The sequence below is a fragment of the Streptomyces sp. ISL-94 genome, from assembly GCF_018614075.1.
Taxonomy (GTDB): Bacteria; Actinomycetota; Actinomycetes; order Streptomycetales; family Streptomycetaceae; genus Streptomyces.
This window is the reverse complement of sequence record NZ_JAGGOZ010000010.1, coordinates 1-115,343: the sequence shown is the minus strand read 5'-3', so window position 1 is coordinate 115,343 and position 115,343 is coordinate 1. Positions and strand designations below refer to the sequence as shown.

92 protein-coding genes, 5 pseudogenes and 2 riboswitches are annotated in these 115,343 nt (G+C 71.5%); of the genes and pseudogenes, 64 read left to right on the top strand and 33 right to left on the bottom strand.

Features of this window, described 5'->3' with window-relative positions; all coding sequences use genetic code 11:
- The first annotated feature begins 237 nt into the window (after positions 1–237).
- The 4 genes from gmd to J7E94_RS03440 all read left to right on the top strand — a co-directional run bounded on the left by gmd (position 238) and on the right by J7E94_RS03440 (position 5,418).
- A complete protein-coding gene (gmd, locus tag J7E94_RS03455) occupies positions 238–1,251 on the top strand; it encodes a GDP-mannose 4,6-dehydratase (protein WP_215012176.1) in 1,014 nt (337 codons plus the stop codon).
- A 247-nt stretch (positions 1,252–1,498) separates the two neighbouring features.
- Entirely contained in the window at positions 1,499–4,285 is a 2,787-nt protein-coding gene (locus tag J7E94_RS03450; protein WP_215012175.1) for a LamG-like jellyroll fold domain-containing protein, read from the top strand.
- Between the two features lie 109 nt (positions 4,286–4,394).
- A complete protein-coding gene (locus J7E94_RS03445; protein ID WP_215012174.1) occupies positions 4,395–5,072 on the top strand; it encodes a hypothetical protein in 678 nt (225 codons plus the stop codon).
- Positions 5,073–5,199: 127 nt separating this feature from the next.
- The gene (locus J7E94_RS03440; protein ID WP_215012173.1) at positions 5,200–5,418 is read left to right on the top strand and encodes a DUF6458 family protein; all 219 of its coding nucleotides are present in this window, start codon (positions 5,200–5,202) and stop codon (positions 5,416–5,418) included.
- Between the two features lie 132 nt (positions 5,419–5,550).
- On the opposite strand, the gene J7E94_RS03435 is transcribed toward J7E94_RS03440, so the two are convergent.
- The gene (locus J7E94_RS03435) at positions 5,551–6,669 is read right to left on the bottom strand and encodes a glycosyltransferase (RefSeq protein WP_215012232.1); all 1,119 of its coding nucleotides are present in this window, start codon (positions 6,667–6,669) and stop codon (positions 5,551–5,553) included.
- Positions 6,670–6,677: 8 nt separating this feature from the next.
- The gene (locus tag J7E94_RS03430) at positions 6,678–7,217 is read right to left on the bottom strand and encodes a WcaF family extracellular polysaccharide biosynthesis acetyltransferase (protein WP_215012170.1); all 540 of its coding nucleotides are present in this window, start codon (positions 7,215–7,217) and stop codon (positions 6,678–6,680) included.
- A gap of 97 nt (positions 7,218–7,314) precedes the next feature.
- On the opposite strand from J7E94_RS03430, the gene J7E94_RS03425 reads away from it, so the two are divergent.
- Entirely contained in the window at positions 7,315–8,838 is a 1,524-nt protein-coding gene (locus tag J7E94_RS03425; RefSeq protein WP_215012168.1) for a hypothetical protein, read from the top strand.
- A 179-nt stretch (positions 8,839–9,017) separates the two neighbouring features.
- Here the strand turns inward: J7E94_RS03425 and J7E94_RS03420 are convergent, their stop codons facing one another.
- The 3 genes from J7E94_RS03420 to J7E94_RS03410 are packed head-to-tail and all read right to left on the bottom strand — an operon-like array spanning position 9,018 to position 13,191.
- Positions 9,018–10,253 (bottom strand): hypothetical protein, encoded by a 1,236-nt coding sequence (locus J7E94_RS03420; RefSeq protein ID WP_215012166.1) that lies wholly within the window; start codon positions 10,251–10,253, stop codon positions 9,018–9,020.
- Complete coding sequence (locus J7E94_RS03415) at positions 10,250–11,989, bottom strand: lipopolysaccharide biosynthesis protein (protein WP_215012164.1); 1,740 nt, start codon at positions 11,987–11,989, stop codon at positions 10,250–10,252. The genes J7E94_RS03420 and J7E94_RS03415 overlap by 4 nt, the downstream gene beginning before the upstream one ends.
- Positions 11,986–13,191, bottom strand: coding sequence for a glycosyltransferase family 4 protein (locus J7E94_RS03410; RefSeq protein ID WP_215012229.1), 1,206 nt, complete (start codon positions 13,189–13,191; stop codon positions 11,986–11,988). The genes J7E94_RS03415 and J7E94_RS03410 overlap by 4 nt, the downstream gene beginning before the upstream one ends.
- 171 nt (positions 13,192–13,362) lie before the next feature.
- Here J7E94_RS03410 and J7E94_RS03405 point away from each other — a divergent pair, with 171 nt between their 5' ends.
- Entirely contained in the window at positions 13,363–13,866 is a 504-nt protein-coding gene (locus tag J7E94_RS03405; protein WP_215012162.1) for an adenylyltransferase/cytidyltransferase family protein, read from the top strand.
- Here the strand turns inward: J7E94_RS03405 and J7E94_RS03400 are convergent.
- The gene (locus tag J7E94_RS03400) at positions 13,847–14,584 is read right to left on the bottom strand and encodes a CDP-alcohol phosphatidyltransferase family protein (protein WP_215012160.1); all 738 of its coding nucleotides are present in this window, start codon (positions 14,582–14,584) and stop codon (positions 13,847–13,849) included. The two genes, J7E94_RS03405 and J7E94_RS03400, sit on opposite strands and share 20 nt — an antisense overlap.
- A gap of 93 nt (positions 14,585–14,677) precedes the next feature.
- Positions 14,678–17,101 carry a glycogen debranching protein GlgX gene (gene glgX / locus J7E94_RS03395; protein WP_374224385.1) on the bottom strand — a complete coding sequence of 808 codons (2,424 nt, stop codon included), beginning with the start codon at positions 17,099–17,101 and terminating at the stop codon, positions 14,678–14,680.
- A 182-nt stretch (positions 17,102–17,283) separates the two neighbouring features.
- On the opposite strand from glgX, the gene J7E94_RS03390 reads away from it, so the two are divergent.
- The 6 genes from J7E94_RS03390 (at position 17,284) to J7E94_RS03365 (ending at position 23,843) form a co-directional block, all read left to right on the top strand.
- The gene (locus J7E94_RS03390; protein ID WP_215012225.1) at positions 17,284–18,501 is read left to right on the top strand and encodes an Ig-like domain-containing protein; all 1,218 of its coding nucleotides are present in this window, start codon (positions 17,284–17,286) and stop codon (positions 18,499–18,501) included.
- Positions 18,502–18,628: 127 nt separating this feature from the next.
- Positions 18,629–19,870 (top strand): Ig-like domain-containing protein, encoded by a 1,242-nt coding sequence (locus J7E94_RS03385; protein WP_374224384.1) that lies wholly within the window; start codon positions 18,629–18,631, stop codon positions 19,868–19,870.
- An 87-nt stretch (positions 19,871–19,957) separates the two neighbouring features.
- Positions 19,958–20,725, top strand: coding sequence for an enoyl-CoA hydratase/isomerase family protein (locus tag J7E94_RS03380; RefSeq protein ID WP_215012159.1), 768 nt, complete (start codon positions 19,958–19,960; stop codon positions 20,723–20,725).
- Between the two features lie 240 nt (positions 20,726–20,965).
- Complete coding sequence (locus tag J7E94_RS03375) at positions 20,966–21,478, top strand: anti-sigma regulatory factor (protein ID WP_215012158.1); 513 nt, start codon at positions 20,966–20,968, stop codon at positions 21,476–21,478.
- A gap of 374 nt (positions 21,479–21,852) precedes the next feature.
- Entirely contained in the window at positions 21,853–22,659 is an 807-nt protein-coding gene (locus tag J7E94_RS03370) for a polysaccharide deacetylase family protein (RefSeq protein WP_374224383.1), read from the top strand.
- Positions 22,656–23,843, top strand: coding sequence for a YncE family protein (locus tag J7E94_RS03365; RefSeq protein ID WP_215012156.1), 1,188 nt, complete (start codon positions 22,656–22,658; stop codon positions 23,841–23,843). The genes J7E94_RS03370 and J7E94_RS03365 overlap by 4 nt, the downstream gene beginning before the upstream one ends.
- Positions 23,844–23,927: 84 nt before the next feature.
- Here J7E94_RS03365 and J7E94_RS03360 read toward each other — a convergent pair whose 3' ends face one another.
- Positions 23,928–25,166 carry a cytochrome P450 gene (locus tag J7E94_RS03360; protein WP_215012155.1) on the bottom strand — a complete coding sequence of 413 codons (1,239 nt, stop codon included), beginning with the start codon at positions 25,164–25,166 and terminating at the stop codon, positions 23,928–23,930.
- Positions 25,147–25,935, bottom strand: a complete 789-nt coding sequence (locus tag J7E94_RS03355) for a tRNA-dependent cyclodipeptide synthase (RefSeq protein WP_215012153.1) — start codon at positions 25,933–25,935, stop codon at positions 25,147–25,149. The genes J7E94_RS03360 and J7E94_RS03355 overlap by 20 nt, the downstream gene beginning before the upstream one ends.
- A gap of 255 nt (positions 25,936–26,190) precedes the next feature.
- On the opposite strand from J7E94_RS03355, the gene J7E94_RS03350 reads away from it, so the two are divergent.
- Positions 26,191–26,403, top strand: coding sequence for an EF-hand domain-containing protein (locus tag J7E94_RS03350; RefSeq protein WP_215012152.1), 213 nt, complete (start codon positions 26,191–26,193; stop codon positions 26,401–26,403).
- A gap of 49 nt (positions 26,404–26,452) precedes the next feature.
- On the opposite strand, the gene J7E94_RS03345 is transcribed toward J7E94_RS03350, so the two are convergent.
- The 3 genes and pseudogenes from J7E94_RS03345 to J7E94_RS03335 form a co-directional block, all read right to left on the bottom strand.
- Positions 26,453–27,046, bottom strand: a complete 594-nt coding sequence (locus J7E94_RS03345) for a PadR family transcriptional regulator (protein ID WP_215012151.1) — start codon at positions 27,044–27,046, stop codon at positions 26,453–26,455.
- 208 nt (positions 27,047–27,254) lie between these two features.
- Positions 27,255–28,886, bottom strand: a pseudogene (locus tag J7E94_RS03340) (IS200/IS605 family accessory protein TnpB-related protein).
- Positions 28,879–29,454, bottom strand: a complete 576-nt coding sequence (locus tag J7E94_RS03335; protein ID WP_215012148.1) for an IS607 family transposase — start codon at positions 29,452–29,454, stop codon at positions 28,879–28,881. Before J7E94_RS03335 ends, J7E94_RS03340 begins: the two are co-directional and overlap by 8 nt.
- A gap of 121 nt (positions 29,455–29,575) precedes the next feature.
- Positions 29,576–29,827, bottom strand: a riboswitch (cobalamin riboswitch).
- Between the two features lie 251 nt (positions 29,828–30,078).
- On the opposite strand from J7E94_RS03335, the gene J7E94_RS03330 reads away from it, so the two are divergent.
- Positions 30,079–30,792, top strand: a complete 714-nt coding sequence (locus tag J7E94_RS03330; protein ID WP_215012146.1) for a flavodoxin family protein — start codon at positions 30,079–30,081, stop codon at positions 30,790–30,792.
- Between the two features lie 13 nt (positions 30,793–30,805).
- Here the strand turns inward: J7E94_RS03330 and J7E94_RS03325 are convergent, their stop codons facing one another.
- The 5 genes from J7E94_RS03325 to gcvT all read right to left on the bottom strand — a co-directional run bounded on the left by J7E94_RS03325 (position 30,806) and on the right by gcvT (position 36,256).
- Positions 30,806–31,336: a hypothetical protein gene (locus tag J7E94_RS03325; RefSeq protein ID WP_215012144.1), complete on the bottom strand. Its 531-nt coding sequence runs from the start codon at positions 31,334–31,336 to the stop codon at positions 30,806–30,808.
- A gap of 374 nt (positions 31,337–31,710) precedes the next feature.
- On the bottom strand, positions 31,711–33,093 hold the full coding sequence (locus tag J7E94_RS03320) for an L-serine ammonia-lyase (protein WP_215012143.1): 1,383 nt from the start codon (positions 33,091–33,093) through the stop codon (positions 31,711–31,713).
- Positions 33,094–33,387: 294 nt separating this feature from the next.
- The gene (gene glyA, locus J7E94_RS03315; RefSeq protein WP_215012142.1) at positions 33,388–34,644 is read right to left on the bottom strand and encodes a serine hydroxymethyltransferase; all 1,257 of its coding nucleotides are present in this window, start codon (positions 34,642–34,644) and stop codon (positions 33,388–33,390) included.
- Positions 34,645–34,659: 15 nt separating this feature from the next.
- On the bottom strand, positions 34,660–35,040 hold the full coding sequence (gene gcvH, locus J7E94_RS03310) for a glycine cleavage system protein GcvH (RefSeq protein ID WP_215012141.1): 381 nt from the start codon (positions 35,038–35,040) through the stop codon (positions 34,660–34,662).
- A gap of 100 nt (positions 35,041–35,140) precedes the next feature.
- Complete coding sequence (gene gcvT, locus J7E94_RS03305; protein ID WP_215012140.1) at positions 35,141–36,256, bottom strand: glycine cleavage system aminomethyltransferase GcvT; 1,116 nt, start codon at positions 36,254–36,256, stop codon at positions 35,141–35,143.
- Positions 36,257–36,420: 164 nt separating this feature from the next.
- A riboswitch (glycine riboswitch) is annotated at positions 36,421–36,524 on the bottom strand.
- Between the two features lie 205 nt (positions 36,525–36,729).
- Between gcvT and J7E94_RS03300 the strand changes: the two genes are divergently transcribed.
- The 11 genes from J7E94_RS03300 to J7E94_RS03250 all read left to right on the top strand — a co-directional run bounded on the left by J7E94_RS03300 (position 36,730) and on the right by J7E94_RS03250 (position 49,364).
- Positions 36,730–37,374: an AAA family ATPase gene (locus J7E94_RS03300; protein ID WP_374224382.1), complete on the top strand. Its 645-nt coding sequence runs from the start codon at positions 36,730–36,732 to the stop codon at positions 37,372–37,374.
- A 227-nt stretch (positions 37,375–37,601) separates the two neighbouring features.
- The gene (locus J7E94_RS03295; protein ID WP_215012139.1) at positions 37,602–38,336 is read left to right on the top strand and encodes an enhanced serine sensitivity protein SseB; all 735 of its coding nucleotides are present in this window, start codon (positions 37,602–37,604) and stop codon (positions 38,334–38,336) included.
- A 55-nt stretch (positions 38,337–38,391) separates the two neighbouring features.
- Positions 38,392–39,132, top strand: coding sequence for an enhanced serine sensitivity protein SseB C-terminal domain-containing protein (locus J7E94_RS03290; protein WP_215012137.1), 741 nt, complete (start codon positions 38,392–38,394; stop codon positions 39,130–39,132).
- 455 nt (positions 39,133–39,587) lie between these two features.
- On the top strand, positions 39,588–40,583 hold the full coding sequence (locus J7E94_RS03285) for an ABC transporter permease (RefSeq protein ID WP_215012136.1): 996 nt from the start codon (positions 39,588–39,590) through the stop codon (positions 40,581–40,583).
- Between the two features lie 83 nt (positions 40,584–40,666).
- Complete coding sequence (locus tag J7E94_RS03280; protein WP_215012135.1) at positions 40,667–42,439, top strand: ABC transporter substrate-binding protein; 1,773 nt, start codon at positions 40,667–40,669, stop codon at positions 42,437–42,439.
- A 145-nt stretch (positions 42,440–42,584) separates the two neighbouring features.
- Positions 42,585–43,583 (top strand): ABC transporter permease, encoded by a 999-nt coding sequence (locus J7E94_RS03275; RefSeq protein ID WP_215012134.1) that lies wholly within the window; start codon positions 42,585–42,587, stop codon positions 43,581–43,583.
- Positions 43,580–44,674 carry an ABC transporter ATP-binding protein gene (locus J7E94_RS03270; protein WP_215012133.1) on the top strand — a complete coding sequence of 365 codons (1,095 nt, stop codon included), beginning with the start codon at positions 43,580–43,582 and terminating at the stop codon, positions 44,672–44,674. The genes J7E94_RS03275 and J7E94_RS03270 overlap by 4 nt, the downstream gene beginning before the upstream one ends.
- Positions 44,671–45,789, top strand: coding sequence for an ABC transporter ATP-binding protein (locus J7E94_RS03265; RefSeq protein ID WP_374224381.1), 1,119 nt, complete (start codon positions 44,671–44,673; stop codon positions 45,787–45,789). The genes J7E94_RS03270 and J7E94_RS03265 overlap by 4 nt, the downstream gene beginning before the upstream one ends.
- A gap of 452 nt (positions 45,790–46,241) precedes the next feature.
- The gene (locus tag J7E94_RS03260; protein ID WP_215012132.1) at positions 46,242–46,898 is read left to right on the top strand and encodes a trimeric intracellular cation channel family protein; all 657 of its coding nucleotides are present in this window, start codon (positions 46,242–46,244) and stop codon (positions 46,896–46,898) included.
- A gap of 43 nt (positions 46,899–46,941) precedes the next feature.
- Positions 46,942–47,802 (top strand): thioesterase family protein, encoded by an 861-nt coding sequence (locus J7E94_RS03255; protein WP_215012130.1) that lies wholly within the window; start codon positions 46,942–46,944, stop codon positions 47,800–47,802.
- Between the two features lie 398 nt (positions 47,803–48,200).
- Positions 48,201–49,364: a cysteine desulfurase family protein gene (locus J7E94_RS03250; protein ID WP_215012128.1), complete on the top strand. Its 1,164-nt coding sequence runs from the start codon at positions 48,201–48,203 to the stop codon at positions 49,362–49,364.
- On the opposite strand, the pseudogene J7E94_RS03245 reads toward J7E94_RS03250, so the two are convergent.
- Positions 49,357–50,051, bottom strand: a pseudogene (locus tag J7E94_RS03245) (N-acetylmuramoyl-L-alanine amidase). The gene J7E94_RS03250 and the pseudogene J7E94_RS03245 sit on opposite strands and share 8 nt — an antisense overlap.
- Positions 50,052–50,122: 71 nt before the next feature.
- Here J7E94_RS03245 and mnmA point away from each other — a divergent pair.
- Complete coding sequence (gene mnmA, locus J7E94_RS03240) at positions 50,123–51,262, top strand: tRNA 2-thiouridine(34) synthase MnmA (protein WP_215012126.1); 1,140 nt, start codon at positions 50,123–50,125, stop codon at positions 51,260–51,262.
- Between the two features lie 7 nt (positions 51,263–51,269).
- Here the strand turns inward: mnmA and J7E94_RS03235 are convergent.
- A pseudogene (locus J7E94_RS03235) lies at positions 51,270–51,896 on the bottom strand (NADP-dependent oxidoreductase); the annotation flags it as partial.
- Between J7E94_RS03235 and J7E94_RS34140 the strand changes: the two are divergent.
- The 10 genes and pseudogenes from J7E94_RS34140 to gatB form a co-directional block, all read left to right on the top strand.
- A pseudogene (locus tag J7E94_RS34140) lies at positions 51,895–52,287 on the top strand (helix-turn-helix domain-containing protein); the annotation flags it as partial. The pseudogenes J7E94_RS03235 and J7E94_RS34140 sit on opposite strands and share 2 nt — an antisense overlap.
- Positions 52,288–52,375: 88 nt before the next feature.
- Positions 52,376–52,720, top strand: coding sequence for a DUF1330 domain-containing protein (locus J7E94_RS03225; protein ID WP_215012120.1), 345 nt, complete (start codon positions 52,376–52,378; stop codon positions 52,718–52,720).
- Positions 52,721–52,955: 235 nt separating this feature from the next.
- A complete protein-coding gene (locus J7E94_RS03220; RefSeq protein WP_215012118.1) occupies positions 52,956–53,645 on the top strand; it encodes an SDR family oxidoreductase in 690 nt (229 codons plus the stop codon).
- The gene (locus tag J7E94_RS03215; protein WP_215012116.1) at positions 53,642–54,625 is read left to right on the top strand and encodes a methionine synthase; all 984 of its coding nucleotides are present in this window, start codon (positions 53,642–53,644) and stop codon (positions 54,623–54,625) included. The genes J7E94_RS03220 and J7E94_RS03215 overlap by 4 nt, the downstream gene beginning before the upstream one ends.
- Positions 54,626–54,655: 30 nt before the next feature.
- Entirely contained in the window at positions 54,656–56,857 is a 2,202-nt protein-coding gene (gene ligA, locus J7E94_RS03210; protein ID WP_215012114.1) for an NAD-dependent DNA ligase LigA, read from the top strand.
- Between the two features lie 387 nt (positions 56,858–57,244).
- The gene (locus J7E94_RS03205) at positions 57,245–59,425 is read left to right on the top strand and encodes a bifunctional diguanylate cyclase/phosphodiesterase (protein ID WP_215012112.1); all 2,181 of its coding nucleotides are present in this window, start codon (positions 57,245–57,247) and stop codon (positions 59,423–59,425) included.
- 355 nt (positions 59,426–59,780) lie between these two features.
- Positions 59,781–60,077 (top strand): Asp-tRNA(Asn)/Glu-tRNA(Gln) amidotransferase subunit GatC, encoded by a 297-nt coding sequence (gene gatC / locus J7E94_RS03200; RefSeq protein ID WP_010984178.1) that lies wholly within the window; start codon positions 59,781–59,783, stop codon positions 60,075–60,077.
- A 5-nt stretch (positions 60,078–60,082) separates the two neighbouring features.
- Positions 60,083–61,582, top strand: coding sequence for an Asp-tRNA(Asn)/Glu-tRNA(Gln) amidotransferase subunit GatA (gatA, locus tag J7E94_RS03195; protein WP_251056056.1), 1,500 nt, complete (start codon positions 60,083–60,085; stop codon positions 61,580–61,582).
- Positions 61,579–61,824, top strand: a complete 246-nt coding sequence (locus tag J7E94_RS03190) for a hypothetical protein (protein ID WP_215012110.1) — start codon at positions 61,579–61,581, stop codon at positions 61,822–61,824. The genes gatA and J7E94_RS03190 overlap by 4 nt, the downstream gene beginning before the upstream one ends.
- 38 nt (positions 61,825–61,862) lie before the next feature.
- Entirely contained in the window at positions 61,863–63,353 is a 1,491-nt protein-coding gene (gatB, locus tag J7E94_RS03185; protein ID WP_215012218.1) for an Asp-tRNA(Asn)/Glu-tRNA(Gln) amidotransferase subunit GatB, read from the top strand.
- Positions 63,354–63,421: 68 nt separating this feature from the next.
- On the opposite strand, the gene J7E94_RS03180 is transcribed toward gatB, so the two are convergent.
- The 3 genes from J7E94_RS03180 to J7E94_RS03170 all read right to left on the bottom strand — a co-directional run bounded on the left by J7E94_RS03180 (position 63,422) and on the right by J7E94_RS03170 (position 68,087).
- Positions 63,422–65,254, bottom strand: coding sequence for a protein kinase (locus tag J7E94_RS03180; RefSeq protein ID WP_251056055.1), 1,833 nt, complete (start codon positions 65,252–65,254; stop codon positions 63,422–63,424).
- 146 nt (positions 65,255–65,400) lie between these two features.
- Complete coding sequence (locus J7E94_RS03175; protein WP_215012106.1) at positions 65,401–65,997, bottom strand: GNAT family N-acetyltransferase; 597 nt, start codon at positions 65,995–65,997, stop codon at positions 65,401–65,403.
- A complete protein-coding gene (locus J7E94_RS03170; protein WP_308344486.1) occupies positions 65,994–68,087 on the bottom strand; it encodes a penicillin acylase family protein in 2,094 nt (697 codons plus the stop codon). The genes J7E94_RS03175 and J7E94_RS03170 overlap by 4 nt, the downstream gene beginning before the upstream one ends.
- 179 nt (positions 68,088–68,266) lie before the next feature.
- On the opposite strand from J7E94_RS03170, the gene J7E94_RS03165 reads away from it, so the two are divergent.
- A complete protein-coding gene (locus J7E94_RS03165) occupies positions 68,267–69,001 on the top strand; it encodes a siderophore-interacting protein (RefSeq protein ID WP_215012104.1) in 735 nt (244 codons plus the stop codon).
- Positions 69,002–69,046: 45 nt separating this feature from the next.
- On the opposite strand, the gene J7E94_RS03160 is transcribed toward J7E94_RS03165, so the two are convergent.
- A complete protein-coding gene (locus J7E94_RS03160; protein ID WP_215012102.1) occupies positions 69,047–69,556 on the bottom strand; it encodes a DinB family protein in 510 nt (169 codons plus the stop codon).
- A 107-nt stretch (positions 69,557–69,663) separates the two neighbouring features.
- A complete protein-coding gene (locus tag J7E94_RS03155; protein WP_215012216.1) occupies positions 69,664–70,464 on the bottom strand; it encodes a GNAT family N-acetyltransferase in 801 nt (266 codons plus the stop codon).
- Between the two features lie 60 nt (positions 70,465–70,524).
- Here J7E94_RS03155 and J7E94_RS03150 point away from each other — a divergent pair.
- The 7 genes and pseudogenes from J7E94_RS03150 to J7E94_RS35295 all read left to right on the top strand — a co-directional run.
- A pseudogene (locus tag J7E94_RS03150) lies at positions 70,525–70,911 on the top strand (signal peptidase I); the annotation flags it as partial.
- Between the two features lie 274 nt (positions 70,912–71,185).
- Positions 71,186–73,426: an MMPL family transporter gene (locus J7E94_RS03145; protein ID WP_215012100.1), complete on the top strand. Its 2,241-nt coding sequence runs from the start codon at positions 71,186–71,188 to the stop codon at positions 73,424–73,426.
- 19 nt (positions 73,427–73,445) lie between these two features.
- The gene (locus tag J7E94_RS03140; RefSeq protein WP_215012098.1) at positions 73,446–74,000 is read left to right on the top strand and encodes a GNAT family N-acetyltransferase; all 555 of its coding nucleotides are present in this window, start codon (positions 73,446–73,448) and stop codon (positions 73,998–74,000) included.
- A gap of 79 nt (positions 74,001–74,079) precedes the next feature.
- A complete protein-coding gene (locus J7E94_RS03135; protein ID WP_215012096.1) occupies positions 74,080–74,628 on the top strand; it encodes a hypothetical protein in 549 nt (182 codons plus the stop codon).
- 118 nt (positions 74,629–74,746) lie between these two features.
- Positions 74,747–75,217, top strand: a complete 471-nt coding sequence (locus J7E94_RS03130; protein ID WP_215012094.1) for a hypothetical protein — start codon at positions 74,747–74,749, stop codon at positions 75,215–75,217.
- Between the two features lie 336 nt (positions 75,218–75,553).
- Complete coding sequence (locus tag J7E94_RS03125) at positions 75,554–75,721, top strand: hypothetical protein (RefSeq protein ID WP_215012093.1); 168 nt, start codon at positions 75,554–75,556, stop codon at positions 75,719–75,721.
- 80 nt (positions 75,722–75,801) lie between these two features.
- The gene (locus J7E94_RS35295; RefSeq protein ID WP_215012214.1) at positions 75,802–78,867 is read left to right on the top strand and encodes a helix-turn-helix transcriptional regulator; all 3,066 of its coding nucleotides are present in this window, start codon (positions 75,802–75,804) and stop codon (positions 78,865–78,867) included.
- Here the strand turns inward: J7E94_RS35295 and J7E94_RS03115 are convergent.
- The 3 genes from J7E94_RS03115 to J7E94_RS03105 all read right to left on the bottom strand — a co-directional run bounded on the left by J7E94_RS03115 (position 78,830) and on the right by J7E94_RS03105 (position 81,455).
- The gene (locus tag J7E94_RS03115; RefSeq protein ID WP_251056070.1) at positions 78,830–79,000 is read right to left on the bottom strand and encodes a DUF6191 domain-containing protein; all 171 of its coding nucleotides are present in this window, start codon (positions 78,998–79,000) and stop codon (positions 78,830–78,832) included. The genes J7E94_RS35295 and J7E94_RS03115 overlap by 38 nt on opposite strands.
- A 51-nt stretch (positions 79,001–79,051) precedes the next feature.
- Complete coding sequence (locus J7E94_RS03110; RefSeq protein ID WP_215012212.1) at positions 79,052–80,272, bottom strand: sorbosone dehydrogenase family protein; 1,221 nt, start codon at positions 80,270–80,272, stop codon at positions 79,052–79,054.
- Positions 80,273–80,447: 175 nt separating this feature from the next.
- Positions 80,448–81,455 (bottom strand): aldo/keto reductase, encoded by a 1,008-nt coding sequence (locus J7E94_RS03105; protein ID WP_215012091.1) that lies wholly within the window; start codon positions 81,453–81,455, stop codon positions 80,448–80,450.
- Between the two features lie 75 nt (positions 81,456–81,530).
- Here J7E94_RS03105 and J7E94_RS03100 point away from each other — a divergent pair, with 75 nt between their 5' ends.
- The 6 genes from J7E94_RS03100 to serA all read left to right on the top strand — a co-directional run bounded on the left by J7E94_RS03100 (position 81,531) and on the right by serA (position 91,255).
- The gene (locus tag J7E94_RS03100; RefSeq protein WP_215012090.1) at positions 81,531–82,478 is read left to right on the top strand and encodes a 2-hydroxyacid dehydrogenase; all 948 of its coding nucleotides are present in this window, start codon (positions 81,531–81,533) and stop codon (positions 82,476–82,478) included.
- Between the two features lie 348 nt (positions 82,479–82,826).
- Positions 82,827–85,640: a bifunctional diguanylate cyclase/phosphodiesterase gene (locus J7E94_RS03095; RefSeq protein ID WP_251056068.1), complete on the top strand. Its 2,814-nt coding sequence runs from the start codon at positions 82,827–82,829 to the stop codon at positions 85,638–85,640.
- 204 nt (positions 85,641–85,844) lie between these two features.
- Positions 85,845–87,731, top strand: coding sequence for an acetolactate synthase large subunit (locus J7E94_RS03090; RefSeq protein ID WP_215012087.1), 1,887 nt, complete (start codon positions 85,845–85,847; stop codon positions 87,729–87,731).
- A 32-nt stretch (positions 87,732–87,763) separates the two neighbouring features.
- Entirely contained in the window at positions 87,764–88,288 is a 525-nt protein-coding gene (gene ilvN, locus J7E94_RS03085; protein ID WP_031150278.1) for an acetolactate synthase small subunit, read from the top strand.
- Positions 88,289–88,391: 103 nt separating this feature from the next.
- Positions 88,392–89,393: a ketol-acid reductoisomerase gene (gene ilvC, locus J7E94_RS03080; RefSeq protein ID WP_215012085.1), complete on the top strand. Its 1,002-nt coding sequence runs from the start codon at positions 88,392–88,394 to the stop codon at positions 89,391–89,393.
- Positions 89,394–89,665: 272 nt separating this feature from the next.
- A complete protein-coding gene (gene serA / locus J7E94_RS03075) occupies positions 89,666–91,255 on the top strand; it encodes a phosphoglycerate dehydrogenase (protein WP_215012083.1) in 1,590 nt (529 codons plus the stop codon).
- A gap of 104 nt (positions 91,256–91,359) precedes the next feature.
- On the opposite strand, the gene J7E94_RS03070 is transcribed toward serA, so the two are convergent.
- Positions 91,360–92,916, bottom strand: a complete 1,557-nt coding sequence (locus J7E94_RS03070; RefSeq protein ID WP_215012081.1) for an MFS transporter — start codon at positions 92,914–92,916, stop codon at positions 91,360–91,362.
- Between the two features lie 89 nt (positions 92,917–93,005).
- On the opposite strand from J7E94_RS03070, the gene J7E94_RS03065 reads away from it, so the two are divergent.
- Entirely contained in the window at positions 93,006–93,596 is a 591-nt protein-coding gene (locus J7E94_RS03065) for a TetR/AcrR family transcriptional regulator (RefSeq protein ID WP_215012079.1), read from the top strand.
- Positions 93,597–93,655: 59 nt separating this feature from the next.
- Here the strand turns inward: J7E94_RS03065 and J7E94_RS03060 are convergent, their stop codons facing one another.
- Positions 93,656–94,951, bottom strand: a complete 1,296-nt coding sequence (locus J7E94_RS03060; protein WP_215012076.1) for a CdaR family transcriptional regulator — start codon at positions 94,949–94,951, stop codon at positions 93,656–93,658.
- Between the two features lie 171 nt (positions 94,952–95,122).
- On the opposite strand from J7E94_RS03060, the gene J7E94_RS03055 reads away from it, so the two are divergent.
- Both J7E94_RS03055 and pruA read left to right on the top strand, forming a co-directional pair.
- Positions 95,123–96,049, top strand: a complete 927-nt coding sequence (locus J7E94_RS03055) for a proline dehydrogenase family protein (RefSeq protein WP_215012074.1) — start codon at positions 95,123–95,125, stop codon at positions 96,047–96,049.
- Between the two features lie 261 nt (positions 96,050–96,310).
- Complete coding sequence (pruA, locus tag J7E94_RS03050; protein ID WP_215012072.1) at positions 96,311–97,942, top strand: L-glutamate gamma-semialdehyde dehydrogenase; 1,632 nt, start codon at positions 96,311–96,313, stop codon at positions 97,940–97,942.
- 72 nt (positions 97,943–98,014) lie between these two features.
- Here the strand turns inward: pruA and J7E94_RS03045 are convergent, their stop codons facing one another.
- Positions 98,015–98,716, bottom strand: coding sequence for a nitroreductase family protein (locus J7E94_RS03045; RefSeq protein WP_215012070.1), 702 nt, complete (start codon positions 98,714–98,716; stop codon positions 98,015–98,017).
- 55 nt (positions 98,717–98,771) lie between these two features.
- On the opposite strand from J7E94_RS03045, the gene J7E94_RS03040 reads away from it, so the two are divergent.
- On the top strand, positions 98,772–98,936 hold the full coding sequence (locus J7E94_RS03040) for a hypothetical protein (RefSeq protein ID WP_215012069.1): 165 nt from the start codon (positions 98,772–98,774) through the stop codon (positions 98,934–98,936).
- Here J7E94_RS03040 and J7E94_RS03035 read toward each other — a convergent pair.
- Together J7E94_RS03035 and J7E94_RS03030 are read right to left on the bottom strand one after the other, a co-directional pair.
- Complete coding sequence (locus J7E94_RS03035) at positions 98,888–100,918, bottom strand: phosphocholine-specific phospholipase C (protein WP_215012067.1); 2,031 nt, start codon at positions 100,916–100,918, stop codon at positions 98,888–98,890. The genes J7E94_RS03040 and J7E94_RS03035 overlap by 49 nt on opposite strands.
- Before the next feature lie 119 nt (positions 100,919–101,037).
- Complete coding sequence (locus J7E94_RS03030) at positions 101,038–102,051, bottom strand: NADP-dependent oxidoreductase (RefSeq protein ID WP_251056054.1); 1,014 nt, start codon at positions 102,049–102,051, stop codon at positions 101,038–101,040.
- A 101-nt stretch (positions 102,052–102,152) separates the two neighbouring features.
- Between J7E94_RS03030 and J7E94_RS03025 the strand changes: the two genes are divergently transcribed.
- From J7E94_RS03025 to J7E94_RS03015, 4 genes are all read left to right on the top strand, one after another.
- Positions 102,153–103,103, top strand: coding sequence for a LysR family transcriptional regulator (locus tag J7E94_RS03025; RefSeq protein WP_215012063.1), 951 nt, complete (start codon positions 102,153–102,155; stop codon positions 103,101–103,103).
- A gap of 194 nt (positions 103,104–103,297) precedes the next feature.
- Positions 103,298–103,429, top strand: coding sequence for a hypothetical protein (locus J7E94_RS35290; protein WP_285440698.1), 132 nt, complete (start codon positions 103,298–103,300; stop codon positions 103,427–103,429).
- A gap of 91 nt (positions 103,430–103,520) precedes the next feature.
- Complete coding sequence (locus J7E94_RS03020; protein WP_215012061.1) at positions 103,521–104,561, top strand: 3-isopropylmalate dehydrogenase; 1,041 nt, start codon at positions 103,521–103,523, stop codon at positions 104,559–104,561.
- A gap of 234 nt (positions 104,562–104,795) precedes the next feature.
- Positions 104,796–105,881, top strand: a complete 1,086-nt coding sequence (locus tag J7E94_RS03015) for a branched-chain amino acid aminotransferase (protein ID WP_215012059.1) — start codon at positions 104,796–104,798, stop codon at positions 105,879–105,881.
- A 67-nt stretch (positions 105,882–105,948) separates the two neighbouring features.
- Here J7E94_RS03015 and J7E94_RS03010 read toward each other — a convergent pair whose 3' ends face one another.
- Positions 105,949–107,373: a cytosine permease gene (locus J7E94_RS03010; RefSeq protein ID WP_215012057.1), complete on the bottom strand. Its 1,425-nt coding sequence runs from the start codon at positions 107,371–107,373 to the stop codon at positions 105,949–105,951.
- 157 nt (positions 107,374–107,530) lie between these two features.
- Here J7E94_RS03010 and ureA point away from each other — a divergent pair, with 157 nt between their 5' ends.
- From ureA to J7E94_RS02980, 6 genes are all read left to right on the top strand, one after another.
- Positions 107,531–108,277, top strand: a complete 747-nt coding sequence (gene ureA, locus J7E94_RS03005; protein WP_215012055.1) for an urease subunit gamma — start codon at positions 107,531–107,533, stop codon at positions 108,275–108,277.
- Entirely contained in the window at positions 108,274–110,007 is a 1,734-nt protein-coding gene (locus J7E94_RS03000; protein WP_215012054.1) for an urease subunit alpha, read from the top strand. Before ureA ends, J7E94_RS03000 begins: the two co-directional genes overlap by 4 nt.
- Positions 110,008–110,032: 25 nt before the next feature.
- Positions 110,033–111,082, top strand: a complete 1,050-nt coding sequence (locus J7E94_RS02995; RefSeq protein ID WP_251056053.1) for an agmatine/peptidylarginine deiminase — start codon at positions 110,033–110,035, stop codon at positions 111,080–111,082.
- Positions 111,083–111,111: 29 nt separating this feature from the next.
- Complete coding sequence (locus J7E94_RS02990) at positions 111,112–111,747, top strand: TetR/AcrR family transcriptional regulator (RefSeq protein ID WP_215012051.1); 636 nt, start codon at positions 111,112–111,114, stop codon at positions 111,745–111,747.
- 393 nt (positions 111,748–112,140) lie between these two features.
- On the top strand, positions 112,141–113,745 hold the full coding sequence (cimA, locus tag J7E94_RS02985; protein WP_215012050.1) for a citramalate synthase: 1,605 nt from the start codon (positions 112,141–112,143) through the stop codon (positions 113,743–113,745).
- Between the two features lie 115 nt (positions 113,746–113,860).
- Positions 113,861–115,207: a hypothetical protein gene (locus tag J7E94_RS02980; RefSeq protein WP_215012049.1), complete on the top strand. Its 1,347-nt coding sequence runs from the start codon at positions 113,861–113,863 to the stop codon at positions 115,205–115,207.
- Positions 115,208–115,343 lie beyond the last annotated feature (136 nt).

Below are 115,343 nucleotides of genomic sequence, written 5' to 3'. Positions count from 1 at the left end.
CGAACGTGGCCAGGGGGCGGAGAGTGAAAGCGGCACAGCGTTCGGCGCCCTGCGGGGGCGCCCCGGCACACACCCGGCCCCGGGGGTGCAGACGCCGGGTGGTCGGGGCCGGACGTGTACGGTACGCATCCAGTCCCGGGCGCGGGCCCGCACCGTGAACCCCCGGCGGGGACCGGCACGGGTGGGGCGAGTCCCGCTCATGACAACGAACAGCAACGAACCCCAGGGGGACCCGACATGGGCAAGACCGCACTGATCACCGGCGTCACCGGACAGGACGGCTCGTACCTCGCCGAGCTCCTGCTCTCCAAGGGCTACACGGTGCACGGGCTCGTGCGGCGGTCCTCCAGCTTCAACACGGAGCGGATCGACCACATTTATCAGGACCCGCAGACCGTGAACCGGTCCTTCGTGCTTCACCACGCCGATCTGTCCGATGGTGTTGCCCTGGTGAACCTGCTCCGTGAGATACGGCCCGACGAGGTCTACAACCTCGGCGCGCAGTCGCATGTCCGGGTGTCCTTCGACGCGCCGTTGTACACCGGCGACGTGACCGGGCTCGGCGCGCTGCGGCTGCTGGAGGCCATCCGGGCCAGCGGCATCGACACCCGCATCTACCAGGCCTCCTCCTCCGAGATGTTCGGCGCCACCCCGCCCCCGCAGAACGAGCAGACCCCGTTCCACCCCCGCAGCCCGTACGGCGCCGCGAAGGTGTTCGCGTACTGGACGACGGTGAACTACCGCGAGGCCTACGGCATGTTCGCGGTGAACGGGATCCTCTTCAACCACGAGTCCCCGCGCCGCGGCGAGACCTTCGTGACCCGCAAGATCACCCGCGCCGTCGCCCGCATCAAGGCCGGCCTCCAGGAGAAGCTCTACCTCGGCAACCTCGACGCCGTCCGCGACTGGGGCTACGCCCCCGAGTACGTGGACGCCATGTGGCGGATGCTCCAGCAGGACGAGCCCACCGACTACGTCGTCGCCACCGGCGTCGCCGCGACCGTCCGCGAGTTCGTCGAGGCCTCCTTCGGCCACGCCGGTCTGGACTGGAAAGAGCACGTTCGCTACGACCCCAAGTACGAGCGCCCCAGCGAGGTCGACGCGCTCATCGGCGACGCTTCCAAGGCCCATGACCTGCTTGGCTGGAAGCCGACGGTCCTGGTGGCCGAATTGGCGAGGATCATGGTCGACGCCGACATCCGCCAAGTCGAGGACCAACTGGCGGGCGCTACGGTCCGCATCGATCGCTGAGGCCTTGTATTTCGCCTACGATTTGCCGTGTCCCGGTCATTCGCGCAGCTCTCTGCGGGTGCGGCCGGGGCAAACCTGCCGTATGTCCGTAGTGCACCCTCCGTGTTGAACCCTGTTGATTCCAAGTTGGTATGCAATGGGTCAAGTGAGGGGACCGAGCCTTCGCACGAGCCTTAGTCTGCCCCCGTACATATGGCTGTTCGGATAGTTCCAGCCATCAAAACCGGGCACTTGCCCTGGGGGGCTCATGCGTAGATCCAGAGGGCTGACTGCCGCCCTCGTCCTGTCACTGGCCGGTGCCGGCACCGGTATAGGCCTGGTGCTGATGCCTCAGGCGTCGGCCATCACCGCGCCGGTGGCATTCACGGCCGACGAACTGCCCACGTGGCAGACGAATGGCGTTGTGTGGGCGATGGCCCAGGCGAACGGCATTGTCTTCGCCGGCGGCACCTTCTCCGCCGTCCGTCCGCCCGATGGCACCGCCGGTACCGAGCAGGAAGCCGTGAACTTCGCCGCGCTGGACGCCGCGACGGGCAACCCCACCTCGTGCAAGCTCGCCTTCACCGTCGGAGACGGCACCGCGACCGTCCGCACACTGGTCGTCTCGAAGGACCAGAAGACCCTCTACGCGGGCGGCTACTTCGGGGCCGTCAACGGCACCCCGGTCTCCAGCGTCGCCGCCATCGACATCGCGAGCTGCACCCCCAAGGCCGCGTTCCACCCGAGCTTCTCCGCCACCGTGCGCGCGCTCGCCGTCACCGACGACACCCTTTACGCGGGCGGCGACTTCGGCGCCGTCGAGGGCCAGACCCGCGAGCGGTTCGCCGCGGTCGACGCCTCCACCGGCGCGATCAAGCCCTTCAAGGCCAACGCCGACGAGCCGGGCCGCGCGATCGAGGTCACCCCGGACGGGAAGCACGTCCTGCTCGGCGGCGACTTCTTCGCCGTCAACGGCTCCACCACGCACGCGCTGGCGGTGGTCGACTCCACCACCGGCGCCGTCGCCAAGACGTACACCAACATCCCGTCGAACTCGGTCGTCAAGGACATCTCCACCGACGACAACGGCGGTTTCTACACGGGCAACGAGGGCTCCGGCGGCGGCGTCTTCGACGGCCGCATCGGCCTGCGTCTGAGCGACTTCAGCGAGAAGTGGCGCGACCGCTGCCTCGGCGCCACCCAGTTCGTGCTGCCGTACCAGGGCGTGCTCTACAGCTCCTCGCACGCGCACGACTGCTCCACCGAGCTGGAGTTCCCCGACGGCAAGCGGAACTTCCTGCTGGCCCAGCCCACCAACCACGAAGGCGCCGCCCCCGCGCCCGTGGACGGTTTCGTGCGCGGCCCGGGCAAGCTCGGCTGGCACCCCACGGCCAACGACGGCATGGACGGAACCGAGGGCATCGGCCCGCGCGTCATGGCCGTGGCGGAGAAGAACGACGTCAAGTACTTGTGGATCGGCGGTGAGTTCACCCTCATCAACGGCAAGGCGCAGTGGGGCCTAACCCGCTTCGCCTCCACCGGCGACCGCGGTGCCCCGACCACCCCGGTGGCCAGCGCCGCGAGCGTCAAGCCCGGCGAGGCGCAGGTCCGCTGGCGCACCAGCTACGACGCGGACGACAGCAAGCTGACGTACCGCATCTACCGCAACGGCTCGGCCACCCCGATCGCCACCGTGAGCGCGAGCTCGCTGGAGTGGGAGCGCCCGCAGGCCTCCTGGGTCGACACCACGGTCAAGGCCGGCCAGACGTACACCTACCGCGTGACGGCGACGGACGCCGCGGGCAACACCAGCGCCCTGTCGGCCACCGCCTCGGCGACGGTCCCGAGCGCGGTCCAGGCGTACCCGAACCAGGTCCGCGCCGACGGCGCCCAGCTGTACTGGCGCTACGACGACACGGTCAGCCCGTACGTCGCCGACGGCTCGGTCAGCGGCAACACCAGCGGCCTCCAGCTCAACGCCCCGGCCCTGCGCCAGTCGCCCGGCGCCGTCTCCGGCTCCAGCACCGCCATGGGCTTCAACGGCACCAGCCAGCAGGTGTACAGCGACCACCGCCAGACGGTCGGCAGCACGTTCACCATCGAGACCTGGTTCAAGACGAGCACCACCCGCGGCGGCAAGCTGATCGGCTTCGGCAACAACACCAGCCGCAGCAGCACCTCGTACGACCGGCAGCTCTACATGACCAACACCGGTCGCCTGGTCTTCGGCGTCTACAACGGCTCCACCAAGACCGTCGCCACCGGTCTGCTGGACACGTACAACGACAACAAGTGGCACCACGTGGTCGGCACCCAGGGCCCCGGCGGCATCACCCTGTACGTCGACGGCCAGAACAAGGGTACTGACAAGGCGACCAGCACCCAGGCCTACGCGGGCTACTGGCACGTCGGCGGCGACACCCTGGCGAGCTGGCCGAACCGCCCGACGAGCAACTACTTCGCCGGGCAGATCGACGAGACGGCCGTCTACCCGTCGGCGCTCACCGCGACCCAGGTCAAGAACCACTTCGACCTGGCCGGCGCCCCGACCGACACGGTCTCCACGGTCAAGGCGACCGAGGACACCTACATCAACCAGGGCGCCCCGAGCACCGCCTACGGCACGTCCACCTCGCTCGCGGTGCGCGGCACCTCGGCGTACGAGGCGTACCTGCGCTTCAGCCTCCCGGCCGCTCCGGCCGGCCAGGTCCTGAAGTCCGCGTCCCTCCAGGTCAAGACGAACACGCAGACGGGCGCCGGCACCGTCGACAAGGTCTCCGTGGTTCCGGTCACCGGCACCTGGAGCGGCGCGGGCACCACCTTCAACACCAAGCCCACCCTCGGCACCACCCCGCTCGGCACCCTCACGGGCGTACCGGACGGCTCGGCGGTCCAGAACGTACCGCTGGACACCGCCGCGCTCTCCGCGGTGCTGGGCACCAGCTACAGCCTGGGCCTCACGGGCTCGGGCAGCGACCCGCTGTGGATCTGGTCCTCGGAGTCCACGGCGGCGGAGGGCGCTCCGCAGCTGGTCCTGACCTTCGGCGCGAAGTAGCCGCAGGAACAGGGAACCGAGTCACCACCTCACGGCGTGCGGGGTCCGGCCTTCCCGGCCGGGCCCCGCACGCCTGTCCCACCACCCCAGTAAGTACGGGAGCCATCCGATGTACCGACGCTCCGCAGCGGCTGCTGTCCTGCTGGCCGCCGCCCTGACGCTGACCGCCTGCAGTTCCGGCGGGGACAAGGCCGACTCCGGTGCGGAGGCGAAGGCCAAGCCCCCGGCCGCCTCACCGGCCCCCGACCCGGCGGACACCCCGCAGCCGTCGGCCGACCCGGCCGCGAAGCCGACCGGCCCCGTCCTGCCCGACGCGAAGCTCACCCCGAAGACGGGAAGCTTCACGGCGGAGGAAAAGAAGTACCTGAGCGGGCGGGTGCCGGAGAAGATGGACCCGGCGGCCGTCCTCCAGAGCGGCCAGGAAGCCTGCCAGCGCGTGGAGCGCACCGCGAAGCGCGACAAGGACGCGGCGACCGGAGCCGTCATCACCGGGGAGATCGCGGGCGCGAAGGACGCGATCAACCTGCTGTGCCCGGAGCAGAAGCCGATCCTCGCGGCGGCCGAGAAGGGCTTCCCCGAGGGCGCCCGCCAGTCGCCCGCGCCGGGCGCCTACCGCGCGCTGACGCAGGCCACCACCTGCACGTGGGAGGCGAAGGGCAAGGACGGCGCGATCCTGGCCTCGGGCCCGGAGACCCCGCCCAAGCCGGGGGACAAGATCACGGCCACGATCCCGGCGGGCACGGCCGAGTTCAACTCGACGGGCTGCTACGCCTGGATCCCCGCGTAGGGGGCCATGGCCCCACGAGAACGCCCCAGCGGCCGGACTGCCGGTGCCCGGGGGCGTTTTCGTGTGCCGGGGCGGGGTACCCGCGTGCAGTACGCGACTACGACACCGGCATCCGGAGGCGAGTCCTATGAGCGGCCTGGGCGGCTGCATCGGCCTGATCGTGGTGGGGGCCATCCTCACCTTCGCCACCGACTGGGAGATGCGCAGCGTCGACCTCGACCTGGTCGGCCTCATCATGATGGCGGCGGGAGCCATCGGCCTCGCCGTGTACTCCAGCGTCCTCAAGCGCCGTCGCGCGGCGGGCGCGATCCCGGTGGTGGAGGAACGCCGCCGCGACGTCATCTGATCGATTCAGCCCGCCCGGCGTTCGAGGACCGGGGCCGGTGCCGGGCAGAACCCGGGTGGGGGTCCCCCGGACGGAGTCTGGGGGGAGGCGGAAGGGCGGGCAGGGGACGGCCCCGCGCAGCGGCTCCGGCCCCTACCGCCGCACCGCTCCTCCGTACACCGGGAGCAGCGCGTCCAGGACGGCCTCCATTGAGAAGGACTCGGCGGCGAGCTTGCGCGCAGCGCGCGACGCGGCTTCGTTGACCGCCGGGTCCAGCAGCGCGAGGACGGCTGAAGCGACACCCCCCGGCCCGGGATCGACCGCACGGCCGGCTCCGGAGGCCGCGATGTCCCGGGCCAGCCCGTTCGAGTGGGTCACCACCGGCGGGACCCCCACCGACAGTGCCTCCAGCACCGACATCGGGAACGGCTCGTCCACGGAGGGCAGTACGTAGACGTGCGCCCGCCGCAGCTCCGCCAGGACCTCCGCGCTGGACAGGGCTCCCGGCACCGTGAAGCGGGACGAGAGGCCGAGCGCCGAGATCCGGGCCCGGACCGCCGCCAGCTCGCCCTCGTCCGGGCCCGCGACCACGAACTGCGCCTCCGGGTGCGCCGCGAGGACCTCCGGGGCCGCGTCCACGAAGTCCACCGGCCGCTTGCGGGCCTGCAGGCGCGCCGAGTACAGGATGCGCGGCGGCCCGCTCAGGGCAGGCCGCTCCTCCTGTGCCGGAGTGCCGTTGACCAGGCGGACCGCGTTCGCCAGCGGGGCGCCGACCACCGCGTCCAGGCCCTCGCGTTCATACGGGGTCAGGTACAGCACCGCGTCCGCCCCGCGCAGCAGCCGGCGTACGGCCACCGCGTCCAGCACCTTGGCCAGCAGCTTCTCGCTCGGGTCCACCATGCCGTGGGTCTGCAGCACCAGCGGCTTGCCCGCCCGCAGCGCCGCCAGTGCCACCGGCAGGGTCACCAGGTCCCGCGCGAGGTGGACGTGGACCACATCCGCGTCCCGCACCAGGCGGCCCGCCGAAGCCAGCAGGGCCGGCGAGGTCATGCCGCTGAAGCCCAGCGGCAGCAGCCGCCGCGCCGGGAAGAGCGTGGCCGGGACGCCCTCCACGGAGGTCGGCCAGGGAGCCGGGAAGCCCTCGCCCAGCGCCAGCAGCCGCGCCTCGTGGCCGCGCGCACGCAGCCCCTTGGCCAGGTTCAGCGCGACCCGGACCGGCCCGCCGAAGGCGTGCGAGGGGGAGTGCAGGGTGACGGCGTGCAGGACTTTCAGCGCGGCACTCACCGGGGCTCCTCCACCGGGCGGCGCCGCCCGTCCTGGGTCTGCAGGGTCAGCTCCGGCAGGTCCTTGTGCACGACGGCCCCCGCACCCGCGACCGCGCAGCGGCCCACGGTCACCCCGGCCAGCACGGTCGCCCGTACCGCCACCCACGCGCCGTCCTCGACCGTGATCGGCGCGTTGCGGTAGCGGAAGCCGGCGGCCCGGTGGTCGTGCGAGCCGGTACACAGCAGGGCCTCCTGCGAGAGGCACACGTGCGAACCGATCGTCACCGGCTCCAGGTTCAGCAGCCAGGCGCCCTCGCCGATCCAGGTGTGGTCCCCGACCGTCAGCTTCCACGGCCACAGCACCCGCACCTTGTGCCGGATCAGCACGCCCTCGCCGATCCGCGCTCCGAAGGCACGCAGCAGCGCGACCCGCAGCCGCGCCGGACAGAACCAGCTCATGAACAGCGTGTTCATCACGGCGAACCAGAGCGCCTGCGTCAGCAGCCCGCGCCCCTTGTCGTATCCGGCCAGCGTGAAGGAAGGAAGATCACGCACCTGTCGCCCCCCTCGTGCACCCGCGCCGGCGCCTCCCCGGGCACGGCCCGCTCAGACTAGACTGCGCCCGGATCAGGGACTTGGGGCGGGGGCGGCAGTGACAACGGACATACGCAAGCCCACCGTTCCGCCCGCGAAGCGGCCCGTGCCGTCCCCCTTCGAGGACGAGACGAGATGGGGCCGGGTCACCACCCCGCGCACCCTGCTCGCGCGCGCGCTGTCCGTCCCGCTCGCCCTCGGATTCACCGTCTTCCTGCCGCTGTTCGTCGCCGTCCAGTCCGGCGCCGGCGCCCGTGACGCGGCCTTCTGGCTCCAGCTCCTGCTCACCATGTACGCGGGCGCCCGCCTCTCGGCGATGGTGCTCACCAGCCGGCGCAAGCTGCTCCAGGGCTCCTTCTGGCTCTTCGTCTACATGGCCATGGGCGTGGCCCCGCTCGCGCAGGCCGTCCTCGGCCAGGTCCCGACACCCGTCGTCGGCCCGCGCTCCGACCTCACCGCCGCCATCGGGCTGGTGCTGCTCGGCTGCACCGCCTTCGACGTCGGCGTCCTGCTCGCCCGCCACCGGCCGGCGGGCCGCGCGGGCGGCTCGCAGAAGGAGCCGCGCCCGGTCATGGCGCACCGGCGGCGCCTCCAACTGCTCACGGTCCTCTCCTTCGTGTGCAGCGCGGCCTTCATCATGAAGCTCGGCGGCCCGGCGGTCTTCTTCTCCAGCCGCCAGGAGATCATCGCGGGCATCGAGGAAGCGGGCGTCTCCAACGGCGACGGCCAGGCGGGCCAGGCGCTGCTGCGCGGCTTCGGCACGGTGCCGGCGCTGCTGTCGCTGCTGCTCTACACGCGCTGGCTGATCACGTCGGAGTTCGCCCGCCGCAAGGTGTCGGTCATCGTCACCTGGTCGGCCCTCGCCGCCCTCAACCTGGTGGTCAACAACCCGATCTCGAACCCGCGCTACTGGTTCCTGACGGTCATGTTCGCGATGCTCTTCACCGTCTTCCCGGTGAGCGCGGCGATGTACCGGGTGGCGCTGTCGATGGCCGTGGTCATCGCGCTGCTCGTCTTCCCGTTCGCGGACCGCTTCCGGTACGACGAGAAGAACTACCGGCCGGTCGAGACCACGTCCTTCCTGGAGCCGATGGCACTCAAGGACTACGACCAGATCGGCATGTTCGCGAACACGATCACCTTCTCGAACTCCGGGCCCGGGCACTACTACGGGCGCCAGCTGGCCGGGTCGGTCCTCTTCGCGGTGCCGCGGTCGGTCTGGTCCGGCAAGCCGAGGGACACGGGCGTGATGGTCGGCCAGTGGATGGGCACGGTCAACACCAACCTCTCCTCCCCGGTCTGGGCGGAACTGTGGCTCGACTTCGGGCCGCTGGGCATGGGTGCGGGGCTGCTGGGCATGGGCTACGCGTCGGCCCGCGTCGACCGCCGCTACGCGAAGCGGGCCACGCGGCGCTCGCCGCCGGGCAGCCTGATCTCGGTGGTGGTCCCGCTGGTCGCGGGCTACTCCTTCATCCTGCTGCGCGGTCCGCTGCTCCAGGCCTCGGGGCGGGTTGCGATCGCGGCCCTCTGCCTGGCGCTGGTCGCGACCTACCGCCAGGACCGCGCCACCACCCTCCGCTGACGCGCCCGCCCCCTCGCGGAGCTCCGCCCCGGGCCCCGCGCCTCAATCGCCGGCGGGGCTGGATTTGCCCTGGCTGAGTGCCTGGGTGCGGGTTCAGGATCGGGGCTCCGCCCCCGGCCCCGCCCGGGCAGAGTCCGGGGGAGGGGAAGGGCGGGGAGGGGACGGCCCCGTGCAGCGGGTCAGGCCGTCGGGGACGGGGCCGGGGCCGGGGGCGAGTGGGCCGGCTCCGGCGCGGGGAGGCGGGAGACGCGGAGCCAGCTCGCGGCCGCCTTCGCCGCCGAGCCGGCCGCCAGGCCCCACGCGGCGCCCGCCACACCGAACACCGCGTAACCGGTCAGCAGGAGCGCCACCGAGAGGAGGGAGAAGACCACCTGCACTGACAGGGTGGCCTTCGGGGCCAGGACCCGGAGGGTCAGGAGGGCACACGTGCCGAGCCCCATCACCGCGTACTGCGCCCCCGTCGCCGGCAGCAGCGCGGCCGCCGCCGCCCAGGTGTCGCCCAGCAGTTCACGGCCCAGCCGGTCCGGCAGCAGGGAGAGGACCGTGCCCCAGGCCGCCCCGACGGCCGCGAGCACCGCGCCCAGCAGCAGCGTCGCCCGCACCGTGGCCCGCTTGCCGCCCAGGCGCCCAAGGACCGGCGGACCAAAGGCGTTCGCCGAGTTGAACAGGACGTTCAGCGGTCCGAACAGCGTGGTCGCCCCCCGCAGCGCGCCGACCGCCAGCGGTGTCGCGAAGACGCCGAGGCCCAGCACGGCGAGCTGGCTGGAGCCGTTGCCGACCGCGAACTCGACCACGAACCGCTGCCCCAGGTGGCCCCGCCGCAGGTACGGGCGCAAGTCCGCGCGGGCACCGCGTACGTACGGCCGCAGCAGCCACAGCCCCAGCCCCAGCGCCGGCAGCGCGGAGAGCCCCCACGCCAGCACCAGCCGCCCCGCGGACGTACCGGACGGCTGCGCGGCCAGCGCCGCGACCACGCACACCAGCCGCAGCACGTCGGCGGCCAGCGCCCGCTCGGGGGCCCGCAGGGCGGAGAAGCAGTACCGCAGCCCGTCCTGGAGCAGCACCAAAGGCAGTACGAGGCCCAGGGCAAGGAAGGCCCGCCCAGTGGGCCCCGGGAGCAGCAGGCCCACGAGAGCCGTCACCGCACCGACCACCGCCGAGGCGACCCCCGTGAAGGCGGCCGCCGACCGGCACACCATCCCCAGCCGCTCGCCCTTCTCCAGGACCACGCTCTGGCCCACGTAGGCCATGTTGAGCCCGAGGAGCACGCTGAAGACCACGTACACCATCGAGAAGTCGGCGAAGCCGGACGCCGAGGACAGCCGGGCGGCCAGCACGAGCACCAGGATGTTCGTGGCGCTGGAGGCCGCCTGGTCCAGGACCGACGCGACCGCGGCGAGGCCGCGCCGGCTCACCGCCTGCCCATGCGGACGGTCCGCAGGGCGACCGTGTCCGTGCCGTCGCCGGGGATGTGCTGCTCGGCCTCGGCCACCTCGTAGGGGATCGGCTGCGGCGCGGACCGCGCGGGCGCGGCCGCCGGCGGAACCGGGGCGTCCGGGCCGCCCTTGCCGCGGCCCCGCTTCTCGCCGGGCAGCGGTGCGTGCAGCACCGCGCCGAGCACCGTACCGCCGGCCCCGCTGATCAGCTCGCGGATCCGCGACAGGTCGGTGCGGTGGACGGCGCGCGGGTCGCAGACGACCAGGACGCCGTCGACGCGGTCGACGAGGGCGAGCGCGTCCGCGTACGAGAGCACGGGCGGCGCGAGCACGACGACGGTGGAGTTGGGGGAGTCGGCCTCGGAGATCAGCTGGGTGGCGCGCGGGGAGGTCAGTGCGCGGGCGACGTTGCGCACCCGCTCGCCCGGGATCAGGTCGAAGGCACCGGACTCCCCGGCGTCCACGACGAGCTGCCGTCCGTCGGGCCACTCGGTGTCCGCGTGCTGCGCCGGACGCTTCCCGGCGCCCGGCGTCTGGCTCCAGCGCGGCCTGCCGCCCGCGCCGGTCGGCAGCTGGCTGGCCAGCACCGGGGTGCGCAGATCGGCCTCGATGAGCAGGACGTCCTTGCCGGTCTCCGCGAAGGAGGCGCCGAGGTTCACGGCCACCGCGGCGGCCGTCTCGCTGCTGCCGCGCGGGGCGACGACGAGCAGCCGGCGCCGGTCGGCGAAGCGGGCGTCGTAGGCGAGCCGGAAGGCCACCGAGCGGTACTCCTCCGCCAGCCGCGGATCGGCCTCGCCCGCGGCGAGCAGCGGCCCGCCGCCCGTCTTGTCCCGGGGGAGGTAGCCGAGTACGGGCGCGCGCAGGGCCCGCGCCACATCGCCCTCGGAGCGCGGCGCCGGGTCGAAGACGAGCCGGACCCAGGCGGCCAGCAGGCCGAGCGCCAGGCCCACGGCCGCGCCGAGCGCGAGCGACATGGGGATGCCCGGCCCGTCGGGCGAGCTGGGCGGGGTCGCGGCGCTGGTGACCCGGCCCGGGGTCATGTCCAGGGTCTCCAGTTTGGTGATCTTGGTGTTGTAGCCGCCGACCTCGCTCTGCAGGTCGGTCTTGGTGGAGGTGGCGGCGTCGCGCGCGGCGCCGGCCGGCATCCGGGCGATCTCCTTGGTGAGGTCGTCGAGCTGCTTGGCGATCGGATCGCGCTGGTCCTTGTAGCCCTTGACCATCTTGTCGCGGGTGGCGTCGAGGGCCTCCTGCCGCTTGAGCAGGTAGGCCTCGGTCATCCCGTTGGCGCGCTGGGCGGCCTCCTTGGGGGAGGACGCGGTGTAGGTGAAGCGGAGCACCATCGACTGCGGCGGGTTGGTGACCTGGAGTCCGCTGCGCAGGGCGGCGAAGCCGGACGGGCCCACGCCGAGCTTCTTGGCGGCCTCGTTGGCTATGGAGGAGCTGAGCGCGACCTGCCGCTCCGAGCCGATGTTGATGGCCTTGTCGGGGGCGAGGCTCGGGTTGAAGGGGTCGTCGGTGGGTGCGCGCAGGACGACGTCGCTGGTCGCGACGTAGGTGTCGGCCGTGGAGATGCCGAGGTAGACGCCGCCCAGCAGGCCGATCGCGATGCCGGCGCCGATGAGCCTGCGGTAGCGCAGGAGCTGGCGGAACTGGTCTCTGAGGAGATCGGGTTCGTCGTCGGCCGGTGCTGCCGCGGGGCGGTTCGTCTCGATCACGGGCGGGGACCCCCAAGTGCCTCGTCGATCAGTGCGTCGATGCGGGCCAGGCCCGCTTCGCGGCTCAGGTGGGCCGCCACGTGGCGGGGCCCGGCCGCTCCCAGTGCGTCCGCGCCCTCGGGGTCCTCGGCCAGGGCACGTACGGCCTTCAGCAGGGCCTCGGGATCCTCCGGCGGTACGAGCACCCCTGCGCCCGAGCGCTCCACCTCCTGGGCGGTTCCGCCCTCCGCCGCCACGGAGGCGACGACGGGCCGGCCGGCCTGGAAGTAGGAGGTGAGTTTGGACGGCACGCTCATGTCCAACACCGCCGCGTGCTGCGTGACCGCGAGCACGTCCGCCGCCGCGAGAATATCCGGGAACTCGCCGTCGGCGGCAGGGGGAATGATGTCCAGGTTGGGCACGTCGGCCGCGAGCTCGGCGAGGGCCGAGCGCTGACTGCCGTCACCCATCAGGACAAAGCGCACGCTCGGGTCCAGCCGGGCGGCGCCCACGAGCACTTCGAGCCCTTGCTTCAGGCCCATGTTCCCGGAGTGCAGGACGACGGTCTGGCCCGGGGCCCAGCCGAGGTGGTGGCGGGTCGCGGCGCGCGGCTTGGTGGGCTCGGCCACGTGGGACCAGTTGGGCACGAGGCGGATCCGGCCCGGGTCCACGCCCATGCCGACGACCCGGTCCACGAAGGTCTCGTGGATGACGCCGACGAGGGTGGCCCGCTTGAGGGCGTACGCCTCGGCGCGGCCGGCGAGTGCGGCGGCCTTGTCGCCGCCGCTGATGCCGCTCTGCGCGGCGGCCGCGCCCATCAGGTCCTGGACGACCGGGACGTACGGGACCTTCCACCGCGCCGCGAGCCGGGCGGCGAGCACCCCGCCCGCCAGGCTGGGCATCTGGGCGAGGACCGCCTGCGGCTTCGGCATCCGGGGCGGGGCCACGGCACCGTGCAGCAGAATCGATCCTTCGAAGAGGGCCCGCTTCACGGCGGTCTGGCGCGGCGGCACGGTGTGCGCGCGCCGGTGCACGGTGACCCCCGCGCGCTGTTCCGTGCGCCGGAGCGCCCCCTTGTACTCCGGCTCGAGCGACCATGCCGGGTAGTGCGGCATGCCGGCGAGGACGTGGGTCTCGTGGCCGAGATCCGCCCAATGCTCCGCGATCTGGGTGGCGTACGGCCCGATCCCGGCGTGCTCCGGAGCGTAATTGGTGGAAACCAGCAGCAGACGCCGGTGACCGGATCTGGACACTGAACATCCCCTTCTCCCCTGGATGATGCGGACGTCACCCTATTCGTTCACCGGCGTGGTCCGGAACGTGCACGCTATTGTCTGCTAATCCGCTACACCGGGGGGTGTGGCTGCTGGGGGTAACAAATGACGGAGCGGGACATGTCCGACCTTGGCGCGCCCGCGCGGCCAGGCGCACAGCGCGCGTACAGGATCGGCTACGCGCCAGGTGCGTACGATCTCTTCCACATCGGGCATCTCAACATCCTTCGGCACGCCCGCAGTCAGTGCGACTACCTGGTGGCCGGAGTGGTATCCGACGAGATGGCCGAACGCGCCAAGGGCCGCCGTCCGATGATCCCGCTCGTCGAGCGCCTCGAAATCGTGCGCAGTGTGAAGTACGTCGACGCCGCATTCGTCGAGATGGTCCCCGACAAGGTGGAGACCTGGCGGCAGGTCCGCTTCGACGTCATCTTCAAGGGCGACGACTGGCGGGGTACCCCCAAGGGCGAAAAGCTGGAGAAGGACTTCGCCCCCCACGGGGTCGAGGTCGTCTACTTCCCCTACACCGTGCACACCTCCAGCACCCAGCTGCGCCGGGCGCTGGACGCGCTCGCCGGACCGGCCGCCGCGGCGGACGGGCCGCTCACCGCGGAACGGCGCTGAGTTCCCGGAACCACTTCGCGAGGAACGCCGCCAGGAACAGGGCGGCGACCACCCCGAAGCCGGCGTATGCCCAGCGGAACAGCTCCCCGCCGCCGAGCAGCAGGAAAACGACGCAGAACACCCCGTAGTCCACGGGCAGCAGCGCCACCGCGCGTACGGTCGAGGGCGCCGCGGCGGCGCTCCCGGGGGCGGCCTTCGGCTTGAGCTTCTCGGTCAGCAGCCCGCCGAAGTAGGTGACGACGGCGGCCAGCTGGAAGCCGAGCGGCACCAGCAGCCAGCCGTCCGCCTCCGTCCCGCCCTCTCCGATCCCATACGCGGCCGGGAAGCGGTAGAAGGCGATCAGCACACAGCTGTGCAGCGCGGTCAGCTTGGCGCAGTCCACGACGTGGTCGAGCCACTCGCCCGCCGCGCTGCCGCCGCCGCGCAGCCGGGCCAGCTGCCCGTCGGCGGAGTCGAAGGCGAAGCCGAGGGCGAGCGCGGCCCAGACGGCGATGCCCAGCCCCCACGAGGGCGCGGCCAGCGCTACCGCGGCCGCGGCGGCGAGGCTGAAGGCGGCGCTGACCAGCGTCACCTGGTTCGGCGTGAGCCCGAGCGCGTACGACCCGGCGGCCAGGTACCGCCCGGCCGGCCGGTTGACGAACCGGGAGTAGAGGGACACGCCCTTCGCCGATTTCTGCGCCCCGCGCAGTTCCCGCAGCGCGGTACCGACACTCGCCATGCGTGCCCCTGTTCGTGTGTTCGTATGCTCATGCGTTCGCAGGAAGGCCACATCATCGCAGGGTGAACGCGGGCGTCCGTTCGGGCTCCGCTCTTATGTCCGGGAGTCGACCGCGGCCGGCACCACCCGCAGCAGCACCACCGACCGCGCCGGGACCGTCAGGGTCTCCCCGCCCCGGTGCCGGGTGCCAGGGGCCGTCGCCTGGTCCTCCCGCGAGGTGTCCAGGACCAGTTCGTACTCCTCCGCCCACGGCGCCCCCGGCAGCACCCACGCCGCAGGCCGGTCCCCGGTGTGCAGCACGGCCAGGAAGCTGTCGTCCGTCACCTGCCGGCCCCGCTCGTCGCGGCCCGGGATGTCCCGCCCGGACAGGTACATGCCCAGCGTGGCGGCCGGCGCGTACCAGTCCCGCTCCGTCATCTCCGCGCCCGCCGGGGTGAACCAGGCCAGGTCCCGCAGCCCGTCCGCCCCCTGCGGCCGCCCCGAGAAGAACGCCCGCCGCCGCAGCACCGGATGGGCCTGGCGCAGCGAGATCAGCCGGGAGGCCAGGGCGAACAGCTCCCGCCAGGCCGGATCCTCCAGCAGCGACCAGTCCACCCACCCCGTCTCGTTGTCCTGGCAGTACGCGTTGTTGTTGCCGCCCTGCGTCCGCCCGAACTCGTCCCCCGCCACCAGCATCGGCACCCCCGTGGACAGCAGCAGGGTGGTGAGCAGGTTGCGCAGCTGGCGGCGCCGCAGCACGCCGATCCGCGGATCGTCGCTCTCGCCCTCCGCGCCGCAGTTCCACGACCGGTTGTCGTGCGTCCCGTCCCGGTTCGCCTCCCCGTTCGCCTCGTTGTGCTTGCGCTCGTACGACACGAGGTCCCGCAGCGTGAAGCCGTCGTGCGCCGTCACGAAGTTCACCGAGGCGTACGGCCGCCGCCCGCCCCACGCGTACAGGTCGCTCGACCCCGACAGCCGGTACCCGAGGTCCCGTACGTCGGGCAGCGCGCCCCGCCAGAAATCCCGAACGGCATCCCGGTACCGGTCGTTCCACTCGGTCCACATCGGCGGGAAGGCACCCACCTGGTAGCCGCCCGAGCCCACGTCCCACGGCTCGGCGATCAGCTTGACCCGCCGCAGCACCGGGTCCTGGGCGATGACCGCCAGGAACGGCGACAGCATGTCCACGTCGTGCATCGAACGGGCCAGCGCCGCCGCCAGGTCGAAGCGGAAGCCGTCCACCCCCATCTCCGTCACCCAGTAGCGCAGCGAGTCCGTGATCAGGCGCAGCACGTGCGGGCGGCCCGCGTGCAGGGTGTTCCCGCAGCCCGTGTAGTCGGCGTAGCGGCGCTGGTCCGACTGGAGCCGGTAATAGCCCCGGTTGTCGATCCCGCGCAGCGACAGCGTCGGGCCGAGCTCGCCCGCCTCCGCCGTGTGGTTGTAGACCACGTCGAGGATCACCTCGATCCCGGCCGCGTGCAGGGCCCGCACCATCCGCTTGAACTCCCCGACCTGCTGCCCGGCCGTACCGCTCGCCGAGTAGCCCGCGTGCGGGGCGAAGTAGCCGATCGAGTTGTAGCCCCAGTAGTTGCGCAGCCCCCTGCGCAGCAGGTGGTCCTCGTGCGCGAACTGGTGCACCGGCAGCAGCTCGACCGCCGTCACGCCCAGCCGCGTCAGGTGCTCGACCGCCGCCGGGTGGGCGAGGCCGGCGTACGTGCCGCGCAGCTTCTCGGGAACCCCCGGATGGCGCATCGTGAAGCCGCGCACGTGCAGCTCGTAGATCACCGAATCGGCCCACGGGGTCTTCGGCCGGATGTCGTCCGCCCAGTCGTCGTCATCGTGGACCACGACCCCCTTGGGGACGAAGGGCGCCGAGTCGCGGTCGTCGCGCACGGTGTCGGCGATGTACTGCTGCGGCCAGTCGCGGACGTGCCCGTAGACCTCCGGCGGCAGGGTGAAGTCCCCGTCCACGGCCCGTGCGTACGGGTCCAGGAGCAGCTTCGCCGGGTTGTGGCGCACGCCCGTCCAGGGATCCCAGCGGCCGTGGACGCGGAACCCGTAGCGCTGCCCGGGGAGCACGCCCGGCACGAAGCCGTGCCAGATCTCGTGCGTGAGCTCCGTCAGGGCGCGGCGGGTCTCGGTGGCGTGGGGGCCGTCCCCGTCGAAGAGGCACAGCTCCACCGCCTCGGCACCCTGCGCCCAGAGCGCGAAGTTGGTGCCCGCCGTCCCGTCCGGGGCGTGGTGGAAGCGTGCCCCGAGAGGGTGCGAGGATCCGGGCCACACCGGTGGTCCCGGGCGCGCGGAGACATGCAGGACCTGCTCTCTGACCTGGCCGTTCAGCTGCCCGTTCAGCTGCCCGTCCGGTGACCCGCCGGGCCTGCCGTCCGGTGGGCCGTCCGGCCGGCCGCCGGGCCGGTCGTCGGGTCCGTCGTCGGTCTGCGGTACGGGCACGGCCCGGCCGCCCGGTACCACGGCGGCGGCGTCCCCGACGTTCCCGACGGCTTCCACCGCCTCTTCCTGCTCGGCTGCGCTCGACACTGCCCGCCTCCACGGCTCCTGGGTACCTGCGGGGGAGGGGAGTGCGGCCCCGGCGTCCCGGCCTGGGCCCGTCCCCGTCTGGTCCTTCCCAGTGTTCTGCCCGGACTGTTCTTCCCGGAACGTGCGTCCCACTCACGTTTCCCCGGGAGAGCCCCGTCGTTGGAGGGATCGTGACACTTCTGATGAGGCGGGCAGGGGCGGGCTTGGCCGCCGTGGCGGCATGGGCGGGCCTCCTCGGCACCGTGGCCGGATGCACCCAGGACGGCCGGTCACCGGTCGAGATCCAGCTTCCAGGCAAACCCCGTTCACCGGACGAGGCCATCCGGATCACCCCCGACGACAACGCCAAGGGCGTCCCGGCCGACGGACGGCTCATGGTCACCGTGCCCGAGGGCCGGCTGGAGCGGGTCGTGGTCACCAAGGTGGAGGACGCGCAGGAGGAACAGGTCCCCGGCGCCATCGCCGAGGACGGGCTCAGCTGGAGCCCCGACGAATCGGCCGGCCGGCTCGCGCTCGCGGCCAAGTACACCGTGGACGCCGTCGCCCTCGACGGGCACAACCGCCGCCAGGCCCGGCACACCACCTTCACCACCTACGTACCCGAGGAGCGGTTCATCGGCTACTTCAAGCCCGAACACCGGTCCACCGTCGGCACCGGCATGATCGTCTCCTTCAACTTCAACCGGGCCATCACGCGCCGCGCCGAGGTGGAGCGGGCCATCACCGTCACCTCCGACCCGCCCGTGGAGGTCGTCGGCCACTGGTTCGGCAAGGAGCGGCTCGACTTCCGGCCCAAGGCGTACTGGAAGGCCGGCACCGAGGTCACCGTGAAGATGAACCTGCGCGACATCGAGGGCGCCCCCGGCTCCTACGGCATCCAGGACAAGACCATCACCTTCACCGTCGGCCGGTCCCAGATCTCCACCGTGGACGCGGCCGCGCACACCATGGAGGTCCGCCGGGACGGCCGGCTGCTGTCGACCGTCCCGATCACCGCCGGGGCGCCCAAGACCACCACGTACAACGGGAAGATGGTGGTGATGGAGCTCTTCGACGTCACCCGCATGAACGGCCAGACCGTCGGCTTCGGCGGCGAGTACGACATCCCCGATGTCCCGCACGCCATGCGGCTCACCTCCTCCGGGACCTTCCTGCACGGCAATTACTGGGTCAGCCCCGACACCTTCGGCTCCAGCAACATGAGTCACGGCTGCGTGGGCCTGCGCGACGACAAGGGCGGCGGCGCGGACACCCCGGCCGGCTGGTTCTTCGACCGGACCCTCGTCGGGGACGTGGTGGAGGTCGTGAACTCGCTGGACAAGACGGTGGCCCCCAACAACGGCCTGGGCGGCTGGAACATGTCCTGGGCCGACTGGGTCGCGGGCTCCGCCATCGCCTGACCTGGGCCGGCCGTCCGGCCCGACCGATCCGGCACTTGGGACGGAACGGTGACAAGACCGTGCCTTTTCATGGTCTCCCCATGTGATTACCTGTCGACCAGCGCGCGACTGCCCGCGCGCGGGGGACATGGGGAGAACACGAGTGAACCTGCAGCCGATACGCGGCCGAGCCCGCACCGGCCTGCCGGCCCTTCTGCTGGGGGCGGCCCTGCTGCTGACCACCGCATGCGGCGGCGGCGGAGGAGGCAACAGCAGTGGCAGCGGCGGCGACAACGCCGGGGGCGGCGGCAAGACCGGCACCGAGGCGTCGAAGGCCGTCGTCAACGTCAAGCCCGACGACGGGTCCAAGGAGGTCGCCACCAGCGGCATCCTGAAGATCACCAGCACCGGCGGCAAGCTCACCACGGTGACCGTCGCCGACACCAAGGGCAACGCGGTCGAGGGCAAGATGGCCGCCGACGGCGCGAGCTGGGAGCCGGAGCGCCATCTGGCCTCCGCCACCGAGTACAAGGTGCACGCGGTCGCCAAGGACGAGGCCGGCCGGGAGTCCGCCAAGGACACCACCTTCACCACGCTCACCCCGCAGAACACCTTCGTCGGCCACTACACGCCCGAGGACGGCGAGACCGTCGGCGTGGGCATGCCGGTCTCCATCAACTTCAGCCGCGGCATCACCAACCCCGAGGCCGTGGAGAAGGCCATCACGGTGACGGCCGAGCCGTCCGTCCCCGTCGAGGGCCACTGGTTCGGCAACGACCGCCTCGACTTCCGCCCCGAGAAGTACTGGGCCGCGGGCACCAAGGTCACGGTGAAGCTCGCCCTCGACGGAGTCGAAGGCCGCCCCGGCGTCTACGGCAAGCAGACCCGTACGGTCACCTTCACCATCGGCCGCTCCCAGGTCTCCACCGTCGATGCGAGCGAGAAGCAGATGCAGGTCGTCCGCGACGGCCAGGTGCTCAAGAACGTCCCGATCACCGCGGGCGCCCCGTCGACGACCACGTACAACGGCCAGATGGTCATCAGCGAGAAGTACAAGGTCACGCGGATGAACGGCGCGACCGTCGGCTTCGGCGGCGAGTACGACATCTCCGACGTCCCGCACGCCATGCGGCTGTCGAACTCGGGCACCTTCGTCCACGGCAACTACTGGGCTTCCTCGGGCACGTTCGGCTCGGAGAACGTCAGCCACGGCTGTGTCGGCCTGAAGGACGTGCGCGGCGCCGGTGACGGCAACCAGCCCGCCGCCTGGTTCTTCAACGAGTCCCTGATCGGCGACGTGGTCATCGTGAAGAACTCCAAGGACAAGCAGATCGCCCCGGACAACGGCCTCAACGGCTGGAACATGGACTGGGCGGAGTGGATCAAGTAGTCCCCTCCCGTACGTGAACCGCGTGGCTCGGTGCTGTGACACACAGCACCGAGCCACGCGGCGTTAACCACCACTAACCTGGCCCCCATGACCCTCTCTCTCGAAGTCTCCGAAGGCGTCGGCACCATCCGCCTGGACCGGCCGCCCATGAACGCCCTGGACATCGCCACCCAGGACCGGCTGCGCGAGCTCGCGGTGGAGGCGGCCGACCGGGCCGACGTCCGCGCGGTCATCCTCTACGGTGGCGAGAAGGTGTTCGCGGCGGGCGCGGACATCAAGGAGATGCAGGTGATGGACCACGCGGCGATGGTCGCCCGGTCCCGCGCCCTCCAGGACTCCTTCACCGCCGTGGCCCGCATCCCCAAGCCCGTCGTCGCGGCCGTCACCGGCTATGCGTTGGGCGGCGGTTGCGAGCTCGCGCTGTGCGCCGACTACCGGATCGCCGCCGACAACGCGAAGCTCGGCCAGCCCGAGATCCTGCTCGGCCTGATTCCCGGCGCCGGCGGCACCCAGCGGCTGTCCCGGCTGATCGGCCCCTCCAAGGCCAAGGACCTGATCTTCACCGGGCGTATGGTCAAGGCCGACGAGGCGCTCACCCTGGGCCTGGTCGACCGGGTCGTCCCCGCCGCCGAGGTGTACGAGCAGGCGCACGCCTGGGCCGCCAAGCTGGCGCAGGGGCCGGCGATGGCGCTGCGGGCCGCCAAGGAGTGCGTGGACGGCGGCCTGGAAACCGACATCGACACCGGCCTCACCATCGAACGCAACTGGTTCGCGGGCCTGTTCGCCACCGAGGACCGCGAGCGCGGCATGCGCAGCTTCGTCGAAGAGGGCCCGGGCAAGGCCAAGTTCGCCTAGCCGGAGGCCCGTCCTCCCTGCGGGGGATTAGCCAGGCCTTAAAGGCGCCTTAAGCAGAATCCGTGATCCACTCACCGTGATCATCCGCGTGTAGAACGTCACCGCAGGTCACCATGGGTCTTGCCCACTCTCTGCTTGCCTTGCGCATATGACAGGACACCCTCTGGGAATCCATGATCCCGGAGGGTGTTTTCCCGCGGAACGGCCCGGAGGGGCGGGTGGGCCGTCCATGATGGATGCATGGCGGGCCTGGAGGGTGTGGAACAGCCGCGGCAGCGCAGCAGCGCTTCGGCCGTACGGCTCACGGCGGCTCTTGAGGACGAACAGGGCCTCAAGGCACTGGAGTCGTACGGGAATCCGGCCGAGGCGGAGGTGACGCTGCCGTCCCTGCCCGAGTCGGCCGGTACCGCGCGCAGGCTCACCCAGTGCGTGGTGGTCCGCCTCTGGGGGCTTTCGCCGCAGATCGCCGAGCACGCCGTCCTGCTGGTCTCCGAACTCGTCGGCAACGCGGTCCGGCACACCGGGGCCCGATCCTTCGGCTTGCGGATGCTGCGGCGGCGCGGCTGGATCCGGGTCGAGGTGCGCGATCCCTCGCGCGGGCTGCCCTGCCTGATGCCGGTCCACGAGCTTGACACCACCGGCCGGGGCCTCTTCCTCGTCGACAAACTCTCCGACCGCTGGGGCGCCGACCTGCTGCCGCGCGGGAAGATCACCTGGTTCGAGATGCGCGTCGCGGACCGCCAGAGCACCTGAAATGCCTGAAGCCCCCGGGGCGCCGTGGTGGGCGGTGCGGGGGCTTCATGGGTGTGCCGAGGATCAAAGGGGGTGTGTGATCCTCGGCAGGGCGACTTCGCTCGGGTCAATGGGAAGCCGTGGTTCCGACTATGGCAGACGAGGGCTCAAACGCCAAAAGTCCCTACTTGGACATAAGTGGGCAAATAGTAAGAGTTTCGCGCTAAATCCTAGGTGAGGTGGGCCACTCACCTCGTAATCAATGAATAAATATCGACCGTTCAGTGTAAATCGTTGATCACATAGCGGACGGCAGGCCGGCGGGCCCTCTTCGGTAGATGTCCCGAATTGGGTCAATCATTACCTTCCGGGCCTATCGGCCCTTAAATGGGCAGGTGCTCTCACAACCAGGCCGCCGGGCGGCCCTGCGCGCGGCCGGTCTCGCGGTGGCCGGCGCCGCCACGGCCGACCTCACCGCCGCCTGCGGATCGGGCCGCCCCGCCACCGCGCCCACCGCGCCCACCGCCCCGCCTCCCGGACCGGCCAAACCGGCCCGCCCGGCCCAGGCGGCCCCGGCCGTCCCGCGCCGGTTCGCCGGCCAGCCCGTCGAGATCGGCCACGGTCCGCGCGACCGCCCCCGGGTCGCCCTCACCTTCCACGGCAACGGGGACCCCGCCCTCGCCCGGGCGGTGCTGGCCGAGGCCGAAAGAGCGGGCGCGCGGGTGACCGTACTGGCGATCGGCAGCTGGCTCGACGCCCACCCGGAGATGGGCCGCCGGGTCCTCGACGGCGGCCACGAGCTCGGCAACCACACCCAGCGCCACCTCGCGATCAACACCCTGCCCGAGGCGGAGGCGTACGCCGAGATCACCGGCTGCGCCCAGCGGATCAAGCGGCTCACCGGGTCGATCGGCACCTGGTTCCGGCCCTCGCAGACCCAGTACGCGACCCCGCTCGTCCAGAAACTGGCCCAGCGGGCGGGCTACCCGCACGTCCTCTCGTACGACGTGGACTCCCTCGACTTCACCTCGCCCGGCGCCGCGGCCGTCATCCGCACCGTCACCGGGACGATCCACGGCGGATCGGTGGTGAGCCTGCATTTCGGCTACGCGGACACGGTCGACGCGATGCCGCCCCTCCTCGAAGAACTCGCGCGCCGCAAGCTGCGCGCGGTGACCACCACGGAGCTGCTGACGCCATGAAGACCACCCGCCTTCCCCGGAAGGCCACCGTGCTGCTGGCCGGTCTGGTCCTCGCCGCCCTGGCCGGCTGCGGATCTGCCGGCAAGGGACCCGCCGAGGCGCTCGGCACCAAGGGCCCGGCCAGGCCCGCCAAGGCCGTTCCGGCCGCCCCGCCGGGCCTGGCGGGCATGCCTCCGCTCCTCGACCCCCACGACGTCTACGCGGCGGACCGCCCGAACAAGCTCTCCCCGGTGGTCAAGGACTTCCCGTCGCGCGTCTACGTGCCCAACACCAACTCCAACACGGTGTCCGTCATCGACCCGGCCACCTACCGGGTCATCGACACGATCCCGGTCGGCGTCCAGCCCCAGCACGTGGTCCCCTCCTGGGACATGAAGACCCTGTGGGTCAACAACAACCGCGGCCACACGCTCACCCCGATCAACCCGGCCACCGGCGAGGCCGGAAAGCCGGTCGAGGTGCACGACCCGTACAACCTGTACTTCACGCCGAACGGGAAGTACGCGATCGTCATGGCCTCGATGGACAAAGAGTTGGTCTTCCGCGATCCGCACACGATGGACCGCGTGAAAACCGTCCCGGTGACCTGTTATGGCGTCAATCACGCGGACTTCTCCGCCGACGGCCGCTACTTCATCGTGAGTTGCGAGTTCTCCGGCGAACTCCTCAAGGTCGACACGGAGAAGATGGAGGTCATCGGCCAGCAGAAACTGCCGTTCGAGGGCGCGATGCCGCAGGACGTCAAGGTCTCCCCGGACGGAAAGACCTTCTACGTCGCGGACATGATGGCGCACGGCATGTGGGTGCTGAGCGGGGACAAGTTCGAGACACCCAAGCTGCTGCCCACGGGCAAGGGCTGCCACGGCCTGTACGTGAGCCGCGACTCCAAGGAGATGTACGTCTCCAACCGCGGCGAGGGCACCATCTCCGTCTTCGACTTCCCGCAGAACAAGCTCACCAAGAAGTGGGACCTGCCCGACGGCGGCAGCCCCGACATGGGCGGCGTCTCCGCCGACGGCAAGGTGCTGTGGCTCTCGGGCCGCTACAACTCCGAGGTCTACGCGATCGACACCGCCACCGGCGAGCAGCTCGCCCGGATCCCGGTGGGCAGCGGACCGCACGGGCTCGCCGTGTACCCGCAGCCGGGCCGCTACTCGCTCGGCCACACCGGCATCTTCCGCTGAGTGCGGGCGCCCGGGACGGGCGCTGAGCACAAGAAGCGGCGGTGACACGGGAGCTCGCACAGCACCCGTGGCACCGCCGCGGTATCACCAGGCGACCGGAAGCCGTTCCGGCAGTCGCTTGATGAAGCCCGTACGCCACACCAGGTTCTCCGCCGGCACGGCGAGGCGGAGCCCGGACAGGCGTTCCACCAGCACCTCCAGCGCGATCTCGGCGTGGGCCCGGCCCAGGGCGGAGGCCGGGCAGAAGTGCCGGCCCGCACCGAAGGCGAGGTTCGCGTGGGAGCTCTCTCGCTCCAGGTCGAGCTCCTCCGGGTTCTCGAAGGCCTCGGGGTCGAAGTTGGCGCCCTCCAGGAGCACGAGCACGAGCTCGCCCTCCTTCACCAGCACGTCGCCGACCTGGATGTCCGCCAGCGCGATGCGCGGCAGGCCGTCGCCGACGGACAGGTTCCAGCGCAGCAGCTCGTCGACCGCCTTGCCCATGCGCTCGGGGTGCTTGCGCAGGTAGCCGATGAGCTCGGGCTTCTGGAGCAGCGCCAGGACCGCGAGGACCAGGAAGGCGGAGGTGGAGACCGCGCCCGCCCCGAAGAGCGAGACGGCGACCGTCGCGAACATGTCGTCGGTCAGGTGCGCCGACTCCGGGTCCGCCTCCTTCAGCTCGGCGAACTTGCCGAGGAGCCCCGTACGCTCCTCGGCGGGCAGCGCGAGCTGGGCGTTCAGCTGCTCGACGAAATAGCCGACGTCCTTGTACCAGTTGAGGGCCGAGTCGGCGAAGGGCTCGCGCGCGGTCATGAACGCGACGTCCAGCCCCGACATCAGGCGGCGCCAGTCCTCGAAGGGGACCCCGAGCACCTGACAGTGCAGGGCCGCCGAGAAGGGGTCGGCGAAGCCGGCCCGGAGGTCGGCCGGGCCGCCCTCGGCGATCAGCTGGTCGACGAGCTCGCCGGCCGTGGCGCGCAGCCAGTCCTGGAGGCCCTTCTGGCGCGGGTTGAGCGCCTTCATCACGGCGTTGCGCAGGCCCGCGCTGTTGATGTTGCCCATGTTGTTGACGACCTCGGGCGGGATCGTCAGCGCGTACTGGCGCGGGACGCCGGCGTTCGCCGTGTCCTTGAGGCTGAACCGCTCGTCCTCCAGCACCTGCTTGGCCAGCGCGTAGCTGCTCACCAGCCAGGCCGGGTCACCGGTGAGGGTGCGGACCTTGGCGACCGGAGCCTTCTCGCGGAGCCACGTGCACTCCTCCGGAAGCACGTCACCGCGCCGCGAGAGCGGGAAGTCGAGGAGCGGCTGCTCCTGTGTTCCCCGGCCCTCAAGCTGCTCGACGCTCATCGACGATCCCTTCGGTTGGTGCGTTGTTCACGTTGTTCGCGTTGCCCATGTCGTTCTCGGCGTTCGTGGGCCGCTGGGCGGCCTCGGGCCGTACGACGGCGTACGCCTGGTTGCGGGTCGCACGCAGGCCCCCACCGCGCGCGTAGAGGACATCCGTCAGCGGCATCTTGACGTGGTAGGCCGCCACCGAGGACGGCACGTCGAGAATGCTCGGGGTGTCCACGAAGAACGGCAGCTCGGCTGCCATGTAATCGAAACAGACTTGCAACTGCTCGTCTGTGATGGATTCACCTTCCGGCAACTTGGAGCCGACAAAGTGCAGGGCCATCTTCTCGCAGCCCTTGCGGAATTCGTCGTCGGTCTCCAGGAAATGCAGCACGCGGCGGTGCAATAGTTGGTAAACGGGGTTCGTCTGGAACTCGGAAAGTGCCCTCACGCGGATCTCGGCCTGTGGAGGTCCTGATTCCTCCACACCCTTGAGTATCCTTCGCCGGACCGCCTTGATTTCCTTCGTGGCGCGCTTCTCCGCGTGTTCCCGGGTGTAGCCGAAAGCGGCGAACATCCGGTCCACGTGGAGGTCCGCGTAGACGAAGTCGACCTGCGCGAAGCGGGTCGTGGCCCACTGGGCGAGACTGGTGATGCGCTCGGAGCTGAAGTAGCTGTTTCCAGGACTCACTCCGATGAGCACATGGTCGCCGTCTTCCCAGATATGGCGGCAGGTGCGGGTGAAGGGCAGAACTTCGAATGATGCGTCAGCTGTGATCGTCACCTGTGTGATCGCCCTTGTTGCCGCTTGTCCCTGGGAGCCCTGCGCTCCTGGTGTGGCGGCAATGCCGTTACGTTATGCCGTGGTCCCGGAGCGTGACAAGTGGGGGCCGGATTTGTTGGCTGGAATTATCGCTTCCGTCTTGCGGAAGGGTAATTTGAATTTCTGTCTGCCGCTCGATCGGGACCCGAGGCCGGGTTGGCCCGGGGAGGCCGCTACCCTGGGCCGGTCAACAAGCACCAAGAAGGGGTGGACCCAGTGGCGGACATCGACAGCGCGAAGACGACCTTCGAGCGGTTCGACAAGGACGGCGACGGCTTCGTCACCGCCGACGAGTACCGCGCGGCCATGGCCGCCATGGGTGACCTGATGGTCACCGGGCCGGTCGCGGAGGCCGTGATAGCCGCCAAGGACACCAACGGCGACAAGCTGCTGAGCTTCGACGAGTTCTGGGCCTCCCTGAAGAAGTAACACCCCGCCGCGCGCCCCCTCCCCACCACCTGCCGGGGCGGGGGCGCGGTCAGGCCGGGGGGCCGGGGTTGCCGTCCATGCTGTCCGTGTGCTCCGTGCCCTCCGTGCCCTCCATGTCCTCGACCTCGGTGAGGGCTTCCGCCAGCCAGTGCAGCCAGAACGTCTCCAGGGCGATCCCGCCGTGCAGGACGAGCCGCCGCAGCCGGTCCTCGACGGCGTCGCGTTCCGCCGGGAAGTCCTTCGCCTCGATGGCCTCGTACTGCGCCAACTGGCGCTGGTGCAGCTCCAGGTGGCGCCGCAGCTCGGGCCCTAGGCCGTGCGGCCCCACGACGCCGGCCGCCCGGATCCGCAGCAGCAGCGGGTCGCGCATCGGCTTGGGATCCTGGCTCTCGCCGACCCACCGGGCGAGCTCCGCGCTGCCGGCGGGCAGGACCTCGTACTCCTTCTTCTGCCCGCGCACGGGCGTGTCGCTCGGCAGTGCGCGGATCAGGCCGGAGTCCTCCAGGCGGCCGAGCTCGCGGTAGATCTGCTGGTGCGTCGCGGACCAGAAGTATCCGATCGACTTGTCGAACCGCCGGGTCAGCTCCAGCCCGGACGAGGGCTTCTCGAGCAGGGCGGTGAGGATGGCGTGCGGCAGGGACATGCCGCCATCCTAGGTTTGCCGGGCCCTGCCGCCTGCCGCTGCGCGGAGCTGGTCCCCGCCCCGCCCATTCTCCGGTTCTCCCCCAGCGACCGCTGGGAGGTGCCCCCAGGGGCTGCGCCCCAGACCCCGTACGTGCGCTGCGCGCCCGTGCCCTGGGAGCGGACGCGGCGCCCCAGGCGACCGCGTGCAAGGGGGGCAGAAACCGTTCCTAAAGACTGAGCGGGAGTGAGTCCTGATGCCAGAACTCGTGCTCAGCCGAACGCCCCGAACGGTTTTGGGTGTTCTGGTCTCCCGCGTTCGTTCCGCGTCCGGGCGGCACGGATCGTATCCGTGGTCCGGGAAAGCGGGGGCGGGTTTCCTCGTGTCCTCGGGTACCTGGTCGGGCCTGGACGGTCCGATGCCCCGCAGCATCGCTCTGGTGCTGCGGGGGCGGTGTCGTCCGTCGCCGGATCGGGTGCCCGAGGGCACGCCTGCCGATCGCGATGCTCGCCGCATCGTGACGGCTGGTCTTGCGGTTCTTCGAGGCGAGGGGTTTCTGCCAGTGTTGCGCGCCCCACTTGCTGGTGTACGCGGGATCGACGGCGATGATCGACACTCCGGCCTCGGCGGCCATCGACACGAGACGGGCGCGGAGCTTCCCGGTCGGCATACCGGAGATCAACTGCCGGAAGCGGTGCTTGCGGCCGTGCTTCTCGCGGGTCTTCTCGGCGGCGAAGTCGAGGTCCTCGACCGCGATGGCCGTCACGCCGCACTGTTTGGCCCAGTGCAGTAGCCGGGTGAGGGCGTGCCGGATCTGCGCGTCACGGTGGTTCGCGGTGCCGGTCAGATCGTAGAAGAACCGGCGTGGCTCACCGATCGGGTTTCCGTGGACGTCAAGCCGCCACGCGGCGAGGTGATCGGCGTTGGTGTCCACCCCGATCACACCGTGTGCGAGGGCGGTGGCCAGCGGCACGGTCTGGACGACCGGGCGCTGCCAGGACGCGGTCAGGTACCAGCGGCCACGGGACACATCATGGTGGATGCGGTAGGCGATGGCCCGGTTGGTCTCCACTCGGTCAGCCCACTCGGCTCCCCGGTGAGCGAACGCGACACGAGAGGACAGGGTGTACCGGCCGTGCCTGCTGTTGGCCAGGCAGGCGAGCGGGGCGGGGAGTTTGATGCTGACCTCACCGTCCGGGTTGACGCGGATCGTCTCGTTCCCGAACTGCTTCCCCGACTCCCCGTCCGCCTGGAGGAACCATCGTGCCGTGTCCCAGTGTGCCCGCCACTGCTCCTCGGTGAGCTGCGCGGCAGCAAGATTGTGGCGGGTGTTCATCAGGCGTCTGCCGCCACGTACGACACGTACCCGACCGGCCTCATGGTCCGTACGGGCAGCGTCGAGCCGGCCCTGCAACACGTGCAGACGACGTGTTTTGGCAAACCACTCCTGCTTCGACCGGTAACCGCCTGCCGCCCGTTGCGATCCCTTCTCCCCGATCGGGAGGGACAGACGGTGCCGGAGCATGTGGATTCCGGCTTCCAGATTCCGGATGTGCGCGGACTGACCCCGCCGGGCCAAAGCCCACTGATCATGCGTGGCCCTCGTGATACTCCCAGCCCACCGCGACGACGAGACCGGCGTCAGCTCCCGCTTACGCGCCGCCCAAGTATCCGTCGAGTGCTCCAGACCATCCGCACATCGGACCTTGAGATCCTTCGAGGCCAGCGAGCCCATGTGCTCGCCTACGAGGCGAAGCACCTTCTCATCCTCAGGCGTCAGGTGCTTGAGCCGGTCGCGTACCGCCACACCGGACGGGCCGAGAACAACGAACGACGGTGCGACGGAACGCAACTCAGCCATGCTGGGCGGCCTCCAGCGCCTTCACGGCACGGTTCTTCGCCGACCTGTGCCCATACAGGCGGGCACAGAACGAGGTCAGCACCTCCACCGTGTCCCGCACCAGGTCGTCTTCGCCTTCGCCGTCATTCAGCACGACCAGGCGGCGGCCCGTTGGGGACAGAGCGGCCTCGACCAGTTCCACGTTCATCCGGCCGAGCCGGTCCTTGTGCTCCACTACCACGGCGGTCACCTCGGGATCGGCGAGAAGACGACGGGCTTTGGAGTGAGAACCGTTCATCCCTGAGGCGATCTCCGCCTCGACGCGGACCACCCGGTGACCGGCCCGCGCAGCCCACGACGACAAGCGTGCGACCTGACGCTCCAGATCCGTCTTCTGGTCGTGGGAGGAGACACGGGCGTACAACCCGACACCACCGACGACGTCCGGCGTGGTGTTGGCCTCCATATTCACCAGGATCGTGCGCGGACCGACCCTCTGAGCCGGTACCGGCAACGTCCCCTCACGGAACCAGCGATACGCGGTCTGCGGATGCACACCCTGCGCCTTCGCCCACTCCTTGAGGTTCATACAGGCGACCGTAACCCCACTCACCCAAACGCACTATCACTCACAAGAGTGAGCCAAAACAGCAACAGCTCCCAGCCCCTCGGCTAAATGCATGAGTGGGGAGACCTCTCCAGCACCTCGTGGATGGACAACGCGCCCCGGCCGGTCTCCTGGCTCACGGGTACTGATGCCCGGTCTCCGCCTTCCCGGGGCCGTGCGGTCTCCCGCGCGGGCCCAGTGGCTTCCCGCTGGGGGCACTCCCCCAGCTACCGCTGGGGGCACCCCCACCCGGACGGAGTCTGGGGGAGAGTGGAGCCGGACTTCCCGATCACAGTGGCGAGGGCCGCACCGGTTTCCCACCGGTTTCCCGAACACCGAGGCCCGCTGACCCTAGTCGGCCGCGCGGACCGGTAACAACCCGCCCCAAACGCGCTGAAGGGTGGCCGGATTCCACTTATTGGTCACATGACGGGTTCACGGCCCGCCGTCCGCGCCAACGGACCCGTCCGGACCGGGAGTTCCGCAGGTCCGTGACCGTCGGGGACCGGCTGCCCCGCAGGGCCGCGCTGTTCCGCGCGCGCCCGCGCGTACCCGTACGGGCGCGGCCCGGTAGCGGCGCGGGCCCGCCCCGCACAGGCTGGGGGCGTGGCTGCCGACTACTCGTACCCGGACCTGACCGCCCTCTACGTGAACTGCACGCTCAAGCGCTCGCCCGAGACCAGCAACACCGAGGGCCTGATCGACAAGAGCCGTTCGGTCATGGAGTCGGCCGGCGTCCGGACCTCGCTCATCCGCGCCGTCGACCACGACATCGCGACGGGCGTCTGGCCCGACATGACCGAGCACGGCTGGGAGAGCGACCAGTGGCCGGTTCTCTACAGCCAGATCATGGACGCCGACATCCTCGTGCTCTGCGGCCCGATCTGGCTCGGCGACAACAGCTCCGTCATGAAGCAGGTCATCGAGCGGCTCTACGCCTGCTCCTCGCTCCTGAACGAGCAGGGCCAGTACGCCTACTACGGGCGCGTCGGCGGCGCGCTGATCACCGGCAACGAGGACGGCGTCAAGCACTGTGCCATGAACGTCCTCTACAGCCTCCAGCACCTCGGCTACGCGATCCCGCCGCAGGCCGACGCGGGATGGATCGGCGAGGCCGGGCCCGGGCCCTCGTACCTGGACCCGGGCTCGGGCGGTCCCGACAACGACTTCACCAACCGCAACACCACCTTCATGTCCTGGAACCTCATGCACCTGGCGGCCCTGCTCAAGCGGGCGGGCGGGATCCCGGCGCACGGCAACCAGCGTTCGCTGTGGGACGCCGGCTGCCGCTTCGACTTCCCGAACCCCGAGCACCGCTGAGCCGTCCGGCCCCTCAGCAGCAGACGTTCCGGTGCGCGATGTCCAGGACGAACCGTTCCGGGTGCTGCAGCTTGTGGGTGCTGAAGGCCGGCTTGGAGTCGAAGGCGGCGCCGAAGGTGACGTACCCCTCGAAGTCGCCGGTGAGGGCGAGACCCTTGAGCTGGGGCAGATAGATCTTGATGAGCTTCGGCCCGCGGTAGACGCTCTTCCCGCCGTCATCGTGCGCGGCGGCGGGATGCAGGCGGATCTCCAGGAAGAACTTCCCGGCGAGCGGGACGGGCTTGCCGGACCCGTCGTAGAAGAGCCGGGAGACCGGGGTGACGGTGACCGGGGGGACGTGTCCCCGCAGGTCGATGACGATCCGGTCGTACGTGCAGTGTCCGCCCCAGCGGGCATTGACGACGAGCGGGGTCCGGGTGGTGCGGGTGCCGGTGCCGGTGCCGGTGGCGTCGGCCGTGGCGGCCGGCGCGGCGAGCGCGATCCCGGCGGTGAGCAGAACGCCCGAGGCCAGTGCGGTGACCTGCCGGCGGCGTGGATGGTTCATGACGTCCCCTCGATTCTCGAGAGACGGGGACTGGTGTCACCCCGTAGGACACTCCCCGCACACCCGTTGGTTGCACCCCGCGCGGACGGGTCGTTCCGCGGGCCTCGGGAAGTGGGCGATCGCCGGTGCGCGCCCCGTCCAGGTGGCACTGTGGGCGGGTCCGGGACAGCAACCTGCTGTTCGACGTGGCCGTGACCGCAGAGGCGCCTACGCCTCCCACGCCCGAGAGCCTCCAGGCGCTGGACGCGGCCGTGGACGGCTCCGCCAAGGCGTGCCTCAAGGAGCTCCGAACGTAGCCCCAGGATGCGTCAGGGGCCCGGCGCGCGCCGGGCCCCTGGGTACCACTACCGCGTACGACTACTGCGCGAGCTGCGTCAGCACTCGATGACGTTGACCGCGAGACCGCCGCGGGCGGTCTCCTTGTACTTCACCTTCATGTCGGCGCCGGTCTCCTTCATGGTCTTGATGACCTTGTCGAGGGAGACCTTGTGGCTGCCGTCGCCGCGCATGGCCATCTTGGCGGCGGTGACGGCCTTGACGGCCGCCATGCCATTGCGCTCGATGCAGGGGATCTGGACGAGGCCGCCGACTGGGTCGCAGGTGAGGCCGAGGTTGTGCTCCATGCCGATCTCGGCGGCGTTCTCGACCTGCTCCGGGGTGCCGCCCAGGACCTCGGCGAGGGCGCCGGCGGCCATCGAGCACGCCGAGCCGACCTCGCCCTGGCAGCCGACCTCGGCACCGGAGATCGAGGCGTTCTCCTTGAACAGCATGCCGATCGCGCCCGCGGCGAGGAGGAAGCGGACCACGCCGTCCTCGTCCGCGCCCGGCACGAAGTTCACGTAGTAGTGCAGCACCGCCGGCAGGACACCCGCCGCGCCGTTCGTCGGGGCGGTCACGACCCGGCCGCCCGCCGCGTTCTCCTCGTTGACCGCCATCGCGTAGATCGTCGCCCACTCGCTGCGGTGCATCATCGGGTCGCCCTCGGTGCGCAGCTGGCGCGCCGTGGAGGCCGCCCGGCGCTTGACGCGCAGGCCGCCGGGGAGGATGCCCTCGCGGGACATGCCGCGCGAGACGCAGGACTGCATGACCCGCCAGATCTCCAGGAGGCCCTCGCGTATCTCGTCCTCCGTGCGCCAGGCCTTCTCGTTCTCCAGCATCAGCGAGGAGATCGACAGGCCGGTCTCGTTCGCGAGGCGCAGCATCTCGTCGCCGGAGCGGAAGGGGTACTTCAGCACGGTGTCGTCGAGCTTGATCCGGTCCTCGCCGACCGCGTCCTCGTCGACGACGAAGCCGCCGCCGACCGAGTAGTAGGTCTTCTCCAGCAGCGGGGTGCCCGCGTCGTCGTACGCGAAGAGCGTCATGCCGTTCGCGTGGTAGGGCAGCGAGCGGCGACGGTGCAGGATCAGCTGGTTCGGCTCGTCGAAGGCGATCTCGTGGACGTCGCCTATCTCCGCGCCCAGCAGGCGCAGGCGGCCGCTCTTGCGGATGCGCTCGACCTCGCCGTCCGCCGTCTCCACGTTCACCGTGCGGGGGGAGTGGCCCTCCAGGCCGAGCAGCACCGCCTTGGGGGTGCCGTGGCCGTGGCCGGTCGCGCCGAGGGAGCCGAAGAGCTCGGCCCGGACGGATGCCGTCTGGGCGAGTACGCCGTCCTTCTTCAGCCGCGTCACGAACATGCGGGCGGCGCGCATCGGGCCCACGGTGTGCGAGCTGGACGGCCCGATACCGATCGAGAAGAGATCGAAAACGGAAATGGCCACGTTTGCGGACTCCCGGGTCATCCCCGCAGTGGCGGGGAACGGACCGTCCAGTCGCTCTCGCAGGGTGGCGAGGCGGCCCGACGGAGAGGGCGGACTTTGCAGGGATTGCGGGCAAAGGGCACCTCGTGGGCGCCCTTGCCCGGTTCATCAGCGTACGTCAGTTCGTGTGCGGGCCGGTTACACCGGCCTGTACGGCGGCTGTCGCGGTCCCGACGTTCAAAACCGCGGGTGCGGGGCCACGGGGAAGGCCCGGCCTCGTGCGAAACAAGGCCGGGCCGCCCCCCAAGCCGTTGCCTAGAGCGACGGGTACAGCGGGAACTTCGCGGCGAGCGCGGAGACGCGCGCCTTCAGGTCCTCGCTGTCGTAGGCCGGCTTCAGCGCGGCCGCGATGATCTCGGCGACCTCGGTGAAGTCCTCGGCGCCGAAACCGCGGGTGGCGAGCGCCGGCGTACCGATGCGCAGGCCCGAGGTGACCATCGGCGGGCGGGGGTCGTTCGGGATGGCGTTCCGGTTGACCGTGATGCCGATCTCGTGGAGCCGGTCCTCGGCCTGCTGGCCGTCCAGCTCGGAGTTGCGCAGGTCGACCAGGACCAGGTGGACGTCCGTACCGCCGGAGAGGACGGAGACGCCGACCTCGGTGACGTCGGGCTGCACCAGGCGCTCGGCGATGATCTTCGCGCCCTCCAGGGTGCGCACCTGGCGCTCCTTGAACTCCTCCGAGGCGGCGACCTTGAAGGACACGGCCTTGGCGGCGATCACGTGCTCCAGCGGGCCGCCCTGCTGACCCGGGAAGACCGCGGAGTTGATCTTCTTGGCCAGTTCCTGCGTCGACAGGATGACACCGCCGCGCGGACCGCCGAGGGTCTTGTGCGTGGTGGTGGTGACGACGTGGGCGTGCGGCACCGGGTTGGGGTGCAGACCCGCGGCGACCAGGCCGGCGAAGTGCGCCATGTCGACCATCAGGTACGCGCCGACCTCGTCCGCGATGCGGCGGAAGGCGGCGAAGTCCAGCTGGCGCGGGTAGGCGGACCAGCCGGCGACGATCAGCTGCGGCTTGGACTCCTTGGCGAGGCGCTCGACCTCGGCCATGTCGACGTGACCGGTCTCGTCGACGTGGTACGGGACCACGTTGTAGAGCTTGCCGGAGAAGTTGATCTTCATGCCGTGGGTCAGGTGACCGCCGTGGGCCAGGTTCAGGCCCATGATCGTGTCGCCCGGCTTCAGCAGCGCGAACATCGCGGCGGCGTTCGCCTGCGCACCCGAGTGCGGCTGGACGTTCGCGGCCTCGGCGCCGAACAGCGCCTTGATGCGGTCGATCGCGATCTGCTCGACCACGTCGACGTGCTCGCAGCCGCCGTAGTAGCGGCGGCCGGGGTAGCCCTCGGCGTACTTGTTGGTCAGGACCGAGCCCTGGGCCTCCATGACGGCGACCGGAGCGAAGTTCTCCGACGCGATCATTTCCAGGGTCGACTGCTGGCGCACGAGCTCGGCGTCGACGGCGGCGGCGACGTCGGGGTCGAGTTCGTGGAGAGGGGTGTTCAGTACGGACATCAGGATCCCCTGGGGTCAGTTACCGGCGGTGAGAGCGGTGTATTCGCCGAAGGAGAGCACGTCCTTGGGCTCCTCCGAGAGACGCACCTTGAACAGCCAGCCGCCCTCGAAGGGGGCGGAGTTCACCAGGGACGGGTCGTCCACGACGTCCTGGTTGGCCTCGACGACCTCACCGGAGACGGGGGAGTACAGGTCGCTGACCGACTTGGTCGACTCCAGCTCCCCACAGGTCTCGCCCTCGGTCACGGTCTCGCCGACCTGGGGGAGCTGGGCGTAGACGACGTCACCGAGCGCGGTGGCCGCGAACTCGGTGATGCCGACCGTCGCGACGCCGTCCTCGGCGTCCGACAGCCACTCGTGCTCCTTGGTGTAACGCAGCTGCTGGGGGGTGCTCATGGCCTGATTCTCCTGGATGCGGGGAGTGGATACGAACTGCGGTCTTGGGTACTGGGACGCCGCCGCACGGGACACCCGGGCGGCAGGCCTCCCACAAGGACTACTTCTGCCGCTTGTAGAACGGCAGGGCGACGACCTCGTACGGCTCATGCGTACCGCGAATGTCGACGCCGACGCCGGAGGTGCCGGGCGCGGCGTGGGCCGCGTCCACGTAGGCCATCGCGATCGGCTTGCCCAGCGTCGGGGACGGGGCGCCGGAGGTGACCTCGCCGACGACCTGGCCGTCGGCGACGACCGGGAAGCCGGCGCGCGGGACGCGGCGGCCCTCGGCGATCAGGCCGACGAGCTTGCGCGGCGGGTTGCCGGCGGCGCGCTCGGCGGCGGCCTCCAGCGCGGCGCGGCCGACGAAGTCGCCCTCCTTCTCGAACTTCACGACGCGGCCCAGACCGGCGTCGAAGGGGGTGAGGGAGGTGCTCAGCTCGTGCCCGTACAGCGGCATGCCCGCTTCCAGGCGCAGGGTGTCGCGGCAGGACAGGCCGGCCGGGACCAGGCCTACGCCCTCGCCTGCCTTGGTCAGCGCCTGCCACAGCTCCACGGCGTGCTCGGGGGAGACGAACAGCTCGAAGCCGTCCTCGCCGGTGTAGCCGGTACGGGCGATCAGCGCGGGCACGCCCGCGACGGTGCCCGGCAGGCCGGCGTAGTACTTCAGCCCGTCCAGGTCGGCGTCGGTGAGGGAGGCCAGGATGCCGGGGGACTCGGGGCCCTGGACGGCGAGCAGCGCGTACGCGTCGCGGTCGTCGCGGACCTCGGCGTCGAAGCCGGCGGCGCGCTCGGTGAGCGCGTCCAGCACGACCTGGGCGTTGGAGGCGTTGGCGACGACCATGTACTCGGTCTCACCCAGGCGGTAGACGATCAGGTCGTCGACGATCCCGCCGTCCTCCTGGCAGATGTGCGTGTAGCGGGCCCGGCCGACGCCGACGGTGGAGATGTTGCCGACCAGCGCGTAGTCCAGGGCCTTGACGGCCTCGGGGCCGGTCAGGGTGATCTCGCCCATGTGGGACAGGTCGAACAGGCCGGCCTGGGTGCGTACGGCGTTGTGCTCGTCGCGCTCGCTGCCGTACCGCAGCGGCATGTCCCAGCCCGCGAAGTCGGTCATGGTCGCACCGAGCGAACGGTGCACCGCATCGAGGGCGGTCAGACGGGGGGCAGTGCTCATGGGTGTGGCTCCCGGGTCCCAGGGCATGACATGACGAGGAGGGTCCTCCCCATCTGTCATCGGAACCTGAGAGGTTCGCCGAGAGTTCCCCCGGTTGTCAGGGGTCCTCGGCTTGCACCTTGGGTGGAGCCGGCGCCGACGCGCAGCTCGCTTTTCAGATCTGCCTCATCCACGCGGTACGGGGCCTGAGAGATTCAAGGGAGGTTCTTGCTCCTTCGGCGCCCGCGCACGGCCTTGCGGCGTGCCGGGACTCTCCCGCGCGGATTCAAGCGGCCGGTATGCAGTTGGTCCAGATGGCGCACATCATTGCACGCCACCGTGGTGATCGGTGGTGGGGGCCCGAAAGTTCGTGCGGTCCTCAAGCGGCCGGACCGGAACCGGGGCCGCCGGATTACCGTCTCTTTACACTCAGTGGGCAAGGGTCCTCGGGACCCGATTCGGGGGAGGCGAGCACTGTGCGGAGATTCGGAGTAGTGGCGGCTGCGGGGACCGTGGAGGCGGTTCCGGCGCAGCGGGGTCCGCGCGTGCGGAGCGGGGCGGCCGGTCCGGTACGCGACCTCCGCGGCCCGGGGGCGCGGGGCCCGCAGCGGCTGGGCTTCGCCGCGGGGGACATCGTCGTGGTGTCCGGCCTGCCGGGCGGCGGCAAGAGCACGCTGATCAAGCGGACGGCCGCCGAGGGCGGGGCCGTCGACTCCCAGGACACGCGCGAGCGCTGGGAGCGCCGCATGCCGGGGGCATTGCCCTACGCCGTCTACCGCCCGCTGGTCCGGGCCGCCCACTACTGGGGCCTGTGGCGCACCCTGCGCTCCGGCGCCTCGGTCGTCGTGCACGACTGCGGTACGCAGAGCTGGGTACGGAGCCTGCTCGCGGCGGCCGCGCGCCGCCGGGGCCGGGCGCTGCACCTGCTCCTCCTGGACACCAGCCCCGAGGAGGCCCTGTCGGGCCAGGCGGCGCGGGGGCGCGGGGTCTCGGCGTACGCCTTCGCCCGCCACCGCGGGGCGGTGACCCGCCTCCTGCGCGACGCCGAATCGGGCCGCCCCCCGGCGGGCTGCGCCTCGGCGACGCTCCTGGACCGCCGCTCGGCCGCCGCCGTGACGCGCATCGCGTTCCACCCGTAGCCGCTGCGCGAAGCCGTCCCCTACCCGCCCTTGCACCTCCCCCGGACTCCGTCCGGGGACCCCCACCCGGGGCTGCGCGCCGGTCCCGCGGGGTCTGGGGCGGAGCCCCGGCAGCGGCGCCGCACTGGTGTCGCCCCGCGGGGGTCCCCCGGACGGGCGGAGCCCCGGTGGCCCGATAGCCTCAGCCTCGGCACGACACATCGCGGAACCTACGGAGGCAACGGCACATGCAGGGCAGCGGCTGGCCGGGGAATGAGCTGGAGCAGGTGCTCGGAGCGGCGCTGGGGCAGCCGGACGCCGGAGGGCGGATCCTGGAGGTGCTCGGGCGCAGCCAGGTGTGGGTGCCCCTTCCCGCGGGCGGCGGCCCCGAGCAGGGCGCGCTGACCCTCCCCACGATGGAGATCGCCGGGGCTGCGTACGTGCCGGTGTACAGCTCCGAGGCCCAGTTCCACGCCTGCGTCGGCCCCGGCATGGACTTCGCCGTGGCCCCCGCCGTCGAGTTCGCCCGCGGCCTGCCCCCGCAGCTCGGCATCGCGGTCAACCCCGAGGGCGCCGTCGGCGTCCCGCTCCCCCCGCCCGCCGTGGCGGAGCTGTGCCGCACCGGCCGGACCCCCCTCGACGGCCCGGCCACCGGCGGCCGCGTGCGGCTCTACGAGCCCGACTGGCAGGAGGACCCGGTGGACTTCCTGGCCGCCGCCGCCGAGGAGTTCCGCTCCACCGGCGTGGTCGCCGCCGCCCACCGCTGCCTCGCCAGCATCGAAGGCGGGGAGCCGGAACTGTTCATCGGTGTCCGCCTGCTGGGATGGGAGCCCGAGATGCGAAACGCCCCGATGGACGCCCTCGGCCGGGCCCTGAACCGCGTTCCGCCGCCCTGGCCCGTGCAGTTGATCCTCCTGGACGCCGCCGAGGACCCGGTCACGGACTGGATTCGTGAGCGCGTACGCCCCTTCTACCTCGCGTAGCGCCGCTTAAGCTGTTGGTACGGGTGGACGACGGGCGGACGAAGAGGGGTACCGGGTGAGTGCGTCAGGCACGGCCGCGGCCGGGCAGGTCGAGCACATGCTGCGCCAGGTGACTCCGGGGCGCTATGAGGGCTACGAGTCGCTTCTGCACGCCCTTTCCGAGGGCCGGCTGTGGATGCTCCTCTGGCAGGGGCAGCCGGGTTCCCCGGACGCCCAGTACGGCGGCATGGAGGTCGAGGGACTGGGCTACGCGCCCTGCGTGACCTCGCCGCAGGAGCTGGCCGCGAGCGGCTGGAACCGCGGCTGCGAGGTCGTCATCGGCCGGGACATCGCCCGCGCGCTGTACCCGGACCGCTGGGGCCTGTGGCTCAACCCACACGCCCAGGGCGGCGGCCTCGGCATCCCCTGGGCCGACCTGCGCCGCATCGCGACCGGCCTGGACCGGATGCCGGCCGGGCCGCTGCGGCTGTCGGAGCCCGCCATCGAGCTCCCGCAGTTCTACGGGCTGCTGACCCAGCACGCCCACCGCACCCCGGCCGTCCGGTCGCTGCGCCGCGCCTGGGTGCAGCCCGCGCTCGGGTCGCCGTACCTCGCGGTCGGGCTCGACCTGTACGACGCCTCCGCGCCCGCGCTGGAATCCGTACGGGAGATGATGCGGCAGTCGGTCGGCGTGGTCCCCGAGGGCGTCCCGGTGTGCACGGTCGCCCTGGCGGACGAGCACGACCCCGTGGCGATGTGGCTGCGCGCGCAGACCCGCCCGTTCTACGACCGCGAGGGCCAGGCTCCCGCCTACTGACCGCCTGCTGACCGGCTACTGCCCGGCGGCTGAACAGCACATCCACATATTGAGACATACGCCTCGAAGGCCGTACCGGACCCGCCGGTGCGGCCTTCGACATATCCGCCGAATCCGCCCAAGAACCACGCCCGAAATGGCAGTTGGGCCGGATGTCCGTTCCGCGTCGAAGGGGCACCGTTTCACCGCTCACCAGGGCGCGCGGTTCGGATAACGGAAGGTGTAGGCGCAGATCACGGTTGCGCATCACATCGACGGCAGGTCTGGCGGGCGATTGAGACGCCGTTGAAGACTCCCCCCACCGAAGGCCGGTCAATCCCGCAAGCACCAGTTCTTCACGTGCACTTCAGGCGCATTTCGCGCCAATCGCACCATCAGCGACGCCGAAAGAACCAAAGCCGCCACAGCGGCGGGCATGGGCCGGCCACCGTCGGCCGAGAGGGGTCCCCACCACGATGACGGCACCACTGCACGACACCAGCGCGGCCGAGCCCGCGGCCGTGGACGCCCCCGGAGTTCCGCAGAAGGCGATCGAGGGGCGCTCGCCGTGGCAGATCGCCTGGCTGCGCCTCAAGCGTGACAAGGTCGCCCTGGCCGGCGGTGTCGTCGTGCTCCTCCTGATCCTCGTCGCGCTCTTCGCGCCGCTGATCGTCAAGGCCTTCGGCCACCCGCCGGAGGAGCTGCACGAGGACCTGCTGGACCCGCTGCTCGGCCTGCCGGCCGGCGACTGGGGCGGCATGAACGGCGACTTCCTGCTGGGCATCGAGCCGGTCAACGGCCGCGACGTCTTCAGCCGGATCGTCTACGGCGCCCGGATCTCGCTGCTGGTGGCCTTCCTGTCCGCCTTCGTCGCGGTCTCGCTGGGCACCGTCTTCGGCATCGTCGCCGGCTACTTCGGAGGCTGGATCGACGCTGCCATCAGCCGCGTCATGGACCTGCTGCTGGCCTTCCCGCAGCTGCTGTTCATCATCGCGCTGATCTCCGTCATCCCCAGCAAGCTGTGGGGCTTCGAGGGATCGGGCCTGCGCATCGCCGTACTGGTGCTGGTCATCGGCTTCTTCGGCTGGCCGTACATCGGCCGCATCGTCCGAGGCCAGACCCTGTCGCTGCGCGAGCGCGAGTACGTCGAAGCCGCGCGCAGCCTCGGCGCGGGCCGCATGTACATCCTCTTCCGCGAACTGCTCCCGAACCTGGTGGCGCCCATCACCGTCTACTCGACGCTGATGATCCCCACCAACGTGCTGACCGAGGCCGCCCTGAGCTTCCTCGGAGTCGGCGTCAAGCCGCCCACGCCATCCTGGGGAGAGACCCTCTCCACGGCCGTGCGGACCTACGAGGACGATCCGCTCTTCATGATCTTCCCCGGCGTAGCGATCTTCATCACCGTGCTGGCCTTCAACCTCTTCGGCGACGGCGTCCGTGACGCCCTCGACCCCAAGGGCTCCCGCTAGCCATCGCAGGGCACACCAGGAACCGGCTTCGAGCCGTAAGCACACCGGAACACCCGGAACTACAACGGAGGGTTGCGAGCATCGTGACTACCCATCGCACGTCGAAGCGCAGGCTTGCCGCTGGCACGGCCGTCGTGCTCGCGGCCATGCTGACCGCGACCGCCTGTGGCGGCAACGACAAGGACGAGAAGTCGAGCGCCTCGGCCGGGTTCAACGCCGGCATAGGCAAGATCGCCAACGCGTCGGACAAGAAGGGCGGCGAGCTCAAGTTCGTCGGCACCCAGGAAGCCGACTCGTGGGACCCGCAGCGCGGCTACTACGGCTTCATGTGGGACTTCGCCCGCTACTACACGCGTCAGCTGGTCAGCTACAAGGCTGCTCCGGGTGAGCAGAGCACCGACCTGGTGCCCGACCTCGCCACCGCCAAGGCCGAGATCAGCGATGGCGGCAAGACCTACAAGTACACCCTCAAGGACAACGTGACCTGGGAGGACGGCACCCCCGTCACCGCCCAGGACGTGAAGTACGGCATCGAGCGCACCTGGGCCCAGGACGTCATCTCCGGCGGCCCGGTCTACCTGATGCAGGTCCTCGACCCGAAGACCGAGTACCCGGGCCCGTACAAGGACACCGCCCCGGACAAGCTCGGCCTCAAGGCGATCGAGACCCCGGACGCGAAGACCATCGTCTTCCACCTGCCGCAGCCCAACGGTGACTTCGAGCAGATGCTGGCCATGCCGGCGGCGAGCCCGGTCAAGCAGGAGAAGGACACCGCCGCCAAGTACGGCCTCAAGCCCTTCTCCAACGGCCCGTACAAGATCGACTCGTACGAGCCCAACAAGAGCATGAAGCTCTCGCGCAACGAGAACTGGAAGCCCGAGTCGGACACCATCCGCAAGGCGCTCCCGGACTCCGTCTCGGTCACGTTCATGGCGAACGCGGACGACATGGACAAGCGCCTTATGAACGGCGAGTTCGACGTCGACATCAACGCGACCGGCATCGGCCAGGCGGCCCGCGCCACCGCGCTGAAGGACCACAAGGACAACCTGGACAACGGCCAGACCGGCTTCATCCGGTACGCCGTCATGCCGACGACCGTCGCGCCGTTCGACAACGTCGAGTGCCGCAGGGCCGTCATCTACGGCGCCGACCACAAGTCCCTGCAGACCGCCCGCGGCGGCCCGCAGGCCGGTGGCGACATCGCCCCCAACATGCTCCCGGCGGGCATCAAGGGCGCCGACACCAAGTACGACCCGTACGAGGTCCTGAAGAACGACGGCAAGCCGAACGTCGAGAAGGCCAAGGCCGCCCTGAAGGCCTGTGGCAAGGAGAGCGGCTTCAAGACGACCATCGCGGTCCGCAACAACAAGCCGGTCGAGATCGCCACGGCCGTCTCGCTCCAGAACGCCCTGAAGCAGATCGGCATCGAGGCCGACGTCGACCAGTTCGACGGCGCCCAGACCTCCGGCATCATCGGTTCGCCGAAGGTCGTCAAGGAGAAGGGCTACGGCATCATCATCATGGGCTGGGGCGCCGACTTCCCGACCGGGCAGGGCTTCTCCCAGCCGCTGGTCGACGGCCGCTTCATCCTGCAGAGCGGCAACAACAACTTCTCCGAGCTGAACGACCCGGCGATCAACACCCTGTTCGACCAGGCCATCGCGGAGACCGACCCGGTCAAGGCCGGCGAGATCTACAAGCAGATGAACCAGAAGGTCTCCGAGGCCGCGGTCTACCTGCCCTTCGTCTACGACAAGACGATCACCTGGCGCAGCTCCCGGCTGACGAACGCCTACACCTCCGACGCCTACAACGGCCGGTACGACTACGCGTCGCTCGGTGTCACCAAGTAGTAGCCCGCCAGACCCGGTTCAGTTCCACTTTCCAGTGTTCCAGTGCCACACCCGCTAGGCACGAAGGGCAGGTGATGGCCGCGGTTGCGGCATGGGGGCGCTCTCCAGAAGAGGGCGCCCCCGGGCCGCAGCCAGGCCGAGCGCAGTGCTTGCATATCTCACCCGACGGATCTTCGCCGTCATCGTCATGCTGTTGGTCATCTCGCTGGTGACCTTCGGAATCTTCTTCCTCTTCCCGAAGCTGATCGGGACGGATCCCGCGCTGTACTTCGTCGGGAAGCAGTCCGACCCCGCCGCCATCGAGGGCATCCGGCAGAAGATGGGTCTCGACGACCCGATCCTCGTCCAGTTCGGCAAGTTCATCGTCGGGCTGGTGGCGGGTCGCACGTACGCCAACGGCTCCGACGTCACGCAATGCGCCGCGCCCTGCTTCGGCTACTCCTTCAAGACCGAGCAGGAGGTCTGGCCGCTGCTCCTCGACTGGCTCCCGGTCACCCTCTCGCTCGCCGCGGGCGCCGTCGTGCTCTGGGTGATCGGCGGTGTCGCCACCGGCGTCATCTCCGCCCTCAAGCGCGGTACGGTCCTCGACCGTTCGGCGATGGGCGTCGCCCTCGCCGGCGTCTCCCTCCCCATCTACTTCACGGGCATGCTCTTCATCGCCTTCTTCTCCGACCAGCTCGGCTGGTTCGGGCGGCCGGAGGCGGCCTTCGCCGACGACCCGGGCAAGTGGTTCAACGGCATGGTCCTGCCGTGGGTCTCGCTCGCCTTCCTCTACGCGGCGATGTACGCGCGGCTCACCCGCGCGACCATGCTCGAAGTCCTCAACGAGGACTACATCCGCACGGCCCGCGCCAAGGGCCTGACGGAACCGGTCGTCATCGGCAAGCACGCGATGCGCTCGACGATGACGCCGATCCTGACCGTGCTGGGCTTGGACCTCGGCGCCCTGATGGGCGGCGCGGTGCTGACCGAGTCCACCTTCTCGCTGCACGGCCTCGGCTACAGCGCGGTCCGCGCCATCAGCGACCACGACCTGCCGGTCATCCTGGGCATCACCCTGATCTCCGCCTTCTTCGTCGTCGCGGCGAACCTCATCGTTGACCTCATGTACGCGGTGATCGACCCCCGAGTGAGGCTGTCATGACCGAACTGACCAAGACCGGAGCTCTGGGCGAGCCCGTCGGCCCGGGGGAGCCCTCCGGCGCCTTCCTCGAAGTCCGCGACCTCAAGGTGCACTTCCCGACCGAGGACGGACTGGTCAAGTCGGTCGACGGGCTCTCCTTCACGCTGGAGAAGGGCAAGACCCTCGGCATCGTCGGCGAGTCCGGATCCGGCAAGTCGGTCACCTCGCTGGGCATCATGGGCCTGCACCGTGTCGGCCAGTACGGCCGCCAGCGGGCCCGGATCTCCGGCGAGATCTGGCTGAACGGCAAGGAGCTGCTCTCCGCCGACGAGGACGAGGTGCGCAGGCTCCGCGGCCGGGAGATCGCGATGATCTTCCAGGACCCGCTGTCCGCGATGCACCCGTACTTCACCGTCGGCCAGCAGATCGCCGAGGCGTACCGGGTCCACAACAAGGTCGACAAGAAGACGGCGCGCACCCGGGCGGTCGAACTCCTCGACCGCGTCGGGATCCCCGAGCCGCACAAGCGGGTCGACAGCTACCCGCACGAGTTCTCCGGCGGCATGCGCCAGCGCGCGATGATCGCGATGGCGCTGGTCAACAACCCCGAACTGCTCATCGCGGACGAGCCGACCACCGCCCTGGACGTCACCGTCCAGGCCCAGATCCTCGACCTCATCCGGGATCTCCAGCAGGAGTTCGGCTCCGCCGTCATCATGATCACGCACGACCTCGGCGTCGTCGCCGAGATGGCCGACGAACTCCTCGTGATGTACGGCGGCCGGTGCGTCGAGCGGGGCACCGCCGAGAAGGTCTTCTACGAGCCCCGGCACCCCTACACCTGGGGCCTGCTGGGCTCGATGCCGCGCATCGACCGCGACCAGACCGAGCGCCTCATCCCGGTCAAGGGCTCGCCGCCCAGCCTCATCAACATCCCCAGCGGCTGTGCGTTCAACCCGCGGTGCCCGTACGCCGACGTACCCAAGGGCAATGTGACCCGTACGGTACGGCCGGAGCTCACGGAGGACGGCAGCCGCCACTGGTCCGCCTGCCACATGTCGCAGGAGGAGCGGACCCGGATCTGGACCGAAGAGATTGCGCCGAAGCTGTGACCGACACGCCTGAGACCAAGAAGACGGAAGCGGCGGTCATCCCCGCGCAGGCCGCGGACTCTCCGGAGCCCGATCTGCTGCTCAAGGTGACGGGCCTGACCAAGCACTTCCCGATCACCAAGGGGCTGCTGCGGCGGAAGGCGGGCGCGGTCAAGGCCGTCGACGGCATCGACTTCGACGTCCGGCGCGGTGAGACCCTCGGCATCGTCGGCGAGTCCGGCTGCGGGAAGTCGACCATGGGCCGGCTGATCACGCGGCTGCTCGAACCGACCGGCGGCACCGTCGAGTTCGAGGGCAAGGACATCACCCACCTCGGCGTCGCCGGGATGCGGCCGATGCGCCGCGACATCCAGATGATCTTCCAGGACCCGTACGGCTCGCTGAACCCGCGCCACACGGTCGGCACGATCGTCAGCGCGCCGTTCAAGCTGCAGGGCGTCGAGCCGGAGGGCGGCCTCAAGGCGGAGGTGCAGCGCCTGCTGTCCCTCGTCGGCCTCAACCCGGAGCACTACAACCGCTACCCGCACGAGTTCTCGGGCGGCCAGCGCCAGCGCATCGGCATCGCGCGCGCCCTGGCGCTGAAGCCGAAGCTGGTGGTCGCGGACGAGCCGGTGTCGGCGCTGGACGTGTCGATCCAGGCCCAGGTGGTCAACCTGCTGGACGACCTCCAGCAGGAGCTCGGCCTCACGTACGTGATCATCGCGCACGACCTGTCGGTCATCCGGCACGTCTCGGACCGCATCGCGGTGATGTACCTCGGCAAGATCGTCGAGCTGGCCGACCGCAAGTCGCTGTACGAGGCGCCGATGCACCCGTACACGACGGCCCTGATGTCGGCCGTGCCGGTACCGGACCCGCGCCGGCGCGGCGTCAAGAGCGGCCGCATCCTGCTCAAGGGCGACGTGCCGTCCCCGATCTCGCCGCCCAGCGGCTGCCGCTTCCACACGCGGTGCTGGAAGGCGACGCAGATCTGCACGACGCAGGAACCGCCGCTGCTGGCGCTCAAGACGGGCCACCAGGTGGCCTGCCACCACCCGGAGAACGCCCCCGACCAGGCCCCGGGCGACCAGCCCCTGCCGGGCGCGGCGGACGCGGTGGCCACGGTTTCGGAGTAGCGGCCGAAACGCCGACGGGGCCGGGCTTGCCGCACAACGGCGCACCCCGGCCCCGTCGGCATACCCGGCTCGTTCCGGCGCCGCCGGGCACATTCAGCCTCGCCCGGGTTCTTTCCGGCGCCGCCGGGCAAGTCCGGCCTGCGGGGCAAGCTCAGGATCCGCTTGGACCCCTGCGGCGTCGCTGGGCAAGTCCGGCCTGCGGGGCAAGCTCAGGATCCGCTTGGACCCCTGCGGCGTCGCTGGGCAAGTCCGGCCTGCGGGGCAAGCTCAGCCGCCGCTTGGACCCCCGCGGCGCGCCAGGTAAATCCAGCCTCGCCGGCGTTTGAGGCGTGGGGTCTGGGGCGGAGCCCCAGGGGCCGGGCGCAGCCCGGTCTTCCGGCGGAGCGGCGGCCGACGGGGCCCGGGTCCCGCCCCGGCGTCGGGTGGGCCCGCCGCCGGGCGACAATGAGCCGGTGCTCCACGATCTCTTCCCGCCCGGGATCCAGCATGCCCTGGACCTCGCCGGCATCTTCGTCTTCGCCACCGCAGGCGCCCTCCTCGCCGTCCGCAAGAACTTCGACGTCTTCGGCATCGCCGTCCTCGCCCTCGTCACCGCCCTGGGCGGCGGCCTCTTCCGCGACCTGGTCATCGGCGCCGTACCCCCGGCCGCCTTCGGCGAGCTCAGCTTCTTCCTGACCCCCCTCCTCGCCGCCGCGCTCGTCTTCTTCCTGCACCCCGAGGTCCAGCGCATCAACCGCGCCATCAACGTCTTCGACGCGGCCGGCCTCGGCCTGTTCTGCGTGACGGGCACGACCAAGGCGTACGAGTACGGCCTCGGCCTCACCGCCTCCGCCGCGCTCGGCCTGGCCACCGCCGTCGGCGGTGGCGTCCTGCGCGACGTCCTCGTCAACGAGGTGCCGTCGCTGCTGCGCGACCGCGAGATGTACGCCGTCCCGGCGGTCGTCGGCGCCTCGATGGTCGCCGTCTTCATCGGCCTCGACGCCCTCAACGCCTTCACCACCGGCCTGGCGATCGTCACCACCTTCGTCCTGCGCCTCCTCGCCATGCGCTACCACTGGCGGGCCCCGCTGGCCTGGAACCGACGCTCGGCGGTGGCCGAAGAGTCGTAGAAAAAGCTACCGCTTAGTAGCAAGCGGGTGTACCGTCGTTCACATGTCACACGCAGCTGCCCAGGCATCCATCGGCGACAGCGAGTTCGACCGCGACACCACCATCACCGCGCGCGCGGGCGAGCCCGGGGTGTACGACGCGGAGCTCTCCGCCGGCTGGACGATCATCACCGCCGTCAACGGCGGCTACCTGCTCGCCCTGGTCGGCCGGGCCCTGTCGGCGGCCCTCCCGCACCCGGACCCCTTCTCCGTCTCGGCCCACTACCTGACCTCCTCGGTGCCCGGCCCCGCCGTGATCCGCACCCAGGTCGCCCGCGTCGGCCGCACCCTCTCCACCGGCCAGGCCTCGCTGTTCCAGTACGACGAGAACGGCGCCGAGGTCGAGCGCATCCGCGTCCTCGCCTCCTACGGCGACCTCGCCTCGCTCCCGGACGACGTCCGCACCACGGCCGTGCCGCCCGTCATGCCCGCCTACGAGGACTGCCTCGGCCCCGAGGCCGGCCCGGCCCCGATCCCCGGCAGCTCCGCGATCGTCGACCGGCTCCGGCTGCGGCTGGACCCCGCGACCGCCGGCTGGGCCGTCGGCGCGCCCTCGGGCAAGGGCGAGATGCGGGCCTGGTTCGAACTGGCCGACGGCCGCGACGCCGACCCCCTCTCCATGCTCCTCGCGGTGGACGCCCTCCCGCCCACCTCCTTCGACCTCGGCCTGCTGGGCTGGACCCCGACGGTGGAACTCACCACCCACATCCGCCGCCGCCCGGCCCCGGGCCCCCTCCGCATCTCGATCACCACCCGCAACCTGGCCGGCGGCTTCCTGGAAGAGGACGCCGAAGTCTGGGACACGGCCGACCACCTGGTAGCCCAGTCCCGTCAACTGGCCCGCGCTCCGCGCACCCTTTCCTGACGCGTCCCTCGCACGGCTCGGCCCTGGCGGGCCTCCCCGGCTTCGGGCCACTGAGCCGGACTCCGTCCGGCGATGCCGGGCATGTGCAGCCTCGCCGGCGTGTGAGACACGGGTCTGGGCGGAGCCCGGGGGAGGGTCCGGGGCGGAGCCCCGGGGAACGGCGGAAGGGCGGGTAGGGGACAAGCCCCGCAGGGCCCGGCACCGTCCCGCCGACGGCGCCCCGCAGGGCCCGGCCCCGCCCCGCCGACGGCGCCCCGCAGGGCCCGGCCCCGTCCCGCCGACGGCGCCCCGCAGGGCCCGGCCCCGCCCCGCCGGCCGGGGCTCCACGGGCCCCCGCGGACCCCCGTGGAACGGAAGGGTCGGACCGCCCCCGCGCAGACTCGTAGAATCGGGGGATCATGGCCTACCTCGACCACGCCGCCACCACCCCGATGCTGCCGGAGGCCGCCGCGGCGATGACCGCGCAGTTCGCCGCCACGGGTAACGCGTCCTCCCTCCACGCCGCCGGCCGCCGCGCCCGCCGTACCGTCGAGGAGGCCCGCGAGGCCTTCGCCGAGGCGATCGGAGCCCGCCCGAGCGAGGTGGTCTTCACCGCCGGCGGCACGGAGGCCGACAACCTCGCCGTCAAGGGCCTCTACTGGGCCCGCCGCGACGCCGACCCGGCCCGGACCCGTGTCCTGTCCAGCCCCGTCGAGCACCACGCCGTCCTCGATGCCGTCCACTGGCTCGCCGAGCACGAGGGCGCCCAGGTCGAGTACCTGCCCGTGGACCGCTACGGCCGCGTGCACCCCGAAGCCTTCCGCGAGGCCGTCGAGCGCAACCCCGACGACGTCGCGCTCGCCACCGTCATGTGGGCCAACAACGAGATCGGCACCGTCATGCCGGTCCGTGAACTGGCCGACATCGCCGCCGAACACGGGATCCCGCTGCACTCCGACGCCGTCCAGGCCTTCGGCCAGCTCGACGTCGGCTTCGCCGACAGCGGCCTCGCCGCCATGACGGTCAGCGGCCACAAGATCGGCGGCCCGTACGGCATCGGCGCCCTGCTGCTGGGCCGCGACCAGAGCCCCGTACCCGTTCTGCACGGCGGCGGGCAGGAGCGGCACGTCCGTTCCGGCACCCTCGACGTCCCGGCCGTCGCCGCCTTCGCCGTGGCCGCCACCCTCGCCGCCGAGCGGCGCGAGCGGTTCGCCACCGAGATCGGCTCCCTGCGCGACGAGCTGGTCGCCGCCGTCCTCGCGGCCGTGCCCGACGCCGTCCTCGGGGGAGACCCCGTCGACCGGCTGCCGGCCAACGCCCACTTCAGCTTCCCCGGCTGCGAGGGCGACTCCCTGCTCCTGCTGCTCGACGCGCAGGGCATCGAGTGCTCCACCGGCTCCGCCTGCACGGCCGGCGTGGCCCAGCCGAGCCACGTCCTGCTGGCCGCCGGCACCGACCCCAAACTGGCCCGCGGCACCCTGCGCTTCTCCCTCGGCCACACCTCCACCAAGGAGGACATCGCAGCCCTGGCCGCGGCCATCGGCCCGGCGGTGGCGCGCGCCCGCACAGCAGGCCTCAGCTAGCGGCGGCCAGCGCCTCGCCGACCAGGCGGATGTACCGGTTCCAGTCCCAGTGGCGGCCGGGATCCGTGTGGTCGGCGCCCGGCACCTCGGAGTGCCCGAGGATGTGCTTGCGGTCCACGGGTATGCCGTACCTCCGGCAGATGTCCGCCGCGAGCCGGGCCGACGCCCCGTACATCGCGTCCGTGAAGTCCTGCGGCCGGTCCACGAAGCCCACGTGCTCGATGCCGACGCTGCGCTCGTTCATCGAGCGGCTGCCCGCGTGGAAGGCCACGTCCAGCTCGCGCACCATCTGCTCGATGTGGCCGTCCTGGGCGACTATGTAGTGCGCCGACGCCTTGTGCCACGGGTTCTTGAAGGCATCCACCGAGGACTCGAAGCCGCCCTGCGTCACATGCACGACGATCCGGTCCACGCGGTAGTCGTCCGGCCGGTCCGCCATCCGCCAGTTCGCCGGCGAGGCCGACGTCCAGCTCGCGCCGGCGTGGTCGAGCTCGCCCTCCTTGCGCGGCTTGGCCACCCCACCCCCGGCACCAGCCACCAGGCCCGGCCGATCTCGTCCCGGCCGGCGATCGCCGCCACCGCGAAGATCCCGAGCCCCCCGAAGAGCACGGCCCTGCGGGTCCTGCCCGGCTTGCCCGCCGGCTTCTTTCCCGGCGGCTTCTTCGCCTCGTTCCCCTTGGTCACCATCGTGATCCACCCCCCCACAGCCGATAACGCGCTGTGGCCCCGCCCGGTTCCCCCGTACTCTGGACGGTGCTATGACTGAGAACCTGCCGCGCACCGCCCGCCCCCTTCGCGTCCTGGCCGCCATGTCCGGCGGCGTGGACTCCGCCGTCGCCGCCGCCCGCGCGGTCGAAGCCGGGCACGACGTGACCGGCGTCCACCTCGCGCTCTCCGCGAACCCGCAGTCCTTCCGGACCGGCGCCCGCGGCTGCTGCACCATCGAGGACTCCCGCGACGCCCGCCGGGCCGCCGATGTCATCGGCATCCCCTTCTACGTCTGGGACCTCGCCGAGCGCTTCCGCGAGGACGTGGTCGAGGACTTCATTTCCGAGTACGAGGCCGGGCGCACCCCCAACCCCTGCCTGCGCTGCAACGAGAAGATCAAGTTCGCGGCGCTGCTCGACAAGGCCCTCGCCCTCGGCTTCGACGCCGTCTGCACCGGCCACTACGCCACCGTCGTCCTGAACGAGGACGGCACCCGCGAGCTGCACCGCGCCTCGGACATGGCCAAGGACCAGTCGTACGTCCTCGGCGTCCTCGACGAGAAGCAGCTCGCCCACGCCCTCTTCCCGCTCGGCGACACCCTCACCACCAAGGACGAGATCCGCGCCGAGGCCGAGCGGCGCGGCTTGGCCGTGGCGAAGAAGCCCGACAGCCACGACATCTGCTTCATCGCCGACGGCGACACCCAGGGCTTCCTTGCGAACCGCCTCGGCAAGGCCGAGGGCGACATCGTCGACGAGGCGACCGGCGAGAAGGTCGGCACCCACGAGGGCGCCTTCGGCTTCACCATCGGCCAGCGCAAGGGCCTGCGCATCGGCCACCCGGCCCCCGACGGCAAGCCGCGCTACGTCCTCGACATCTCCCCGGTGAACAACACCGTGACCGTCGGCCCCGTCGAGGCCCTCGACGTCACCGCCCTCACCGCCATCCGCCCCCGCTGGTGCGGCTCCACCGCGGCCGCCCCGGGCACCTACACCGCCCAGCTGCGCGCCCACGGCGGGGAGACCGAGGTCTTCGCCGAGCTGGTCGACGGCGAACTGCGCGTCTCCTTCACCGAGCCGGTCCGCGGCGTGGCCCCCGGCCAGGCGATCGTCCTCTACGACGGCACCCGCGTGGTCGGCTCCGCCACCATCGCGACGACCACCCGGGCCACGGCCGCCGCCACCGCCTGAGCAGCGCTCAGACGACCGTCAGGACGATCTTGCCGGTGGTCCGGCCCTGCTCGCCGATCTCGTGGGCCTTCGCGGCCTGCGCCAGCGGCAGCACGGTGTCGACCAGCGGCTTGAGCAGGCCCTGGTCCGACAGGGCGGCGATCGCCTCCAGGCCCTTGAGGTCCGGCTCGACCAGCACCCAAGCCGCGTACACCCCGTCGGCCGCGGCCGGGACGGAGTCCGGGCCGGGCAGTGAGATCAGGTGCCCGCCGGGCTTGAGGACCTTCAGGCTGAGCTCGGCGGTTTCGCCGCCCAGCGCGTCCAGCACGACGTCGACGTCCGAGACCGCTTCGGTGAAGTCCACCGACCGGTAGTCGATCAGCTCGTCGGCGCCCAGCTCGCGCAGGACGTCGTGCTTGCTCGCGCTGGCGGTGCCGATCACGTACGCGCCGCGCGCCTTGGCGATCTGCACCGCCAGGTGCCCGACGCCGCCCGCCGCCGCGTGGACGAGCACCCGCTGCCCGGCCGAGACGCCGGCGGTGTCCACCAGCGCCTGCCAGGCGGTCAGCGCCGCCAGCGGCAGTGCGGCAGCCTGCACGTGGTCCAGCGAGGCGGGCTTGCGGGCGAAGTGCCGGGCCGGGGCCACCACGTACTGGCGCGACGGCGGCCAGGCCCAGTACATCGACCGGCCCGTCCCCGAGCCCACCGTCGCCACCACCACCGCCACCCGCGCCTGGGCCCTGGAACGCCTCGACGAGCCGATCACCCTGGGCGAGCTGGCCACCCACGCCCGGATGAGCCTGCGCACCTTCACCCGGCGCTTCCGCGACGAGGTCGGCATGACGCCGGTCCAGTGGCTCACCGCCCAACGCCTGGAGATCGCACGCCACTTGCTGGAATCCAGCGACCTCCCCGTCGACCTGGTCGCCCACCGCTCCGGCTTCGGCTCCGCGGGCTCCCTGCGCCAGCACATGCGGACCGCCCTCGGGACCTCCCCGATCGCCTACCGGCGTACCTTCCAGCCGCAGAGCCCCGCCCTGGCATGACCTCCGGGGTAATCGCCCCCGACACCCCGGGCTGGCAGGATCTGGTCAACGGCCCGAACCGACGGGCCGGTTGAAGGGGGAGACCATCATGACCGCTTACGCCATCGGCCACATCCGCCCCGACACGATGAACGAGGACATCCTCCGCTACATCGAGGAGATCCAGGCCACCATGGACCCCTTCGGCGGCCGCTTCCTGGTCCACGGCAAGGAGGTCGAGGTCAAGGAGGGCCCCTGGCCCGGCACGGTCGCCATCATCGGCTTCCCGGACATCGAGAAGGCCCGCGCCTGGTACGACTCCGACGCCTACCAGGCCCTCATCCCGCTGCGCACCGACCACATCGCGGGCGAGATCATCCTGGTCGAGGGTGTCCCGGCCGACTACGACGCCTCGAAGACGGCCGCCGCCCTGCGCGCAGCCGCCGGGCTCTGACCGCGGGCCAGGGGTCTCTGACCGCGGGCCGCGGGGCTCTGACCGCCGGCCGCGGGGCTCTGACCGCCGGCCGCGGGGCTCTGACCGCCGGCCGCGGGGCTCTGACCGCCGGCCAGGGGTCTCTGACCGCGGGCCATGGGGCTCTGACCGTCGGCCACCGGGCCACTTTCCCGTGATCGGCCCGATGCGGGACACCTGAGACGGGCGGCCCGGGCGGGGTGCGAGCATGGGCGGTATGGCTACTCACCTGATCACCGGTGCCGGGTCCGGCATCGGCGCCGCCGTCGCCGCCCGGCTGCACGCCCGCGGCGACGAGCTCGTCCTTCTCGCCCGTGACGCCGGCCGCGCCAAACAGCTTGTCGAGCGCTACCCCGGCGCGCGGGCGCTCGTAGGAGACCTCGCCGATCCCGACCGGCTGTCGTGGGCCTTCTCCAAGCAGGCCGTCCCCGAGCGCATCGACTCCCTGCTGCACATCGCCGGGATCGTGGACCTCGGACCCGTCGGTGAGCTGCGGCCCAAGACCTGGCACCAGCAGCTCAACGTGAACCTGATCGCCCCCGCCGAGGTCACCCGGCTGCTGCTGCCCACCCTGCGGGCCTCCCGGGCGACCGTCGTCTTCGTGAACTCCGGCGCCGGGCTGCACGCGCACGCCGACTGGAGCGCGTACGCCGCCTCCAAGCACGGGCTGAAGGCCCTCGCCGACTCGCTGCGCGAGGAGGAGAAGGGCAACGGGATCCGCGTGACCTCCGTGTACCCGGGGCGGACGGCCAGTCCCATGCAGGCCAAGGTGCACTCGCAGGAGGGCAAGGAGTACGACCCCGCCGCCTGGATCGACCCCGAGTCCGTCGCGACGACGATCGTCATGGCCGTCGACCTGCCCCGCGACGCCGAGGTCAACGACCTGAGCGTGAGGCCCGGCCGATGACCGCGAGCGCGACCGGCATCGGATCGCTCCCCGGCGGCGACGCCCGGGAGGCCGCCAAGACCGTCACCGGTTCCTTCGAGGAGTTCCCCTACCTCGCCGAGCTGCCCGCCCGCGGGCCCGGCGCGGACATGATCGGCCGCTCCCTCGGGCTGCTCGTCGACATGTACGCGCACGTCGAGCCCAGCGGCTGGCGGGTGAGCGACCGCTCGGGGCGGGACAGCAAGCGCGCCCGGTCCTGGCTCGGCGAGGACCTCGACGCCCTGGAGGAGTTCACCCAGGGGTACGCCGGCAAGCTCAAGGTCCAGGCCGTCGGGCCGTGGACCCTGGCCGCCTCCCTCGAACTGCACGGCGGCGAGGCCGTGCTCCAGGACGCCGGCGCCTGCCGCGACCTGGCCGGATCGCTCGCCGAGGGGCTGCGCGAGCACTTGGCCGACGTACGCAGGCGCATCCCCGGGGCCGAGATCGTGCTCCAGTTCGACGAGCCCTCGCTCACCGCAGTCCTGCTCGGGCGGGTGCGCTCCGCGAGCGGCTACCGGACCTACCGGGCCGTCGACCGGCAGGTCGTCGAGGGGACGCTGCGGGAGCTGTTCGCCGTCCACGACGGGGACGTGATCGTGCACTCCTGCGCGCCCGAGGTCCCCTTCGGCCTGCTGCGGCGCGCCGGCGCCACGGGCGTGTCGTTCGATTTCTCCCTGCTCACGGAGCGCGAGGACGACACCATCGGAGAGGCCGTCGAAAGCGGTACGACACTCTTCGCCGGAGTGGTGCCGGGCACCGACGGTCCGTTGTCAGACCCTGCCGGTAGCGTCATGGGTGTCAGGAAGCTTTGGCGCAGGCTGGGGCTGGCCCCGGGGACTCTGGCGGAGTCCGTCGTGGTCACCCCGTCGTGCGGTCTGGCGGGCGCTTCACCCGCCTACGCGCGCGCGGTGCAGGCGCATTGCGTCAGGGCGGCGAGGTCGCTCGCCGACAACCCTGAGTGACGGTCGAGACGGGGCACGGGAGGACACGGCATGGCAGCCGAACAACAGGACACGGCAGTACCGGCGGCGGTGCGTGAGCAGCACGCGCTGCTGGCCGAGCAGGTCGAGGAGCACCGCTTCCGGTACTACGTGAACGACCAGCCGGTCGTCAGCGACGCCGAGTTCGACAAACTGCTGCGCTCGGTGGAGGCGCTGGAGGAGGAGTACCCGGAGCTGCGCACGCCCGACTCGCCCACCCAGAAGGTGGCCGGGGCGTACGAGACGGACTTCGCCTCCGTCCAGCACCGCGAGCGGATGCTCTCCCTCGACAACGCCTTCGACGACGAGGAACTGGCCGCCTGGGCCGAGCGGGTGGCCCGGGACACCGGCACCGCCGACCACCACTACCTGTGCGAGCTGAAGGTGGACGGCCTCGCCGTCAACCTCACCTACGAGAACGGCCGCCTGACCCGTGCCGCCACCCGCGGCGACGGCCGCACCGGCGAGGACATCACGCCCAACGTCCGCACCATCGCCGAGATCCCGGACCGCCTCAAGGGCGACCGGATCCCGGCCCTCGTCGAGATCCGCGGCGAGGTCTACTTCCCGATGGAGAAGTTCGAGGAGCTCAACGCCCGGCTCGTCGAGGCCGAGGGCAAGCCCTTCGCCAACCCGCGCAACGCGGCGGCCGGTTCGCTGCGCCAGAAGGACCCGAAGGTCACCGCCACCCGGCCGCTGCACATGGTGGTGCACGGCATCGGCGCCCGCGAGGGCTTCGAGATCGAGCGCCAGTCGCAGGCGTATGAGCTGCTGCGCGAGTGGGGTCTGCCCACGGCCCAGCACAACAAGGTCGTCTCCTCGCTCGACGAGGTGCGCGAGTTCATCGCCTACTTCGGCGAGAACCGGCACTCCGTGGAGCACGAGATCGACGGCGTCGTCGTCAAGCTCGACGATATCGCCCTCCAGGGCCGCCTCGGCTCCACCGCCCGCGCCCCGCGCTGGGCCATCGCCTGGAAGTACGCCCCCGAAGAGGTCAACACCAAGCTGATCGACATCAAGGTCGGCGTCGGCCGCACCGGGCGCGTGACCCCGTACGCCCAGGTCGAGCCGGTGACGGTGGCGGGCTCCGAGGTCGAGTTCGCGACCCTGCACAACCAGGAGGTCGTCAAGGCCAAGGGCGTGCTCATCGGGGACACCGTCGTGCTGCGCAAGGCGGGCGACGTCATCCCCGAGATCCTCGGCCCGGTGGTGGACCTGCGGGACGGCACCGAGCGGGAGTTCGTGATGCCGGCCGCCTGCCCCGAGTGCGGGACGGAGCTGCGGCCGATGAAGGAGGCGGACATCGACGTGCGGTGTCCCAACGCGCAGACCTGCCCGGCCCAGCTGCGCGAGCGGCTGTTCTACCTCGGCGGCCGGCAGAGCCTGGACATCGAGAACTTCGGCATGGTGGCCGCCGCCGCACTCACCGCCCCGCTGGAGCCGGCCCAGCCGCCGCTGCTCGACGAGGGCGACCTCTTCGGCCTGACCATCGAGCAGCTGCTGCCCATCAAGGCGTACGTCCTGGACCAGGACAGCGGGCTGCCCAAGCGGGACCCGAAGACCGGCGAGGAGAAGATCGTCACGGTCTTCGCCAACCAGAAGGGCGAGCCGAAGAAGAACGCCCTGGCGATGCTGGAGAACATCGCGGAGGCCAAGAACCGCCCGCTCGCCCGCATCATCAACGGCCTGTCGATCCGTCACGTCGGCCCCGTCGCCGCGGAGGCGCTGGCCCGCGAGTTCCGGTCGATCGAGCGCATCGAGCAGGCCACCGAGGAGGAGCTGACCGCCACCGACGGCGTCGGCGCCATCATCGCGGCCTCCCTCAAGGAGTGGTTCGCCGTCGACTGGCACCAGGAGATCCTGCGCAAGTGGCGGGAGGCCGGAGTCCGGATGGAGGAGGAAGGTTCCGCCGAGGAGGAGGGGCCGCGGCCGCTGGAGGGGCTGACCGTCGTCGTCACCGGCACTTTGCAGAACCACACCCGGGACGGCGCGAAGGAGGCCCTGCAGAGCCGCGGGGCCAAGGTCACCGGCTCCGTGTCGAAGAAGACCTCGTTCGTCGTGGTCGGCGACAACCCGGGCTCGAAGTACGACAAGGCCGTGCAGTTGAAGCTCTCGATTCTCGACGACGCCGGCTTCGAGGTACTGCTGGAGCAGGGCCCGGACGCGGCGCGGGAAGCCGCGCTTCCGGTGGACGGCGGGGGCCAGGAGCAGTAGGACGGGGAAAGGCAATCGCCTCGGGGGAGTAGCGAAGGCGAACCGATGCGTGGCGTGCGGCCGTACGGGCGGGCGCACGCCGGGCGCGTCTACCGGTGATAAACGGCCGGTACAAGGCTGTCAGCAGGGCGGTGACCTGTCGGATCATCGGATGGGTGACCGGGGGTCCCGGTCCAAACTCACCCGTTCGGCGGATACCGTACTGATGAGGATGGCTGGGTCGCATTCGGGCAACCGCCGCCGACCGCTGCCCCTGGGAGCCTCCCGCGTCCTACTGTTGAGGGGTGCGCCCGTCGTGCACGGCTGCCGGATGCGATTCCAGCCGTGATGGCATGACGTCAGGGCCATTGCGTGACATCGGCACCGCCGGCTGTGAGAGGGACGGGCATGAAACCCACCGAAAGCGCCGACCCGTCACCTGAATTCGGCGGGGAACTCCCGTCCATGCGGGCGGGCCGGTTCGGTGTCCTGGGGTCCAGGATGCCGGAGACCCGACCGCTGGACCTCGGTGCGGGCGAACCCGGGCGCCGCAGGATGCTGGCGCTCGCCGTGATGGGCCTCTCCGTCGTGGTGCTCGCGGCCGGCGTGGTCTCCGCACTGACCGGCCGTCACGCGCTCTTCCCCGGCGGCTCGGTGGGCTGGGCGCTGGCCCTGCTCACCGGCATCATCGTCGGCCACCTCGTCGCCCTGGGCCGCGACCGCTGGTGGGGCGGCACCGGCTCGGGCGCCGCCCTCACGCTCGGCGTGCTCATCCTGTACGGGTGGGTGCCCGCGGGACTCGTCTCCCTGGCGGTCGTCACCCTCGTCGGGGCCGCGCGCCGGCACCGCTGGCGGCAGGGCCTCCTGCACGGCTCCGTGGACGTCCTCGGCATCGGCGCCGGAGCCCTCGTCCTTGCCGCCTTCGGCGAGGCGCCGTCCGTCGAGACCCCCTGGAAGCCCACCAGCTGGGGCCTGGACGCGGTCCCCGAGGTCATCCTCGTCGCCGTCTCCTACCTGCTCGTCACCCGCCTCCTGCTGTGGCTCGCGCTCGCGCCGCGCGGCGGCGGCCTGCCCACCGTCGCCCGTACGGCCCTGCTCCGCCAAGCCCTGGTGGCCGTCGCCCTGCTCGGCATCGCCCCGCTGATCTGCGCCGTCGCCGTCACCCAGCCGGTGCTGCTGCCGCTGTTCGCCGTACCGCTGATCGCCCTGGACTCCACGCTGTGGATCGCCCGGGCACGCGCCGAGGAACAGCTGCGCGACCCCCTGACCGGACTGCCGAACCGGCAGTGGCTGCTGGAGCGGGCCTGGTCCGCCCTGGACGAGGCTGAACGTTTGGGCACCCGGGCAGCTCTTGTGCTGATCGACCTGGACCGCTTCCGCGCCGTCAACGACACCCTGGGCCACCTGGCGGGCGACCGCCTCCTCCTCCAGATCGCCGACCGGCTGCGCCAGGCCCTGCCCGAGGACGCCGAGGCGGCCCGGCTCGGCGGTGACGAGTTCGCCGTCTTACTGCCCGTCGCCGACTCCACCACCAGCGCCCAGCGGATCGCCCGCCACCTGGTCGCGGAGCTCAGCTCCCCGCTGGACCTGGACGGCCTCACGCTCGTCCTGGAGGCCAGCGCCGGGCTGGCCGTCTTCCCCGACCACGCGCTGGACGCGGAGGGGCTGCTGCGGCGCGCGGACGTGGCGATGTACCAGGCGAAGCGGGACCGTACGGGGGTGGAGGTGTACGAGTCCAAGCGGGACAGCAACACCCCCGACCGGCTCGGCCTCCTCGGCGACCTCCGCCGGGCCCTCGACGCGGGCGAAGTGGAACTCCACTACCAGCCGAAGGTCCGCTTCGACGGTCAGGTGGCGGGGCTCGAAGCGCTGGTGCGCTGGGTGCATCCGGAACGGGGGCGGGTGTCCCCGGACGAGTTCATCGCGATCGCCGAGACCTCCGGGCTGATGCCGCACCTGACGGAGTACGTGCTGGAGACGGCCCTCGCCCAGGTGGCGCGGTGGCGGGCGCAGGGCCTGAAGGTCCCGGTCGCCGTCAACGTCTCGCCGCGCGATGTGCACACCCCCGGCTTCGCGGGAGCGGTGGCCGCCAGGCTGGCCCGGCACGGGGTGCCGGCGAGCGGGCTCCAGCTGGAGATAACGGAACACGTGCTGCTGGAGGACCCCCAGCGGGCGGCCGACACCATGGCCGGGCTCACCGGCCACGGCGTGAAGATGTCCCTGGACGACTTCGGTACGGGGTACTCCTCGCTGGTCCACCTGCGGCGGCTGCCGGTCAGCGAGCTGAAGATCGACCGGTCGTTCGTGGGCCGGCTGGCGGTCGACGCGCAGGACGCGGAGATCGTCCGCTGCACGGTGGACCTGGCGCACTCGCTGGGGCTGCTCGTCGTGGCGGAGGGCGTGGAGGACGACGAGACGTGGGAGCGGCTGCGGGACCTGGGCTGCGACGCGGTCCAGGGCTGGCTGGTCGCGGCCGCGATGCCGCCGCAGGAGGCCACCGCGTGGCTGCTGGCGCGCGGCGAGCGGGGTTGGCGCCGCCCGGCCGACATCTCGGCGGAACTGGCCGCGGCCGAAGCCGACGCCGGCTGACGCCGGGCCAGCCCCGCCCCCGCGGGTGCGGCGCCGCCGCTGGGGCTCTGCCCCCGAGCCCCCGCGCCTCAAACGCCGGCGGGGCTGGATGTGGCCGGCGTGGGCCCGTAGGCGCCGGGTGCAGCCGCCGTCGGACCGTGAGCCGCGCCGGCGTCTGAGGCGGGGCATATTCAGCCTCGCCGGCGTTTGAGGCGCGGGTGCGGGCGGAGCCCGGGGGCGCCGCGCAGCGGGTTCGGCGGGGGCACGGACAGGGGCTCTCGGCAGGGCGGCGGCAAACCGTTTCGTGGTGAGCGGGCCCGGCCCCATAGGATTGGGCCCGAAACCTACACACTCACCACCCCCAGAGGATCGCTGCATGCCTGGCATCACGCGCGAGGAGGTCGCCCACCTCGCTCGGCTGGCACGTCTGGAACTCAAGGCCGAAGAGCTGGACCACTTCGCCGGACAGCTCGACGACATCATCGGCGCGGTCGCCCGCGTATCCGAGGTCGCCGACCAAGACGTACCGCCGACCTCCCACCCGCTGCCCCTGACGAACGTCATGCGCGCGGACGAGGTCCGTCCTTCGCTCACCCCCGAGCAGGCGCTCTCCGGCGCTCCCGCCCAGGAGCAGCAGCGTTTCAAGGTGCCGCAGATCCTGGGGGAGGACTAATCACCATGGCTGACACCCACATCATCAAGCTCACGGCCGCCGAGACCGCCGAGAAGATCGCCTCCGGCGAGCTCACGGCCGTCGAGGTCACCGAGGCCCACCTGGCCCGCATCGACGCGACCGACGAGAAGGTCCACGCCTTCCTGTACGTCGACCGCGAAGGCGCCCTCGCCCAGGCGGCAGCCGTCGACGCCAAGCGCGAGCGCGGTGAGAAGCTCGGCCCGCTGGCCGGCGTCCCGCTCGCCCTCAAGGACATCTTCACCACCGTCGGGGTCCCGACCACCGTCGGCTCGAAGATCCTCGAAGGCTGGATCCCGCCCTACGACGCCACCCTGACGCGCAAGCTCAAGGAAGCCGGCGTCGTCATCCTCGGCAAGACCAACATGGACGAGTTCGCCATGGGGTCGTCGACGGAGAACAGCGCCTACGGGCCCACCGGCAACCCCTGGGACCTCACCCGGATCCCCGGCGGCTCCGGCGGCGGCTCCGCGGCCGCGCTGGCCGCCTTCCAGGCGCCCCTCGCCATCGGTACGGACACCGGCGGCTCCATCCGCCAGCCCGCCGCCGTCACCGGCACCGTCGGCGTCAAGCCCACCTACGGCGGCGTCTCGCGCTACGGCATGGTGGCGTTCAGCAGCAGCCTCGACCAGGGCGGCCCCTGCGCCCGTACGGTCCTGGACGCCGCGCTCCTGCACGAGGTCATCGCCGGCCACGACCCGCTCGACTCCACCTCCATCGACGCCCCGGTCCCGCCGGTCGTCGAGGCGGCCCGCAACGGCTCGGTCGCCGGCATGCGCGTCGGCGTGGTCAAGCAGTTCGCCGGCGAGGGCTACCAGGCCGGCGTCGTCCAGCGCTTCAACGAGTCGGTGGAGCTCCTCAAGGAGCTGGGCGCCGAGATCGTCGAGCTGGACTGCCCGTCCTTCGACCTCGCGATGGCCGCGTACTACCTGATCGCGCCGTCCGAGTGCTCCTCGAACCTGGCCCGCTTCGACGCCATGCGCTACGGCCTGCGCGTCGGAGACGACGGCACCAAGTCCGCCGAGGACGTCACCGCGCTCACCCGCGAAGCCGGTTTCGGCGACGAGGTCAAGCGCCGCATCATCCTCGGTACGTACGCGCTCAGCTCCGGCTACTACGACGCGTACTACGGCTCCGCCCAGAAGGTCCGCACGCTGATCTCGAAGGACTTCGAGAAGTCCTTCGAGCAGGTCGACGTGATCGTCTCCCCGACGACCCCCACCACCGCCTTCCCGATCGGTGAGCGCACCGACGACCCGCTGGCGATGTACCTCGCGGACCTGTGCACCATCCCGACCAACCTGGCCGGCAACTCCGCCATGTCGCTGCCCTGCGGCCTGGCGCCGGAGGACGGCCTCCCGGTCGGGCTGCAGATCATCGCCCCGGCGATGAAGGACGACCGGCTGTACAAGGTCGGCGCGGCCGTCGAGGCCGCCTTCGTCGCACGCTGGGGTCACCCGCTGCTAGAGGAGGCACCGTCCCTGTGAGCACCAGTGCACTGTCCAAGGCCAAGGGCTTCAAGAAGTCCAAGTCCGGCACGTACCTGTCGATCGGCACCACCGCTTTCGGCGCCCTCAGCGTGATCAAGCAGGCCAAGAAGGCCCGCACGGAGCACGACACGCTGAGGCTGGTCGACGCCGTCGTGTCCGCCGCCGCCATCGTCACCGGTCTCGCGATCCTGTACCGCGAGCTGAAGCGCCTGGGCGACGACGACGTCCTGCTGGGCTGAGAGGGAAAAGTTTCACCGTGAGCACCTACACCGAACTGATGTCGTACGAGGACGCTCTCGCCTCGTACGACCCCGTCATGGGCCTTGAGGTCCATGTCGAGCTCGGCACCAAGACCAAGATGTTCTGCGGCTGTTCCACCGAGCTGGGCGCCGAGCCCAACTCGCAGACCTGCCCGACCTGCCTCGGTCTGCCCGGCTCCCTGCCGGTCGTCAACGCGATCGGCATCGAGTCCGCCATCAAGATCGGCCTCGCGCTGAACTGCGAGATCGCCGAGTGGTGCCGCTTCGCCCGGAAGAACTACTTCTATCCGGACATGCCGAAGAACTTCCAGACCTCCCAGTATGACGAGCCCATCGCCTTCAACGGCTTCCTCGACGTGCAGCTGGAGGACGGCGAGATCTTCCGCGTGGAGATCGAGCGCGCCCACATGGAGGAGGACACCGGCAAGTCGCTGCACGTCGGCGGCGCCACCGGCCGTATCCACGGTGCGTCCCACTCCCTGCTGGACTACAACCGCGCCGGCATCCCGCTCATCGAGATCGTCACCAAGCCGATCGAGGGCGCGGGCGAGCGGGCCCCCGAGGTCGCCAAGGCGTACGTCGCCGAGCTGCGCGAGGTCATCAAGGCGCTCGGCGTCTCCGAGGCCCGCATGGACAAGGGCCAGATGCGCTGCGACGTGAACCTGTCGCTGCGCCCCAGCCCCGAGGCGCCCTTCGGCACCCGCAGCGAGACGAAGAACGTCAACTCGCTGCGCTCCGTCGAGCGCGCGGCCCGCTTCGAGATCCAGCGCCACGCGGCCGTGCTCACGTCGGGCGGCTCGATCGTGCAGGAGACCCGGCACTTCCACGAGGAGGACGGCTCCACCACGGCCGGCCGCATCAAGGACAACGCCGAGGACTACCGGTACTTCCCGGAGCCCGACCTGGTCCCCGTGGCCCCGGCCCGCGACTGGGTCGAGGAGCTGCGCGCCGGCCTGCCCGAGATGCCGCGCGTGCGCCGCAACCGCCTCCGCGAGGAGTGGGGCGTGAACGAGCACGACATGCAGTCGATCCTGAACGCGGGCGCGGTGGACTCCATCGTCGCCACGATCGAGGCGGGCGCCGACTCGACCGCCGCGCGCAAGTGGTGGATGGGCGAGCTGGCCCGCAACGCCAACGAGCAGGGCGTCTCCGTCGACGTGCTGCCGATCACCCCGGCCCAGGTGGCCCGGGTGGCGGCCCTCGTCGCGGACGGCTCGCTCAACGACAAGCTGGCCCGCAAGGTCCTCGAAGGCGTCCTCGCCGGCGAGGGCACCCCGGACGAGGTCGTCGAGAAGCGGGGCCTGAAGGTCGTCTCGGACGAGGGCGCGCTCGGCGCGGCCGTGGACGAGGCCATCGCGGGCAACGCGGCCATCGCCGACAAGATCCGCGGCGGCAAGATCGCCGCCGTCGGCGCCCTGGTCGGCGCGGTCATGAAGACCACCCGCGGCCAGGCCGACGCGGCCCGCGTCAAGGAGCTCATCCTGGAGCGCCTGGGCGTCGCCGAGTAGGACCGACTACGCGACAGGGCGGCCCCGCACCGGATTCCGGTGCGGGGCCGCCCTGTCGCATACGGGGTTCAGCGCGTCAGCTGCGGGGCGGCGATGACCACCTTGCCCATGTCGCACCCCGCGTCGACCTTGATGCGCAGGCGCAGGGCGCCGTTGACCTCCACCCTCTTGGTGACCGGCTTGCCGAGCGCGACGAGTTCGGAGAAGGCGGCCGGCTGGCCGTCGAGCGAGATGCTGACCCGGCCGCTCTCCTTGCTGGAGCCGTCGTCGACTCCGGCCGTGAAGTCCAGGTACTTCCACTCCCGGTTGAGGTCGAACTCCGCGATCGCATCGCCACTGCAGCCCAGGTCGGCGATGAACGCCGCGCCGTACTGCTTGGTGTTGATCTTCGCCGCTCCGACCGTGAAGTCGCCCAGCCCGTCCACGGGGTTCATGACGGTCAGGTCGGCGGCGTTGACGCCGGGCGCGGCGCCGTTGGCGGGCTTCGATGCGGTGGCGGTGGGTTCCACCACGTCGTCACTGGTGTCCGGCGAGGTGCTGGGCGTCGGGGCCGGGGTCTCCGACGGGGTCTCCTGGCTGGACGCGGCGGCCGCCGGCCCACCCGAGCCCGATGCCTGCCCGGTTCCCCGGTCCTTGTCCTTCAGCAGCTGCACGCCGGCCACCGCGAGCGCCGCCAGGACCACCACGGCGGCCACCGAGCCCAGGACCAGGCCGGTCCGCCGCTTCTTGGGCGGACGCGACCGCTCCGGGGCAGGGGCAGGGTCCAGGTGGTACGCGGGTCCGTACCCGGAGGGCACCGACTCGGGCACCGTGGCCGGCGCCGGATCGGGGGCCGTCACCGGCGCCGTCGGCACGTACGGCGCGGGCGGGGCCGCCGTCGGCGGCGCCTGCGCGGGCCGGTCCGCCACGGGCGGGGTGACCGGCTGCGGCGGCACCAGCGGCGCGGGCGGGGCGGCGGCCGGCCTCGGCGGGGTGTCCTGGACGGCGGCCGGCCGCGAGGTGGAGGCGGTCGTGGAGGCCACCGCGTGCCGGACGTCCTTCATCCAGCCCGCCAGGCTCACCGGCCGCTTCGCCGGATCGGCCGAATGGATCGAGGTGATCCGCGCCCGCTGATCGGCGTCCAGTACGGCGATCTGCGGCAGCGCGGCCAGCGCCTGGGCCAGCTGCTCGGGCGTGGCGGGCGGCGACTGCCCGCTCAGCAGGAAGTACGCGATGGCCCCGAAGGCGTACCGGTCCGTGCCCGGTGTCCGCTTGCCGTCGAAGACCTCGGGGGCCGCGTAGCCCGGCGTGAACCAGACCTCGGCGGTCTGGTGGTCGGCGGTCAGCTTGCTCAGGCCGAAGTCCACCAGCGTGGCCTGCCCGTACGCGTCCACCATCACGTTGCCGGGGGAGAGGTCGCCGTGGATCACCTGTCGCCCGGAGGGGGTGGCCTTCCCCGAGTGCAGCCAGTCCAGTACGTCGGCCAGCTGCTCCAGCGTGCGCATCACCTCGCGCCGCTCGGCGGCGGTCGCGAGGGTCCGCTCCGCCCGCCAGTCGCGCAGGTCGAGCCCGTCGACGTGGTTCATGACGAGGACGAGCGCCCGCCCGGTCAGGGTCGAGGACTCGCCGGGCCGGTGGATCGGCGGGCCCTCGAAATGCTCCCGTACGCCCACCACGCCGGGCCGGTGGACGAAGCGCAGCAGTTCCGCCTGCTCGTTCCACTTCTGGCTGATCCGGTCGAAGATCTCGGGCGTGATGGTCGTCTTGGAGTCGAGCACCTTGACGACCACGGGCTCGGCCCTGCCGGCGAGCTCGATCTCGGCGAGATAGAGCACGGCCTCCCCGCCGCGCCCGATGGAACGGAGCAACCGGTAGCGGTCGGCAGCCGCGTCCGGTCCGATGTGCAGATTCTGGCTGGTCAATTTCCCCCCAGCGCCCATGATGTGAGTGGGGATCAGCTTCCAGCCGCCGGGCACGCAGGGTCAATGGGAATCGGCATCCCGTTAGGGTGACGATACGACCAAGGGCCGTCTTGGACCGCGCGCCGGCCGAAGGGGCGGCCCGCCGCTCAGCGGTCCGGCGCCACCGGTCCGCCGAGGAAGCAGAGGCGGGCCTGCTTGGCCGGGAGGTAGACCTCCGGCAGGTCGATCTCCGGGAGTTCGATCTCCGGGCCGAGGGTGAAACCGGTCCGCTCCAGGCGGGCGATGGCCTTGTCGTTGCGGACGTCCGGCTCGGCGACCACGCGCCGGGTGGCGGGGTCGGCGAAGAGGAAGGCCATGAAGGCCGTCAGCAGGCCCGCGCTGAAACCGCGCTCGGGGGCCCCGTCGCCGGGCCCGATCAGCAGGTGCACGCCGACGTCCCCGGGCTGGACCTCGTAGCACTCGCCGACCCGGTCCTCGGCGCAGTCGTACGTCTGGAACAGCGCGACCGGCACCCCCTCGCGGGCCGCGATGAACGCGTGGTGCGTGGTGCGGCGGTCGATGTCCTCGTAGATCTCCTGGACGAGTTCGCGGCCGGCCCCGCCCATGCCCCAGAAGCGGGCCCGCTCCTGAGTGACCCAGCCGTGGATCAGCGCCGAGTCGGCGGCCGGGTCGACGGGGGTGATGGTGACCGTGCCGAAGCCCTCGACGAGGTGCGTGTACACGGGCTGCCGGGTCGGGCTCATATCGATTCCTTGGTGAGGCGGGTCCAGTCGGTGACGACGGGGACGAGTTCGCACCGCGCCCACAGGGGCAGCTGGTCGCGGTGGTGGGGAGTGCCGGTGACGCCGTCCGCGCCCAGCGGGACCGCCCAGAGGCTGTCCTCGCGGCGGCCGAGGTCCCAGACGTAACGGGCCGCCGACGCGCGGGCGGTGAGGTCGGTGAAACCGGGCACGGAGGAGGTGGCGTTCACGCAGTCGTGGTCACCGCCGAGGCCGGGCCACTGGGCCTCGGGGTCCGGGAGCGCCGACCAGGGGGTGAGGCGGTGGACCTCCGCCCAGGGGGTGTCGGGGGCGCCGGCCGCCGCCGTCTCCTCCAGGGCGGCGCGGACGTGGGCCGCCCGGTCGAGGGCGGGGAGGAGGGGGGTGGCGAGCAGGCCTTCGAGGGCGTAGCCGATCCGGGGGACCAGGTACAGCCAGGGGTGGAACACCTCCGGGCCGGACGGGGCGCCGGCCAGGTCCGCGAAGACGGGGTCGGCGGCGAAGCGGCGTACGGTCGCGGTCCGGAAGGCCGCGAAGACGGTGGCGTCGGCGCTGTCGGCCGCCATGTGCCGGTCCCAGGCAAGCAGTCGGGCGCGCAGCGCCGCCGCGGCCGGGGTCAGGTCCTCGAAGGAGGGCAGCAGGGCGAGCAGCGGCTCGGCGGAGGCCAGGTAGGTGTCCGCGTGTACGCCGGCCATCGCCTTCGGGGACCAGTCCGCGGAGCCGCTGAGCAGCTCGCGGATGCGGTTGGCGCGGTGCGGGGGCGCGAACTCCACGCCGAGGGGCGAGGCGATCCCGCGGGCGTTCGCCATGACGGCGAAGCCCTGCACCGGCTCGGCGGGGGTCTCGGCCCAGCCGCCCTGCCAGGCGTGGCGCGGGTCCCAGGCGGGCACGGGGCGCAGCCGGTTGGCGTCGTCGCGCAGCGGTACGGCGCCGGCGACGCGGTGCAGCAGGCCGCCCGCGGAGTCGGCGGCGTGGACGACGTTGACGGGCTCGGCCCAGCCGTCGAGGGCGCGGTCGATGTCGGCGACGGTACGGGCGCGCAGGAGGGCGGGGAGGGCGGCGAAGCCGAGGTCCTCGCGGACGCGGGGCGGGTAGCGGAGGGAGAGGCTCTGCCCGGCGGCCGTGGGCGCTGTGGCGGCGGTCCCGCGGCCGGTGGCACCGGTGCCACTGCCGGCGGTCTCGGTGGGGGCGTCGTCCGCGGGGACGATCACGGGGCCGCGGGCGGTCTCCAGGACCTCGACCTCGATGTCCTCGCCACCGGCCACGGTGATCGTCTCGGTGTGCCGGTGGACGGGCTCCCAGACGCCGTCCGGGCCCAGGGCCTCCACGCCCGCACCGTCGGCAGCGGGCCTCAACTGCTCGGCGTAGAGGTCCTGGTAGTCGGCCATCGCGTTGGTGATGGCCCAGGCCGCGGTGCCGGTGTGCCCGAAGTGGCCGAGGCCCGGGACGCCGGGGACGGCCAGGCCGAGCACGTCGTAGTCCGGGCAGGAGAGACGTATCTGCTGGTAGACGCCCGGGTCCTCGATGAACCGGTGCGGGTCGCCCGCGATGATCGCCGACCCGCTGGTGGTGCGGTCGCCCGGCACCAGCCAGCCGTTGCTGCCGGCGGTGCCGGGGCCGTCCGTGGCGAAGAGGGTGACGGCGTCGTCGCCGAGGGCGCGGGCCACGCGCTCGCGCCACAGCTTGGTGGCGAAGCCGGCGAACAGGACGTGCGTGGCGGTCCAGACGGAGAGCGGAACCCACGGCTCCCAGGGGGCGGGGACCAGGCCGGTGCGCCCGAAGCGCTCGTCGCGGGCGGCGCCGGCGGCCAGCCCGTCGTTGACGCCGTCGACGTACGCGCCGACCCAGGCGGCCGTCTGCGCGTCGAGGGCCTCGTGGCAGCGGCGGGCGGTGTCGTCGAGGCGGCACTGGCGGGCGAACGTGTCCCAGGCCACGGAGTCCGCGCCGAGGAAGGAGGCGCTGGAGCCCTGGGCGCGGTGCCGTTCGACCTCCAGCTGCCAGGCGCGGTCGAAGGCGGTGACGCGGCCTTGGGCGTAGGCGAGGGTGAGGTCGTCGGAGGCGCGCAGGTGGGCGATGCCCCAGGGGTCGCGGAAGACCTCGTAGGTCCCGTACGCCTCGCGCGCCCCTCGGGGAACGCCGGTTGTCCCGTCGTCCCTGCGCGCACTGCTCTCGCTGGTCACACTGCTCACACTCTTCCCCACGGTGCATTAGGTTAGGCTGTCCTAACTATAGGGGTGTCGGGGAGGGGTTGGACATGGCGGTCGGCAAGGGCTGGGAGGGTGTGGTCCTCAAGCTGCTCAGGGGCAAGGACTTCACCTTCACGGTGACGGGCGCGGAAGACGTCACGGAGCACTACCGCCGGGTGTCCTTCACGGACGGCGGGCTGCTGGCGGCCGCCGGGGAGTCGCTGCACCCGACGATGTGGGTGCGGGTGTGGTTCGAGGCCGCGGGCCGGCCGCACCAGCGCGCCTACACGCTGGTGGACCCGGATCCGCAGGCGGGCACCTTCTGCTTCGAGTTCGCCCTGCACGACGGCGTCGCCAGCGCCTGGGCGCGCGCCGCCCGGCCCGGGGACACCCTCGACGCCACCGTGCAGGGAACGGGATTCACCGACCCGGCGCCGGCCCCGGAGCGGCTGCTCGTCATCGGGGACCCGGCATCCCTCCCGGCGGTCAATTCCCTGCTCGACGCCTACCCGCAGACCCCGGCGACCGTCTGGTTCGAGACGCAGCACGCCTCGGACGCCGGGCTGCCGCTACGGGCGGACGCGGACCGGCACGACATCCGCCGGGTCGCGCGGGGCGGGACGGCGCTGGCCGACCGGGTCCGGGCGGAGCTGCCGGAGCTGCTCGGTCCGGATCCGGCGTCGGCGTACGTCTGGCTGGCCTGCGACACCGCGACGACCCGCGCGCTCACGGCGTACCTGCGCAGGGAACTCGCCCTGCCGAAGCAGCGGGTGAACGCGCTGGGGTACTGGCGGGCGGCCTGAGCCGAGCCGGCATGCCCCGTCGGCGGCATACCGGGGGGCTCCGCCTCAGGCGCCGGTGACGCCGTCGATCGCCTCGCGGAGGAAGTCGGCGTGGCCGTTGTGGCGGGCGTACTCGTGGATGAGGTGGAGCATCAGCATGCGCAGCGAGGCCTCCTTCTCCCAGCGCGGCACGAACGCCGTCACGTCGAGGGACGCGGCCTCGGCCTCGATGCGCCGGGAGTGGGCCACCTCCGCCTCCCACGCACCGAACGCCTCGGCGCGGCCGGAGCCGGAGGCGTCGTAGGCGGCCTGGAAGTCGTGGCGGTCCGACCACAGGTGCGGGAGCTCCTCGCCGTTCAGGACCCGGCGGAACCAGTGCCGCTCGACCTCGGCCATGTGCCGGACCAGGCCCAGCAGGGACAGGGTGGACGGGGGCATCGAGGCGCGGCGCAGCTGCTCGTCGGTGAGGCCCTCGCACTTCCAGGCGAGGGTGGCCCGGTGGTAGTCGAGGTAGGCGCGGAGGGTCTCGCGCTCGTCGCCCGTGAGGGGCGGTGAGACGCGTTCGATGGGTTCCATGCGCAGGATCCTGCCCGTTGGCGCCCTGGCGGGGAAGGCCGTCACCGCTGCCTGCGGAGCCCTCGGGCACCCTGGTCCTACACCCCCTGGTCCTACACCCCCTGGTCCTACACCTGGGTCCTCGGCCAGATGTACGGGACGGTCACGCCGAGCACACCGAAGCCCAGCCGCTCCAGGATCGGGCGGCTGTCCGCCGACGCGTCCACCTGGAGGTACGGAATGCCGAGTTCCGCCGCGATGCGGGCACGGTGGGCGACCAGCAGCCGGTAGATGCCCCGGCCGCGCCACTCGGAGACCGTGCCGCCGCCCCACAGGCCCGCGAACGAGGTCCCCGGCCGCATCTCCATCCGGGCCGCGCTCACCGGAGTGTCGCCCGCCATCGCCACGACCGCGGCGATGGAGTCCGGCTCCTCCCGCAGCAGGTCCAGCATCAGCTCCCGGATCCGCGGCCGCCCGGTTCCGAAGGCACGCGCGTGGACCTCCATCATCAGGTCCACCCCGGCCTCGTCCGTCACCACCCGCAGGGCGATCCCCTCCGGCGGTTCCACCGGCAGCCCGGCGAGCTCGGACACCCGGCCCACCATCAGCGTCTCGGGCGGTTCCGGGACCAGGCCCGCCGCCCGCAGCCGATCCCCGAGATCCGCCGGGCCGTCGTGGCCGTAGAGCTTCCACTCGAACTCCGACGCCCCGCGCCCGGAGAAGTACGCGACCTGCGCCGCGATCTCCGCGTCCGCCGTCCCCGCGTCGAGGTCCGACCAGACCACGCCGTTCCAGCCGAGCGCGGACGCGGTCTGCCGTACGACCGGGCCCGCCCGCTCCACCCGGGCCCGGGCGGAGTCCGGCTGTGCGTCGCGGCGCATCTCGGCGTCGTAGGCGGCCCGGGCCTTGGCAAGTTCATCGAGATCCATCGTCATCGCGCCAGCTGACCAGTGTCCGACCGCCCCCACAACTGCATTAACCTCACCCCCGTGAACGACGACTCCACCATCTACACCGGCAAGGCGGCCGCCGACGCGGCCGCCGACCGCGGCTGGCTCCTCGGCCACTTCAAGGACCCCGAGGACCCCCGCCACAGCGCGGACGTGGAGATCAAGTGGGGTGTCCACGCCAAGGGCGAGGAGCGCGAGCGCTGGGCGACCGCCGAGCGGCGCACCGCGCTGCTGGTGCTGATCAGCGGACGCTTCCGGCTTGAGTTCCCGGGGCGGACCGTCGTTCTCGCCGAGCAGGGGGACTACGTGCTCTGGGGCCGCGGAGTCGACCACTCCTGGTACGCGGAGGAGGACGCGGTGGTCCTCACCGTCCGCTGGCCCTCCATCCCGGGCTACCGGGTCGACGAGCCCGACGCCCGCGACGACCGCGAGGCCGGCGATGCCCGCGACGACCGCGAGGCCCCCGACGACCGCGAGGCCCCCGACGACCGCGATGTCCGCGACGAGGAACGGCCCGCCGTCCACGCCCTGCGGTGACCTGCGCCCCGCAATTCCCCGCCCCTCTGTGACGGTGCACACGAATGGGACCAACGATCACGAAACGCTGAGATCGTGGCGGTGTATATCCATTTGAAGAGTTGTGCGTTCTTTGCGACGGGCTGTCCCAGGTAAAGATCCGAACCACCAGGGAGCACGTCCGTTGTCAGCAATCGCACGGTGGTGCATGCGGCACCGACTCCTCGCCGTACTGATCTGGCTGCTCGCGCTCGGCGGGACGGCGGCGGCCGCGACGACCGCCGGATCGGCGTTCTCCAACGACTACGAGGTCCCCGGCACCGAATCCGGCAAGGCCGACGACCTCCTGCGCGAGGGCTTCCACGGGCAGGGCGGAGACACGGACACCGTCGTATGGCGGGCCCCGGCGCACCAGAGCGTCCGCACCCCGGCCGTCGAGGAGCGCATGGCCCGGGCGCTGGACTCCATCGCCCGCCTCCCCGGCGTGGGATCGGTCGCCGGCCCCTACGGGCCCGGCGCCGAGAGCGCGGCGCAGATCAGCCGCGACGGGCGCACCGCCTACGCCGTGGTCACCTTCGACCGGCCGGCCGACTCCGTACCCACGGCCCAGGCCCAGGCGGTCGTCGACGCGGCCAAGAACCCGGCCACCCAGACCGACGGCCTCCAAGTGGAACTCGGCGGCCGCGCCATCGGCCTGACCGAGGCCCCCACCGCCCACCTCGCCGAGGTCATCGGCGTCGCCGTCGCGGCCCTGGTCCTCTTCCTGGCCTTCGGCTCGCTCGCCGCGAGCCTGCTGCCCCTCGCGACCGCGCTGGTGAGCGTGGGCACCGCGTACTTCGGCATCACCCTGCTCGGCCACGCGATGCCCGTCGCCGACTTCGCCCCCATGCTCGGCACCCTCGTCGGCCTCGGCGTCGGCATCGACTACGCGCTGTTCATCGTCACCCGGCACCGCAAGGGCCTCGCCCGCGGACTCCCGGTCGAGGAGGCCGCCGAGAACGCCGTCGCCACCACCGGCCGGGCCGTCGTCTTCGCCGGAGCCACCGTCTGCATCGCGCTCCTCGGCATGCTGGTGCTGCGGCTGAACTTCCTGAGCGGCGTGGCGCTGGCGGCCTCCGTGACCGTGGTCCTGACGGTCGCGGCCTCCGTCACCCTGCTCCCCGCCCTCCTCTCCGCCATCGGCCTGCGCGCCCTCTCGCGCCGCGAGCGCCGCACACTCGCCGCCGAGGGCCCGCAGCCCGAGCGGACCACCGGGTTCGCCGCCCGCTGGTCGGCCTTCGTGGAGCGGTACCCCAAGCTGCTCGGCGCCTTCGCCACCGTCGTCATGCTGGTGCTGGCGCTGCCCACGCTCTCCCTCCACCTGGGTACCTCCGACCAGGGCAACAACCCGGCCGCCTCCACCACCCGGCAGGCCTACGACCTGTTGGCCGAGGGATTCGGCCCCGGCACGAACGGCCCGCTCACCGTCGTCGCCCGCCTCGACGGAGCCGGCGACCGCCTCGCCGTCGACCACCTCGTGCAGGCCATTCGTACGACGAAGGGCGTCGCCTCCACCGGCCCGGCCGTCTTCAACCGGAGCGGGGACACCGCCGTCCTGACCGTCGTGCCGGACTCCGCCCCCCAGTCCCGGGCCACGAGCGACCTCGTCGACACGCTCCGCGAGGACGTCATCCCGCGCGCCGGGCAGGGCAACTCCATGGAGGCCCACGTCGGCGGGGTGACCGCCGGCTACGACGACTTCGCCGAGGTCGTCATCGGGAAGCTGCCGCTGTTCGTGGGCGTGGTCATCGCCCTCGGCTGCGTCCTGCTGCTGCTGGCCTTCCGCTCGATCGGCATCCCGGCCAAGGCGGCGGCCATGAACGTCGCCGCCGTCGCCTCCTCCTCCGGGGTGGTCGTGGCGGTCTTCCAGTGGGGCTGGGGCAGCGAGCTGCTGGGCCTGGGCAGCGCCGGGCCGATCGAGCCCTTCCTGCCCGTGATCATGGTGTCCGTCCTCTTCGGACTGTCGATGGACTACCAGGTCTTCCTCGTCAGCCGGATGTACGAGGAATGGCTGGAGACCGGCGACAACAGGCGGGCCGTCCGCGTCGGCCTCGCCGAGACCAGCCGGGTCATCAACTCGGCGGCCGTCATCATGATCTCCGTGTTCCTGGCCTTCGTGCTCAGCGGCGACCGGATCATCGCGATGTTCGGCATCGCGCTCGCCGCGGCCGTGGCCCTCGACGCCTTCGTCCTGCGCACCCTGCTCGTCCCGGCCCTCATGCACATGCTCGGCGGCGCCAACTGGTGGCTGCCCGCCTGGCTCGACCGGCGGCTGCCCAAGATCAGCATCGAGCCCCCGGACCGCCTTCCGCATGCGAAACTTCCGGCACAGCGGCCGAGCGGAGACACCGCGGAGCCGGCTGACGCCGTACCCGTGTCCCGCTGACCAGTAAGGACTCCCACGCATGTTCGCGATAGACCTGGCCGAAGACGCCCAGCTCAAGCCGCTGGAGGTGTGGCACGCCGAGGAGTTCCTCGCCCACATGGACCGCGGCCGCGAGTACATCGGCCAGTACGTCGGCTTCCCCGACCGCGCCACCGACCTGGACTCGGCGCGCGAGCTGCTCCGTACCAACGCCGAGAAGGCCGCGAACGACGGCACCCGGTTCTTCGGCATCTGGGTCGAGGGCACCCTCGTCGGCGGCGTGCTCTACCCGGCCTTCGACGCGGCCGCCGGCAACTGCGAGGTCGGCTGCTGGCTGGAGCCCGCAGCCGCCGGACGCGGGCTGGTCACCGCCGCCTGCCGGGTGCTCATCGACTGGGCCTTCACCGGGCGCGGCATGCACCGCGTGGAGTGGCACGTCGCCACGGAGAACAAGAAGAGCATCGCGGTCGCCGAGCGGCTCGGCCTGACCCGCGAGGGCGTGATGCGCGAGAACCACCTGCACCGGGGCGTGCGCCAGAGCACCGAGATCTGGGCGGTCCTCGCCCACGAATGGCCCGCAGTCCGCCCCGCCTGAGCCGTCGGCGGGCCCCGCCGCCGCGGGGCCCGCCGAATTTCTCATGAACCTCTCAGACGGGCCGCCTACGGTGCCCCGCATGGACACCACGAAGACCCCCGCCCCGAACGCCGTCGACCTGGACAAGGCCGACACCGAAGCCCCGGCCGAAGCCGCCGGCCTGGAACTCGAGGATGCCGAACCGGAGGCCGAGGAGCTCGCCGCGGAGCAGGCCGAGGACGACGAGCAGCCGAGCCATGCCGGAGCCGCTGCCTCGGCGATCGTGGCCGCGGGGCTCTCCGTCGTCGCCCTGAGCGGAAGCTGGGTCGCCGGCATCGTGTCCGAGCGCTCGAGCATCGCCGCCCGCCTGGAACTGAGCCAGGCCGCCGACGCCAACGCGCAGATCGCCGCCCAGTTCGTCGGCCCGTGGCACAGCACCGCCCTCGTGAACGGCATCTTCTCCACCCTCGCCCTGATCATCGCCGTCTTCGTACTGGCCCTCCCCGCCTTCGCCAGCCCCGAGCGCCACCTGCCCACCTGGGTGCGGTCCGTCTCGTGGGCGTCCATCGCCCTGGGCGCCCTCGGCATCCTGCTCTTCGTCCTCATGTACTTCGACCTCCTCCTCGCCGTCCCGAAGGCAGCCGGCTGAGGAACGTCCACGGGGGACTGCCCGACATGACGGAGACGCCCGGGATGCCGCACGAGCGGCTGGACGAGCACCCGACCGAAGGACGACGCCGACCGCATCGACCACTCGGTCGGGCGCGTTGGAGTCCAGTCTGGAGCGCTCGGCCGACCTGCTGGGCCGGATCGATCTGCTCCAGTTGCACAAGTGCGGCCTGGACGACATGCGCGACGACGCGCTCCTCGCGTGGTTCGCGTCTGTGCGGGCGACCGGCCGCGTCGGCGCGATCGGCGTCAGCGTCTCCACGCCGGAGGCGCTGCAGGCGGCCGTCGGCACGGGTGTGTTCGACACGATTCAGTTCCCCGCGAACGAGACGGCCACCCACCTCTCGAATGCCTTCGGCCAGAGGGGCGCCGACTGCCTGCCGCTCCTCAATCGCCCGATGGCGTCCGGGGCGCTCGCACCATCACCCGATCCTTTCCGGTTCCACGCGGCCACCTTCCCTCGCGCAGTCGTACTGACCGGTACTACGCATGCGACTCACCTCGCGCGGAACAAGGCGCACTTCGACGAGGCCACAGCGCCCTGGGCGGGGCAGCTCCAGGGCCGGTAAGGCACCTCCCTAGTCCCGGACTTCGCAGGTCACCCGATCGTGAAGATCAACCGGTCGCGATCGGTCGCCATCGGATAGTTGACGCCGTGCGGTCTGTCACGGCTGGGCCAACGCGGCCGAGATCGGCCAACGATCTTGAGTTGAGGCGTTCCTAACGGGTGACCTGCGAAGTACGGGCCTAGTAGCCGTCCGTGCCCCTGAGGGCCTGCGGCCCGGGCCTAAGGACCCCTGCCCCCGGTAGATGCGGCATGCGCCCGATGTCCCGGCACCCCCTGGGAAGCGAAGCTTGGATCACACCGAACAAGGTGCCGAGAAACGCAATCCCGGGAGTACGAGATGTTCGAGTACGAGATGGCCGCAGCCCGCAGCGCCGACCTCATCCGCGAGGCCGAGGCGTACCGCCTGGTGCGGGAGGCCAAGAAGGCGCTGCGGGCCTCGTCGCGAAGCCAGGAACCCGAAGGGTCGGTGAGAGGGCTCCGGAGCCGCTTCACCCGCGCCGCGTAAGCCGCGTCGCGGCCCGTGTGGACCGGCACGTGATGCGAAGCGCACCGATAACGAGTGCCGCCGGCCAGGGCGCCTGTGCGATGCTCGGCGACGTGGAGACCAGATCTGTCAGCCCGGTGTTCGTCGGCCGCGCCGACGAACTGGCCGTACTCACCGACGCACTGACCCGCGCCGCCGCCGGGGAGCCCCAGGCGATGCTCATCGGGGGCGAGGCAGGGGTCGGCAAGACCCGCCTCACCGAGGAATTCCTCTCCGAGGCGGCCCGCCGCGGCGCCGTGGTCGCCGTCGGAGGCTGTGTGGAGATCGGGGCGGAGGGGCTTCCCTTCGCCCCGTTCTCGACGGCCCTGCGCACCCTGCACCGGCAGCTCCCCGGCGAGCTGGCCGCCGCCGCGGGCGGCCAGGAGGACGAGCTCGCCCGGATCCTCCCCGAGCTCGGCGACACCCCGCGCGGCCCGCACGACGAGGAGAGCACCGCCCGGCTCTTCGAACTGACGGCCCGGATGCTGGAGCGGCTCGCCGCCGAGCGCACCGTGGTCCTCGTCCTGGAGGACCTGCACTGGGCGGACACCTCCACCCGGCACCTGCTCTCCTATCTCTTCCGCGCCCTCGCCGGCGGCCGGCTCGTCGTCGTCGCCACCTACCGTGCGGACGATGTCCACCGCCGCCACCCGCTGCGCCCCCTCCTCGCCGAACTGGACCGGCTCCGCACCGTCCGGCGCATCGAGCTTCCCCGCTTCAACCGGGCCGAGGTGCGCCGCCAGCTTGTCGGCATCCTCGCCAGCCAGCCCGACGAGGCCTTCGTGGACTCCGTCTTCGACCGCTCCGACGGCAACGCCTTCTTCGTCGAGGAGCTCGTCGCCTCCCGGGAGAACGGCTGCCGCGCCGGGCTCACCGAATCCCTGCGCGATCTGCTGCTCGTCCGTGTCGAGGTCCTCCCGGACCAGGCCCAGCGCGTGGTGCGGCTCGTCGCCGAGGGCGGCTCCACCGTCGAGTACCCGCTGCTGCGCGCCGTCGCGGGACTCACCGAGGACGAGCTGATCGAAGCCCTGCGCGCCGCCGTCGGAGCCAACATCCTCCTCGCGACCCCCGACGGGGACGGCTACCGCTTCCGCCACTCGCTGGTCCGCGAGGCCGTCAGCGATGATCTGCTGCCCGGCGAGCGGTCCCGCGTCAACCGCCGCTACGCCGAGGCCCTGGAGGCCGACGAGTCCCTGATCCGCGCCGAGGAGCGGGTCATCCGGCTGGCCAGCCACTGGTACCACGCGAACGACTCGGCCAAGGCGCTGCCCGCCGTGCTCGCCGCCTCCGTGGCCGCCCGCCGCCGGCACGCCTACTCCGAGCAGCTGCGGCTGCTGGAACGGGCGGTGGACCTGTGGGACAGCACGCCGGAAGAGGTCCGCGACGCGCTGCGCCCGGCGGACTACACCGATGTGTATCCGCCGTGCGGCTGCGACCCGGCCGTCAAACCGCTCCAGCACCTGGACCTGCTGGCCGAAGCGACCGTCGCGGCCCGTTTCGGCGGGGAGCGCGAGCGCGCGCTGAAGATCACCAAGCTGGCCCTGCGCACGCTGGAAGACGACCACGACCCGCTGCGTGCCGCCTGGTTCTGGAGCGAGCGGTCCACGCTCGTCGCCAGCCTCGCCCGCGGTGACGGCTGGGAGGAACTCGCCAAGGCCCAGGACCTCGTCCGGGGCCTGCCGCCCTCGCAGGTCCATGCCCAAGTGCTGGTCCGGGCCGCGGGCTGGGGCATGCTCCACAACCCGGGCCCCGACAATCTCGCCGCCGCCGAACGCGCCGTCGCCTACGCGCGGATGGTCGGCGCCGAGGAGATAGAGCTCAACGCCCGGATCACGCTGGGCTGCCTGCTCACCGACACAGGCGACCCCGAACTCGGCTTCACCGAGCTGCACGCGGTCAGGAAGCGGGCCACGGAACTGGGCCTCACCGTGCTCGCGGGTCGTGCGCATATCAACCTCACCTCTCAGCTGGAAGCCATGGGGCGGTCCTCGGAGGCCGTCGAGCTGGCCGAAGAGGGCGCCAAACTCGTCCGCAAGTCCCGGCTGTTGGACACCGAGGCCTGGGTACGCGGCAATCTGGCGGAGAGCCTCTACAGCCTCGGCCGCTGGGACGAGGCCGCCGAGGCGGCCCGGCGGACCCTGCTCGTCGGCCAGAGCGCCGCCCCGCGCGGCTCCGCCGCCGCACGCCTGGCGTATCTGGCGCTGGCCCGTGGCGAACTGACCGAGGCAGCACACCAGCTCGCCGACGCCCACGCCCACTTCGGCACGCACGACACCCAGCCCCAGCACCGGATCCCGCTGTTCCGCCTCGCGGTCGGGATCGCCGCGGGGGAGGGCCGGATCGCCGACGTCCGCGCCGAGATCGCCGCCGCCGTCGCGTACGGGTTCCCGCTCGGGCAGCACCGCTACGCCTGGCCGCTGCTGCTCGCCGGAGCCTCCGCCGAGGCGGACGCGCGCGGGCTCCCCGCCGCCGAGGCCGGCCGGGACGCCGCCTTGGACGTGCTGCGCGACGCCGCCCGCCAGCTCCCCGCCCCGGTACCGGTGTGGGCCGCCCACGCCGAGTACCTCCGCGCCGAGCTGCTCCGGGCGCAGGCCCTGGACACCGTCGCCGACTGGACCGCCGTCGAGGAGGCCATCCGCCCGCTGGAGCGCCCGTACCTGCTGGCCAGGGCCCGCCACCGGCTCGCCGAGGCCCTGCTGGCCGCAGGCGGCGACCGCGAGTCCGCGGCCGCCCTGCTCCGCGCGGCCCACGCCACCGCCGACGGGCTCGGCTCACGCAGGCTGCGCGAGGACCTGGCCCTGCTGGCGCAGCGCGCCCGGCTCCCGCTCACCGCCGTCGCCACGCCCGCGGAGCCGCCCGTACCGCAGGCCGACCCCGTCGAGGCGCTCGGGCTGACCAGCCGGGAACGGGACGTCCTGCGTCTGGTGGCGGCCGGCAGTACCAACCGCAAGATCGCCGAGGAGCTCTTCATCTCCCCGAAGACCGCCAGCGTGCACGTCTCGAACATCCTGGCGAAGCTGGGCGTCGCCGGCCGGGGCGAAGCGGCCGCCGTCGCCCACCGGCTGCGGCTGTTCGCCCCCTCCGGGCCCGTCAGCGCGCAGGCGGAGGCTGCTCGTCGAGGCGTATGAGCACCTTGCCGGAGTCGAGGTCTATCGGGCCCCGTCCCGGGTCCCCGTCATTGACGTCGACCCGGGACAGCTCCAGCCGCTTCTTCTCCTCGTCCGTGTGCTTGCGCCCCGGACTGAACAGCCCCTCGACCATGTTGAACACCGCGCCCACCGCACCTTCCGCCCCCGGCCGGGGCCATGCCGGCTACCGCACCGTCAGGGTCAGGATCCTGTCGTCGCCCGCTTCCGGCGACCCGCGCCCGTCCGTCTCGCTCGTGACCAGCAGCAACTTGTCCCCGCCGAGGGCCACCACCGTGCGCAGCCGGCCGTACTTCCCCTCCAGGAAGGCCTCGGGCTCCGCCACCGGCACCGTCCCGGCCAGCGGGATCCGCCACAGCCGGTTCCCCTTCAGCCCGGCCATCCACACCGACCCCTCCGCCCAGGCGATCCCGCTGGGCGAGGCCTCATCTGTCTTCCATACGGCCACCGGATCCCGGAATCCCGGTCTGCCGGCCTTCCCCTCGGCCTCGGGCCAGCCGTAATTCGCGCCCGGCTCGATCAGATTCAGCTCGTCCCAGGTGTGCTGGCCGAACTCGGCCGCCCACAGCCGCTTGTCCTTGTCCCAGGCGAGGCCCTGCACATTGCGGTGTCCGTAGGAGTAGACGACCGAATCCGCCTCCGGGTTGCCGTGCACCGGATCCCCGTCCGGGGTCATCCGCAGGATCTTGCCGCCCAGCGACTTCTTGTCCTGAGCGAGCCCCGTTTCACCGGTCTCGCCCGTCCCCGCGTAGAGCATCTTGTCCGGGCCGAAGGCGATCCGGCCGCCGTTGTGGATCAGGCCCTTCGGGATGCCCCGGAACACCGTGTCCGGTGCGCCCAGCTGCTGCCCGGCGGGCCGCTGCTCGTCATAGCGCATCCGGGCGATGCGGTTGTCGGACTCGGTCGTGAAGTACGCGTACACCAGCCGGTCCGAGGCGAACGAGGGCGACAGCGCCAGACCCAGCAGGCCGCCCTCCCCGCCCGGAGCCACCCCCGGCACCTTCCCGATCTGCGTCACCGCGCCCGAGCCCACCGCGACCCTGCTGATCGTCCCCTTGTCCCGCGAGGCCACCAGCAGGTCCCCGCCGGGCAGCGGGACCACTCCCCACGGGGACTCCAGCCCCTTGGCGACCTCGCCGGTCACCGTCACCGCGCCCTTGGCCGGCGGCGCGGCGGCCTCCGGCGAGGCGGACGCTCCCGCCGAGGCCGAAGCCGAGGCCCCCGGTGATCCGGAGCCCGGCGAGGCCGTGCCCGGTGGAGAGCCGCCCGGCCTCGCCCCCGGGCCGCCCTCCGGCGAGCATCCCGCTGCCAGCAACGCCCCGCACCCGGCGAGCACGACCGCCGCCAGCACACCCCGACGCCCGGCGCCCCGCCCCGTGTACCCCATGTGCCCCACGTATCCCGTGTACTCCGCGTTCCTCGCGCGCCTCACGGTCCCCACCCGTCCGTATCGCATCGCCCTGCTCCCTTCCGGTCCTCCGATCGTGCCCTTTCATCTGTCTCAACAGACCGGACACTTCTCGAAGTTCCATCACTCGTACACCCGATCGAGTGGTTGCGGATCAGTCCCAGGCCTCCACCGCGACCGGGAGCCCCGCGATCTCGGCCAGATCCCCGGCCGTGAGCCGGACCTCCGCCGCCCGGGCGTTCTCCGCCGCCCAGTGCGCCCGGTCCGCCCCCGGCACCGGAACCACCTGCGGCCCCTGCGCCAGCACCCACGCCAGCGCCACCTGCGCGGCCGTGACGTCGGGCCCGTGCCGCCCCGCCACCCGCCGCAACCCCGCCACCAGCCCCTGGTTCGAGGCCATCGCGTACGCCGTGAACCGCGGATGCCGGGCCCGTACGTCCTGCGACTCGAAGCCCTCGCCCGGCGTGAGCGTCCCGGTCAGGAACCCGCTGCCCAGCGGCATCGCCGCCAGGAACCCCACCCCGCGCGCCGCGCACCACGGCAGCAGCTGCCACGCCGCCTCCGGCGACCACACCGACAGCTCCGCCTGCACCGCGCTCACCGGGAACACCTGCTGCGCCCGCTCCAGGTGCCGCACCGTCGTCGCGTACGCCCGGTCCCCGCGCCGCCCCGCCCCCGGCCCGGCCCCCGCACCCAGTGCGCAGAACCCGAGCGCCCGCACCTTCCCCGCGCCCACCAGCTCCGCCATCGCCCCCCACGTCTCCTCCACCGGCACGTCCGGATCCACCCGGTGCAACTGGTAGAGGTCTATGACATCGGTCCGCAGCCGCCGCAGCGAGGCGTCGCAGGCCCGCCGCAGGTAGCCGGGCCGCCCGTCGGCCACCACGTGCTGATCACCCGCCCGCAGACCCACCTTGGCCGAGACGAACGCCTCGGACCGCCGCTCCCGCAGCACCCGCCCCAGCAGCAGCTCATTGGTGAACGGCCCGTACACATCGGCGGTGTCCAGCAGGCTCGACCCCAGGTCCAGCGCCGCGTGCACGGCGGCCAGCGACTCCTCACCCCGCCGGTGCGAAGGCGCGTACGCCCAGCTCATCGGCATGCAGCCGAGCCCGATGGCGCCCACCGTCAGCGCCCCCGCCCCGATCGACCTGCGCTCCACCCGTGCGTCCCCCCTCCTGCTACCGCCCCCAAAACTAACGGCTTGATCCGTATGGCTTGGCATAGCCTCGTGATCATGACTGCAAAGACCGCCGACGTCTGGCTCCCGTTCCCAGCCGAGGAGATCGAGGGCCTCCCCGACACCTTCCGGTACCGCCACTGGGACGGTGAGGACGCCTTCCCGGCCGATCCGGCCGACTGCCTCTTCTACGTCACGCCCTACATGAAGTCCCCCGAGGTCACCGTCCGCCCGCTGGCGGCGATGCCCGCCCTCCAGGTCGTGCAGACCCTGACCGCCGGCATCGACCACGTCCTGGGCGGCCTCGACGACCTGCACGCGGGCGTACGGCTCTGCAACGCGGCCGGGGTCCACACGGCGAGCACCGCCGAACTCGCCCTCACCCTCGTCCTCGCCTCCCTGCGCGGCATCCCCGGCATGGTCCGGGGCCAGGACCGCGAGGAGTGGCACGGCGGCTTCCACGAGGCCCTCGCCGACAAGTCCGTCCTGATCGTCGGCTACGGATCGATCGGCGCGGCCGTCGAGGACCGGCTCGCGCCCTTCGAGTGCGAGCGGATCGCGCGCGTCGCCCGGTCAGCGCGCGACGGCGCCCGCGGCCCCGTCCACGCGCTTGCCGACCTGCCCCAACTCCTGCCGCAGGCCGATGTGGTGATCCTCACGACGCCGCTGACCGAGGCCACCCGCGGGCTGGTCGGCGCCGCGTTCCTGGGCCGCATGAAGGACGGCGCCCTGCTCGTGAACGTGGCGCGCGGCCCCGTCGTCGACACCAAGTCCCTTCTGATGGAGGTGGAATCGGGCCGGCTGCGCGCGGCGCTCGACGTCACCGACCCGGAACCGCTGCCCGCCGGCCACCCGCTCTGGCATGCTCCGAATGTCCTGATCACGCCTCATGTCGGCGGAAGCAGCTCGGCTTTCGAACCACGGGCCAAGCGCCTGCTGGCGCGCCAGCTCACCCGGTTCGCCGCCGGAGAGCCCGTGGAGCACACGGTGCTGGTCACCAAGTGACGCGCGATACGCACGCTCCGCAGTCGTCCGGATGCGCGCAGTGGGTACAACTCCCTTCCTTGTAACGGAGAGTAGAGAAGGTATGTCCCTGAGTGACGAAAGTGGTGTATCGTCCGGAAGAAGGGGCTGCGCCACGAACGTCTGGCGCTGGGGAGTGATCGGACACTTTGGGGGGCGACGGGCGATGCACGGCCAATGGACGAAGGATCCGATGCGGCAGAGCCGCCGGAGGCGACGCTGTCGGGACTGGGCTGCGCCGGAACCAGCCGGCGAGGGGGACCGGTGAGTGCCCCGGGGGCGGCGCTCCTGGACCGTCCGTCCCTCTCGGGCGGAGGCAAGGGCCTGGCGATGCAGCTGCTCCTGGCGGTGATCAGCGGCGGGTACGCCGTCGGTGCCGCCCTCAGCTGGGGGTCGGAGGAAGTCGCCGAGGTCATGGGCGACTTCGGACTCAGCGCGGCCGGCTTGCTGGCCGCGGTCTCCTGCTACACCTATGCGCGGGCCATCGACAGCCGTGAGCGCCCCGCCTGGCTGCTCTTCGCCTTCTCCTCCCTGATGGGCGCAGGGGGCAACGCCGTCTGGGGCTGGTACGAGGTCATCCTCGGCGAAGCCGTGCCGAAGCCCTCGGTCGCCGACTTCGCCTTCCTCTGCTTCGCCCCGCCCGCCATCGTGGGTCTGCTCGTCCTCGCCAAACGGCCCGTCACGCGCGCCGGCTGGGTGTGCCTCGGGCTCGACTCCTGGCTCATCGGCGGCTCGCTGCTCACCCTGTCATGGAGCCTGGCCCTCGCCCATGCGGCCCGGACCGCCCAGTCCGGCGCCCCCGGCAGCGTCCCGCGCGCCGCGCTCTCCCTCGCCTACCCGCTCCTGGACATCGCGCTGGTGTCGATGGTCCTGGTCCTGCACTTCCGGCGGTCCGAGACCAACCGCTCCGCCGTCAACACCGCCATCGCGGCGCTCGCGCTGACCGTGCTCAGCGACGCCCTGTTCACCTCGCCGCTGCTCAGCGCCGAGTACCAGTCCGGGCAGCTGCTCGACGCCGGCTGGTTCGCGGGCTCGCTGCTCCTCGCCTACGCACCCTGGGGCGCCCCGCGGGTCCACCCCGGCCCGGAGCCCGTCGGCCACCTGCGCGCCGAGCGGCCGCACAGCCGGCCGATCACCGGCTCGCTGCCCGCCCTCACCCCGTACCTCGCGGCCGCCGTGTGCACCCTGGGGATCCTCTACAACGTCGTGGACGGCCGGAAGGTCGACCGGGTGGTCGTCTTCACCGGCTGCACGGTCGTGCTCGCCCTCGTCATCCGCCAGGGGATCATGCTCCTCGACAACATCGCGCTGACCCAGGAGCTGGCCCAGAAGGAGAACCACTTCCGCTCCCTGGTCCAGGGCTCGAGCGACGTCATCATGATCGCCGCGCCCACCGGCACCCTGCGCTACGTGAGCCCCGCCGCCGCCGGGGTCTACGGCCGCGAGGCGGAGGAGCTCGTCGGCAGCGAGCTCGCCACCCTGATCCACCCCGACGACCTCGGCCGGGTGGTCCACGAGGTGCGCCGCTTCCTCGCCGCGCCGCCCACCGAGGAGCCCACGACCCGCATCGAGTGCCGGTTCAAGTCGGGCGGCGGCGAGTGGCTCAATGTGGAGTCCACCGTCAACCGACACCAGGGCGGGCTCATCCTCAACAGCCGGGACGTCACCGAGCGGGTCCGGCTCCAGGCACAGCTCCAGCACAGCGCCGAGCACGATTCGCTCACCGACCTGCCCAACCGGGCCCTGTTCACCCGCCGGGTCCGCCAGGCCCTGACCGGCCGGCGCGCGGGCGACCACAGCACCGCCGTGCTCTTCATCGACCTCGACGGCTTCAAGGCCGTCAACGACACCATCGGCCACCAGGCGGGCGACGAGCTGCTCGTCGAAGCCGCGCGCCGGCTCCAGGACTCGGTACGGGCCGGGGACACCGCGGCCCGCCTCGGCGGCGACGAGTTCGCCGCGCTGATCCTGGGCGACGGCAGCCGCGACCGCGGTGCCCGCGAGTACCAGGTGCACGAGATCGCCGACAGGCTGCGCACCACCCTCGCCCAGCCGTACCGGATCGCCGGCAGCGAGGTCCGGGTCGCCGCCAGCATCGGCGTGGCCTTCGCCGACCCGGGCATCACCCCTTCGGACCTGATGCGCAACGCGGATCTCGCGATGTACCGGGCCAAGGCGGGAGGCAAGGACCGCGTCGAGATGTACGCCCCGCAGATGCAGGCCGAGGTCGTACGGAAGGCCGAGCTGGCGGGGCGGCTGCGGACCGCACTGCACGAGGGGGAGTTCGCCCTGCTGCACCAGCCCGTGGTGTCGCTGGCCACCGGCGAGGTCTCCGCGGTGGCGGCGCAGGCCCGCTGGCGGTCCGCCCAGGGGATCCTGTTCACCCCGGCGGAGTTCCTCCGGGTGGCCGAATACAGCGAGGGCGGCGCGGCCGGAGCCGGCCCCGATGGCTCGCGCACCGCCGAGTTGGGGCGCTGGCTGCTGGAGGAGGCCGTGGAGCAGGCCGCCGACCGGCACCGGGCCGGGCACGACGTACCCGTGGCCGTCCGGATGACCGCCCAGCGGCTCCTCGACCGCGCCATGCCCCTGGGCTCCGTGGAGGCCCTGCTGACCCGGCACGGGCTCCCCTCCGGGGCCTTGATCCTCGAGCTGGCCGTATCCGACCCCAGGGTGCCCTTCGACGACCTGGAGCGCCGTCTGGCGGCCCTGCACCGGCTCGGGGTGGGGATCGCCCTCGACGGCTTCGGCAGCGGTTACGCCGCCATCAGCGCCCTGCGCCGGCTCCCGGTGGACATGCTCAAGCTGGACCGCGGCCTGGTGGAGGGGGTCGTCGAGTCCACCCGCCTCCACAAGATCACGGCGGGATTGTTGCGGATCGCAAACGACCTGGGCATGCAGTCCGTGGCCGACGGGGTGGATCTCCCCGAACAGGTCCAGGCGCTGCGCGCCATGGGCTGTACCCACGGCCAGGGAACGGCCTTCTCCGGACCACTCGACGAATACAGGCTGCGCCGCGCGCTGGTGCGCGGTACTTTCCCAGTACCGGGTGGAGTGGTCCAACCCGCCCTGGCCGGAGGTTCGCCCGGGGGCTCGATGGCCATCCGCAGAGGCTCACATAATGAGACGCCCGTCCCACCTACTTGACATCACCCTCCCGCCAGAGGGAGGGTCAATGCCATGCGCACCCGAATTCTCGTACTTGGAAAGCGCGTCGGCTGAAGCCGGGACCAGCATGTCCCCGCTCAACGCACCCGACGCGCTCCCCTCGCTTGCCTCCTGGCACGAGGGGTTTTTTGTTGCACTGGCACAGAGTCGAATCCTCGTAAAACCCTCAGCTTCGAGAAGAGAATGCCGATGACCGAGCAGGCCACCGGGGCCCACCATCCGCAGCCGCGGCCCCGTTCCGGCGGACAGCAGTCCGCCGCAGTTGAGCACGTCACGGGTGCGCAGTCCCTCATCCGCTCTCTCGAAGAGGTGGGGTGCGACACCGTCTTCGGCATCCCGGGCGGCGCCATCCTCCCCGCGTACGACCCGATGATGGACTCGAAGAAGGTCCGTCACATCCTGGTCCGCCACGAGCAGGGGGCCGGCCACGCCGCCACCGGCTACGCGCAGGCCACCGGCAAGGTCGGCGTCTGTATGGCCACCTCCGGCCCGGGCGCCACCAACCTGGTCACCCCGATCGCCGACGCGCACATGGACTCCGTCCCGCTCGTCGCGATCACCGGCCAGGTCTCCTCCAAGGCGATCGGCACCGACGCCTTCCAGGAGGCGGACATCGTCGGCATCACCATGCCGATCACCAAGCACAACTTCCTGGTCACCAAGGCCGAGGACATCCCGAGGACGATCGCCGAGGCGTTCCACATCGCCGCCACCGGCCGTCCGGGCCCGGTCCTGGTCGACATCGCCAAGGACGCCCTCCAGGCGAGGACCACCTTCTCCTGGCCGCCCACCCAGGACCTCCCGGGCTACCGGCCGGTCACCAAGCCGCACGCCAAGCAGATCCGCGAGGCCGCCAAGCTCATCTGCCAGGCCAAGCGCCCGGTCCTGTACGTCGGCGGCGGCGTCATGAAGTCCGGCGCGACCGCCGAGCTGAAGGTCCTCGCCGAGCTGACCGGGGTCCCGGTCGCCACCACCCTGATGGCCCTCGGATCCTTCCCCGACAGCCACCCGCTGCACGTCGGCATGCCCGGAATGCACGGCGCGGTCACCGCCGTCACCGCGCTCCAGAAGTCGGACCTGCTGATCGCGCTCGGCACCCGCTTCGACGACCGCGTCACCGGCAAGCTGGACAGCTTCGCCCCGTTCGCCAAGATCATCCACGCGGACATCGACCCGGCCGAGATCGGCAAGAACCGCGCGGTCGACGTCCCGATCGTCGGCGACGCCCGCGAGGTCATCGCCGACCTGATCCAGGCCGTCCAGGCCGAGCACACCGAGGGCCACGCCGGCGACTACAGCGCCTGGTGGAAGGACCTCAGCCGCTGGCGCGAGACCTACCCGCTGGGCTACGACCTGCCCGAGGACGGCATGCTCTCGCCCCAGCAGGTCATCGAGCGGATCGGCGCGCTCGCGCCGAAGGGCACCATCTACGCGGCCGGCGTCGGCCAGCACCAGATGTGGGCCTCGCACTTCGTCAAGTACGAGGAGCCCCGCACCTGGCTGAACTCCGGCGGCGCCGGAACCATGGGCTACGCGGTCCCGGCCGCCATGGGCGCCAAGGTCGGCATGCCGGAGCGCACGGTCTGGGCGATCGACGGCGACGGCTGCTTCCAGATGACCAATCAGGAACTGGTCACCTGCGCGCTGAACAACATCCCGATCAAGGTCGCGATCATCAACAACGGTGCGCTGGGCATGGTCCGCCAGTGGCAGACCCTGTTCTACAACCAGCGGTACTCCAACACTGTGCTGCACGCGGACGAGACCGGACACGACACCGTGGGCTCCCAGCTCGGCGAGTCCATCGCGCCCCGCAAGGGCACCCGCGTCCCGGACTTCGTCAAGCTGTCCGAGGCCATGGGCTGTGTGGCGCTGCGCTGCGAGGACCCGGCCGACCTGGACAAGGTCATCGCCGAGGCCAACGCGATCAACGACCGCACGGTCGTGATCGACTTCATCGTCCACGAGGACGCCATGGTGTGGCCGATGGTCGCCGCCGGCACCTCCAACGACGAGGTCATGGCAGCCCGGGGCGTCCGTCCCGACTTCGGCGACAACGAAGACGACTGAGCCGAGAGAGCCTGAGAGAGAGAACGACTCACATGTCCAAGCACACGCTCTCCGTCCTGGTCGAGAACACGCCCGGCATCCTCGCCCGGATCGCCGCGCTGTTCTCCCGCCGCGGGTTCAACATCGACTCCCTCGCGGTCGGTGTCACCGAGCACCCCGACATCTCCCGCATCACCATCGTCGTGAATGTGGAGGACCTCCCCCTCGAGCAGGTGACCAAGCAGCTGAATAAGCTGGTCAACGTGCTCAAGATCGTCGAGCTGGAGTCGCACAACGCGATCGAGCGCGAACTCGTTCTGGTGAAGGTCCGCGCCGACAACGAGACGCGGTCGCAGATCGTCGAGATCGTCCAGCTGTTCCGCGCCAAGACGGTGGACGTCTCCCCGGAGGCCGTCACCATCGAGGCCACCGGCGGTGCCGACAAGCTCGGCGCAATGCTCAAGATGCTGGAGCCCTTCGGCATCAAGGAGCTCGTGCAGTCCGGCACGATCGCCATAGGGCGTGGCGGCCGGTCCATCACGGACCGCAGCCTGCGGGCGCTCGACCGCAGCGCCTGACCGTCCGGATCATGCTTCAGCTCGCATAGCGAGACCCAGAAACTCAGATTCCGTTCCCCGCCGTACGGTGGGTGCAACACCAGCGCACCAAGGAGATATCCCAGTGGCCGAGCTGTTCTACGAGAACGACGCCGACCTGTCCATCATCCAGGGCCGCAAGGTCGCGGTCATCGGTTACGGCAGCCAGGGCCACGCCCACGCGCTGTCGCTCCGTGACTCCGGCGTCGACGTCGTCGTCGGCCTGAAGGAGGGCTCCAAGTCCAAGGCCAAGGCCGAGGAGCAGGGCCTGAAGGTCGTCCCCGTGGCCGAGGCCGCCGAGTGGGCGAACGTCATCATGATCCTGACGCCGGACCCGCTGCAGGCCGAGATCTACGAGGAGTCCATCAAGGACCACCTCAAGGACGGCGACGCGCTCTTCTTCGGCCACGGCTTCAACGTCCGCTACGGCTTCATCAAGCCCCCGGCCAACGTGGACGTCGCCCTCGTCGCTCCGAAGGGCCCGGGCCACCTCGTCCGCCGCCAGTACGAGGAGGGCCGCGGCGTTCCGTGCATCGCGGCCGTCGAGCAGGACCACTCCGGCAACGCCTTCGCCCTCGCGCTCTCCTACGCGGCCGGCATCGGCGGCACCCGCGCCGGCGTCATCAAGACCACCTTCACCGAGGAGACCGAGACCGACCTGTTCGGTGAGCAGGCCGTCCTCTGCGGTGGCGCCTCCGCCCTGGTCAAGGCCGGTTTCGAGACCCTGACCGAGGCCGGCTACCAGCCGGAGATCGCGTACTTCGAGTGCCTGCACGAGCTGAAGCTCATCGTGGACCTCATGTACGAGGGCGGCCTGGAGAAGATGCGCTGGTCGGTCTCCGAGACCGCCGAGTGGGGCGACTACATCACCGGCCCCCGCGTCATCACCGACGCCACCAAGGCCGAGATGAAGAAGGTCCTCGCGGAGATCCAGAGCGGCGAGTTCGCCAACACCTGGATGGCCGAGTACAAGGCCGGTCTGCCGAAGTACAACGAGTACAAGAAGGCCGACGAGGCGCACCTGCTGGAGACCACCGGCAAGAAGCTGCGCAAGCTCATGAGCTGGGTCGACAGCAGCGAGAACTGATCTCGCGGCGGCGGGGCCGGGACGGTTCGTCCCGGCCCCGCCGCGCAGGTCGGACGAGCCGGAACGGTCTCCTCGTACGCCCGGCTTGTCCAACCCGGCCAACCACGGAAGGGTGATCCTTCCGTACAGGCGGAAATCCGGTCCGTCAGCGCTTATACACTGCTCAACACAACGCGTCAGGCCCACAGTGTCGTGCGTCTTCCACGCGGCTACCCCCTCCACCGCCTGCGGCCGTCGGGACGGCCGTCCGCACTGGACTTGTGAGGACCCACGTGAGCTCGAAACCTGTCGTACTCATCGCCGAAGAGCTGTCGCCTGCCACCGTCGAGGCGCTCGGCCCGGACTTCGAGATCCGGCACTGCAACGGCGCTGACCGCGCCGAGCTGCTGCCCGCGATCGTCGACGTCGACGCGATCCTCGTCCGCTCCGCCACCAAGGTGGACGCCGAGGCCATCGCCGCCGCCAGGAAGCTGCGGGTCGTCGCCCGCGCCGGCGTCGGCCTGGACAACGTGGACGTCTCCGCCGCCACCAAGGCCGGCGTGATGGTCGTCAACGCCCCGACCTCGAACATCGTGACCGCCGCCGAGCTGGCCTGCGGTCTGCTCGTCGCCACCGCCCGCAACATCCCGCAGGCCAACACCGCCCTGAAGAACGGTGAGTGGAAGCGGAACAAGTACACGGGTGTCGAGCTCAGCGAGAAGACCCTCGGCGTCGTCGGCCTCGGCCGCATCGGCGTCCTGGTCGCGCAGCGCATGTCGGCCTTCGGCATGAAGGTCGTCGCGTACGACCCCTACGTACAGCCCGCGCGCGCCGCCCAGATGGGCGTCAAGATGCTGACGCTGGACGAGCTCCTCGAGGTCGCCGACTTCATCACCGTGCACCTGCCCAAGACCCCCGAGACCCTCGGTCTCATCGGGGACGAGGCCCTGCACAAGGTGAAGCCGTCCGTCCGCATCGTCAACGCCGCCCGCGGCGGGATCGTGGACGAGGCCGCGCTGTACACGGCCATCAAGGAGGGCCGGGTCGCCGGCGCCGGCCTCGACGTGTACGCGAAGGAGCCCTGCACGGACTCCCCGCTCTTCGAGCTCGACCAGGTCGTCTGCACCCCGCACCTCGGCGCGTCCACGGACGAGGCCCAGGAGAAGGCCGGTGTCTCGGTCGCCAAGTCGGTGCGCCTCGCGCTCGCCGGTGAGCTCGTACCGGACGCGGTCAACGTCCAGGGCGGCGTCATCGCCGAGGACGTCCGTCCCGGCCTGCCCCTCGCCGAGAAGCTCGGCCGCATCTTCACCGCCCTCGCGGGCGAGGTCGCGGTCCGCCTCGATGTCGAGGTCTACGGCGAGATCACCCAGCACGACGTCAAGGTGCTCGAACTCTCCGCGCTCAAGGGCGTCTTCGAGGACGTCGTCGACGAGACCGTCTCCTACGTCAACGCCCCCCTGTTCGCGCAGGAGCGCGGTGTCGAGGTGCGCCTGACCACCAGCTCGGAGTCCCCGGACCACCGCAACATGGTGACCGTCCGCGGCACCCTGACGGACGGCCAGGAGGTGTCGGTCTCCGGCACCCTCGCGGGCCCGAAGCACCTTCAGAAGATCGTCGGCATCGGCGAGTACGACGTGGACCTGGCGCTCGCGGATTTCATGGCCGTGCTGCGCTACGCCGACCGCCCGGGCGTGGTCGGCGCCGTCGGCCGCATCCTCGGCGAGGCCGGCCTGAACATCGCGGGCATGCAGGTCGCCCGCGCCGAGGCGCACGGCGAGGCCCTCGCGGTCCTCACCGTCGACGCGGAGGTCCCGGCGAACGTCCTCGCGGAGATCTCGGACGAGATCGGCGCGGTCTCGGCGCGCACGGTCAGCCTCGGCTGACCCGCACGACACGGCGAAGGGCCCGGGGGGAGACCCCCGGGCCCTTCTGCGTTCCGCCGGACACCCCGCACCGGCACTCACATGTGCTGCCGCACCTGTACCGGTCAGTTGTACGTCGGCACCTGCATGCCGGCTTCGGGAGCCTGGGCCTGCGCCGCCGCGGGCGGGGCAGGGGTTTCCATCCCCCGCATCAGGGCCGCGGCGAGCAGCGCCGCCCCGAGCAGCAGCGCCGTACCGCCCCAGGCCGCGTACTGCATTCCGTGGACGAAGGCCTCGCGGGCCAGGGTCAGCACCTGCTCACCGGCGGCCCCGCCGAGCTGCTGGGCCGTGGCCACCGCTCCGCCCAGGGTCTCCCGTACGGCGGGCTCCGAGTCCGCCAGGTCGCTGCGGTAGACCGCGGTGCTCAGGCTGCCCAGCACCGCCATGCCGAGCGCGCCGCCGAACTCCTGCCCCGTCTCCAGCAGGGAGGCGGCGGAACCGGCCTTCTCGGCGGGGGCCGAGGCGAGGGCCGTGTCCGAGACCAGGGACATCACGGTGACCATGCCCGAGGCCAGCATCCCGGCGCCGGTCAGCAGCAGCCACAGGGAGTCGGTGTCCACGAGGCCGAGCAGGGCGAATCCGGCGGCGGCGAGGACGAACCCGCCGGCGATGACGTAGGCCCGCTCCACCTTCTGCGCCAGGGCCGCGGAGACCGGGGCCGCGGCGCCGATCACGACCGAGGGGGCCAGACTCCACAGGGCGGCTTCCAGGGTGCCCATGCCCAGCACGGACTGGAGGTACTGGGTGGTGAAGTAGGCCGAGCCCATCATGGCGAAGGCGGCGATGGTGTTGAGGCCGATGGCCGGCCCGAAGCCGCGCTTGCCGAAGAGGGCCCGGGGGACCATGGCGTCGTCACGGGTGCGCTGGCGGCGGACGAAGACGTACCCGAAGGCCAGCCCGAGGGCGAGCGAGCCCAGGTAGAGGGGCTCGAAGCCCTCGGCGGCGATCTCCTTGAGCCCGTAGACGACCGGCAGCACGGCGGCCATGGACAGCGGCACGCTCAGCAGGTCGAAGCGGCCGGGGGCCGGGTCCTTGAACTCCGGGACCAGGACCGGGGTGAGGACCAGCAGGAGCAGCATCGCGGGCACGTTGATCAGGAAGACCGAGCCCCACCGGAAGTGGTTCAGCATCAGACCGCTCATCACCGAGCCGAGGGCGATGCCGCCGGTCATGGCCCCGGACCAGAGGGCGATGGCCTTGCCGCGCTGCTTGTCGTCCTGGAAGAGGTTCCTTACGAGGGCCAGCGTGGAGGGCATCAGGGTGGCGCCGCCGATGCCGAGCAGGACGCGGGCCGCGATGAGCATCTCGGCGCTCGTGGCGTAGCCGGCGCCGACCGAGGCGATACCGAAGGCGGTCGCGCCGATCAGCAGCAGCTTTCGGCGGCCGATCCGGTCCCCGAGCGAGCCCATCGTGATCAGCAGGCCGGAGAGGGCGAAGGCGTAGCTGTCGAAGATCCAGAGCTGCTGGGTGGCGCTGGGGTCCAGCTCCCGGGTGATGGCCGGGATGGCGAAGTAGAGGACGGAGACGTCCATCGAGACCAGGAGCAGGGGCAGCACGAGAACGGTGAACGCGATCCATTCGCGGCGGCCGGCGAGGCGCGCTGTGGCGGCGGGGTTCGTCATGAGAAGCAATGTACAGATGTCATAAACGAATGTCTAGAACGATTGTGTAGAACTTTCGTCTAGGACAACCGTCTTGCTACGGTGGGGCCATGGGACATCGCGAAGATCTGCTCGAAGGCGCCAAGAAGTGCCTGGTCGAGAAGGGGTTCGTGCGCACCACCGCGCGCGACATCGTCAGCGCCTCGGGAACGAACCTGGCGTCCATCGGCTACCACTACGGCTCGAAGGACGCCCTGCTCACCCAGGCCTTCATCGCGTTGATGGAGGAGTGGGGGGAGGTCTTCCAGGACGGCTTGGAGGGTGAGGGGGGCTCACTGGAGCGCTTCCGTGCGATGTGGGAAGCCGTCCTGGCGCAGCACGAGAAGTCGGGCCGGATCTGGGCGGCCAGCCTGGAGGTGGCGCTGAGCGGGGATCAGCGGCCGGAGCTGCGGGCCATGCTCGCGGCTTCGCAGGGCGAGGGGCGCCGGGGGCTGATCTCGATGCTGACCGGTACCCCGGAGGAGCGGCTCGACGAGCGGGACGTGCGCACGCTCGGCGCCTTCTACCAGGCGCTGCTGAACGGGCTGATGATCCAGTGGCTGTTCGACCCGGCGACGGCGGCAACCGCCGACGAGTTCACCGAGGGCATGCGGCGGGCCGCCGACGCGCTGACGCGGCCGCCGGGCGGCGACTCGGAGTAGGCGGAGCCGGAACCGCCGCCGGCCTCCGCCCGTCCGCCGGCCCGCCGTCGGCCAACCCGTCAGCCGTGCAGGCGGGACGCCTTCAGGGCCATGTGGAGCAACAGGCGGTCCTCGCCCTCGTCCAGGTCGAGGCCGGTCAGCTGCTCCACCCGGGCGAGCCGGTAGTACAGCGTCTGGCGGTGGATGCCCAAGGCCGCCGCCGCGCGGCCCGCCTGGCCGGCGCAGTCCAGGAACACCTCGGCGGTGCGGGCGAGTTCGCGGTGGGCCGGGACCAGCAGGGCGCGGGCCGCCGGGTCGTCCACAGGGTCGGCGGCGAGGGCCGCCAGCAGCCGGTACGGGCCGATGGCCGACCACTGGGCGACCGGGCCGAGCCGTGGCTGCGCGGCGGCCGCCCGGGCCGCGGCCACGGCCTGCTCCCAGGCGGCGGGCAGCTCCGCGAGGGCCCGGACCGGGTCGGCGACCCCGGCGGTCACGCCACCGCGCTGCGGATCCCCCGAGTCGGAGGCCGCGCCCGCGCCGGCCCCCACAGCCGCGCCGGCCCCCGCGCCAGCCCCCAAAGCCCCGCCGGCCCCCGCGCCCGCACCGGCGCGCGGCAGCAGCCGGGTCACCGCCGCCAGGGCCGGAGCCAGCGCGTCCGTCGAGCGCAGCCGGAGCAGGACCGCCAGGGCCGGGCCGGCCGCAGGCCCCGTACCGCCGGCGCTGCCGTCCGCCGAACCGCCGCCCGTGTCGCCGCCGCCGCGCCGCGGTACGACGCACACCGCCGCCGCGCCCGGCACCGACGCCGGCGGCTCCCCCGACCACGGCGCCACGCACACCGCCGCGTGCGGCCCGTCCCCGCCCGGGCCCAGGGCCGTCCGCAGCGCGGCCACCGCCACGTCCTGCTGCCAGCCCCGCCCGGCAGTGAGCACCGCGAGGAACTCCCGCGACAGGTCCGCGCCCGCCTTCGCCTCCTCGGCGAGCAGGACCCCGATCCGCTCGGCCACCTCCATGGCGGCGGCCAGCTCCGCCGCCCCGGGGCCGGGCTCCTGGTCGAGGAGCCATACGTAGCCGTGCGCGATGCCCCGGTACCGCACCGGCAGGCAGACCCGCCCCCGGAGGACCCCGGCCTCGGGCGCCGCCGGGATGCGCACTGGGCCGGTAGCACGGGCGATGCCGAAGCCCTCGAACCAGGAGCGGACCGCCGCCGTCGACTGGCGGGTCAGGATCGAGCGGGTCCGTACCGGGTCCATCGCCGTGTCGTCGTCGCTGTCGTGGGCGCCGAAGGCGATGAGGCGGAAGTCTCGGTTCTCCAGGGTCGCCGGGGCGCCGAGCAGCGCAGAGATCTCGTCCACCAGGTCCTGGTAATCGCCCTTCACCCGGACATTCTCCCACCCGCGGACGGCCTCTTCAGACAGATGTATGAGATCCGGGACACGGATGCGTGACAGCTGTCGATGGCAGACGATCGAAGCGATCCTTAGGTTTCACGGTGGTTCTGCTTGCGTTTCTCCCGCGCTTTTCTTCTGCCACCCGTAGGAGGTGCCCCCGTGCTGGGTCCCGTGATCCTCGCCGCCTCGCGCAGCGCCACGATGCGCCGTATCGTCTCTGCCGCCCCGGTGACCAAGCCCGTGGTGAACCGTTTCATCCCCGGGGAGACGGTCGACCAGGTCATCCCCATCGTCGAGCGGCTCACGCGCAGCGGCCTGGAGGTCACCCTCGACGTCGTCGGCGAGGACATCACCGAGGTGGCGCAGTCGCACGCCGCCCGGGACGCCTACCTCCACCTCATCGAGCGCCTCGCGGACCTCGGCCTCGGCGAGACCGTCGAGATGTCCGTGAAGCTGTCGATGTTCGGGCAGGCGCTGGAGGGCGGTCACGAGCTGGCCCTCGCCAACGTCCGCCCGGTCGTCAAGGCCGCCGCGGCCATCGGCACCACCGTGACCCTCGACGCCGAGGACCACACCACCCTCGACTCGATGTTCGCCATCCACGAGGAACTGCGCCGGGACTTCCCGCAGACCGGCTGCGTGATCCAGGCCTACCTCTTCCGCACCGAGGCCGACGCCCGCCGGCTGGCCGCCGCCGGCAGCCGCGTGCGGATCGTGAAGGGCGCCTACAAGGAGCCCGCCGAGGTCGCCTACCAGGACAAGTCCGAGGTCGACCGGGCGTACGTCCGCATCATGAAGATCCTGATGGAGGGCGAGGGCTACCCGATGATCGGGTCGCACGACCCGCGTCTGATCGCCATCGCGCAGGAGCTCGCCCGGTCCGCCGGGCGCAAGCTGGACGAGTACGAGTTCCAGATGCTGTACGGCATCCGCAGCGAGGAGCACCTGCGGCTTGCGGCAGAGGGCCACCGGATGCGTGTGTACACCGCGTACGGGACGGACTGGTACGGCTACTTCATGCGCCGTCTCGCGGAGAAGCCGGCCAACCTGCTCTTCTTCGTCCGCTCGATGATCACCAAGAACTGAGCATGCAGTGAGCGGCGGTTGCCGTCACTCAGGGAGCCCCCAGGCGATGGCAACCGCCGCTCATCGGCCGGCTGAGCCGGTCCATGCTGGTTGTAGACCCCACGAAGGAGTTACCAGCCCCGTGACTCCGCCCCGTAGGGCTTCTCACTCGCCCGCTGTCGCGAACGCGTGATGGTCTAGCCCTGACCGCCACCCAATCTATGCCGCCGCTTCAGTCCCTCTCGGCTGAAGTCGACGATTTCACTCGGAAGAGGTGCCCCCATGGATGCTGTGACCCAGGTCCCCGCGCCGGTCAACGAGCCGGTCCACTCGTACGCCCCCGGCACCCCGGAGCGCGCACGGCTCGAGACGCAGCTCAAGCTGCTGTCCGAGAACCCGATCGACCTCCCGATGACGATCAACGGCGTCAAGCGGATGGGCGGCGGCGAGCGTTTCGACGTGGTCCAGCCGCACGACCACAAGTCGGTGCTCGGCACCTACGGCAACGCCACCCAGGCCGACGCGCAGGAGGCCGTCGACGCCGCCCTCGCCGCCGCCCCGGCCTGGCGCTCGATGTCCTTCGACGACCGCGCCGCGATCATCCTGCGCGCCGCCGAGCTGCTGGCCGGCCCGTGGCGCGAGAAGCTCGCCGCCTCCACCATGCTGGGCCAGTCGAAGACCGCGCAGCAGGCCGAGATCGACACCCCCTGCGAGCTCGTCGACTTCTGGCGCTTCAACGTCCACTTCGCCCGCCAGATCCTGGCCGAGCAGCCCGGCGCGAACTCCGCCGGCGTGTGGAACCGCAGCGACCACCGCCCGCTGGAGGGCTTCGTCTACGCGATCACGCCGTTCAACTTCACGGCCATCGCGGGCAACCTGCCGACCGCCCCCGCCCTCATGGGCAACGTGGTCCTGTGGAAGCCGTCCCCGACGCAGACCCACTCCGCGGTCCTGCTGATGGAGCTCCTGGAGGAGGCCGGCCTCCCCAAGGGCGTCATCAACCTCGTCACCGGTGACGGCATCGCGGTCTCGGAGGTGGCCCTGAACCACCCCGAGCTCGCGGGCATCCACTTCACCGGCTCGACCAAGACCTTCCAGTACCTGTGGAAGACGGTCGGCAACAACATCGAGACGTACAAGTCCTACCCGCGCCTGGTCGGCGAGACCGGCGGCAAGGACTTCGTCGTCGCGCACCCGTCCGCGGACCGCGCCGTCCTGAAGACCGCGCTGACCCGCGGCTCCTTCGAGTTCCAGGGCCAGAAGTGCTCGGCGTCCTCCCGCGCCTACATCCCGGCCTCGATCTGGAACGACGGCTTCAAGGAGGCCTTCGCAGCCGAGGTCGACGGCATCGCCATGGGTGACGTCCGCGACCTGACCAACTTCATCGGCGCCGTCATCGACGAGCGTTCGTATCTGAAGAACAAGGCCGCCATCGACCGGGCGAAGGCCGACCCGACCTGCGAGATCGTCGCGGGCGGCACGTACGACGACTCGGAGGGCTACTTCGTCCGCCCGACCGTCATCGTGTGCACCGACCCGGAGAACGAGGTTTTCACGACCGAGTACTTCGGCCCGATCCTCGCCGTGCACGTCTACGACGACGCCGATTACGAGGCGATGCTGGCCCAGATGGAGTCCGTCTCGGCGTATGCCCTGACCGGCTCGATCATCGCCGGGGACCGCTACGCGGCGGCGGACGCGATGGAGAAGCTCCGCTTCGCGGCGGGCAACTTCTACATCAACGACAAGTCCACCGGCGCCGTCGTCGGCCAGCAGCCCTTCGGCGGCGGCCGCGCCTCGGGCACGAACGACAAGGCCGGCGCGGCGACGAACCTGCAGCGCTGGACCTCGACCCGCTCCATCAAGGAGACCCTGGTGGCCCCGACCGACTACGGCTACCCGCACATGGGCTGACCACCGCCCCGCTGAACCCCGCCCCCGCTCCGGTACCCCCAAGTCCGGAGCGGGGGCGGTTCCATTTCCGCGTCAGACCTCGACGATGACCTGGTCCAGGGTCTTGCGGACCAGGTCGGGGACCTCGCAGTCTTCCGCCGGGTAGCCGACCGGGATGACCGCGAAGGCCTTCTCGTTCTCGGGGCGGTTCAGGACGTGGGAGAGGAAGCGCATCGGGCTCGGGGTGTGGACCAGGGCCGCCAGGCCGCTCAGGTGGAGGGCGGACAGGAGCATGCCGACCGCGATGCCGACCGACTCGTCGACGTAGTAGTGCTTGCGCTTCGTGCCGTCCGGGCCGAGCCAGTAGCGCTGCTGGAAGACCACGACGAGGGCCGGCGCCTCTGTGAGGTGGGTCTTCACGGCGTCCGTGCCGAGGGGGCGCAGGGCGGCGAGCCACTCGTCGCCGAGGCGGCCGTCATAGGAGAGCGCCTCCTCCTGCTCGGCGGCGGCGCGGATCTGCCGCCGGACCGCCCGGTCCTTGACCAGGACGAAGGTCCACGGCTGCTGGTGCGCCCCGGAGGGCGCGGTCGCGGCGCACGCGATGGCGTCCCGGACGACCTGCTCGGGCACCGGGTCGGGGGAGAAGTGGCGTACGGTCCGCCGTTCGTCCATCCGCGCCCGCAACTCGGCGGCTCGCGCGAGGGATTCCGTGCTCGGCATCCGCTCGGGCCGGTAGGCGGTGGGGCGGTACGGCTCGCCGTGGGTGGGGGTCCAGTGCTCAGTGGAAGGCGACATGGAGCGAGTGTGCTGGGGCGGTCACGCGGGGCGCCAGGAAGGTGCAGGCCGATTCGTGGCGGGGGGACACCGCTTCCGCGACCGATACACGGACACGCCTGGCGCCGCCCGGGGGATCCGGCTGGACCCCGCCGGGCGGCTCGGCGCCGCCGACCTGCCGGAGCGGCGGGGCTACGAGCCCGAGATGCTCGGCGCGCCCGACTCGATGTGGCCCGTGTAGCGGCGGGACCAGGTGCCGTCGGAGTCGGCCAGGATCGTGAAGTCGTACCAGCCGTTGCTGTACGCCACCGCGTTGAAGTAGTCCTCCCGCGAGGAGTTCGCGGGGACGGCGTACGTCCACGGGCCGTCCGTGCGGTAGGCGTTGGAGCGGATGGTGAAGGTGACGGGGGAGGCGGAGGAGTTGGTCATCTTGAAGTAGACCGCCGTCTTGCCGGTGCCGGGCTCGACCGCGAAGCGGGCCGCGACCTCGATCGCCTTGCCGGCCTTCGTCGCGTCTCCGATGAAGCGGCGCAGGAACCGGTTCGGGCCGTACATCGAGATGTCGTACTTGCCGGAGCCGGAGCCCGTGCCGATGTTGAAGTAGTCGGCCGAGGCCGCGCCCGGGTCGACCGTGTACTGCCAGGCCGCCGTGTCCCGGTACTGGTGCGGGTGGATCGAGAAGTGCGCCGCCCGCTTCGCCTCCGCACCCTGGTTGGTCATCGAGAACCAGGCCAGGATCTTGCCGGCCGCCCCGAACTCGAAGCGGTCCAGGTTGCCGTTCACCTGGTACGGAAGGGCCCGCGCCGGTCGGGTGCCCGGCTCCTGCGCCGGGAGGGCGTTGTCCTGCGGGACCGGGTTGGGCAGCGGGCCGCAGGTCGACTGGCCGATGACCTTGGCGGTGGACGGGAGGCCGGCGGGGACCCCGTAGACCGGGTGCGCGAAGTCGAAGACGCCGGTCAGGTCGCCCACCACCCTGCGGCGCCAGGCGCTGATGTTCGGGCAGGTGGCGGGGGTGCCGAGGGCGGCCGTCCAGGTCTCCATGAAGCGGAGCACCGAGGTGTGGTCGAAGACCTCCGAGCTGACCCAGCCGCCGCGCGTCCAGGGGGACATGACCACCATCGGCACGCGGAAGCCGAGGCCGATCGGGGTGCCGTCGATGTACTCGCCGGGCGTGCCGGGCGGGGCGACCGGCGGCGGGACGTGGTCGAAGAAGCCGTCGTTCTCGTCGTAGTTGAGGAAGAGGACCGTGGAGTCGAAGACCTCGGGGTCGGCGGCCAGCGCGCGGTAGACCAGGTCCACGAAGTGCGCGCCGTCGCCGGGCGGGGCGTACGGGTGCTCCGAGAAGGCCTCGCTCGCCACGACCCAGGAGACCTGGGGGAGGGTGCCCGCGACCACGTCCGCGCGGATGGCGGCGGCGATGTCGTCCGGGGTGGAGCCGGTGGCCTTCGGGACGGAGCCCATACCGCGGTCCCACAGCGGGTTGCCGGGCGCCGCGTCCGTGAACTTCTTGAAGTAGGCCAGACCGTTGTCCCCGTAGTTGTCCTGCGCGTTCTGGTAGACCTTCCAGCTCATGCCGGCGCGCTGCAGGGCCTCCGCGTACGTCTCCCAGGTCAGCCCGGACTCGTCGCCGCCGTCCTTGCTGCCCGCGTCGACCTTGCCGCTCCACAGGAAGGTGCGGTTCGGGCCGGTCGCGCTGAGGGTCGAGCAGAAATAGGCGTCGCAGACCGTGTAGTTGTCCGCGAGGCCGTAGTGGAAGGGGATGTCCCCGCGGTCGAGGTAGCCGAGGGTGCGGGTGTTGCCGACGCCGGCGACCCAGTTGTCCATCCGGCCCTTGTTCCAGGCGGCGTGCTGCGAGGTCCAGCTGTGCGGGAGGTCGCCGTTGCACTGGGCCAGCGTCTCGCTGTCCACGCCGCCCGCCGGCGGGGTGGCGGACAGCTTCCACGGGTACTGGCGGCCGCCCCAGTTGGGCTGGTTGAACATGCCCCAGCCGCCCGGGATGTTGCCGGCGGCGCGGTCGCCGAAGCCGCGGACGCCCTTCAGCCTTCCGAAGTAGTGGTCGAAGCTGCGGTTCTCCTGCATGAGGATCACGACGTGCTTCACGTCGGTGATCGTGCCGGTCGCGGAGGCCGCGGCCGCCGTCGTCGGCGCGATCGCGGGCAGGGCAGCACCTGCCATCAGCCCGGCGCCGATTCCCACGAACCCTCTGCGGCTGATCGGTGTCACTGCCTTCTCGCCTCCAACTCCAGTGCCCCGGCGGCACATTGACGCACAGAGTGGCGGGCGCCGGGCCAAAGGTCTACAGCCGTGCGGTAAGAAGTCGGTGAACATCCGGGTGGCTGGAATCAGTCCCCGACGCGGACGAGCATCTTGCCTAGATTGTCCCCGCGCAGCATGCCCAGGAAGGCCTCCACCGTGTGGTCGAACCCCTGCACAACGGTGGTGTCGGTACCGATCCGGCCGCTGCGCAGATGGGGGACCAGGAAGTCCTCCAGCTCGTCCTGCAGATTGGTGTGGTTGCGGACCAATACCCCTTCCAGCCGCAGCGACTTGTGTACGACCTCGAAGAGGTTGCGCGGCGCGGCGGGGGACCGGTCGCCGTTGTACATCGAAATCCCGCCGACCCATGCGACACGCCCGTACTCGCGCAGGACGTCGATCGCGCCCTCCAGGTGCTCCCCGCCCACGTTGTCCACGTAGACGTCGATGCCGTCGGGCGCGGCCTTCGCGAGCTGTCCGCCGACCGGACCGTCGTGGTAGTCGAAGGCCGCGTCGAAGCCGAGGACCTCGGTGAGGTGGCGGACCTTGGCCGCCGAGCCCGCGCTGCCGACGATCCGGCGGGCGCCGAGCAGCCGGGCGATGTGCCCGACCGCCGTGCCCACTCCGCCCGCCGCGGCGGAGACGAACAGGTCCTCGCCCTGCCGCAGGGCGGCCGTCCGGGTCAGGGCGGCGTACGCGGTCAGGCCGGTGCCGCCGAGGATCGAGAGGTACGCCTCCAGCGGGATCCCCTCGTGGCCGCGCAGCTTCCGCGCGCCGTCCACGCCGAGGGTGACGAGGGCGTGCGTACGCCATCCCTGCCGGTGGAAGACGAGGTCGCCCTCGCGCAGCCCGGGGTCGCGGGAGGCGAGCACGCGGCCCACCGACCGGCCCTCCAGCGGGGTGCCGAGCTCGAAGCCGTCCTCGCCGCCGTCCATCATCCCGCGGTGGTAGGGGTCGACCGAGAGCAGCAGGTTCCGTACGAGGGCGGTGCCGGGGGCGACTTCGGGGACGGGGGAGGCGGCGTACGCGAAGTCGGACGCGGCGGGGAAGCCGGTCGGGCGGGCGATCTGGTGGACGGCGTATGCGGTGTTCGTGGTCATGGCGCAGACGCTAGGGAGGAATCTCCCGGCCGGGCAGGGGGTTGGGCTCATGGAAGCCGCACATTCATGAATGACGCTCATAGAACGAGGTGGGGGCCCCGGTGTCCGATCTCCTCCCGCAGGAACTGCGGATCCTGGTCGCCGTCGCCGAGACCGGCGGATTCTCCGCGGCGGCCGCCGCGCTCGGCCTCACCCAGTCGGCCGTCTCGCACTCCGTGCGCGGCAGCGAGTCCAAGGTCGGGGCGGTGCTCTTCGAGCGCGGGCGGACCGGAGCCTCGCCCACCCCGGCGGGGGAGCGGGCCGTCGGCCACGCCCGCCGGATCCTGCGGCTGTACGAGGTCCTCGGCGCGGAGGCGCGCGGCGCGGCCCGGGGCGGCCCGGCGGGCGCGGGCGCGGACGCCGGCGCGCTCGAAGGCGTCCTGCGGATCGCCGCCTTCCGCAGTGCGGCCCTGCACCTGCTGCCGCCCGCCCTGGAACGGCTCACCGCCCGGCACCCCGGCATCCGCCCCGAGGTCCGGGTGGTGCGCGAGCTCGGCGCCGGCACGGCCGGGGAGGTCGCCGCCGGACGCGCCGACCTGGGCATCGCCACCCTGGGAGGCCCGGCGGAGCTGCCGCCCGGGCTGCTGGCCGGGGTGCTGGCGCAGGAGGCGTACGCGTTGGTCCACCCGGTCGGCCACCCGGACCCGAAGTCGCTCCCCCTGCTGGACTGGGACGAGAACTGCGGCTCCTACACCCGCGACTGGTGGCGGGCCCAGGACTGGATCCCGCCGGCCACCGTGAAGGCGGAGGACGACGGCATGGTGCTGACGATGGTCGGCCGGGGCCTCGGCATGGCGATCCTGCCGGAGCTGTCGCTCCGCGAGGCCGGCGCGGCGGTGCAGATCACCGATTTGGGCCCCATGAGGCCGGTGAGACGGGTGGGATACGTCACGACGCCCGAATCCGCCGCGACCCTCGCCGTCAGGGCTCTGATTCGGACAAGGGCTGACACGGACCGCCTGGAAGAGGCCTTCCGGGGGTTCGCCGTCTCAGATACTAGGAAGTCCGAGTAATTGCGGAGACATACAGCGGGACCTGCCCTAGCTTTGTAGGAGCCGAACGTCTCGCCGATCCGGCGAATGGCGGTCGAGAGCGCGCGCCCTGGCAGGCAACCCCTGCGGCGCACCGCTCCCCGCCTCTTCCGGCGCCTTGAAGGAACCCCTCATCCGTGGCCCCGCCACGCCGTGATCTCAAGGAGTCGATCACCATGAACGCACCCGCCACCGCCCCCCGCCGCGTCCGCCGCTCCTCCACCGCGGACGCCGACCGCAAGAAGGCCGCCGCGGCCCTCCAGCGGGCCCTCGACCGCCGCGACAACGGCGGGGCGACCGGCCACTGAGCAGCCCCTCCCCAGGACATGTTGCGTCCACATGGGTCCAGATGCTGGACGCAGTATGTCTGAGGGCTGGGACACGGAGTACGGTTTCGCCATGTCGACCAGCATCAATCTCGCAGTGATCCCCGGTGATGGCATCGGCCAGGAAGTCGTGGCTCAGGGACTCAAGGTCCTTACCGCGGTCCTGCCCCAGGATGTGAAGCTGGAGACCAAGGAATACGACCTCGGCGCCCAGCGCTGGCACCGCACCGGTGAGACCCTCCCGGACGCGGAGCTCGAAGCCCTCAAGCACCACGACGCGATCCTGCTGGGCGCCATCGGCGACCCGTCGGTCCCGTCCGGCGTCCTGGAGCGCGGTCTGCTGCTGAAGCTCCGCTTCGCCTTCGACCACTACATCAACCTGCGCCCCTCGAAGCTCTTCCCCAACACGGCCACCCCGCTCGCCGGCCGTCCGGAGATCGACTTCGTCGTGGTCCGCGAGGGCACCGAAGGCCCGTACACCGGCAACGGCGGCTCGCTGCGCACCGGCACCCCCGCCGAGGTGGCCACCGAGGTCAGCATCAACACCGCCTACGGTGTCGAGCGCGTGGTCCGCGACGCGTACGAGCGCGCCAAGGCCCGCCCCCGCAAGAAGCTGACGCTCGTCCACAAGAACAACGTCCTCGTGTACGCGGGCCACATGTGGAAGAACATCTTCGACAAGGTCGGCCAGGAGTACCCCGAGGTCACCACCGACTACCTGCACGTCGACGCCGCGACGATCTTCTTCGTCACCCAGCCCGAGCGCTTCGACGTCATCGTCACGGACAACCTCTTCGGTGACATCCTCACCGACCTGGCCGCCGCCGTGACCGGCGGAATCGGCCTCGCCGCCTCCGGGAACATCAACCCGACCGGCGCCTTCCCCTCCATGTTCGAGCCCGTCCACGGCTCGGCCCCGGACATCGCGGGCACCGGCAAGGCCGACCCGACCGCGACGATCCTCTCCGTCGCCCTCCTGCTGCGCCACCTCGGCCACGAGGACCGTGCCGTCCGCATCGAGGACGCGGTCTCCGCCGACCTGGCCGAGCGCGACGGCACCTTCCGCTCCACCGACGAGATCGGCGACGCTCTCGCCGCTCGCGTAGCCGGCTGACCCGGCAGCTCCACCTCAGGAAGCCGCCGGGTCGCATTCCAGGACCCGGCGGCTTCTCCTGTGCGGCCCCGGGTGCCACCATCTCCCCTGGGCCGCAACACCCCGTTTCTCCGAACTCCCCTCGCGCGCGATAATCGAACGCGAGGCCGCGGACTACGGGGAAGCTCGGACGTCCTAGTAACTAGTACGCATGAGCGCGGTCCGCCATACACAAACGGTGAAGGACAAGCACTCATGACGACGCCCACGATCGAGCTCAAGCCCTCCTCGAACCCGCTGTCCGACGCGGAGCGCGAGGCGATCCTGGCCAGCCCCGGCTTCGGCCGCCACTTCACCGACCACATGGTGACGATCAAGTGGACCGAGGGCCGCGGCTGGCACGACGCCGAACTGGTCCCGTACGCGCCCCTGGCGATCGACCCGGCGAACATGACGCTGCACTACGCGCAGACGATCTTCGAGGGCCTCAAGGCCTACCGCCAGCCCGACGGCACCGTCGCCACCTTCCGGCCCGAGGCCAACGCCGAGCGCTTCCAGACGTCCGCCCGCCGCATGGCGATGCCGGAGCTGCCGGTGGACCTGTTCATCGCCGCCTGCGACGCGCTCATCACGCAGGACCGCGCCTGGGTCCCGGACTCCGGCGAGGCCTCCCTGTACCTGCGGCCGTTCATGTTCGCCTCCGAGGTCGGCCTCGGCGTCCGCCCGGCCAACGAGTTCCTCTTCATCGTCATCGCCTCGCCCGCCGGCGCGTACTTCCCCGGTGGCGTCAAGCCGGTCTCCGTCTGGCTCTCCGAGGAGTACGTCCGCGCCGTCAAGGGCGGCACCGGCGCCGCCAAGACCGGCGGCAACTACGCGGCCTCCCTCGTCGCCCAGGCCCAGGCCGCCTCGCACGGCTGCGACCAGGTGGTCTGGCTCGACGCCGTCGAGCACCGCTGGATCGAGGAGATGGGCGGGATGAACCTGTACTTCGTGTACGGCGACCGCATCGTGACGCCCGAGCTCACCGGCTCGCTCCTCCCCGGCATCACCCGCGACTCCCTCCTCACCATCGCCCGCGACCTCGGCTACACCGCCGAGGAGGGCCGGATCACCACCGAGGACTGGCAGCGCGACAACGCGAACGGCACCCTCACCGAGGTCTTCGCCTGCGGCACCGCCGCCGTCATCACCCCGGTCGGCTCGGTCAAGTCCGAGCGCGCCGACTGGATCCAGGGCGACGGCGAGCCCGGCCAGGTCACCATGCGCCTGCGCAAGGCCCTTCTGGAGCTCCAGACCGGCCACGCCGCCGACCACCACGGCTGGATGCACCCGCTCGGGTAGGACGGCCGACGCACGAAGGCCCGCGCCCCGGACTTCCGGGCGCGGGCCTTCGTGCGTACCGGGTGGCTCAGGCGGCCACCGGCTCCTCGGCGGCAGCGGCTGCGACCGTGGAGGGGGCGGTACGGGCGGTCAGCGCGAGGTAGACCAGTCCGCCGGCCAGGCCGGACAGGATGAAGGAGCAGTCCACGCCGCCGGTGAGGGCGAGCAGCGGGCCCTCGTAGAAGGGCGTGGTCACGGCGAGCAGGCCGACGCCGGCGCCGATGGCCCAGGAGGCGGTGGCGGCCAGGTTCCAGCCGTTGCGGTACCAGTAGACCCCGCCCACCGAGCGGCGGTTGAAGACCTGGAGGGAGTCGGCGTCGTACTCGCCGCGGCAGCGGACGTAGCCGATGAGGGTGACCACGGCCCACGGGGTGCCGATCGCGGTCAGCAGCAGTACGAACGAGGTCATCGCGGACTGCACGTCCCACGAGAAGGAGCCGAAGAACACGAACGCGGTGGCCACGGCCGCGGCGATCACGGTGGCCTTGGTGCGCGTGGCCTTGGGGACGATCGCGTCGAGGTCCAGGCCCATGGAGTAGAGCATCAGCCCGGCGTTGCCCACCGAGCCGGCCGCGGCGGCGGCGAGCAGCGGAACCAGGTACCAGAACGGCGCGGCCTCGACGAGGGGCCCGGCGTAGTCGGCGCCGGCCTTGGCGGCGAGGGCGGTGTAGGTGCCGAAGAGCTGCGGTATCAGCAGACCGATCAGCAGGCCCAGGCCGGTGGCCCAGAACACCTTGCGGGAGCTGTGCTTGCGGGGGGAGATGTAGCGGGTGTAGTCGCCGAGCAGGGTGATGAAGGCGACGGGGCCGCTGAGTCCGGCGGCGACGGCCGCGAGCAGCCAGGTCGGCCAGAAGGAGCCGAGGAGGAGGGGGGTCTCCGGCGGCGCGGCGGTGGTGAAGTCCGGGGCGTAGGCGAAGAGGCCGACGGCCAGCAGGACCACCATGCCGATGGAGAGGATCTTGCTCATGCGCAGCAGCAGCCGGTAGCCGAAGACGGCCCCGACGACGGTACACGCGGCCAGTACGCCGTACATCACGGCCCGCGAGACACCGGTGTCCGGGAGTCCGGTGAGCCGGGAAAGGGTGCCGACCATCACGTCGCCGCCGATCCACAGCGTGAGCGCGGTGTAGCCGAGCGAGAGCAGCAGGCCCACGATTGAGCCGACCAGCCGTCCGCGCACGCCGAACTGGGCGCCGCTGGAGGTGGACAGGTTGGTGGCCGTCCTGAGGGATACCAGCGCCAGCGGCGCGGTGAAGACGATACCGACGAGGGTGCCGGTCACGATGGCGGTGACCGAGGGCCACAGGCCCAGTCCGAAGGACGGGGGCAGCCAGCCGAAGACGATCACGCCGAGGCAGAGGTTGGAGCCGAGCAGGATCGAGATCAGGTCACGCGGACCGCTCGTTCGCTCCTCTTCCGGGATGGTGTCGACTCCGCGCTGTTCGATGGGCATGGGGGGACTCCCTTGGCAGGGCGGGGGGTGGTTGCGCACTTCTTTGAGCGACACTCAATGTGACTCACGCCCTGCTGATAGGTCAATGATTCCCAGCAAGGAAATGAAGAGTTAGAGTGATGCTCTAACCCATCGAGTCAAAAGGTGGTGGATCGCCGTGCGGCTGACCCCTACGGAGCGCGACCGGCTGCTGCTCCGCAGCGCAGCGGAACTGGCCAGGGCCCGGCGGGCCAGGGGCCTGAAGCTCAACGTCCCGGAGGCCACCGCGCTGATCGCGGACACGGTCTGCGAGGCCGCGCGCGACGGGAAGCGGCTGGCGGAGGCCATCGAGGAGGCCCGCGCCGTGCTGGGCCCCGACGACGTCCTGCCCGGCGTGGCCGACGTGGTCACCGAGGTCCACGTGGAGGCCGTCTTCGACGACGGATCCCGCCTCGCGGTGGTCTCCTCGCCCATCCGCGGCGCGGTCTCCCTCGGCGACGACGCCCCCGGCGCGGTCGTCCCCGGCCCCGGCGTCCCCCAGCCCGAGCCGGTGGTGCACCTGCGCGTGCGCAACACCGCCGCCGTGCCGGTGAGCGTCACCTCGCACTTCCACTTCTTCGAGGCCAACCCCCGCCTCGACTTCGACCGCGCCGCCGCCTACGGGATGCGGCTGTGCGTGCCGGCCGGCTCCTCCGTACGGTTCGACCCCCACGGCGAGGGCGAGGTCGGGCTGGTCCCCATCGGCGGCGACCGCATCGCCATCGGCTTCGCGGGCCTGGTCGACGGTCCCCTGGACGCCCCCGGCGCCAAGGCGCAGGCGCTGAGCCGGGCGGCCGCGTGCGGGTACCTGGGCGCCGACCCGGAGCGCCCCGCCGGCGCAGCCGCACCCAGCACCACCGAATCCGCGGACGGAGACCAGGCATGAGCCGCCAGACCCCCCACAGCGACCACTGTGCGCCGGGCAGCCGGCACATCGACCCGCACGAGTACGCCTCCGTCTTCGGCCCCCGCGCCGGGGACCGGGTCCGGCTCGGCGACTCCGGGCTCACCGTCCGGGTGGAGTCCGACGCCCAGAAGGCCGGCGACGAGTTCCTGGCCGGCTTCGGCAAGACCGCGCGCGACGGCCTGCACCTGAAGGCCGCCGCAGTCCGCGAAACCTGCGACGTCGTCATCAGCAACGTGCTGGTCATCGACGCCGTCCTCGGCATCCGCAAGGTCTCCATCGGCATCCGCGAAGGCCGCATCCACGCGATCGGCCGGGCCGGCAACCCCGACACCCTCGACGGCGTGGACGTCGTCGTCGGAACCGGTACGAGCATCGTCTCCGGCGAGGGCCTGATCGCCACCGCCGGCGCCGTGGACACCCACGTCCACCTGCTGTCCCCGCGCATCATGGAGGCCTCGCTCGCCGCGGGCGTCACCACGATCATCGGCCAGGAGTTCGGCCCGGTCTGGGGCGTCGGCGTCAACTCCCCGTGGGCGCTCAAGCACGCCTTCAGCGCCTTCGACGCCTGGCCCGTGAACATCGGCTTCCTCGCCCGCGGCTCCTCCTCGGGCGCGGCCCCGCTGGTCGAGGCCCTGGCCGAGGGCGGCGCCTCCGGCTTCAAGGTCCACGAGGACATGGGCGCCCACACCCGCGCCCTGGACACCGCCCTGCGGGTGGCCGAGGAGTACGACGTCCAAGTCGCCCTGCACAGCGACGGCCTGAACGAGTGCCTCTCCGTCGAGGACACCCTGCGCGTCCTGGACGGCCGGACCATCCACGCCTTCCACATCGAGGGCTGCGGCGGCGGACACGTCCCCAACGTGCTCAAGATGGCGGGCGTGCCGAACGTCATCGGCTCCTCCACCAACCCCACCCTGCCCTTCGGCCGGGACGCGGTCGCCGAGCACTACGGCATGATCGTCTCCGTCCACGACCTCAAGCCCGACCTCCCGGGCGACGCCGCCATGGCCCGCGACCGGATCCGCGCGGGCACGATGGGGGCCGAGGACGTCCTGCACGACCTCGGCGCGATCGGCATCACCTCCTCCGACGCCCAGGGCATGGGCCGCGCGGGCGAGACCATCCGCCGCACCTTCGCCATGGCGGCGAAGATGAAGGGCGAGCTCGGCCCGCTGGCCGGCGACGGCGAGGGCGACGACAACGCCCGCGTCATGCGCTACATGGCCAAGCTGACCATCAACCCGGCCATCGCCCACGGCCTGGCCCACGAGATCGGCTCCATCGAGGTCGGCAAGCTCGCCGACATCGTGCTGTGGCGCCCCCAGTTCTTCGGCGCCAAGCCGCAGCTGGTCCTCAAGTCCGGCTTCCCGGCCTACGGGGTCACCGGCGACCCCAACGCCGCCACCGACACCTGCGAACCGCTGGTCCTCGGCCCGCAGTTCGGTTCGTACGGCGCCACCGCCGCCGACATCTCCGTCGCCTTCGTCTCGGCCGCCGCGGCGGCCCTCGGCAGCGACGAGATGCCGACCCGCCGGCGCCGGGTGGCCGTCCGCGGCACCCGCGGCATCGGCCCCAAGGACCTGCTCCTGAACTCCCGGGTGGGCGCGGTCGATGTCGACGCGCGCAGCGGCCTCGTCTCCCTCGACGGGGAACCGCTGCGCTCCGAAGCCGCCGAGTCGGTCTCCCTCAACCGCCTGTACTTCCTCTAAGCCAGCCCGTAAGGACCTCCCCGCCATGACTGCACAGCCCGTGAACGATGGATTCCGGATGCCCGCCGAGTGGATGCCCCACGAGCGCACCTGGATGGCCTGGCCCAGCCCCAACCCCACCTTCACCAACGAGCAGGAGCTCGCCGAGGCCCGCGAGGCCTGGGGCGCCGTCGCCCGCGCGGTCCGCACGTACGAGCCCGTGACCCTCGTCGTCTCGCCCGGTGACGCGGACAGCGCCCGCGCGATCGCCGGAGGGGCCGACGGCCACGAACTGGTGCTGGTGGAGCGCGAGCTCGACGACGCCTGGATGCGGGACATCGGCCCCACCTTCGTCACCAACGGCGCCGGCGAGCTGGCGGCCGTCGACTGGACCTTCAACGGCTGGGGCGCCCAGGAGTGGGCCCGCTGGGACCACGACTCGAAGATCGCCCGGCACATCTCCGACCTCGTCGGCACCCGCACGTACAGCACCCCGCTGGTCAACGAGGGCGGCGCCATCCACGTCGACGGCGAGGGCACCGTGCTCCTCACCGACACCGTCCAGCTGGGCAAGGGCCGCAACCCCGACTGGACCCGCGAGCAGGTCGAGCGGGAGATCCACGCGCACCTCGGCACCACCAAGGCCATCTGGCTCCCGTACGGTCTGGCCGGCGACTACGGCACCTACGGCACCCAGGGCCACGTCGACATCGTCGCCGCCTTCGCCCGCCCCGGCGTGGTCATGGTCCACACCCAGCCCGACCCGGCCCACCCGGACCACGAGCGCTGCAAGACCATCGCGGCCATCCTGCGCGCGTCCACCGACGCCCAGGGCCGGCGGCTGGAGGTCGTGGAGATCCCGGCACCGACCGTGCTGGAGGAGGACGGCGAGTGGGTGGACTACTCGTACATCAACCACTACCTGTGCAACGGCGGCGTGGTGCTGTGCTCCTTCGACGACCCGCGCGACGAGGAGGCCGCCGAGATCTTTAGCGGACTGTTCCCCGAGCGGACCGTGACACTCGTTGACGCACGTACGATTTTCGCCGGGGGTGGCGGAATCCACTGCATCACCCAGCAGCAGCCGAAGGTCTGACCTTCGGGATCCGGACAAGGAGTGGGCCCATGGCCGCGGGTGGAGTACCGGTACGGGCAGCGCGCAAGAACGCGCCCCCGCGCGAGGACGTACTCGTCGCCGCCATGGCCACGATCGCCGAGCGCGGCCTGGAAGGCCTGACCATGGCCGGTCTGGGCCGCGAGGTCGGCATGAGCAGCGGCCACCTCCTCTACTACTTCCGCAGCAAGGACGAGCTCCTGCTGCAGACCCTGGAGTGGAGCGAGGCGGCGCTGGGCGACCAGCGCCGGGCTCTGCTGTCCCGTCGCGGCCCGGTGCGCGAGCGGCTCCGGGAGTACGTCGACCTGTACGTGCCGGAGCACGCCCGGGACCCGCACTGGACCCTGTGGCTGGAGGTCTGGAACCGCTCCCAGACCGCCGGACCGGAGGAACGCGACCGGCAGGCGGCGATCGAGGGCGCCTGGCACCGGGACCTGGTGGCCCTGCTCGCCGAGGGCATCTCGCGCGGCGAGTTCCGCCCGGTGGACGCCGACCGCTTCGCCACCCGCACCAGGGCCCTGCTCGACGGATTCAGCATCCAGCTGGCGGTGGGCCTCCCCCTGCTCTCCCGCGAGGAGATCCTCTCCCACGTAGCGGAATTCCTGACCGAAGGCCTGGCCCCGACATCCAGCCCCGCCGGCGTTTGAGGCGCGGGGCCCGGGGCGGAGCCCCAGCAGCGGCGCGGCAGCCGACCACGGCCGGTCCGGCGCGGGCCCCGGGGGCGGAGTCCAGGCCGACGCAGCAGGTGCCCGCATGCTGAGATCGGTGTCCGCGCGCCGCAGGCGTTATGGCAAACTGCGGGCGTGCTTGCTCAGCCCATGATTATCGGCAGCAGCGCGCCGGTCCGCACTGACCGCTGAACCGCGGAAGAACTCCGCGGCAGAGGCCATCGTGCCCCAGACCCGCGCGCAGACCTCTCGCACCCGCGAGAGGTTTTTTCGTTTCCCGGCCCATTCCTGCCGGGACCGGGCCGCGCGCGATGATGGGGGCAGTGGATCCCGTACGCCCGGAGCCACTCATCCGACAGGAGTCAGATCAGCATGACGACGACAGAGGTCCTCGACGACAGCTTCCATGTCTTCGACACCACCCTGCGCGACGGTGCCCAGCGCGAAGGCATCAACCTCACGGTCGCCGACAAGCTGACGATCGCCCGGCACCTGGACGATTTCGGGGTGGGCTTCATCGAGGGCGGCTGGCCCGGCGCCAACCCCCGCGACACCGAGTTCTTCGCCCGGGCCCGTGCCGAGATCGACTTCAAGAACGCCCAGCTGGTCGCCTTCGGAGCGACCCGGCGGGCGGGCGGCTCGGCCGCCGAGGACCCGCAGGTGCGGGCCCTGCTGGAGTCCGGCGCCCCGGTGATCACGCTCGTCGCCAAGTCCCACGACCGGCACGTCGAGCTCGCCCTGCGCACCACCCTGGACGAGAACCTGGAGATGGTCCGGGACACCGTCTCCCACCTCGTCGCCCAGGGCCGCCGCGTCTTCGTCGACTGCGAGCACTTCTTCGACGGCTACCGCGCCAACGCCGAGTACGCGAAGTCCGTCGTACGCACCGCGCACGAGGCCGGCGCCGACGTCGTCATCCTCTGCGACACCAACGGCGGCATGCTGCCGGCCCAGATCACGGCGACCGTCGCCACCGTCCTCGCCGACACCGGCGCCCGCCTGGGCATCCACGCCCAGGACGACACCGGCTGCGCCGTCGCCAACACCCTGGCCGCCGTCGACGCGGGCGCCACCCACGTCCAGTGCACCGCGAACGGCTACGGCGAGCGCGTCGGCAACGCCAACCTCTTCCCCGTCGTCGCCGCGCTGGAGATCAAGTACGGCCGCAAGGTGCTCCCCGAGGGCGCGCTCGCCGAGATGACCCGGATCTCGCACGCCATCGCCGAGGTCGTCAACCTCACGCCCTCCACGCACCAGCCCTACGTGGGTGTCTCCGCATTCGCGCACAAGGCCGGCCTGCACGCCTCGGCCATCAAGGTCGACCCGGACCTCTACCAGCACATCGACCCCGAGCGGGTCGGCAACACCATGCGGATGCTGGTCTCCGACATGGCCGGCCGCGCCTCCATCGAGCTCAAGGGCAAGGAGCTCGGCGTCGACCTGGGCGGGGACCGCGCGCTGATCTCCCGGGTCGTGGAGCGGGTCAAGGAGCGCGAGCTCCAGGGCTACACGTACGAGGCCGCCGACGCCTCCTTCGAGCTGCTGCTGCGCGCCGAGGCCGAGGGCCGGGCCCGCAAGTACTTCCGCATCGAGTCCTGGCGGGCGATCGTCGAGGACCGCCCGGACGGCACCCACGCCAACGAGGCCACGGTGAAGCTGTGGGCCAAGGGCGAGCGGATCGTCGCGACGGCGGAGGGCAACGGCCCGGTCAACGCCCTGGACCGCGCGCTCCGGGTCGCCCTCGAGCGCTTCTACCCCCAGCTGGCCAAGTTCGAGCTGGTCGACTACAAGGTCCGCATCCTGGAGGGCAAGCACGGCACGGAGTCCACGACCCGCGTGCTGGTCGCCACCACGGACGGCGTCCGCGAGTGGTCCACGGTGGGCGTGGCCCCGAACGTGATCGCCGCGTCCTGGCAGGCCCTGGAGGACGCCTTCACCTACGGCCTCCTGCACGCGGGCGTCGAACCGGCCGAGTAGTCCCGAGCAGTGATCCCCCCGGCCCGCGCGGTGTCCGTCGAACGCCGCGCGGGCCGTCGCGGGCCCTTATGCCCTACTCACACAGGAAAACCCCTGTTCGGGTAGCGTCGTGAGTATGAGGACCAGGCTGATATCCGTATTGTCCGGTCTGCTGCTGGCCCTGTCCGCGACCGCCCTGGTGGCCGCCCCGCAGGCGTCGGCCGCCACCGGCGTCGCCGCCGTGGCGGAGGCTCTCAAGGAAGGGCCGGTCTACGTCGACCCGCGTGCGGAGGCGCAGCTGCCCCAGGCGGATGCGGAGGCGCTCGCACAGAAGATCAAGGATGCCGGGAAGCCGGTGTTCGTCGCCGTGCTGCCGGCCACCGCCGAGTTCCCGCCGGACAAGGTGCTCAGCGCCGTCCGGGCCGAAACCGGCATCACCGGGCTCTACGCGATCCGGCTCGGCGACGGCTTCAACGCCGGTGCCGACAGGGCGGTCATGCCGGTGAACGCCGTGCGCAACCTCACCGACGCGGTGAAGGCGGGGGCGCCCGACGCGGCCACCCAGCTCGGCAACTTCGTGGACCAGGCCCTGAGCCAGGCCAAGGGCAGCGCCCCGGCCTCCTGGGACAGCACCGGCGCGGACAGCGGCGCCCCGGTCGGCGGCCTGATCACCCTCGGCGCGGCGGCCGTGGTCGGCGGCGGTGGCGCCTACGCGCTGGTCCGCCGCAACCGGAAGAAGAGGGAAGAGGCCCGGCGCGAGGCCATCGAGCGCCTCAGCGTGGTCGTCGACGAGGACATCACGGCCTTCGGCGAGGAGCTGGACCGGCTCGACTTCCATCCCGGCGAGCCCGGCGCCGACGACGCGATGCGCAGGGACTACGGGCAGGGCCTCGACTCGTACGAGAAGGCCAAACAGATCATGGTCTCGGTGCAGCGCCCCGAAGAGGTGCAGGGCGTGACCCAGGCGCTGGAGGACGGCCGCTACGCTCTGGCCTGCCTCGACGCGCGCCGGCAGGGCCGTCCCGTGCCGGAGCGCCGGCTGCCCTGCTTCTTCGATCCGCGCCACGGCCCGAGCGCCGAGGACGCCGCCTGGGCCCCGGCTGGGGGCGCGGAGCGTACCGTGCCCCTGTGCACGGCGGACGCCGTCCGGCTGCGCGACGGCCAGGACCCGGCGGTCCGCACGGTCGACACCGCGCACGGGCCGCGCCCCTACTACGACGCCGGCCCGGCGTACGGTCCCTGGGCCGGCGGCTACTTCGGCGGCGGCATCCTGCCCGGCCTGCTCATGGGCACGATGCTCGGCTCGATGATGTCCAGCCCCGCCTACGCCTCCGACTTCGGCGGCGGTGACTACGGGTCCGGCTTCGAGGGCGGCGACGTCTCCGGGGCCGACTTCAACCCGTCCGACTTCGGCGGCGGGGACTTCGGCGGCGGGGGCGGCTTCGACGGAGGCGGTGGATTCGACGGCGGGGGCGGCTTCTAGGGCTTGTGTGATGTCGTGATCAATCTTGCTGATTCGGATCCGTCTTGAGGGCGAATCCAGTAGGAAGACGATCGTGACGCGCAGGCAACTGACCGATGAGCAGTGGAAGTTGATTGAGCCCTACCTGCCGATAGGC

What these genes read in the sequence shown, in the direction of transcription:
- gmd (WP_215012176.1), top strand. Translation starts at nt 238, where the DNA reads ATGGGCAAGACCGCACTGATCACCGGCGTCACCGGACAGGACGGCTCG.
- J7E94_RS03450 (WP_215012175.1), top strand. Translation starts at nt 1,499, where the DNA reads ATGCGTAGATCCAGAGGGCTGACTGCCGCCCTCGTCCTGTCACTGGCC.
- J7E94_RS03445 (WP_215012174.1), top strand. Translation starts at nt 4,395, where the DNA reads ATGTACCGACGCTCCGCAGCGGCTGCTGTCCTGCTGGCCGCCGCCCTG.
- J7E94_RS03440 (WP_215012173.1), top strand. Translation starts at nt 5,200, where the DNA reads ATGAGCGGCCTGGGCGGCTGCATCGGCCTGATCGTGGTGGGGGCCATC.
- J7E94_RS03405 (WP_215012162.1), top strand. Translation starts at nt 13,363, where the DNA reads ATGTCCGACCTTGGCGCGCCCGCGCGGCCAGGCGCACAGCGCGCGTAC.
- J7E94_RS03400 (WP_215012160.1), bottom strand. Translation starts at nt 14,584, where the DNA reads ATGGCGAGTGTCGGTACCGCGCTGCGGGAACTGCGCGGGGCGCAGAAA.
- J7E94_RS03390 (WP_215012225.1), top strand. Translation starts at nt 17,284, where the DNA reads ATGAGGCGGGCAGGGGCGGGCTTGGCCGCCGTGGCGGCATGGGCGGGC.
- J7E94_RS03385 (WP_374224384.1), top strand. Translation starts at nt 18,629, where the DNA reads ATGGGGAGAACACGAGTGAACCTGCAGCCGATACGCGGCCGAGCCCGC.
- J7E94_RS03380 (WP_215012159.1), top strand. Translation starts at nt 19,958, where the DNA reads ATGACCCTCTCTCTCGAAGTCTCCGAAGGCGTCGGCACCATCCGCCTG.
- J7E94_RS03375 (WP_215012158.1), top strand. Translation starts at nt 20,966, where the DNA reads ATGGCGGGCCTGGAGGGTGTGGAACAGCCGCGGCAGCGCAGCAGCGCT.
- J7E94_RS03365 (WP_215012156.1), top strand. Translation starts at nt 22,656, where the DNA reads ATGAAGACCACCCGCCTTCCCCGGAAGGCCACCGTGCTGCTGGCCGGT.
- J7E94_RS03360 (WP_215012155.1), bottom strand. Translation starts at nt 25,166, where the DNA reads ATGAGCGTCGAGCAGCTTGAGGGCCGGGGAACACAGGAGCAGCCGCTC.
- J7E94_RS03345 (WP_215012151.1), bottom strand. Translation starts at nt 27,046, where the DNA reads ATGTCCCTGCCGCACGCCATCCTCACCGCCCTGCTCGAGAAGCCCTCG.
- J7E94_RS03335 (WP_215012148.1), bottom strand. Translation starts at nt 29,454, where the DNA reads ATGAACCTCAAGGAGTGGGCGAAGGCGCAGGGTGTGCATCCGCAGACC.
- J7E94_RS03325 (WP_215012144.1), bottom strand. Translation starts at nt 31,336, where the DNA reads ATGAACCATCCACGCCGCCGGCAGGTCACCGCACTGGCCTCGGGCGTT.
- glyA (WP_215012142.1), bottom strand. Translation starts at nt 34,644, where the DNA reads ATGTCCGTACTGAACACCCCTCTCCACGAACTCGACCCCGACGTCGCC.
- gcvH (WP_215012141.1), bottom strand. Translation starts at nt 35,040, where the DNA reads ATGAGCACCCCCCAGCAGCTGCGTTACACCAAGGAGCACGAGTGGCTG.
- gcvT (WP_215012140.1), bottom strand. Translation starts at nt 36,256, where the DNA reads ATGAGCACTGCCCCCCGTCTGACCGCCCTCGATGCGGTGCACCGTTCG.
- J7E94_RS03295 (WP_215012139.1), top strand. Translation starts at nt 37,602, where the DNA reads ATGCAGGGCAGCGGCTGGCCGGGGAATGAGCTGGAGCAGGTGCTCGGA.
- J7E94_RS03285 (WP_215012136.1), top strand. Translation starts at nt 39,588, where the DNA reads ATGACGGCACCACTGCACGACACCAGCGCGGCCGAGCCCGCGGCCGTG.
- J7E94_RS03270 (WP_215012133.1), top strand. Translation starts at nt 43,580, where the DNA reads ATGACCGAACTGACCAAGACCGGAGCTCTGGGCGAGCCCGTCGGCCCG.
- J7E94_RS03255 (WP_215012130.1), top strand. Translation starts at nt 46,942, where the DNA reads ATGTCACACGCAGCTGCCCAGGCATCCATCGGCGACAGCGAGTTCGAC.
- J7E94_RS03250 (WP_215012128.1), top strand. Translation starts at nt 48,201, where the DNA reads ATGGCCTACCTCGACCACGCCGCCACCACCCCGATGCTGCCGGAGGCC.
- mnmA (WP_215012126.1), top strand. Translation starts at nt 50,123, where the DNA reads ATGACTGAGAACCTGCCGCGCACCGCCCGCCCCCTTCGCGTCCTGGCC.
- J7E94_RS03225 (WP_215012120.1), top strand. Translation starts at nt 52,376, where the DNA reads ATGACCGCTTACGCCATCGGCCACATCCGCCCCGACACGATGAACGAG.
- J7E94_RS03220 (WP_215012118.1), top strand. Translation starts at nt 52,956, where the DNA reads ATGGCTACTCACCTGATCACCGGTGCCGGGTCCGGCATCGGCGCCGCC.
- J7E94_RS03215 (WP_215012116.1), top strand. Translation starts at nt 53,642, where the DNA reads ATGACCGCGAGCGCGACCGGCATCGGATCGCTCCCCGGCGGCGACGCC.
- ligA (WP_215012114.1), top strand. Translation starts at nt 54,656, where the DNA reads ATGGCAGCCGAACAACAGGACACGGCAGTACCGGCGGCGGTGCGTGAG.
- J7E94_RS03205 (WP_215012112.1), top strand. Translation starts at nt 57,245, where the DNA reads ATGAAACCCACCGAAAGCGCCGACCCGTCACCTGAATTCGGCGGGGAA.
- gatC (WP_010984178.1), top strand. Translation starts at nt 59,781, where the DNA reads ATGCCTGGCATCACGCGCGAGGAGGTCGCCCACCTCGCTCGGCTGGCA.
- gatA (WP_251056056.1), top strand. Translation starts at nt 60,083, where the DNA reads ATGGCTGACACCCACATCATCAAGCTCACGGCCGCCGAGACCGCCGAG.
- gatB (WP_215012218.1), top strand. Translation starts at nt 61,863, where the DNA reads ATGTCGTACGAGGACGCTCTCGCCTCGTACGACCCCGTCATGGGCCTT.
- J7E94_RS03175 (WP_215012106.1), bottom strand. Translation starts at nt 65,997, where the DNA reads ATGAGCCCGACCCGGCAGCCCGTGTACACGCACCTCGTCGAGGGCTTC.
- J7E94_RS03165 (WP_215012104.1), top strand. Translation starts at nt 68,267, where the DNA reads ATGGCGGTCGGCAAGGGCTGGGAGGGTGTGGTCCTCAAGCTGCTCAGG.
- J7E94_RS03160 (WP_215012102.1), bottom strand. Translation starts at nt 69,556, where the DNA reads ATGGAACCCATCGAACGCGTCTCACCGCCCCTCACGGGCGACGAGCGC.
- J7E94_RS03155 (WP_215012216.1), bottom strand. Translation starts at nt 70,464, where the DNA reads ATGGATCTCGATGAACTTGCCAAGGCCCGGGCCGCCTACGACGCCGAG.
- J7E94_RS03140 (WP_215012098.1), top strand. Translation starts at nt 73,446, where the DNA reads ATGTTCGCGATAGACCTGGCCGAAGACGCCCAGCTCAAGCCGCTGGAG.
- J7E94_RS03135 (WP_215012096.1), top strand. Translation starts at nt 74,080, where the DNA reads ATGGACACCACGAAGACCCCCGCCCCGAACGCCGTCGACCTGGACAAG.
- J7E94_RS03125 (WP_215012093.1), top strand. Translation starts at nt 75,554, where the DNA reads ATGTTCGAGTACGAGATGGCCGCAGCCCGCAGCGCCGACCTCATCCGC.
- J7E94_RS35295 (WP_215012214.1), top strand. Translation starts at nt 75,802, where the DNA reads ATGCTCGGCGACGTGGAGACCAGATCTGTCAGCCCGGTGTTCGTCGGC.
- J7E94_RS03115 (WP_251056070.1), bottom strand. Translation starts at nt 79,000, where the DNA reads ATGGTCGAGGGGCTGTTCAGTCCGGGGCGCAAGCACACGGACGAGGAG.
- J7E94_RS03110 (WP_215012212.1), bottom strand. Translation starts at nt 80,272, where the DNA reads ATGGGGTACACGGGGCGGGGCGCCGGGCGTCGGGGTGTGCTGGCGGCG.
- J7E94_RS03100 (WP_215012090.1), top strand. Translation starts at nt 81,531, where the DNA reads ATGACTGCAAAGACCGCCGACGTCTGGCTCCCGTTCCCAGCCGAGGAG.
- J7E94_RS03095 (WP_251056068.1), top strand. Translation starts at nt 82,827, where the DNA reads ATGCAGCTGCTCCTGGCGGTGATCAGCGGCGGGTACGCCGTCGGTGCC.
- J7E94_RS03090 (WP_215012087.1), top strand. Translation starts at nt 85,845, where the DNA reads ATGCCGATGACCGAGCAGGCCACCGGGGCCCACCATCCGCAGCCGCGG.
- ilvN (WP_031150278.1), top strand. Translation starts at nt 87,764, where the DNA reads ATGTCCAAGCACACGCTCTCCGTCCTGGTCGAGAACACGCCCGGCATC.
- J7E94_RS03070 (WP_215012081.1), bottom strand. Translation starts at nt 92,916, where the DNA reads ATGACGAACCCCGCCGCCACAGCGCGCCTCGCCGGCCGCCGCGAATGG.
- J7E94_RS03065 (WP_215012079.1), top strand. Translation starts at nt 93,006, where the DNA reads ATGGGACATCGCGAAGATCTGCTCGAAGGCGCCAAGAAGTGCCTGGTC.
- pruA (WP_215012072.1), top strand. Translation starts at nt 96,311, where the DNA reads ATGGATGCTGTGACCCAGGTCCCCGCGCCGGTCAACGAGCCGGTCCAC.
- J7E94_RS03045 (WP_215012070.1), bottom strand. Translation starts at nt 98,716, where the DNA reads ATGTCGCCTTCCACTGAGCACTGGACCCCCACCCACGGCGAGCCGTAC.
- J7E94_RS03030 (WP_251056054.1), bottom strand. Translation starts at nt 102,051, where the DNA reads ATGACCACGAACACCGCATACGCCGTCCACCAGATCGCCCGCCCGACC.
- J7E94_RS35290 (WP_285440698.1), top strand. Translation starts at nt 103,298, where the DNA reads ATGAACGCACCCGCCACCGCCCCCCGCCGCGTCCGCCGCTCCTCCACC.
- J7E94_RS03020 (WP_215012061.1), top strand. Translation starts at nt 103,521, where the DNA reads ATGTCGACCAGCATCAATCTCGCAGTGATCCCCGGTGATGGCATCGGC.
- J7E94_RS03015 (WP_215012059.1), top strand. Translation starts at nt 104,796, where the DNA reads ATGACGACGCCCACGATCGAGCTCAAGCCCTCCTCGAACCCGCTGTCC.
- J7E94_RS03010 (WP_215012057.1), bottom strand. Translation starts at nt 107,373, where the DNA reads ATGCCCATCGAACAGCGCGGAGTCGACACCATCCCGGAAGAGGAGCGA.
- J7E94_RS03000 (WP_215012054.1), top strand. Translation starts at nt 108,274, where the DNA reads ATGAGCCGCCAGACCCCCCACAGCGACCACTGTGCGCCGGGCAGCCGG.
- J7E94_RS02995 (WP_251056053.1), top strand. Translation starts at nt 110,033, where the DNA reads ATGACTGCACAGCCCGTGAACGATGGATTCCGGATGCCCGCCGAGTGG.
- J7E94_RS02990 (WP_215012051.1), top strand. Translation starts at nt 111,112, where the DNA reads ATGGCCGCGGGTGGAGTACCGGTACGGGCAGCGCGCAAGAACGCGCCC.
- cimA (WP_215012050.1), top strand. Translation starts at nt 112,141, where the DNA reads ATGACGACGACAGAGGTCCTCGACGACAGCTTCCATGTCTTCGACACC.
- J7E94_RS02980 (WP_215012049.1), top strand. Translation starts at nt 113,861, where the DNA reads ATGAGGACCAGGCTGATATCCGTATTGTCCGGTCTGCTGCTGGCCCTG.